The organism is Flavobacterium sp. W22_SRS_FK3, from assembly GCF_052113665.1.
Taxonomy (GTDB): Bacteria; Bacteroidota; Bacteroidia; order Flavobacteriales; family Flavobacteriaceae; genus Flavobacterium.
In genome coordinates, this window is record NZ_JBGQOF010000014.1 from 1 (window position 1) to 115,343 (window position 115,343).

The window sequence follows — 115,343 nt, forward strand, 5'->3', positions numbered from 1 at the left end:
ATATAGAATATTTCCTTTTTAGACTAACTAATATTTATGCTTAATTTTTACTACTCCTCAGGTTTTCGTATTGATCCTTGTTATGAGAAAGGATAAAGTCTTGACAATCAAATTGTATAAAAGAAAAAGCCAACAATCAAATTGTTGGCTCTTGAATATTTTTAATTTTTTAATTTAAAATGATTTATAAAATGGTGATCCTCAATTTCCCCAAAAAATTGAGAATCAATACCATTTTAGAAAATTATTAAACAGATATAATCTGTTGTGCTTTGTCTTTTATGGGAACAAACTAGCTTTATTAGTCCCAATGCTCTGTTTTTTAAAGGGTTACATTTCAGCAGAATCAATCCCTGTGCTTTGTCTTTTATGGGAACAAACTAGCTTTATTAGTCCCAATGCTTTGCTTTTTTATAAGGGTTGTATTTTAGCTTTCCTCAATCCCTGTGATACAAATTTAACACACAAGTACTTATAAAATTTTATATAATTTTTATTCTTTCTTATAGATTTCACATGTTAACCTATTTATATCATATAATAGGAATTAAAAAAATCAGTATTTTTGAGTTCTATTTCTATTATAATGGAATTAATCATAAGGAGCTTATTAATATTGAAGAAATGCTGGTTCAAATTGATACTATGCGATTTCTTTATCCAAACTTGTCTGTTGAAAAATATAAATCATTTCTCTCAGAAATGGTTTCAAATAATTATATACAGATTGGAGTTTTTGAAAATAATGTCTGTTTGGGAATAACCGGCTGCTGGTCTTCTACAAAACTTTGGACTGGTAAATATCTTGAGATTGATAATTTTGTGGTAAAACCAGAGCATCGTTCTAAAGGAATTGGAAGATTACTAACACATTATATTGAGCAGAAAGCGATTGCTTTAGATTGCAGTAGTATTGTATTAGATGCTTTTACCGGCAATTTTGCTGCACACCGTTTTTATTATAATCAGGGTTATGAACCAAAAGGTTTTCATTTTGTTAAAATTTTAGACGAAAATAAATTAACAAAATAAAAAACAACGAAGTTTTTTTATTGAACCTTCAAAATCATTAATAAACCAAAGAATTGGTTATTTTTGTTTTTGCAAACTTTATTATTTTTATTTTGGGATTATATAAAAATCTATTCAAACAAACAGCCATTTACGGATTAGCAACAGTATTACCCCGAATGCTAAGTTTTTTATTGGTCAGGTTATATACTGGTATTTTACCAACAGCAGAATATGGTGAAGTTTCAATTGTTTTATCCTGGATGGTTTTCTTTAACGTACTACTTTCTTACGGAATGGAAACCGCTTTTTTTAGATTTTACAGCGCTGAGGATGATAAAAAAAATGTAATTGCGACAGCAACAATATCCATATTTTGGACTTCAATTGGATTTCTCTTTGCCGCTTTAATTTTTAGAAATACATTGGCGGGCTGGGCTGAAGTAGATACACAGTATGTTACCTATTCTGTTTGGATATTAGTTTTGGACGCATTGGTTTTAGTACCGTTTTCTAAACTTAGAGCGAATCAGAGACCAATGGTTTATGCAGCGATTAAAATAGGAAATGTTATTATAAATCTTTTACTAAATATCTTTTTCTTAGTTTATTTGCCTAAACTGGCAACCGAAAATCCAAATTCTGTCTGGGACAATCTATTTATTGAAAATTTCCAGATCGCTTATATTTTTATCGCAAACCTTCTGGCAAGTCTTGCCACATTTATTGTGCTTTCGCCAAATTATTTTTTATTAGGAAGAAGATTTGATCCTGTGCTTTGGAAAAAAATGATGAAATATGGTTTGCCAATTTTGGTTGCAGGTATTGCATTTGCCGTTAACGAGCATTTTGATAAAATTTTATTGGGTTATTTATTACCGGAAAATTTAGCAAAGTCTGAGGTAGGAGCCTATTCTGCCTGTTATAAGTTGGGATTATTTATGGTTTTGTTTGCAACGGCTTTCAGACTCGGAATTGAACCTTTCTTTTTTAGTCATGCAAAAAGCGAAAATGCACCTCAAACTTATGCTGTGATCACTAAATATTTTGTGATTTTAGGATCACTTATTTTATTAGGAGTAATTGTTTTTGCAGACATTTTAAAATATCTTTTGCTTGATAATAAATCCTATTGGGAAGCAATGAAAGTAGTTCCTTTAATTATTTTGGCAAACTTCTTTTTAGGAATTTATAACAATTTATCTGTTTGGTATAAATTGACAGACAAAACAAAAATAGGAGCTTATATTTCCATTGTTGGTGCTATTGTAACTTTGCTTTTAAATTATCTGTTAATTCCAAAATATAGTTATTACGGATCAGCAATTGCTACTATATCTGCTTACGGTAGTATGATGCTGATTTCTTATATTTTAGGAAACAAATATTATCCAATACCTTATGATATGAATAAAATTGGAGCTTATTTGGGAATTTCAATTTTGTTTTCGACTATCTCTTTTTATGGATTCAGAGAAAATTATTTTGTTGGGATTCCGTTATTATTAGCTTTTATATATTTTGTTTATCATAACGAAAAAGACACTATTAAAGGAATTATGAATAGAAAGTAAATTACTTTTTAAACTTTTTTAAATCAAAAATGAAAATTCAAATTATCAATAGATCACAGCAAGATTTACCAAATTACGAAACAATTGCTTCGGCAGGAATGGATTTACGTGCCAATTTAACCGAATCAGTAACGTTAAAACCATTAGAAAGAACCATTGTAAAGACAGGTCTTTTTATTGAATTACCAATTGGTTACGAAGCACAGGTTAGACCAAGAAGCGGATTAGCTGCAAAAAAAGGGGTAACCGTTTTAAATTCTCCAGGAACTGTTGATGCAGATTATAGAGGAGAAATAGGTGTAATTTTAGTAAATTTATCAAATGAAGAATTTGTAATTGAAAACGGAGAACGAATTGCACAATTAATTATTGCGAAACACGAAAGAGCTGAGTGGATCGAAGTAGAAATGCTTTCTGAAACATCACGTGGTGAAGGTGGATTTGGAAGTACCGGCGTTAAATAGTAATCCGTTTTGCTTTGTATTACAAAAGTCAAATAAAACTTTACAAACTTTTCCAAAAGCATTTGTAGCTTTTCGATTAAATGATAAACCAAACCAAGGAGATTTTTTTAAATCCTCCCATAAAAAATAAATATAAAAATGAAAATAATCGTTCCAATGGCAGGCCGGGGTTCCAGGCTCAGACCACATACATTAACTGTTCCAAAACCACTAATTCCTGTTGCAGGAAAAACCATAGTACATCGTTTAGTTGAAGATATTGCTAAAATTTTGAAAGAACCAATTGAAGAAGTGGCCTTTATTTTAGGTGATGAAGCTTTTTTTGGTAATGATGTTGTGGAGAGTTTAAAGGATTTAGCAAATGGTTTAGGAGCAAAAGCATCTATTTATCGCCAGGACTTACCTCTCGGAACAGGGCATGCCATTATGTGTGCCAAGGATTCTTTATCAGGTCCCGCAGTTATTGCATATGCGGATACTTTAATTAGAGCTGATTTTGAATTGGATCCGGCTGCAGATTCTGTAATTTGGGTAAAACAAGTAGATCAACCGGAAGCATTTGGCGTTGTCAAGTTAAACACTAATAATGAGATTATTGAACTGGTAGAAAAACCAAAAGAATTTGTAAGTGATTTAGCGGTTATTGGAATCTATTACTTTAAAGAAGTGGGTGATTTGAAAAAAGAGCTTCAGAATGTTTTGGATAATAATATTCAGAATGGTGGAGAGTATCAAATCAATGACGGGATTAAGGCTATGATGGCTAATGGAAAAGTTTTTAAAACCGGGAGTGTAGATGAATGGATGGATTGTGGAAATAAGGATGTCACGGTTGAAACCAATACCAGAATGTTAGGATTTTTGCATAATGATGGAGAACATTTAGTGGATTATAATGTAACTTTAGAGAATTCAACGATTATTCCACCTTGTTATATCGGAGAAAATGTAGTTTTGAAAAACACAACTGTAGGTCCAAATGTTTCCTTAGGAAAAGGAACACGTGTAGAAAACAGTACGATAAAAAACAGTTTGGTTCAGACAAATTCGCATATAAAAAATGCCAATTTAGATAATGCAATGATCGGAAATCATGTTAGTTATAACGGAAATTTTACCAATATCAGTATTGGTGATTATTCTGTTTTAGAATAAAATAATAATTTGAAATGAAATTATGTAAATGATGAGAAAAGCAGTTTTTGTAATTTTATTTTTCGTTTTGCTTGGCAATACAGCGAAGGTTATGGCTCAGACAGAACCGGAAGACATTGCTATGGCTACCGATGAATATCAGGACTCTTTTTATGAATCATTAAAACAGAAAGGAATTGAAAATTATGATAAAGCAATTGTTTCGCTGGAAAAATGTATCAAGTTACAACCAAATGATGCTGTCGCTTATTTTGAATTGGGCAAAAACTATTTAAAGCTCAAGGATTATCAAAGTGCTCAGAATGCATTTCAAAAGGCAACACAATTAGATTCAAAAAATAAATGGTATTGGTTAGGAATTTATGATGTGAGTTATGAAACCAAAAATTATTCTTTGGCAATTGAAACGATTCAGAAAATTATTCCGTTTGACGAAGAGTATAAGGATGATTTAATTTCGTTGTACATGATTACCAATCAATATGAGAAAGCACTTTTAACGATTAATGAAATGAATGATAAATTCGGAAAATCAGAAGATCGTGAAAGATACAAATTGCAGATTTTATCTCAGGATAAATATCAAAATGCTGCAATCGATAATTTGATCAATCAGATTAAACAAAATCTAAAAGAAGAATCTAATTATATAAATCTGATTATTTTATATTCAAAATCAGAAGAAACAGAGAAAGCTTTGGAAGTTGCAAAACAATTAGCAAAAGAGATTCCAACGTCAGAATGGGCGCAGGTAAGTTTATTTAAAGGTTATTTAGACCAAAATCAGGCAGATAAAGCGATAAAATCAATGAATACTATTTTATCAAATTCAAAAATTGATTCAAAAATTAAACACAGAACCTTAAATGAATTTTTGATTTATGTGAATAAAAATCCGCAATATGCTCCTGATTTAGAAAAAGCGATTGGTTATTTTGATAACGATCCAAATGTAGATGTTGCAAAAGAAATTGGAAAATTTTATCATAATAAAGGTCAATTTGAAAATGCCATTAAATATTATGAAAAAGATTTAGAATCCCGTTCAGATACAGATCGTGAAACTAATTTGCTTTTGCTGGAAGCGTATACTCAGGAGAATAAATTTGAGCCAATGACCAAAAGAGCAATGACGATGATTGAGATTTATCCAAGTCAGCCGCAATTTTATTATTATGCAGGATTAGGAAGTAATAAAATGAAGCAATTTAAGAATGCAAAAACCGTTTTAGAAATGGGTATCGATTATGTAGTAGATGATAAAAAGCTGGAAGCAGATTTTAATATTCAGCTCGGAGAGGCGCATAATGGATTGGGTGATGCGAAGAAAAAAGAGGAATACTTTTTGAAGGCAAATGAGTTATTAAAACAAAAAAAGTAAAGATTTAGATGAAAAAATATATAGCAATATTAATTGTAACCATTTTTATGATTTCCTGTAAATCAAAAGGAATTGCAGTACAAAATAGTAGCACAGAAACACCTGCCAAAATTGACAAGAAAACAGTAGAAAAACACTATGAAAACAAATTAGATTTTTCTACATTATATATAAAAGCGAGTGCGAAGTATGTTGATGAAAAACAAAGCCAGAATGTAACGGCTGAAATTAAAATTGAAAAAGACAAGCAAATTTTAGTAAGTATTCGTTTTTTGGGAATCACAATGGCAAAGGCATTAATTACGCCAACTGCAGTTAGTTACTACGAAAAAATAAACAGTAGTTATTATGAAGGTGATTTTACAAGTTTAAGTAAATGGCTTGGGACTGAACTGGATTACAGTAAAGTGCAAAATTTATTAGTAGGTGAAGCTTTAGATGATTTAAGAAAAGGGAAATATACACAAACAATTGTAGAAAACCTTATTCGTTTAGAAGATGAGAAAGAAATGAATATTAAAAAAGCTTACTATTTGGAACCTGAAAAATATTTGCTGCAAAAAGAACAAATTTTACAATCTGCAGAAAACAGAATGTTAGAAATTAAATATGCTGACAGTAAGATTTTTAATCAGGGTATCCTTCCAACAAGTATTGAAATTAATGCCATTCAGCCGAAAGGCAGAACAGATATTAATTTAAATTACAATACTATTTCGTTTAATGAAGAACTTTCTTTTCCATATAGTGTCCCAAGTGGCTATAAAAAAATTATAATTAAGTAAATTTGCAAAAAGATATCAGAAAAATGTCAAAATTTCTCCTAAGCCTAATTTTTATATGCGCCACAACTTTTATGTGGGCACAGGACTCGCAACAAGAAAAGCTGGAACAGCGAAAAGCCCAAATTCAGCAGGAAATCAGAGATAACGAAAAGATGCTGCAATCTGTAAAGAAAAAAGAAAAATCAGCAGTTAATATTTTTTTGATTCAGCAAAATAAAATAAAACTAAAAGAAAAACTGATTAATACTACGGCTAAGCAAGAAAGGCTTTTAAGCGATGGGATGTATACTAATCAATTAAAAGTAAATAAGCTTAAAAGAGAATTGGCTGTCCTGAAAGAAGATTATGCAAAAATGATTTTGAAGTCATACAAAAGCCGTTCTGAACAAAGTCGTGCGATGTTTATTTTGTCTTCAGAGAGTTTTTTGCAGGCTTATAAAAGAGCTCAATATTTAAAACAATATACCAATTTCAGAAAGAATCAAGGGTTAGAAATTCAGTCTAAAACAGCAGAGTTGCTTGACTATAATGCAAAATTAGATGGACAGCGAAAAGAAAAGAAAAAGATTATTGCTGAAAATCAAAAAGAAAAACAAAGTCTAGAAGTTGAAAGAAAAGAACAGCAAAAATTAGTTAACGAGATTAAAAAAGACAAAAATAAAATTATAGCCGATACAAGAAGCAAACAAGCAGAATCAAAACGAATAGACAGACAAATTGATCGTTTGATTCGTGAGGCTATTGCTGAGGCAAATAGAAAGGCGGCTTTAGAAAGAGCTAAAGAAAATCCTGGTTCAGCACCATCAAAAGCACCGGTTTCGTCATCAAGAATTGCTTTGACACCAGAAGGTAAAATTTTAGCAGCTGATTTTAAAGCAAACAGAGGAAAATTACCATGGCCTGTAGAAAAAGGGTTCATTTCGTTAGGGTATGGAGATCAGCCACATCCTATTTACAGTTCGTTAACGGTTCATAATTCAGGAGTAGAAATTACAACTGAATCAGGGGCAACAGCCCGTGCTGTATTTGATGGAATTGTTTCGGAAGTATTCATTACATCGCCGGTAAATAAGGCCGTTATGATTCAGCACGGAGATTACTTTACCGTTTATCAAAATCTTAGTTCAGTATCTGTAAGTCAGGGAGATAAAGTAAGTATCAAGCAAAGTATTGGAAAAGTGAGAACCAGCGGAGATACAGGAAAAACGATTATAAAGTTCCTTATTCTTCAAAATGTATCCTATAATAATCCGGAGGGATGGTTACAAAACAAATAAGGGAAGAGGCGATAAGCCTCTTTTTTGTTTATAATTTATTACTGCTGTTGCTGTAATTGATCCATATAATCCAACTGTTCTTGTACCCGGATAGAAACTTCTTGTAATTTTACATCATTGATTTCTTCAAATTGGCGTCCGTCTTCATAACCAATAGAAACACATACAGAAAGCGTCTGTCTGGCTAATCCTTTAAAAGTTCCTTTTATGGGAGTACAATCAGTAAAATTTCTTCCTACTGAAAGGCGTACATGATTATCCATTGTCCAGATATTATTGGTTGGGTCTAAACCCAGCCAGCCCTGAGTTGACGTATAAATTTCTACCCAGGCATGTGTAGCACCTTCGCCTCGAAGCCCGCTTTCATTAGGACAAATATAACCGCTCACATATCGGGAAGGAATACCGGCTGTTCGTAAAAGATGCAACAGAATATGCGCAAAATCCTGACAGACTCCTTTTTTGAGCATCAAAATTTCATCGACCGTAGTCTCAATATTGGTAATTCCCTTGGTATAAGTAAAGTGCTCAAAAACATACGAATTGCATTGCTGTGCAATTTCAATTATAGGTTTATTGTTTACATCTATTTTTTTTAATATGCTTTCAATTTCTGCTTGTTTTTCGATTTTATCAATATAACAAAGACGTAATAATAAAATGCTTTTTTCTTTTTCGGCCTGGATATCTTTCACGGAAGTGGAATCAATTTCGGGAATTTTAAGTGAATGATTGACCCGAACTAACATTCTGGATTCAATAGTCATTTCGGTATGGGTGTCTAAAACATTGAAATTACCCACACGGTTTCCATAATAATCCTGAGAAATATCAATATTAGGAGCATGAGTAATTAAAAGCTGATATTGTAATACTTCCTGATTTTCAAAATGATGTGGAAATAGGCGTATTTCGTTAATGCTTTCTTTTATGGGATATGTATATTGGTATTTTGTGAGGTGAACTATTTTGAAAAGCGCCATATAGTTAAGTATAAGAAAAGAATAATTTTGAAAAATCGGTTGAAAACTGAATTAACTGGTTTTTGGTATTTCGCAAAACATCCTCTAATTCCTGATTTGTTAAGTGCTGATAATCTGTAAAAGCAATGTAACTTTTTAAACGGCCAAACTGGTTCATTAATGTTCTTGCTTCACTTAAATTACTGTCTTTAAACAAACAATCTAAGTAAGTGTTAATAAAATCAAGGGTATAGATAACAGAATGTGCAAAATCCATATTAAAAATTACCTGATGGACCACTTTTCGGTTGTGAGAAATGTTGCTATAACTTTTTAGATATAGTTCGTATCCGGAAAGGGACAACAATAATCGTCTCCAATACATCAGATCTTCTTCGCCCTCAAGGTTATAATTAATAGGAGCAAAGTAAGCCTGGGTCATTGATATGGTTTGCAGGCATCTTTCGATATGTTTGCCAATGCTCGAAAAACACCAGCCCAATCCGCGAGGCATCGTAACCTGAAGGATTCCATTATAGAGCAGTAAATCCTTATTGAGTTTTGTAATTACATTTAAGGCATCAGATGTTTCCAGTTTTTTTGGCAAATCAGGGGAGTTCATAAAATGATACATCGAGTTAATATGTTCCCACAATTCTTTGGTAATTTTATCCTGAGAACCTCTGGCATTTTCACGTGCTTTTACCACTAAATTTTTTACCGAATTATCATTCTGATTATCGCAGATTATATATTTCAATACATGAGGTGTGTCATATTGTATGGAATGAATTTTGGCCTGAGACAAATTCGTGTAATATTCTAAAAGTGGTTTATAACCCTGAGAATCATTAATTTCTTTATCGAAAGACAAAATATAGGAAGTATTTAAGGTAAGTAACATTCCATCTGTTCTTTCCATATATCGGTTAAGCCAAAACATTCCGTCAGCAACTCTACTAAGCATATCTATTATTTTTGAATGTTTATAATTTATTTAATAATCCAGGTGTCTTTGCTTCCGCCACCCTGAGATGAGTTCACAACCAAGGAACCTTCTGTGAGTGCAACACGGGTTAAACCACCAGGAACAATCTGGACGCCTTTTGGTCCGCATAAAGCGTAGGGTCTTAAATCGACATGACGTAATTTAAGTTGTCCGTCAATTAAACACGGAACCGTGCTGAGCTGAATAATAGGCTGTGCAATAAAATTTCGGGGATTGTTGGTAATGGCACTTTTAGCCTCATCCATTTCTTCCTGGGTTGCTTTGTTTCCCATAATCATCCCGTATCCTCCACTTTGGTTGGTTTCTTTAATGACCATACTTTCCATATTAGCAAAAACATGCTCACGTTCGTCTAGATTTTCCATTCTATAAGTGGGAACATTTTTTAAGATAGGTTCTTGGTTCAGGTAGTATTTAATCATATCAGGAACATAAGCATACACGGCTTTGTCATCTGCGACTCCGTTTCCTACTGCATTTACCAAGGCTACATTGCCTTGTCTGTAAGCACTAATTAGACCCGGAACACCAAGGGCACTGTCTGGCTTAAAAACCAGAGGATCGAGATATTCATCATCAAGACGGCGATAAATCACATCAACTTGCTGTAACCCTGATGTCGTTTTCATATACACTTTGCTATTGTTTACCACTAAGTCACGACCTTCAACCAAGGGAATTCCCATTTGGCGAGCGAGGTAAGAGTGCTCATAATAAGCCGAATTATAAACTCCGGGTGTAAGTAAAACAACATTTGGATTGGAAATATTTCGAGGCGAAAGTGATATCAGAATACTATGGAAAATCATGGGGTAATTACTCACCATACTTACATGATTAGAAGAAAGCATATCCGGAAAAATTCTTTTGGTAATTTCACGATTTTCGAGCATATAACTTACACCGCTCGGGCATCGCAGATTATCTTCTAATACATAGAATTCGCCTTTTGCTCCTCTTATCAAATCGATTCCCGCAATGTGAACATGAATGTTGTGAGGTACTTTAATACCCTGAACTTCCTGAATATAATGCGGACATGAAGCAATTAATCCTGCCGGCATAATACCATCTTTTATAATGTTCTGTTCATTATAAATATCCTCCAAAAATAGATTTAGCGCCATTAAACGCTGTTTGATTCCTGATTCTACTTCGAGCCAGTCTTCCTGTGTGATGATCCTCGGAATAATATCAAACGGAAATATTCGCTCTATACCATTTTCATCATCACTATATACTGTAAAAGTAATTCCCTGATTCATAAATAAATCAGAGGCTTGTTTTTGTTTATTGGTCAAAGTTTTATGATTTAAACTTTGTAAAGTTTGAAAAACCTGACGATAAGAATCCCGAACGCCAGTGTTAGAAAACATTTCATCCCAACCATTATGATTTAAACTAGGTGCTAATTTCGCCATGTCTGAATTATTAAATAAATACCATTTTAAGTATTTTTATGAAAAATATTTATTTTTTTAATCCAAAATACAACTTTTTAAGATAATTAATTTTATTTAAATTGTGAATTTTATAATTTATGTTAGATTCGTTTTTTGAGGTTTTAATTTTGAAAATTTTCTTTTTTATGACTGTGTTTTTTTCAGATTTGATATTCTTAAAAAAGTATTACAGATGATTTGAATCGTTTTTAAAGAGAATTAAAAAAGATTTTAATTTATAATCAAATAATATAAATTTGATGAAAGCAGTATTAATCGTGTAAAAATCATATGATTGTTGAATATGAAATTGCATTGATTGAATTTAAAAATAGTATTTTTGCAGTATGGAAACTAATAGACAGAAAAAAATAGGCGGTGTCATCCAAAAAGATTTGGTAGATATTTTGCAAGGTGAAGTGAGAAAAAACGGAATTAATAATTTAGTAATTTCGGTATCCAAAGTAAGTGTAACTACAGACTTATCTGTGGCGACAGTTTATTTAAGTATTTTTCCTCAAGAGAAAGCAAAAGAAACTTTAGAGGGAATAAAATCTAATGCAACTTTAATTAAGCACGATTTGTCGCAACGTGTACGTTTGCAATTGCGTCGTGTACCAAATTTGGTATTTTTTATCGATGATTCTTTAGATTATATCGAAAAAATCGACAACGCTTTGTCAAATAGAGAAAACCCAATTGAAAACCGTGATCTTTTAGAAAAAAGAAGAAAATCATAAATTGAATTTCCCCCTTTACATAGCCAAACGTTATATTTTTAGCAGAAGTAAAAACAATGCTATAACTATTATCAACCGCATTGCCAGCATGGGAATCATTGTTGGTACTATGGCTTTGTTTGTGGTTTTATCCGTTTTTAGCGGTTTGAAGGTTTTTAGCCTTTCGTTTACAAATGAAATAGACCCTGATTTAAAAATTACCAGCACCTACGGAAAATCATTTTTGATTACACCAGATCAGGAAAATCAAATTAAGAAAATAGAAGGTGTCGCTTCGCATACAAAGATTATCGAAGAACGTGTTTTGTTTTTGTTTAAAGACAAACAGCAGGTTACCTATTTAAAAGGTGTTGATAGTTTGTATCCAGTGGTAAACGATATCAAAAAAAAACTTTTTAACGGTCAATGGCTAAAACCGGATACATATCAGGTGGTTATCGGGTATGGAATTGCTCAGGATTTTTCTATGGGAATACTGGATTTCGAAAACCCATTACAGGTATTTGCACCGAAACCGGGAAAAGGAGCTATTGAAAATCCGAATGAAGCTTTTAATAAAACAGATGTATTGCCAGTAGGTATTTATTCGGTAAGTGAAGAGCTGGATTCTAAATACGTATTTGCAGATTTAGGTTTGACACAGGAATTATTGATGTATAAAGCCAATCAGATTTCCGGAATTGAATTCAAATTGAAGCCCAATGCCAGCGAAGAGAGCATTAAATCTGAATTGAAAAAGATTTTTAATAATAAAATCACGCTAAAAAATAGGGCTGAGCTTAATGAGTCCTTATATAAAATGCTCAATACCGAAAATATAGTGGTTTACCTAATTTTTACGCTGGTCATAATTGTGGCACTTTTTAATTTGGTCGGAGCCTTAATTATGATGATTTTAGAAAAAAAAGGAAATTTAAAAACCCTATTTAATTTAGGAACTGAAATCAAATATCTGCGAAAAATATTTTTGCTTCAGGGAACTTTATTAAGCGTTTTTGGAGGTATAATCGGTCTTGTTTTGGGTGTAATTTTAGTATTCCTTCAACAGCAATATGAACTGATTATGATTACGCCAACTTTGGCCTATCCTGTTGTTTTTTCTTTTGAAAACGTATTAATTGTAATGGCAACCATTGTTACGCTTGGTTTTGTAGCTTCTTTAATTGCCAGCAGCCGAGTGAGTAAAAAGCTTTTAGATTAGTATTTCCTTCATCAAAATATTACTTATATTTATCGTCTTAAAAATTCACAGCATATGATTGTTTCTGCCTAATCCTAATTTTATTTTTCGAATAACTAGGATACTTACATTTTTTACTTTTCAGATCAGATGAATGCATCTGAACCAATTTTATCATTTATCCTAATACCATGACAGAAACAACAATACAGAAAAAATTATTTTCTAAAGTTTTCACTACATTAAAAACAGCAATCAAAGGTGACGAATCATTTGATTATACTTCCGGAAGCATAAAAAAAGCCGTCATTCTATTAGCCATTCCGATGGTTTTAGAAATGATGATGGAATCGGTTTTTGCTTTAGTCGATTTATATTTCGTTGGGCATTTAGAACACTCTAGTTTTGCGATTCAGACCGTTGGCTTAACCGAATCAGTCCTTACCATTATTTATTCTTTGGCAATCGGAATGAGCATGGCGGCAACAGCAGTTGTAGCACGACGCATTGGAGAAAAAGATCCAATTGCTGCTGCGAAAGCAGGAATGCAAGCTATCATTATTGCTTTTATAGTGAATAGCATAATGAGTATTTTAGGCGTAATTTATGCCAAAGATATTCTGATTTTGATGGGTTCATCGCTTGAAGCAGCAGAACACGGTTTTCGATTTACGCAAATTATGATTGGAAGCAGTTTATGTATTATGCTTTTATTCTTAATCAACGGAATATTTCGCGGTGCCGGAAATGCTGCCATTGCCATGAAAAGTTTATGGCTGGCTAATATCTGCAATATTATTTTATGCCCCATTTTGATTAATGGTTTAGGACCAATTCCTGCTTTTGGATTAATCGGAGCAGCTTTGGCAACCACTTTTGGAAGAAGTATCGGTGTACTATACCAAGTATATCATTTATTTTTTGGGAAAGGGGCTTTAAGAATTATAATCTCTTATTTTATTCCTGATTTTCATCAGATAAAAGCTTTGGTAAAAATTGCTGCTCCGGGAATTTTACAATTTGTAATCGCTTCCTGTAGCTGGATTTTTCTGGCAAAATTAGTAGCAACAACAGGAGGTGATCATGGTTCTGCAGGTTATCAGACAGCGTTGAGAATTATGATGTTTTTTATTCTTCCCGCTTGGGGATTGAGTAATGCAGCCGCAACTTTAGTCGGTCAAAATTTAGGTGCCAAACAAATAGAACGTGCCGAAAAATCAGTTTTTACAACAGCAAGATACAATGTGATTTTTATGGCTGCAATTACGGTTATTACCTTATGTTTTGGCAAATACATTGTTTCATTTTTCACTAATGATGAATTGGTCAGGACGGTTGCAGTTGAAGCCTTACAAATTATGAGCATCGGATTTGTTTTCTACGGAATCGGAATGGTTTTGATCAATACATTCAATGGAGCAGGAGATACCTGGACACCAACCGGAATTAATTTTTTCGGATTTTGGCTGTTCCAGATTCCACTAGCTTATGTATTGGCAAAACACTTTAATATGGGGCCAACTGGCGTTTTTATTGCAATTCCGGTTGCTGAAACCACCATAACTTTAGCAGGGATTGTGCTTTACAAAAGAGGAAAGTGGAAACGCATTCAGGTATAATATATAAAAAAGACCTTCATTTTTGAAGGTCTTTTTTATATATTATACAAACTCATATCCAGCATAAACCTGTTCGATTTCTTTCATAACTGCGAATAAATCTTCAGGTGCATCAGTAGTAACCAATTTTTGTTTGTATTCTTTAAAAGAGTGGATTCCCTTGAAATAATTGGTATAATGACGGCGCATTTCTACAATTCCCAAACGTTCCCCTTTCCAGTCCATTGACCATTGCAAATGATTTCTGGCCGCTTCAACACGATCTGCAACAGTTGGTGCAGGGAGGTGTTCTCCAGTTTTAAAGAAATGTTTGATTTCATTAAAAATCCACGGATAACCAATTGCAGCACGACCAATCATGATGCCATCAATTCCGTATTCATTTTTATATTTTAATGCTTTTTCAGGACTGTCGATATCTCCGTTTCCAAAAATAGGCATTGTAATTCTTGGGTTGTTTTTTACACGTGCAATATGCGACCAGTCGGCGTGGCCTTTGTACATTTGAGCACGGGTTCTGGCATGAATGGTTAAAGCCTGTACACCAATATCCTGCAATCTTTCGGCAACTTCGTCAATGTTTATTGAATTATCGTCCCAGCCTAAACGTGTTTTTACGGTTACAGGCAAATCGGTACTTCTGATTACCGCTTTGGTTAAACGCACCATTAAATCGACATCTTTCAAAACTCCGGCTCCCGCACCTTTGCAAACGACTTTTTTTACCGGACATCCAAAATTGATATCGACTAAATCCGGTTTTACGGTAGAAACAATTTTAGACGAAAGTGCCATCGCTTCTTCATCTCCACCAAAAATCTGAATTCCGACAGGACGCTCGTAATCAAAAATATCCAATTTCATTCGGCTTTTGATAGCATCACGAATCAATCCTTCTGACGAAATAAATTCAGAATACATCATGTCAGCGCCATGCGTTTTGCATAATCTGCGAAACGGCGGATCGCTTACGTCTTCCATCGGTGCCAGTAATAAAGGAAATTCGGGTAATTCTATGTTGCCAATCTTGACCATCTTCACTATTTTGTGCAAAATTACAACTTTTAGTTTAATTCGCAGCAAAACATTCATTTTGACGTTGAAGACGCTGAATTTAAACCATTATATAAGTTCATTGTAGCTCTGCGCAAAGTTTTATAGGAACCGCTATAACTTATATGGTAATTTTTTTTTATTATATGTTATTTCGATAATCAAAAAACCGAATTGGTTTTCGGCTCATTGGATTAAAGACCAAAGGATTCAAAGTTTCTTTTGAAGCAAATTCAATTTTTGGAGTTACTCTCAATTTGGCTCTGAAATGGTCTTTCATTTCCTGTAGAAATTCAGGTGTTTGATTTTTTACTGCAATTTTTATCAGGATTTCATCCGTACCTAAATTGTTGGTAGAAATTTCAATTATATGATTTTCAATATTGTCAAAACCGCTCAAAACATCGTTCATCGCTGGCGGATAAAGTGTCGTGCCTTTGTATTTGATCATTTGTTTTTTACGGCCAATTACCGGACCAACACGCAAGGTATTTCTTCCGCAATTGCAAGGTTCGTTGTGCAATTGTACAATATCGCCGGTTTTAAAACGGAGTAATGGCATCGCTTCGATTCCTAAAGTGGTAAAAGTTAGCTCTCCAATTTCGCCATTTTTTACAGGCATATTATTTTCATCCAAAACTTCAACAATTATTAATTCCGGATGATGATGACCGCCAATGCCGTGCTCACATTCTGTAAAAGCAGTGCTCATTTCAGTAGAAGCATAAGTCGAAAACAACTTAATATTCCATTTTTCTATAATTTTTTTGGTTAAAGTATTCATCGAAAAATCCTCATTTCGCAATGATTCTCCAATGCAAATAGCACCTTTTATACTTGAATTATTATAATCGATTCCGTGAATTTCTGCATATTCAATCAATTTCAAAAGAAATGATGGAACCGTAATTAAATAGGAAGGGTTGTACTTTATAATTGAATCCCATTGCAATTCGGGAATTCCTGCGCCAACTCTGATAACGCCAACTTTTAATTTTCGCAACCCAAGAAAATAGGCTAAACCAGCCATAAATTTCCTATCGATTGTGGTCATTAATTGAACTACATCACCTTCTTCAATTCCGGTACAGGCAAAAGAAATAGCTTCATTATAAGCCAGTCTGTCTAAATCAGCATCGGTTAAACCAAAAGTCACCGGATCGCCTAAAGTCCCAGAAGTAGAGGCATAGTCAATAATTTTATGCTGAGGCACACACAAAAAATCATCGTTGTATTCTTGTAAATCTTCTTTTGTGGTTACGGGCAAATATTGTAGATCTTCAAGGGTCTTAATTTTAGAAATATCAATATTTCTTCCTGCAAAAAGACGTTTATAAAAAGGAGAATTCTGGCTGATATAAGTCAAAAATTCCACTAATTTTCTTTCCTGAAAAACTTTAATCGCTTCTAAAGAATCTTTTTCTATTGCTGGAATCATTGTAGTTTTCTTTTGATTTTTTTTAAATATTTTTCAATTGCTGCTTTTTCAGGAGCGGTAGTAATTTCTTTGGTTAGAGATTTTTCAAAATTAGCCCTAGCCTGCAGAAACTCTTTTTTTTGATAAAAGTACAACCCAGCTTTGTAATACACAACCCAATAATCTGGGTTTAAGTATTGATAGTGCTGGATAAATTCAGCAGGAATATTTTCTTTATTTTTCAGATATAAATCAAACTGATGGTTTTGAATTTTGAATTTTTTATAGTTTTGAAAAGCTGAAGTTTCTAAAAATGGATCTTTTGCAATATTTAAATTTTCTTCTTCGAATGAAATAGCAACATTTGATTTTTTTTCTCTAAAAATAGAACCCAAATTATAACAAACAAATTCGCCTAACTGATACGGATTTGCCGAAACCCAAACTAGTTTTTCTTTCGGTTTAAAAATAATTCCGTGATGCGCAAGCAATTGGTTGAGGGCTTTTTCATTTCCATAACCTAACGGAATATCTTTTAAGCCTTCTTTATTTCGAAGAATTTCAGAAGCAATTTTTGGATTTATTTTCGGGTTTTCGATGAAAAGTTCCTGCATTCTGTCAAACCGATATTTTGAATGACTGTTGGCAATTTGCGATTGATTTTTTTCTTCATTTTTAAATGCAGCACTCTGAAAATGATTCGAACAAAGTAATTGATCGCTGTTTGGAACATCGTAGACATCCATTTTTTTTGGTGAAACTTCAATTAAAACGGCTTTATTATCATGTGCGCTTCCTACCATAATCGATTCAGAAACAAAAACTTTTCGTTTTTTGGCAATTAAAATCGCTTCGTCAATATTTTGAGCATATTGTAAAATTTCACGCGTCAAAATCGAAATAGGGGTTTTGGCACTCATCGGCATTTCAGATTTTCCGGCATTAATCGTTACCGTTAAACCTTCCATATTCATTCCGGAAACAGTTCCAATCATGCCCGGCCAGGTAACCATCATAAATTTGTGACCTTCTTTCGGATTTATAAAGGCTGCGATTTTATTTTCTGCGAAAGCGTCATTGACATAAAAGTCAAGATTTCGACCAAGAATTAGATTTCCATCTTCAGATTTTTCATTCCACGCCGCAAAAGACGAACAGCCTACTAAAGCCAAATCCTGTAAAGCGTGCCCAATATCATGCGCGGCATGAAGATACAAACCACGTTGATATTGAGGTGCAATGTTGTCAAAATCATGTGAAGTGTATTGTGAAATGCCATAAATCTCTGTTTGATATTCGGCAGGCACATTCGTATATAATTTTCTATTGAACCATTTTAAAAAATGGCGAAGTAAATTCTGTTGAAATTTTGAGGGGACTAAATCGGTTATTTTGGAGAAAAAAATCTGTTCCTGTTTTTTCAAAAGAGAGTCTGACAAAGCACCTGTCGTGAGGCCAATTTCTAAAGGATCGCCTTCGACATACAATTCCCAAAGCCCTTGTTTATTCTTTAAAAGCGAATTTTTTCCGGAAATGAAAACGCTGTCTGATCGTTTTATGACAATTGGTTTTGCAGCATTATAACTGGAAATATCCGGCAGGTTATTTTTTGATTTTGAGGTACCGCAAGAAACAAGTAGTCCAGTAAAACCGATAATAAAATAGTATGTGATTCGGTTTTTCATGTTTTTATTCTGTTGCGTTTTTAATTTTGGTAATCAAATATTCTTTTCCAACAATTTCAGAACAGGTAACAACTGCGCCAATTGTAACACCCAAAACACCATGCATGTTGATGCTCTGACCAGTCAGATATAAATTATTTAATTTAGTTTTTGACGGAATCAAAGTTTTCATCGGGTTGTTGGAATCTTTTACATAACCGTACATATTTCCGTTATCCCCTCCAATATAATCACGGTATGAAAGCGGACTTGAGGTATGGATCGACTGAATACAATTTTTTATTCCGGGAAATTTTATTTCGATTTCATCTAAAAGTTTAGAAGCTTTTCTGGCTTTGAATTCTTCATAATTTTCGCCACGATCATTTTTTTCAAAAGTAGTATTGAAGGTATTTGTCCAGGGCAAAACATCATCGAATTTCATGTAAGTAATAAAAGTCATTCCGTCTGCCCAGATTTCATTTTCTTTGGAAGCATTCATGGAGGCCATATACATTTTTGGCCACGAATTTTCGTCGTATTCATGAGCAGTCCAAACTTCATTACTATTCTTGAAATGATAATAATTGTGATTGATATATTTGAACGTTTCCGGTTTAAAAACAATATATAAACTAAACGCAGAAAGTACGCCTTCGAGACTTTGGATTCTGTTGTAAAATGGCTTTCTGAAGTTTTCTTCGCCCGCCATTTTCAGAGTGGTTTTGGGTTCGATATTCGAAATAAAATAAGTTCCCAAAACCGCAGTTCCGTCTTTCATTAGTACCGAATTTACTTTATGATTTTCAACATCAAAACGCATAACTTCTTTATGTTTATAAAACTCTCCACCGTGTTTTTTGAGTTGTTTTAAAAGTTGTTTTGTAATCTGACTTCCGCCATTTATACAGCGCCAGGAGCTTTGAATGTAAGAGTTCACAATAAGCGCATGCACATAAAACGGAGATTTGTCAGGAATTCCGGCGTACAGAAAATTTGAACCCGCCAATACAGCTTTTAGTTTTTCATTTTGAGTAAAGGAATCAATAGTTTCTTTTGCGTTAAGCGTCAAAATATCGTTGTCATATTTCCCTTCCCATTCTAAATTATAGAGCGGAAAAGAGTCACAGATGGTTTTTAATTTTTTGCAGTAGTTGGAAATATTTTCTTTTTCCTCTGGGAAGTAGTTGCCTAATTGATGAACAAAATTTTCATATCCCTGCGCATGCGGATATTCAGTGTTATCATCTTCAAAAGAAATAAAATCGAAAGCATTATCATCTAATTTTTTTAGGTTTAAATCATCGATAATGCCCAAATATTTAAAATACTGATGGAGATTCTGACCTTCACCTAAACCTCCGATGTAATGAATTCCGGTATCAAAAATGGTTTTATCCCGAACAAAAGTCTGAAGGTTTCCGCCGTATTGATTGTTTTTTTCGAGCACACAAACGCTGTAGCCTTCTTTAGCCAGAATAATGGCCGAGACCAAACCGCCTAAACCGCTGCCAATAATCACTACATCATATTGTGCTTTCATTTAGCTTTTCTTTAAAATCGTAATACTATTTTCTTCTAAAAGAATTTTAAACCCGGAAGCAATTAACTTTGTTTTATAGTGTAGGCAATATATTAAAATTATAGAAGAAAATTTTGAAACAATTTTTTCAGGATTATCATTATAGCTTTCATCCGAAATTAAAACAACATCGTATTGAATTTCCTGAATTGCTTCCAGATTTTCAAGATATGTTATTTTTCTTTTTTTAGCGATATAATTTGTTTTGGCAACGTCTCTTTTTTCCTGGTCAGGGGAAAATGAATCTATTTTTCGCTGCGGTTCCTGCAAAGTCAATAAAACATCCAATTGCCCGTAATCATTTGCTAAGTGTAATATTCTGGCTTTCGCCGAAATATGCTGATTGAGCTGATAATAGGCTTCCAGATGAGTTTTAAGGTTTTCTTTTACACTTTTTACGATTTCAATTTCCTTGTAATCGTAACTATGAACGAGCATTTTTTTGAAATAATCCAAACCTTCTAATTCCTGACGAATTTTGCGGAATTCAGCTTTAAAAAAGATACTTATTTGTTTTGTTCTCTCTGTATAATTTTTCCCGAAAGAGAGATTTTCAGGCGTTATTCTTTCTAAAATAGAAACTGTAATAGCACCATCGTGAATTATAAAATCGCCTTTTGGCAACACTTCTGAAACACCATGAATTAAAACCGGAAGAATATCTAAATTGAATTGTTCGGCGAGATAAAAAGCACCTTTGTGAAAACGTTTAATCTGATTACTTTCAGAACGGGTTCCCTCAGGAAAAATCATGATAGAATATCCCTCGTTTACCTTTTGGCGTAAATGTTCAACTCCATTTTCAAGTCCTTCTGAAACGGGATAAAAACCTGCTTTTTTAACCGTAGCGCCAAAAATAGGGGAGTTGTATACCCAATCATTTACTAAAAAAATAATTTTTGGACTTAGCATTCCAATGGTGAGAATGTCTAAAAATGAAGAGTGATTGGCAATAATTATGGCTGGTTTTTCTAAATTTTCATTAAAATTATTGATGATTTTTTTGTCGACAAATGGATTTGAATACAAGACTGATTTCATAAATTTTGAAATCATAAATCGAAATCCGCTCATTTTTCTTTTTTCACTTATCGGAAGAATCGGCATAATGATCACAGAGTACAGCGACATTAAAATACCACCAAACCCGTAATAAAAAAAGGAAATAATGCCATTTATAAAACTGCGCAGTTCAAAAGGTGCATTCCCGTTTTTTGGTCTGTTTGACAAAAATAATTTAAACAAAATAGGGTAGAAAATAAACGTAATAATCAATGCTGCAAAAACCCCAATTAAGGAAACAGAGGAAATCGATCTTAAGGCAGGATGCTCAGCAAAAATCATCGCGCCAATTCCTAAAATGGTTGTGATAACGGCCAGAATTATAGATGTTCTGTAAATAGCAATTTCGTTTTTTCCGGTAGTGAATTCTTTTTGAAGGGCGCTCGTCATGAAAATACTAAAATCAACGCCATGACCAAAAATCAAGGTGCAGACAATCATACTGAAAATATTCATCTGAATACCAAAAATGCCCATGATTCCAGCCGTTACAATTCCGGTTAAGGCAATCGGAATACAGCTTACGATAACCAATTCGATTCTTCGGAAAAAGAAAAACAGAATTAGAAGTACCGCAATGAATGAATAATTGACAAGTGAATTAAAGTCGGTTTTTAAAGTGCTAAAAAACGTTTCATTCATTTGCTGGCGGTCAATGGCAATCAGATTCTTTTTGGCAGAAGCCGATTTTACAAAAGCATCTCGTTGTTCAGGAGTCACTTTTACCAAAGTCGAAATCGTATAAAAACCATTTTTTTCGGTTACAAATTCTTTTAGCTGTAACGCCTGAATTTTTAAATAAGCTGAAGCAGAAATGGTTTTAAAATTAAAATCTAAATGATCGTAAAAATTAGAATAAGTGGTTGGCTTAAAACCGAGTTTGGAACCTTCAGCAATTAATTGAGATTTTAAAAGCTGTTTTTTATCGGTATTCCAGAATGAATTCCATTGGTCTGTTTTCTGTTGTTGTGCCACCTGCGAAAGCATAATTCCACCAACCGAGCTGAAATTTAGAATTTTGTTGTTTTGTTTTGCTGCCGACAAATCCGCAAAAAGCTGACTGTTGTTTTGCAGCACTTCTTCCATATTTCTTCCGTAAGAAGCCAGGTAAATGGTTTTTGAAGTTAAACTGGTGCTTTCTTCCAGTTCTTTTTCTGCCGCTTTAATTTCTTTTGGAATAAAATTCAGTTGAGACAAATCATTATTGAAACCGACATCATTAAAAGTGAAGCAGCAAATAATCGTAATTAGAACACAAAGACCAATTAATATTTTATTATTATGAAATGAAAAATGCGCCAGTTTATCAATAACATTTTTCTTGTGTTCAAAATTATTTTCTTTCGGTTTGTATAAATGCGGCACAATTAAAAGTGAGAAAAATGCTGAGGCCATTACGATAACCGCAGCGAAAATTCCTAAGTCATTCAGCGCATCCGATTTTACAAAAAGCAGACACAAAAAAGCAACCGCCGTAGTCGAACTGCTCATAATGACTGGCATCGTAATGTCTTTGTACAAAGTTTTTACATCGCTGTTGTGTTTGTAATGCGTGAGAATATGCAGGGAATAATCAATCGTAATGCCGAGTAAAATAGAACCAATTCCGAGAGAAATTGCGGAGATTTGTTCTTTTACAAAATATAAAAATGCAATTGCAAACAAAGCGCCAAAGACAGTTGGAATAAAAATGATAATCGGAATAAGGATTTTACGATAAAACAAAATCAAAATCAGCATTAACGTAATCATGGCGATGGTTGTCGTTAAAACAATATCACTTTTAATCTGATTGGCATTGGCAACGGCAATTAAAGCTGAACCAAAATAACGGATCGAAGTTTTACCTTTAAATTTCTGATTTAAATTTTCCTGAATCGATTTTAATTTAGCGGCAAAAATGGTGTTTTTTGCAGTTTCGCTCGACGAAAGATTTGAGGTAATAAAAAGCAATAATTTGGTTTTGTCTTTCGTCATGACAAAACCGTTGTCGAGCGTAAAATCGTCACCAATATTTAACTGCTGCAGTTTTTTTAAAGCAATAAACGAAATTCCTAAAGGATCCTGCAGAATAAAATCTTTGGTTACAAATCCGGATGGTGAAATAATAGATTTATAATTTCCCTGAACAGTTGCTGCAATACTATCTTTTTGCAGTTTATTTTGAATAACATCGTAATCTTTATTTTCCAGAAAAAGAGGCAAATTTCCGTAAACAAAATCAATGGTTTCCTGAATGTTTTCTTCGTCAACTTTCCCCTGGATTCCTGTAATGTAAGGTTTGCAGGTTTTTGAAACGCTGTCAGAAAAAGCAGTTGCCATTTCTTTTAAATCTTCATTAGAACCATCTTTTTCGAGTTTGAAAATAACGGTTATTTTATCGGCAAAATTTAATTGTTTTAAAACTTTTGCGGTAACATCTGCCTTATCGTTTGTTGGAATTAATTTGGTAATATCTTCTTCAAATTTGATTTTAGAAGCAAAAAAGCCAAAGATAAAAAGCATCAAAACAGCCAGCACAACCGAAAGAGATTTTCGTCGGTTTACAAATAAATGAATGGCGTAGAAATAGTGATGCATAATGGTTGTTTAAAATTTTTCTGCTATGAATTTCATCTAATTGATCTGATCTAATTTGTAAAATTTTCAGTGAAAAATAAGTATATTTTATTCGTTGTTTTTCTTGTTAAATGCTGTCAAAAGTAAATAACTCAGCAAACCGCAGATTAATGCTGAAGCGGTTGCTAAAATAAGACTTCCCACGATATATTGTGTAGCATTTTTTTGAATATCGTCAAGTGTTAGGGAACTGTCTAAATTTAAAGGGGTACTACTGGATACAAAAAGACTGCCCACTTGAAGCGATGCATAAATGATAAAAGGAATAAAAGGCGGAAAACTAACATTGGAAGTCAGATACGCAATAACTTTGTTAAGTCTGAACAAGGCCGCAAAAGTAAAAAGCAAAATAGTCTGAAATCCCCAAAACGGAGAAAGTCCAATAAAAACACCCAAAGAAATAGCGGCAGATTTTTTGAAATCCGAATCAGTACTTTCTAAAATGTCTTCAAGAAAGAACTTTTTAAAACCTTTTTTTTTTGCCCGGCGAAAGAAATCACGAGGTTTGATATACAAAAGCGCATTGGTCACCAAAACCGTATTCAAAATACTGATTCGGGTAAAATCCTGAAAAGGGCGAAAATGCGAAACACGTTCTGCCGGATCATACAAAACCTGAATCGGAATGTTTTTTACAGGAATTCCTTTCCATGCTGAACGCACAATGACTTCAATTTCAAACTCAAATTTATTGGTAAAAAATTGTTTCGGAATCAATTGCAAAGGATATAATCTGAAACCTGATTGTGTGTCATCAAGTTTAATTCCGGTTTCAAACTTGAACCAAAAATTCGAGAATTTATTTCCGAAACTGCTTTTCTTTGGCACATTTTCCTGCGTCATATTCCGGCTTCCAATCAATAAAAAATTCGGTTCTTTTTGAATCTCAGCAATAAAATTCGGGATATCAGATGCAAAATGCTGTCCGTCTGAATCGATTGTAATCGCATATTCAAACTTCATTTCGATTGCTTTTCGGAATCCGTTCCTCAGTGCCCGCCCTTTTCCTAAATTTTTGGGATGATGGATTTGCGTAAATTCCGAATATTGTTTTAGGATTTCGCTGGTTTCATCAGTCGAACCATCATTAACAATAATAAGATTTTGTGTGTATTTTAAAAGAGAATCCAATACTTTTTGTAACGTTTTCTGATTGTTGTACGTGGGTACAATAACGCAGAAATTCGTTAACTGAAGTTGTTCTTGTTGAGGTAAGGTAGGATTCATTTGGTGGTATTTCTTAAGCTTACTTTACGAATTCTTTCTCTTTTTCAGAGAAACTTTTCGACTGTAGAATGAAGCTTTTTAAGTATTCTTTTAAAGAATTCGACTGCTCATTATAATGCTCAGTCAGGAACTTTTTATCGTCTTTTATATTTTTTTTGTAACCCGTAATTCCGGGAACATTTTCCTGAATGCTCAATCGGATCATTCGGATTTCAATATTGTCCGGCTCGCTTTTTATGGTTGATTCAAGGAGTTTTGCACCTTCTTTAAAACGATCCATTTTGGCTTGTAATTTTTTCTCAAATTTTGAATCCAATAAAATCGAAGCTCCTTTGTAAGCGATTAAAATTTTATCGTGATCATTTGAAACATTTGTTAATTTAGCAGTAAACTCTTTTGCATTTGCTTCTGATTTTGTAACTGTTGGGTAGAGTTTTCTAATGCTGGCCAAATCCTGAGCACCAACAAAATTAATCCATAAAACAAGTGTTAACAGTAGTTTCATAATTATATTTTTTTGTAAACAGTACTCAGTTTCAAAGCAACAGTTTCATTAAAATAAGTGATGTTTTTTACTTTTATCAAATCATCTTCGGTTACGTTAATGTCAAGTTCCAATCGCAGTTCTGGGTTAACTTCCGGATTAATAAGTGCCATAAATTTAACATTGGTAAGCGTTTGGATCATTAAAGTTTTGAGTGTAATTTTCTCTGTAAGATCTTTAATAATCTGAATCATGCATACGCCTGGCATAATTGGATTTCCCGGAAAATGACCTTTGAAAATTTCATGTTTTTCATTGACCAGAATCGTAATAGTATGTTTAGAATCTGCTGTTTTTTCTTCCGAAAGTATTTTGTAAAAGTCTTTTAAAACCATAATTTATTTAACTTTAAAAGTATAGCTAATACCAAGTTGAAAAACCTGGTTTAAAACAACATCATCATAGTAATAATCATTATCAAGTCCTTCATACCCATAAACATCTACGAATCCTTGTTTAAATCTGGCTTCAAAAGATAGGCCATTCGGTAACGTATATCCAACTCCACCTACCAAAGCAAAATCTGCGCCGGCCGGATTGTTATCATATTCAGGAAAACTATCATCTGTTTTAATATCCAATGATGGACCGCCTAATATATAGAACCCTTTTCCACCAAAATGAAATTTTGCAACAGCGCCAACTGATAAATAATTTAAATCATAATTTACTTTTCGAGAGCCAATTAAACCTCCACCATCAATGTATTCAATAGCTTCAGATCCTTGTCTTGTATAGTTTAGTTCGGGCTGCAAAGTAAAATATTTATTGAATTTTATGGCTACAAAACCGCCGACATAAAAATCAGATTTAGAGTTACTAGGTTCAAAATTAGTAAAGTTTGAAATGTTTAAACCGCCTCTAATTCCTGGACTAAAAGATACTTGCGCTTGTGTTGATGCAAGGCCAATAAATAAAACAAATGCAATTAAGGTTACTTTTTTCATGGTTGATTTAATTTAAGATTAGTTTAATTTTTACTCTGATTTAAAATAGTTTAACTCAATTTTTAATTTGATATTCTGATGTAAAATGACCACTTTTTCAGCAAAAATATCGTTTTCTGAAGTAAAAGTAATTGTTATTTTTTCTTTTGTTTTGGAAGAACGAATGATTTTTTCTAATTGATGTTCTTTCTTGGAGAAAAAAATATAATTGTCTCGTTTTCCGTCTTCCGATTTATAAATATCATCTGATTCGTGTTCGAATTGTTCCTGAATCAAATACTCTTTTTTAAGAAGCAGTCTAAAATCTTCTTTTAAAGTGTTGATCAGGATTTTTTTATCTAATTCTGATACAATGGAATTGACTTTGAAACTCGTTTCAGAAATTTCAAAATCTAATAATTTGTTCCCGAATTCAGTTGTGAAAACGACCCGATGCGTTGTGTCATTTATTTTCTTGGCAATGAAGATTCCGGACATTTCATGACCGTAAACTGTGATGTTAGTTTTGTAAATGTAGTCAGCTTTGGAGTCTGAAAAATAAGGAACTTCTATAGCCGTTTTATCTAAATTTTTAGGCGTATAATTTTTGGTGACCGAGCCACAAGAAACCAAAACAATTGCCAGAAAGCAATTAATTAGTAAAAACGGAATCGTCGATTTTTGCATTGATCACTTTGTTTTTAAGTACAATTCGGGTATAATCGTCAGATGACTCCAAGAGTTTAACCTGAACAACTGTTGCTTCTTCTTTATCAAAAGTCAGTTCAATTTGTTTGATGTATTTTTTCAAAGTAGCATCTTTGGGAATAAATTTTGCCAGATTTTGCCCTTTTAATTTAAAGTATGAAATCGTAAATGCTGCTTCGTCAAACATATTGCCACTCACACTTCCCACAATTAATTTATTGATTCGGGCAAAGATTTTGCTGTTGCCAATATCAACTGCGCTTTTTTTTCCTTCGTCGTTAATGAGGATTTTTCCGTTTTTAAAAACGATGCTGTAATTGTATGGTTTTTTATATTGCCATTGCAAAAGATTCGGTTCTTTAAAAATCATTTTCCCGGAAGTCTCAATATCTTTTGAAATAAAATCTAAATGTTTGTACTGAATAAAATCGGTACTTAAAGTCTTGATTTTTTTCGAAACAATAAGGACATCTTCTTTAAACGAAGCAACTTCTGATGTCGTCATCTTTAGTTCCTGAGCAAATAAAGAAGCATTATAGATAGTAAAGAAAAAAAAGAGAATATATAATTTAGTTTTCATACGCTTTAAGATTCAAAAGTTCTTCCACAGAAATTACTTTGTAATTGTTTTGGTGTAAAAATTGCAAAAACTGTTCCAATACCAAAACAGAGTGTGATCCCGTGTCGTGCAAAAGTACGATTCCGCCGGGAGAAATGCGTTTTATAATTCGGCTTAAGATGAAATCCTGATTTTTTGTTCCGCCGTCAAGCGAACGAATATTCCAGCCAATAACTTTATGATTGGTTAGTTGCAAAGCTCTGCGGATCGAAGGGGTTGTAACTCCGTAAGGGGGACGAAAAAAGTTTATTTTTTTGGAAGTGAATTTTTCCAGCAATTTATCTGTTTTACGCAGTTCATCAGTTATTTTATCTTCATTATAAAAATCGAAAAACTTAGAGTGACTGTAGGAATGGTTTCCCAATAAATGACCATCTTCAATAATTTGTTTTACAATTTCAGGATGTTTTTCAATGTTTTTTCCAATGCAAAAAAAAGTAGCTTGGGCATTGTATTTTTTTAAAAGTTCTAAAACTTCCAAAGTAAAAATACTCGGACCGTCATCAAAAGTCAGGGCAATTTTTTTTTCTGTTTCTAAAGGATTATTGCAGAACGCTTTTACATGATAATTAGATGAAATTAGGGCAGAACCAAAAGCATTTATTCCAATCCAAAGTATAATTATACCTAAAAACCAAAGAAAATTTACGGTTACATAAAAATTCAGAAGATTCACAACAATCACTAGTAGAATAAAAAGTATGGAGATGTTTTTATGCGTTATCATTTGGATAGTAACGTAAAGCTATGATTTTTACCATTCACCTGATTGTACAATAAAATGGTTTTGTAAGCAGGTTTTGTAACCGAATTTACTTTTACAATTTCAGGAATTTCCTGGGTTTTTATGATTTTTGATGCCATCCATAGCGCAAAAGCAGAAGCCGTATCATATTCACCGCTCAAATGTTTGTAATATAACTGAGGTGTTTTTACGAAAGCATTTGCAGCCAGATTTTTGTAATACGAATCAAAAGCCATATTTCCATCAAAGCCAAAAACAACAGCATCAATATCTGAAATTTCTAAATTATTTGATTTTAAAAAAGATATAATTTCTGTTTCAATTTCGTTTTCCTCCAGTGTATTTAAAATGGAAACATCCAAAATTTCAGCATAAGTACCATCTTTTTTTTCATTTTCTAAAATAAAAAAACTGGCGCCTTCACCATAAACAGCACCGTTTGAGGTTGAATTTAAAACTTTATACGGAGCTGTATTATCCGTTTTTATACGACCATTCAGTTTGAAAAGAGCAGTAGTATAATCACCGTTTTCATCAACACCGCCCACCAAAATAGAATTGGCTTCGTTTTCTTCAATCTGCATTTTAGCATCTAAAAGTGCTGACTCAAAAGAAACAGCTCCGTTTACATACGTAAAGTTATAACCTTTGCATTGCATCAATAAGGCAATTTGAGCGCCAACGGTATTGTGTGTAGATTGAATAAAGGATGTTGGCGTCAGGAATTCTTCGTTATTGTCGAGAATATTTTTTAGGAATTTTTCAGAATCTTCAATGCATCCCAAACCGGTTCCGGTAATAATGGCGTCTACATTTTCAATGTTTGCATCTTTCATAGCCAATGCCGAAGCTACAATTCCGTTTTTTACTCCTTTTGCCATTCGGCGAATGGCGACAGGTGAAATATAATCTTTGTAAACCGGAGGAACAATCGAAAGGACATTTTCGTTTGTATTGATAACTGCTTCTTCTAAAAAAACAGTATCAAATGTTTTTTGAGTCGAAATACAGCCTACTCCATTTATATATGTTTTTTTCATTAGCTTTTTGAAAATATAAGAGTGGAACAATTTCCTCCAAAACCAAAAGAATTAGATAAAACGTATTCGATGTTTTTATTTTTTAAAGTTGTCTGCGGAGTCAAATCGAATTCTTCAATTTTGGTTTCAAAATTCAAATTCGGATAAACAACATTATGCTGAATTGCCAAAATACTATAAATCGCTTCAATCGCAGCTGCAGCCGCTAAAGTATGACCAGTAAAAGGTTTTGTAGAACTAAAATCAGGCACTTTTTCATCTCCATAAATTCGGAGTAAAGCTCTTCCTTCAGATAAATCATTATTTGGAGTTGCCGTTCCGTGTACGTTGATATAGTCAATTTCAGAAGGTTGTAAGCCTGAAACTTCAAAAGCTTTTTTCATAGCCAGATAAGCACCGTCTCCATTTTCTGAAGAAGCAGTTTGGTGAAAAGCGTCGTTTGCATTTCCGTAACCTGAAACTCTTGCCAATATTTTTTTGTTATGTTTCTGAACCATTTCATCGGATTCAAGGACTAAAAAAGCTGCAGCTTCGCCTAAATTTAAACCTTTACGATTGTTGTCAAAAGGTTTGTTGTAATCATCAGATAAAATCATCAAAGTTTTAAATCCGTTGATAGTAAATTTTGCCAAAGCATCAGTTCCGCCCACAATAACGCGATCTAATTTTCCGCTTTTAATCAATCGGGCGCCCAGCATAATTGCGTTTGCAGCTGATGAACAGGCTGTACTAATGGTGGTTACCAATCCTTTTAAACCTAATTCGGCAGCAATTTTTTCAGCGACATCGCCGCCGTCGTGACAGGCAATATATTTTACAAGATTAGGATTTTCAAAATAATCATAATAATGTTTTTCCGTCATATCCATACCACCCACGCTTGTGGCTGAAATAAGACCTGTTCGGAATTCGTTGATTGAGGTAATTCCGGCATTTTCTACCGCTTGTTTGGCTGCTAAAGTGCCAATCATTGCGGTTCTCGAAAAATTATTATTTTCAGAAAGTCCTAATTCTGTAATCAGTTCTTCGTTGGTTTTTTTGATTTCCCCAACATTAATTACATCAGCATGTAGAGTCGAAATATTTTGGATTCGGGAAATGCCCGTTTTATTTTCGATTAACGAAATATAATTTTCTTCGACTGAATTTCCAATCGAAGAGATAATTCCCATTCCGGTTATGGCGACACCTTTCATTTTTAGACTTCTTAGATTGTTAGAATTTTAGACTTCTTAGATTATTTTTATTAGACTTACTTAGAATTTTAGATATTAGACTTCTTAGATTTTTGGAAAGCATTTTCTAAGTAGTCTAAAAACCTAAGAAAGTCTAACTAAACAGTCTATTTTGTTCTGTTAGCGCTAATGTATGCTGCCATAGTTTCGATTGACTGGAAAATTGATTTTCCTTCCTTCGGATCTACCAGTTTAATTCCGTAGTCTTTGTCTAAAATCACGATTAATTCAAGTGCATCAATCGAGTCTAAACCTAAACCATCTCCAAACAAAGGATCGTTATCGGCAATGTCTTCGATTGCGATGTCTTCTAAGTTTAAAGTCGTAATGATTTTATTTTTTAATTCTTCTTTTAATGCTTCCATGCTTATTTATTATATAATGTATTGATAGTCTCGTTTGTATATTGTGTGTTTTCTTCTTCGCTTATTATGCAAAGAAAAGCTTTGTAATTGTCATTAAAAAATTCTACCCAACCACACAGAACCACATCTGCTTTATTCGTATTCAAAAGAATATTAGAATAATTTGAGACAAACTCAGTGTTGAAAGCATCAAATATAAAGAAAGAATTTTCACTTTTCAGCTGATGACGAATACTTATTTCACCCAGACAAATATTGGGCAGCGTATAAACAAAAACCGCAGGACTCGGATAATAGTTTTCTTTGTCTGAAATAGATTCCTGATATTTAACATCTGTATCTAAACTGGATGATTTATTGGCCAAAACCAAAGCGATATTGTTTTCCTGTTCCGAAGAAGTAATCGGGCTTAAAAGCAATTCGGCACCTAAAAAAGCTAATTTACTCAAAGCATCCATCTTGAAAAACTTCGGATATTGAATCTCAAAATTACGATAAGCCTGTTTAGAAAAATCACCAAAATCAGTTGGTTCAATTTTGAATACAGAAGTTCCGTTCAAAACGATTTCGTTGTTTTGGATTGTGATGTAATCTTGTATGTAGGTTTTATTTTGAGTCATTTTATTAATTTAACACGAATTCCACAAATTTGCACGGATTGTTTTTGAGTTAAAATTGCACAAACTAATCTTTGAAAATTGGTGCAGCTCTTATTTGTTTTAAGAAACCCAAGTATTTTCAATTTTTGTAATATGCCATTTCCCAAATTTATTTTCAATTGTAATTTGAAATCCTTGTCCACATTTTCCTCCACCACATGAAGCTCTTGCGTCTAAAATTCCTGATGTTTTATTTTTATTGAAATGAATTTTATGAATTGTAATAGTACCAACAGGCATTTTACTTTTTTTGTCGTTTATGTCCCAATATCTTTCTTCAGGAAATTTAGATGTATATTGAAAATCAAACTTTTTATTGTTTTTAAATGGAGTCAAATCAAATTTGTCGTCATTGATTCCATTACTTACTACAAAATCATGAACACCAATTAAAATTCTGTTTTTATCATTTTTAATACTGTCTTGTTCAATCTGATATCTTTTTAATTCATCATGATATCCAACAGTATCTCTTTTACCAGTTTTAAAATCAACTGTTCTTGGAAAGGGTGGAGGATCCATTGTTCTTCGATCCATGTAAATAGAATCTACAATTTCAAGGAAAACGCTATTCAAAACATCTTTTTCAAAATCAGATTCAGACAGTTCTTTCTTTTTACATCCAAATGATGAAAGAAGAGTTATAGTTATAAATATGAATTTTGATAATTTCATTTTCAATTAATTCGTGAAAATTAGTGCAATTCGTGTTTAACTTTCTCAAAAACCACAGCCGTATTACAACCTCCAAATCCAGAAGCCGTTTTCAGAAATAAATTAATATTGGCTTCTTCATTTTTCTCAATAACATTAATCGTTTCGCTTAAGCCGATTTCATCAAAACCTTTCGATTCAAAAAGTTTATTTTGATTCGCTGATTCAATAGCGATTACGGTTTCCAATAATCCAGAAGCACCCAACGTATGACCGTAAAATCCTTTCAAACTATTGACCGGAACATTTTGCAAATTTAAACGATTAAATGCAATCGCTTCCATCTCGTCGTTGAACGGAGTTGCGGTTCCGTGCGCTGAAATATAATCGATTTGATCTGAATTTATTTGCGCTTCTTTCATCGCATTCTGAATACTTCTGAACAAACCTTCACCTGTTCTTGAAGGTCCAGAAATATGATTCGCATCGTTTATCGAACTGTCGCCAATAACTTTTATTTTGGCAGTTACCGGATTTGCAGAAACTAAAACCGCCGCCGTTGCTTCGCCCAAACTTACACCAGTTCTGTTTTTTGAATACGGTTTACAAGGCAAATCGCTCATCGCCTGAAAAGCATTAAAACCAGACAAAACAAATTCAGAAACTTCGTCGCCGGCAACGACAAAAATGTGATCGTAAAGATCCGACTGAATCATTCTTTTCGCAACGGAAATTGCTAAAATTCCGGAAACACAAGCATTCGAAATAACAATTGGCGTTGTTTGAAATCCGAAGAAATTGGCAATATTTTTTGCCAAAACATCTAAATGTGCGTTTTGAAAATTCGTTTCAGAATTCTCTATTAAAGCCGTAACATTTCCTTTAGTAGTTGAAAGTATAAAAGCCGTTTTTGAATTTAATTCAACTCCCGAATTTTTGATCATCGGCTCTAAAGCCAAAATCATCATTTTCTCTAAACGGGAATATTTTGTATCCCTGCTGATTTTCTCAAAAGCACTGTTTATTTTTTCATCAGCAATAATAGAAGCATAAAACGCATTCGGCATTAGAGAAATATGTTGGTGCAATTGAATTCCGGAATCGCTACGCAAAATCGCTTTGATGTTAGATCGAACATCAAAACCTAAAGGCGTGATACAATTGGTTTCATTGATATATACTTCTCTTGTCATTTGTAATTTTATTTCTGTATGATTTTATGGCACGCAGATTTAAACAGATTAAAGCAGATTTACGCGGATTTTTTAATTTGTGAAAATTTGTGTAATTCGTGTTTACAACAACAACCCCACTTTACGTTTCCATTCTTCATAAAAAGGAGGATTGGTCAACATCAAATTTCCTTCTTTATCTAAAAATACCTGAACCGTTTCGCCTGTGCAGGCTACTTCTCCTTTTTTGTCTATGATTCTAAAACGATAAATTATTTTGGCGGCTGGCGTATCGACAACGGTTGTTTCAATCGTTACCACATCACCATAACGCAAAGACAATTTATGTTCGCATTTTGATTTTACAATTGGTGTTGTGTAACCGGTATTGCCAATATCTAAATACGTCAATCCGTGTTGGCGTCCAAATGCTTCTCTTCCATCTTCAAAATAGGTAATATAATGGCCGTGCCAAACGATTCCCAACGGATCAGTTTCGTTAAAACGAATTCTGATTTCGTGCGAAACGGTTAGGAAAGCGGCTTCGTTATACTGTTCTTTTCTTTTTATCATAAAATAGGGCAATGGAAGTTGTGATTATAAAGAACAAAAATAGCAAACTTATTTTTGGGATGATTTCGACGAAAGAAACGTTGCGCAATAATACATCGTAAAAAGCTTCTAATCCCCAATTCATAGGCGATGATTTGGCAATGATCTGCATGATTTTTGGCATTGCAAAAACAGGAACCCAAACACCTCCAACGGCAGCTAAAATGATGACACTAGTCGCACCAAACGGGGCAGATTGTTCCTGAGTACTCGCAACAGTTCCTAATAAAATCCCGAAACCAATTGCGGCAAAACCAGAAAATAAAGCGACAGCACTCATTAAAAACAAATGCCCTTCAACATTTAAGGATGGCAAACCAATATGTGGAAACAAGAAAATTGCCACCGCAACCATCATATAAAACTGAATCATACAGATTATTAAATACGTAATGGTTTTTCCGATGATGATAATTAAATTCGAAGTCGGATTGGTCAGTAAACGTACAAATGTACCCTGCGATTTTTCTTTTACAATATTGATGGACAACGGAATTACAATAAAAAATATCGCAAAAAGTGTCCAGGCCGGAACGTTGTGCTGAACCGAATTGGGTAATACTTCTTTATTATTTATTCTTGGAATAATTTCTTTAAAAGTAATGAAACTCTTTTGTTCGAATTGCGTATTTTCTTCTCCTAACTGATTTTGAAAAGTCGTATAAATCGATTTGGTTTCAATCTGTGAAATCATTTTATCAATGGCGTTCATTACCGAGGTTTTGAAACTCATTTGAACAGCCGGATCAAAATACAATTTTACTTCTTTTTGCTGTAAAACTTTTGAAGTTTTTGGTTGTGCAACAGAATCGGTAAAACCCATTTTGCTCACGATGTTCTGTACATTCTGATCTACTTTGGCTTGTAAATCGACACTCAAATCTTTCGGAATTACAATCGCCAGTTTAAATTTTCCTTTGTAAACATTTTCTCTGGCAATTTCCTCCGTAATAGGCTGATTGTCGATTTGCGTTATAATATCAAATGCATTATTCTTTTGCAGATTATCAAAAACCGTTTTTGAAACTGAACCTTTGTCATTATCAACCAATAAAATCTGAATTTTAGTATCGGTAACGGATTTAAAAGTACTGTCCTGAATAATGGTAACCGTGATCACAAGTACTAAAGGCATAATGAACAGAATGATCAATCCGCCTAAATCTCTTTTAAGCAGTAAAAATTCTTTTACGATTGACATCCAAATTTTATATAGCATCTCTAAAGTCTTTACCGGTTAGTGAAATAAAAACTTCTTCGAGATTTTTGGCTTCTTGAACAGATGCAATCAAAGTTGACGGCGTGCCTTGGGCGTAAATTCGGCCTTGGTCTAAAATAGCAATCGTATCGCAGAAATCTTCGGCTTCCGCCAAATGATGCGACGTATAAATAATCGTAGTTCCGTTTTGGTTTAATACTTTTAAATAATTCAAAATGGCATTTTTAGATTGTACATCAACACCAACGGTGGGCTCATCCAAAAACAAAACTTTTGGATTGTGCAGAATACCGGCTATTAAATTGACCCTGCGTTTCATTCCGCCCGAAAAGGTTTCAATACGTTTATCGGCAAATTTCAAAAGTCCCAAAAGATCTAACGTTTCAATTACCTTGTCTTTTAAATCAGAACCTTTCAAACCGTACATACTTCCAAAATAATGCAGATTTTCACGCGCTGTCAACGTTGGATACAACGCATATTCCTGAGGAACAACGCCAATTATTTTTTTGATTTTTGCAGCATGATGTGAATAATCCAGATCATTAATCGTAAAATGTCCTGAAGTGGGTTTGATCAATCCACAGAGCATCGAAATTAAAGTGGTTTTTCCGGCACCGTTCGGGCCTAACAATCCATAAATCTGACCTTCGTTTATGTTTAGCGAAATGTCGTTCAAAGAAAACATTTCTGCGTCTTTGTATTTTTTTGAAAAGGATTCTATTTTTATGATGGAATTCAAAATATATTAGCTGATTGCATTTTTTAGTTTTTTGAAAAAGATTTCTTCGCGATTGGCAATGTCCAAAAGTTCATCGGCAATGGAATTATAAGCATCTTCTTTGGCGCTTCTGTTTTTGTAAATACGGGACGCTTCTACGGCAAAATCTCTCCAGGAATCTCCAATCTGAGTCATTTCTTTCGAAAGATTTTTCAATTCTTCATTACCCAAAACAAACGAAGCTTCCTGTAAAAAAGCGGCGTAAATAAAACGGAAGCCGCCGCCTCCTGTTCCTATTTCCTCCTGCATTCGCACCATCTGAGCCAGATAATGATTGGCTTTTCTGACACCGTGTTTTACAGGCCATTTTCTGATTCGGCGGGAAACAAATCTAATTCCACGCACACCTACAATTGGCATTGGTGCCAACATAGTGCGACAGGTATCTTTGATTCCTTTGATGATAGCACTTTTGAAATCAACTTCATTCGGAATCTGAATTGGATAATACATTTGCCCTTTTGGCGCAAAAGCTCCTTTGGCAAAACGGACTTTTTCTAGTTCATCATGCGTTAAAGTCGTAACGGTTTCCATGACAGGATCGCTGATCAGATAATCGGTTTCAGTTTTTCCATAAACGACTAAATTATGTGCGTTGAAATGAAAACGATATTCATCCGGAAAATAACTCAAATTATACACGCCAACTTGTAATCCGGTTGGAATATTATTTTTTAAATTTTCGTCTAAAGCCTGAGTGGCATTTGAAACAGATGAAAATTTTTGTCTTTTTATTTTAAGATTTAAACGGTTTGCGACTTTATTAAAAATTTGTCCGGGTAAAGTTCTATAGCTAATTGCCGGTGCATGATTTACTTTTATAAAAGGTAAATAAACGAACAAAAGTCCGGAACCAATTCCGAAAACCATCGGCTCACTAATGTTCATTCCGCTGTTTTTTAAGAGGTTTGAAGCCACTCCATTTTCGCAATGAGCAGATTGATGATGTGTAAAAGTAACTTGCATTAATCTGGTTTAAAGTTTTTTAATTCAGCTATTGAAATGTCAAAAGCGTCTGCATATTTTTGTAAAATTTTGTCACTCAATTTAGCGAAAACGGCTGGTTTAAAATGTCTTTTTACGCGCCATTTCCACAGATCAACATAACCGGCAAGAATAGTAAGATCCATTTTATTAAGTTCCATATAATAGCAAATCGGACTCAATTCTCCAATTTGAACTTTTAGTTTGGCTTCTTCGGCACGTTCTTTTATATCATCAATTGCGTTCGAAAGTGCAATGGCTTTGGGTTCCCAGCCGGTACTTAAAGCGGTTGTGTAATTGCCGTTTTCATCGGTAGCGTAAACCAATTCCTTGAGGTTCTTTTTGCTTAAATTTCCATCGTGCTGAGGTACATTTTCTTTTTCCATGACGGTTTAAATTTTCAATTTAGCTTATGTTGCTGCGGAAATGGTTTTTTGAATAAACAAATTAATTTCGCATTCTAATAGTATTTTGTCTTCGAGTAAACTTTCGCAACTCATGGTGCATAACGTATAATCGTCACCAACAAATTTTGAAACGAGAGCTGCCTTGGTGATTATTGAATTTCCAACTTTTGGAAGTGCATGTATTTTTAGATTTTTTAAGGCGCTAATAAAACCTATAACGTTAACATTCTTATTTTCTGTGCCATCTTCATCAAAAAAATACTTTTTTCCCACTATTGACGAACAAGTCTGGGCTGTATTTTCGATTAAACCGGCTTCTGTAAAAATGTTGTTATCGACAAAAATATTGTCTTCCTGAATAAAAAATATGGTTTCTACAAAGTTAGCATCAATATTTAAAATCAAATCGACCATCAGCATTGGAGCTCTATGAGGCAGGTAATTTTGGATGTCAATTCCGACTTTCATAGTAGTATTATTTAGCTAAAACGGTTTTCATTTGTCCTCTGGCAATTTCTTCATTATTCAAAAAAGTTACAATGTCAACCAAAGTAATTCCTGCAAATTCCTGTAAAATAGTTATTGTCGATTGAATTGTATCGTTGATTTGCGGCAGTTTTTTAATTTCGATATCTTTAATAGAACCGATATAGCCTGTTGGTGCCATTTCATTTTTCAAAAAGAACTTATAACCGGTATGCAAAGCCACAGACTGGGCCATATGTTCAATTAAACCTGCTTCCAGAAAAGTATTTTCTTCTAAAAAAATATTGTCATTCTGAATTTTAAAACCTGTAATTAATGAAGTTTCAGAATAAGAAAACATTCTATCTACCATTACAAAAGGAAACTTCTGCGGTAATAAATTTCCGACGGCTTCTTTTTCTAAAAGTATTGTAGTTTCCATTAGCAAACGGTTAAATACGCATAAGCAAAAGAAAATCTTCCACTTTCAGGAACAGACAATAAAATACGATCTCCTTTTTTTAATTTGCCGGAATTCATTAATTCTTCAACAGCAATATAAATCGAAGCAGATCCAACATTTCCCACTCTCAAAAGGTTCATAAACCATTTTTCATCGGAAATTACAATTCCTTTTTCATCCAGCCCTTTTTTTAATCCATCGACAAAAAAGTGAGACGAAACGTGTGGTAAAAAATAATCAACGTCATCAGCTGAAATATTGTGTTTTGACATGGCATCACTCATGCTTTCTACACCTTTGGGCAAAATAAATTCGTCAAGAAGTTTTACATCCTGTTTTACAGCAAACACAGATTCATTAAGCCATTCATCAGGATTGTAATCACTCCATGATTTTATTTCACCAGTTTCTAGTTTATCGCCACCAGCGTACATACAAGTTTCTAATTCGAATGCATATGAATATGCTTCCATCCATTCAATTTTTAAAGAGATTTCACCGCTTGGTTTATTCTCTAATAAAAAAGCTCCGGCACCATCAGACAGCATCCAACGTAAAAAATCTTTTTTGAAAGCAATAATCGGCTGTTCCTCCAGATTTTTTAGATTGATGATTTCGTGATTGTATTTTGGAGACGAAAGCCAGGTTGAAACTTTTTCAGATCCGGTACAAATAGCATTTTTAGAATTTCCGGATTTTATAGAAAGAAAACCATACTTCAATGCATTCATTCCGGAACAGCAAATTCCCATAGAAGAGTTTAATTCTACCGATCTGTTTTTTAATAAACCATGAACCATTGCAGCATGTGAAGGAGCAATGATATCAGGAGATGAAGTTCCACAAGAAAGAACTTCTAAGTCTAGAGCTGTAAATTTTTCATCAAATAATTGTACAACTGCATTGTGGGTCAATTCAGCATTGCTGTGTGTGCTTTTACCTTCATTGTCGACGGCGTAATAACGGCTAGTAATTTTATTATTACGCAAAATGATACGTCTTGCCTTTGAGGCGGTGTCATTTATAAGACCCAAATAGGTTTCCATTTCATCATTTGAAACAGCTTCGTTGGGTAAATATTTTGCAGCTTTGGTAATATATACGTCGAACATAATTTAATTTCCTCTTCTAAACTCCTTGATAATATTGAGTTTCTTTTTTTATTTTTTTGAACTTAAATGGATAGGTAATAAGGTGCAATATATATACTATTGGTGAGATTAGCCATATTGCTAAGAATAAATAAACATAAAATATTTTAAGAAGTGTTTTTCTGTTTTTTTGATTTTTATGAATGATATTAGACCATTTATTAAAAATTTTATTAGCAGTTTTATCCACCGTAACTAAATACGAACTGATTTTAACGGCACCTATCTTGGCTAACTTTGGCTGTAAATCATCTAAATTGTTTTGTTGAAATTGAGAAAGCATCACTTCTCCAAATTTATCCGATTCCTGAATATCTTTGTCAGAAACGCCAGGCAAAGGAAAAAACCCCAAATATCTTTTCTTTATTCCTGAAAACATCCAGTTTACAATTGTAATCACGCTGATTAAATTTCCAACACGATCGACCAAAGCTACATTTCCAACCAATTTTGCATTCACATCACGCAGTAAAACTTTGACTTTTTCCTGCGCCATAATCCACATATTTCGAGATCCGTTTATGGTAATAACGGGTGTATTGTTAAGAATGGTTTTGGCTTCAGCACTTTTCAAAAAAGAGTTGATAGGAATTGAAGGCGATAAATACCAAACCTGATAATGCAAAAGAACAAGGTCATATTTTGTATTCAGAATTTCTTCAGAAAAGGGTTTTAAGCCAGTTGGAATCTGTAAAAACGATTCCGGAAAAGCATCAAAAAAAGTAGTTTTATTCCAGGGAAAAGGAAATGGTTTTTCTAATTGAATTTCATGAAAAGTTACTTTTATATCCTCTGAATTTAAAAAAGGTTTTGCAATATTTCGCGCAATCGATTCTAATTGTCCAGATTGGGAATAATAAATAACGAGAACATTTTTCATTTGATTGAAAGCTTTGGTTGCAAACAAAAATAAGTAAATTTATGCTTTCAAATCATTCCAAAAGTCGAAATAATTAAACCATTGCAGCGGATATTTTTGCAGAATACTTTCAACGCTTTTTACATATTCTTGTAATAATCCTTTTTCGTCACGATGTTTTACGGCTGCTTGTCTGGCGTATAAATGATAATGAAGATTGGGTTCTTTCATTACATAAACAAAAACAACCGGAACTTTTAATCGGGAAGCAATTAAAAATGGGCCTGCAGGAAAGTGGGCTTCTTTTCCGAGGATTTTTTCAGAAAATGATTTGGTTCCTTCAAAATAGCGATCACCAGTAAAACAAACGAGTTCATTATTAGCCAAAGACGCATTAATTTCGAAAATATGAGACAAATCATCCTTGATGATGATGAATTTTACAGTCGGTTTTTTGGTAACGCTTTCTAAATAATTCTTAATGGCTGAATGTTCTAAATCGGTTGTAACCAGATTAATTTGAAAATTAACATCAATATCACCTAAAAAGTGTTCGGCAATTTCAAAATTTCCAATGTGAGCACTTATTAAGACTCCCCCTTTTTTCTCAGAAAGAAGCTTTTTCAGAATCTCAATTCCGTCAAATTCGTAGGTAAATTTATTTCGCATTCCTGCCGAAATAGAAACTTTGTCAATAATAGTCTGTCCAAAAGTATAGTAACTTTTGAAAACCATTTTTTTCGATTTAAACCAAGAATACTGTAGTCGTTCTTTAAAATAATAAGAAATAGCCCGATTACTTTTCTTTAAAAACAAAAAATAATAAGAAGCAACAAAATAAAGCAAGAAATAAGCAGACCTGATACCCGCTTTTTGAATCAAAAAAACAAATATTCTATACCCTAAAACTGTACCTTTTGATTTGCCATCCCATTGACTCATCAAGCAATTTTCGCTTTTAGTTTGGTTTCGATAAGGTCATAGAAGTTCTGAAAAGTAGCGATCCCAACAAAATCGACTTCAACCAGTTTTACACCAAAGTTAGATTCAATTGAAACGACCAAGTCAACATAGTCCAAACTGTCTAACCCAAGTGTGTCTTTTAAATTAGCATCCGGTTCAATGTCGTCATTGTCTACTTCAAATTCATCAACCAAAAAACCATTAATTCTCGCTATAATCTCTTCTTTATTCATTGTTCAATTTAAACTTTTTAACCACCAACGCAGAGTTGGTTCCTCCGAACCCGAAGGAATTGGACAAAAATATATCAAATTTTTTGTTTAAAGTAGTTTTGACCAAATTTAATTTAAATGCATCTTCATCAGGATTTTCCAAATTGATGTTTGGTGCAATAAAATCGTGCTGCATCATCAGTATAGAATAGATAACTTCGCTCGCCCCAGCCATCCAGCATTCGTGACCTGTCATTGATTTTGTAGAACTTACATAAGGATTTTTCTCACCAAAAACTTCAAAAATAGCTTTAGCTTCATTTGCATCACCAACCGGAGTAGATGTTGCATGTGCATTTATATATTCAATATCGGATGCTTTTAGGTTTGCATCATCTAGAGCTTTTTTCATTGCCGTCGCCGGGCCTTCTACATTTGGAGTCGAAATATGACCTCCATTTGATGAAAATCCATAACCTGAAACTTCGGCTATAATGTTCGCTCCGCGTGCAATGGCAGATTCATAACTTTCAAGAATTAAAGTAGCACCACCGCCACTCGGAATCAATCCGTCGCGATCCACATCAAATGGGCGGGAAGCTTTTTCGGGATCGTTTTCTCTATTCGAAAAAACGCCCAAACCATCAAAACTGCTCATGGCATATTTGTTGATTTCCTGTGCGCCACCTGTAATAATAATATCCTGAAAACCACTTTTTATTAGAAAATAAGCCAACCCGATAGAATGTGATCCGCTTGCACAGGCTGCACTTACTGTTAGATTAATACCTCGGATTTTAAAAATTGTAGAAAGATTCATCGTAACCGTTGAATTCATTGATTTAAAAATAGCTCCGGAACCTATCAAAGCGGTGTCTTTTTTCTCACGGACGATATCTGTTGTATCAATAATGGCTTTAGAAACGCTGTCGTTGCCATACATGATTCCTACTTCCCGCTCATCAAAAAATGCATCGTCGATATTAGCGTTTTTTAATGCTTCGATGGTGGCCATATAAGCATATTCGGTTTCTTCGCCAATGCTCATACGCTGTCTTCGGGTCAATAAATTTTTTAAATCCGGTTTAGGAACCATGCCGGTTAAGGCTGATTGAAAACCGAATTCTTTTCTCTCAGAATCAAACTGAATACCGGATTTTCCGTTGTACAAAGATTCCTTAACTTCGTCTAATGAAGTGCCAATGCAGGAATAAATTCCCATTCCCGTAATTACAACTCTCCTGTTCATCTTCTTTTAAAGTAATTTTTTATCCGTTAGGTGCAATTTTTTAAATAAAGCCACAAAGTTTTTTCTAATCTATTCTTAATTTTTAATCTCACAAAGAAGCTAAGTCGGAAAGGGTTTTCTTTATTTAAATTTTTCATTAAAGCGTTGCCAATTAGCGTCTTTGCGAGCAATTTTTGGTGTTAAAGAAGAAACTTAAAAACAACCTCTCAACCTAGGAGGAACCATAATATTGTTAAGAATAAATTCCTCCGTTTATATTGATAATCTCTCCTGTAATATAACTTGCTTTTCTTGAAATCAAAAAGCTTACCAAATCTGCTACTTCTTCGGCTTCGCCAAAACGATTGACCGGAATCAGTTTCAATAATTCTTTTTCGTCCAGCTGACTTGTCATGTCCGTTCTGATAAAACCCGGAGCAACAGCATTTACCGTTATGTTGCGTTTGGCAACTTCCTGAGCCAATGCTTTGGTTGCGGCCACAATGGCACCTTTCGCAGCCGAATAATTGGTTTGTCCGGCCGTTCCTTTTACGCCCGAAACCGAAACCATATTTACAATTCGGCCATATTTATTGCGTAACATTTTCTGAATGAAAAACTGCGTAACATTAAAAAAACCGTTTACACTTGTGTTTACAACGCTGTTCCAGTCCTCAGGAGTCATCCACATAAAAAGGCCGTCTTTTGTAATTCCGGCATTGTTTACAATGGCTTCAACAATAGCTTCGGGATTTGTTTCCTGCCAGGTTGTTAAAACAGTTTGTACTTGTTCAAAATTAGAAACATCAAAGCCTAAAATTTCTCCTGTTCCTCCTAATTTGATGACTTCCTGAAGTGTTTCTTCGGCAGCGGTTTTGTTTGAATGATAATTAATCAAAATATGATAATTGGCTTCGAAGGCTAATTTTTTACAAATAGCACTTCCAATTCCTCTTGAACCGCCTGTTACTAATACACATTTCATATTGGAATTTATTTTTTCTTTTTCGTTACAGTTTTTGTTGCTGCTTTTGGCTTTTCAGTTGCAACTTCAGGTGTATTGTTTTTTTCTGTTTTTGAAAATAGTTCGGCATTTTCAAACCATTGGTTGCTTAATACAGTTCCATCCGGTTTTAGAAACCCCCATTTTCCTTCGTTTTTTACTCTTGCAACACCATCAATAAATCCTTTATCCTGCTGCACAAACAGGGCAATAATTCCGTTTGCCGTAATTCCGTATTGTGTTGGGATTACTAATTTTCCAGTTTCATTAATAAATCCCCAGTTTTTTTCTTTTACCGGAGCCAGTCCGTTTGTGCTAAAAACTTCGGCATCACTATAGGTTGGTTCAATTACAAAGTCGGCTTTTGTGTTGATGTATCCCCATTTTGAACCTATACAAACCGGAGCTAAATTTTTAGAGAATGCTTTTACTTTATCATATATAGGAGTGATTACCCAATTTCCTTTTAAGTCTATAAAGCCAATTTTTCCGTTCTTTTTGGCAAAAGTCAAATCCTGAGTTTCAAAATCCCAGATTTTTTCTGCACCCTCAACCGGAATAAATTGTCCGGCACTTACAATTCCGAAAGTTTTGTCTTTTCTTGCCCAGGTTGTGTTTTTAAAATAATTCCCGATTTCAGTATAAGCCGGTTCTACTAATTCTTTTCCGTCCGTATTTATGATTCCCCAGTTTTTATTTAGTTCAACTCTGGCGAAACCATTTTCAAACGGTTTTATCATGTCATATTTTGGCTCTAAAACAATAGCCATTTTTGAATTGATTAATCCTACTTTATTGTTTTGTCTGATAAAAGCAACGCCATTATTAAAATCAAATAATTTCTCTGAAGCGGGTGCTTTTTGAACTGCTCCTTTTTTATCAATATAAACCCAGTCCTTATCTTTTTTTACAATGGCAATTCCACTGTTAAAATCTTTTGCATCCATAAAGGTTGCAGGAATTACCCAGGTTCCTTTTGTATCAATAAATCCCCATTTACCATTGTCTTCAACAGCAGCTAAACCTTCAGAAAAACTTTTGGCAGATTTGTATTGAGGTTCGATTTTAAAGTTTCCATCTTTTGAAATAAAACCAATTTTAGAATTTTTTTTAACTAATGCCAGTTCTTGGCTATTAACAAATTGAATGCAGCAAGCTAATAAAAAAATAAATATTTTTTTCATGATTTTTAAAGGCTCAATATTAATATGAAATAAAAATTTTAACTGTTTATCAAATAATCTTTTACTTTTTGAACAAATGGATACATGACCTGATCTTCTTTAAACTCAGGAATTATATTACGGACTTCATCGTACCATTTTTTGGTTACCGATGAGATTTTATTTTTTTGATCTAAATAATCAATTGCCTGAACAATCGTGATCATTTCGATACTCAAAACTTCAAAAGCATTCTCAATCACTTTTGAGGTAATTACGGCAGCATTTGTTCCCATACTAACAATGTCCTGATTGTCATTGTTGTTTGGAATGCTGTGAACGTACATTGGGTTTGACAGCATTTGGCTTTCGGCAGTTGTTGAGGTTGCAGTGAACTGAACACCCTGCATTCCGAAATTAAATCCTAAAGTTCCTAAATTGACAAACGGAGGCAAAATTTCATTGATTTTTGAATTCAGTAAATAATTCAATTGACGTTCTGCGAGCATCGTTAACTTGGTAATAACAATTTTCAGCTTATCCATTTCAAGTGAAATATAATCGCCATGAAAATTTCCGCCATGGTAAACGTGTTTGTTTTTTACATCAATAATTGGATTGTCATTTGCCGAGTTGAATTCGTCTTCTAAAATGGAAGCAACATTGTTGATTGTTTCTAAAACCGGACCTAAAATTTGAGGCACACAACGTAATGAATAATATTCCTGAACTTTCTCTTTGAAGATTTCTTCGGTATTTTCTCCTGAATATAAATGGTCTTCTCTTTTTCGGATCAAGGTGCTGTCAGAAAGATTTTCTCTCATTCTGGCTGCTACTTCCTGTTGTCCTTTGTGGCGTTTTGTCTGGTTTAATTCTGCCGAGAAATGATCGTCATACGCCTGAACCAATTCGTTAATGGCACAGGATGCTTTTAATGACCAGTCTAACAGTTTATTGGCGTAGTGAACATTTACAACGCCAATTCCGGTCATTACAGATGTTCCGTTTATTAACGCCAAACCTTCCCTGATTTCTACCTGAATGGGTTTTAAACCTTCAATTTCAAAAACTTCGGGAGTTGGTCTTCTGTCTCCTTTATAAAAAACTTCGCCTTCGCCAATTAAGACTAAAGCCAAGTGTGATAATTGTACTAAATCGCCACTCGCACCAACGCCGCCATGTTCGAAAATTAAAGGTGTGATATCTCGATTAATTAATTCTGCCATTAAGTGAATTACAGAAGGATGAACGCCTGAATTTCCCAATGATAATGAGTTTAAGCGAGCCAAAATTGCCGCTTTTGCACAAATAGGACTCAAAGGTTTTCCGGTTCCGGATGAGTGGCTTCGGATTAAATTATATTGTAACTGAATTTGGTCAGACTCTTTGATTCGATATTGTGCCATTGGACCAAATCCTGTATTTACGCCATATATTACTTTATTTCCTGAAAATTCTTTTAAGAAACTAAAGCTTTCATTTATGCGGTTTAATACCAAATCGCTAATGGTAACTTTTTGATTTCCAAATATGATAGCCTCAAATTCGGCTAAACTTAAATATTCATTTATTGTATTCATTAAACAGTTTTTGATTGCGCTAATTTAATTTTATTTATCAAAATAAATGTAGTTATTTTGATGAAGGCAAATGTAAGTTAATAAATGATAACATTTTTATTATGATAAAGGAGTTTGTGGACGTTTTAATCATTGGTGCAGGACCTTCAGGATGTGTTTCGGCATCCTATCTTCATATGAATAATATAAAGGTAAAAGTGGTTGAAAAAACAAAATTCCCAAGGCTTGTTGTTGGCGAAAGCCTTATTCCGAGAGTTATGGATCATTTTGCAGAAGCTGAGCTTTTTGAAAGTTTAGATGCCATGAATTTTGAAAAAAAACGCGGCGCCCGTTTTATCAGAGGAGAAGAAATTTGTGTTTTCGATTTTAGCGAGAAGTTTGGAGAAGGATGGGATTGGACCTGGCAGGTACCGAGAGCTGATTTTGATAACACCATGGCGCAGGAAGTTATTCGTAAAGGCGTTGATCTGGAATTTGAAGCAGAGGTTTTGGAAGTTTCCTTTGAAGGGAAAAATTCTAAAACGATTGTAAAAGATAAAGGCGGAAATTTAAAAGAGATCCACGCTAAATTTATCATTGATTCCAGCGGATATGGGCGTGTTTTGCCAAGACTTTTAGATTTGGATACCCCTTCAAAATTAGATCCGCATTCTTCGATATTTACACATGTAAAAGATATCAACAGACCGGAAGGAGACGAAGGGACTCAGATTTCTTTTGATATTCTGGAAACCGAAGTATGGTTGTGGGTTATTCCGTTTTCAAATGGAAATACCAGTTTAGGAGTTGTGGGACCAACCCATTTTATCAATTCACTTTCTGGAAATAAAGACAATGCCGAGGCTTTAAAAAATGCTATACAGAAGTCTGATTATTATATCAAAAGATTTCAGGGAACTGAGTTTTTATTTGAACCCGTAAAACTCGAAAATTATTCAAGAGCGGTGAAAAGAATGTATGGCGATGGGTTTGCCTTGACAGGAAACAGTTCAGAATTTTTGGATCCGGTTTTTTCATCAGGCGTTGCTTTTGCTACCGAATCCGGAATGCTGGCTGCCAAATTATATCTTAAAGAGGCGCAGGGGATAACTGTAGACTGGGAAACTGAGTTTACAGCATATATGAAAAAAGGAATTGCTGTTTTTACTACTTATGTGAAAGAATGGTACACCGGAAATTTGCAAACATTGTTTTTTCATCAGCCCGAAAACCCGGATGTTAAAGAGAAAATATGTTCTGTATTAGCCGGATATGTCTGGAATGAAGAAAATCCGTTTGTAAAAAAACATGATCACGTGATTAAAAATATGGCCTATTTACTGAATATGCAAAAAGAACAAAGCCCTGATTAACAGGGCTTTTTTGTGATTTATTTATATGCTTTTTTCAATAAAAGCTTAGATAGCGATTTCGCCGTTTTAGCATATCCTTCTCCAATGCGGGATTCGTTGCTAAAATTGTTCCCCCATTGATCACCTGGCGCTTCCTCACTTGCAATTTCCAATAAAACATTTGACTTATTTGCTGTTTCAACAAATTTTAAATTAGTAGTAACTTTTGCAGGCTGTTTCATAACTCCGGCATCCCATCCCGGATAAATCCATACCGTCTGTACTATTAATGTATATGGCGTATCTAATCCTTCCTGAAAATTTACATCTTTACCGGCTTTTGAAAATACAATATTACCTATTTCTAAAAACTTTGGTGTCCAGATTTGTTCTCTTGCAGCAACCCATTTCTTTTGCCAAAGATTTCCATTTCCTTTTGCCTTTTTGTCTAAATCTGCTTTGTGTTCTTCGACATATTGAGTTTCTGGTTTGTTTTCTTTCATCATAGTAAAATTACTATAATCAAATTCAGTGTTAATTTCTTTTTGGTCTTTTAAAAAATCAAAATTTCCATTTACAACTTTCATGTCCTGAGCAAATGTAAATCCTGAAATAAATAACAATGCAAATACTATTTTTTTCATAATTAAAAGGTTAGTTTAGGTTTCAAATGTAACTTTTTTTTTATACAAAAAAACAGCCAATTTTTTTTTGCATTTGTATGAGTTAATTTTTCATTTTAAAATCCAAAAAAATTAACTTTCATTACGGAAACACAAACATGACTATTTTGTAATTTTGCAAGATGTATGCTTTAGTCGATTGTAATAATTTTTATGCTTCATGCGAACGTGTTTTTCAGCCGAAATACATTGGGAAACCTGTGGCCATATTATCCAACAATGACGGTTGTGTGATTTCCAGAAGTAATGAAGCCAAAGCAGTTGGAGTTCCGATGGGTGCTCCAGCATTTAAGATTAGGGAATTGGTAAAAGAACAAAATGTCAAATTGTTTTCATCCAATTATCCTTTGTATGGCGATTTGAGTAATCGTGTGATGGCTATTTTGGGTCAGTTTACACCTAATATAGAAATTTACAGTATAGACGAGGCATTTCTGAATTTTGATGGTTTGAATATTTTGGATTATCACGATTATGGACTTCAAATGAAATCCCGTATTCAAAAATGGGTAGGGCTTCCGGTCTGCATTGGCTTTGCCGAAACCAAAGCATTATCAAAAGTAGCCAATAAAATTGCTAAAGAATTTCAGGACAGAACCAAAGGAATTTATGTAATCGATAATGACGAAAAACGAATCAAAGCCTTAAAATGGACAAAAATTGAAGATGTTTGGGGAATTGGTTACCGCACAAAAAAGAAAGCCAAACTCCGTAATATCCGGACGGCCCTTGATTTTATTCAGCCCGAACATGAAGCATGGATTAAGAAAGAAATGGGCGTTATTGGTCTTCGTTTAAAATATGAGCTGGAAGGTAAATCTGTTTTGGATTTAGAGCCATTGCCGGAACAAAAAAAGAGTATTGCAACGACCAGAAGTTTTCCAAAACAAATATCCGATTTTGATTTACTGCGGGAACGTGTCACTACTTTTGCAGCCGTTTGTGCCGAAAAATTACGCAAACAAAATTCCTGCTGTCATACTATTATTGTAATGTTGGTCATTGACAGACATACAATTAAATCATCCCAATATTATTTTAATATGGCAATTACCCTGCCGTATGCGACGAATTCTACTTTGACAATTTCGAATGCAGCTATAGAATTGCTGAAGAAATTGCATAAAGGAAATGAAGGTATCCGATTTAAAAAAGCAGGTGTTGTAGTGACCGAATTAATAGATGAGGATAAAAAACAATTTCAATTGTTTGAAGAAGAAAATCCAAAGCATTTAGCTTTAATGAGAGTGATGGATCAGCTGAATCAAAAAATTGGAGACCGAAAAGTAAAACTGGCTTCACAAGATCTTCAACGAACCTGGAATATGAATCAGAATCATTTGTCCCCTAAATATACAACTGATTATAAAAAACTTCTTGAAATACGATGTCTGTAAAAAAAGAACAAAAAATGACTTTTTTTCAGCCTGATTTCGAAAGTGAAATTAGGATTCCTTATATAAATGAGGGCGTTTCGGCTGGTTTTCCGTCTCCGGCGGCTGATTTTATGGAAACCAGTATTGATTTGAATAAAGAACTAAGTGAAAATCCACTGGCAACTTTTTATATCAGGGTCAAAGGGAATTCTATGATTGATGCGGGTATAAATGACAAAGATGTTTTAGTGGTTGATAGAAGTCTGGAACCTCAAAATAATAAAATTGCTATTTGTTTTATTGATGGCGAATTTACTGTAAAACGCATTCAGGTCGAAAAAGATTGTTTGTATCTGATGCCCGAAAACCCAAATTACAAACCTATAAAAGTTACGGAAGAAAACCAGTTAATTATTTGGGGAATGGTAACTTATGTGATAAAAAAGGTGTGAATCTGAATTTGTTTAGTTTAATCTTATTAAATTAGTTTATTAGCTTAGTGTTAAAGCAAAAGGATGATAAACATCAGATTGTTTTTTCTAACATCAATAAACTTCTAGTTTTAATAAAATGTATTTTGTTGCTAAAAATATATCCTTAAAGTAATTTTGTTACTGTTTTAACGATTAAATAAATCAAAAGATTCAATTTGTAATCAAATTCGTAAAAATTTCAGCATTGATTTAAAAAACGTAAGAAAATAATACTTTTGTACGTAGATTAACAATAAATATCTGGAATTTGGAATTGAAATTTTTTTGGAAGGTCATAATTATTATATTACTACTTATTTTTTCAGCAGGATTAATTACAACAGATTTTTTTTATGATCCGACAAGTTCTGCTTATTATGGTTTTTGTATAACAACATTCATTTTCGTAACCATATCCTCTATTTTTTATTTAAAAAATTGGAAATCAATATTTTTTAAAACGCCAATTCTTTTTTTTAGTCTCTGGAGTTTCTATGTTTTTTTTCAATATTTTAATAATTCTGGAGTTTCTTTATTCACGATATATTTTCTTGCTCTTTATTTTTTACTAATCTGCACAACTGACCTATTTAGTTTATCAGGATTTAAGTTTAGTACTTTTTTTATGGCATAATAATGCTTTCCACAATTGAATCGATCTATTGTGTTTTACAGTTCTTAGGTGTTTATAAAAGCCACAGTGTTCTTTTTCCGGTTACCGGCAGCTATAATAATCCAAATGTTACCGCCATATTTTTAGCCTTAACTACACCTTTTTTTTTATATTTCTTTAAGAAAAAACACAAGTGGTTAATCAGTATCTCGTTTCTCATTCTGCTAATAGCACTGTTTTTGCTTAAGTGCCGTGCAGCGCTTATTGGGACAATTTTATCTGCTATAGTTTTTTACGGACTGGAATACAATATGATTTCTTGGATAAAAAAAAACAGGGACAAACCCACTGTAAAAGCATTGTTTATTTTGAGCTTCTTAATTATAATTCCATTTAGTTCCTATTTATATAATTCAAAAAAGGCTTCTGCTGACGGCCGCAAGTTTATTTGGAAAGTTTCAGGTATCATGGCTTTGGAAAAACCCTTAATGGGCTATGGTTATGGTTATTTTGAAAAAGAATACAATTTATATCAGGCTGACTATATAAAAAATGGAAAAGCAAACCAAGAAGAGCTTAAGAATGCCGGACCTGTAATTATGCCGCATAACGAATTACTCAATAATTTAGTTGAAGGCGGATCTATAGGATTTCTATTGGCAGGGTTGTTTTTTGGTTCCCTTCTCTTTGCGGTAAAATCGAGAGCAAAAACTGAAGTAGAAAAATCAGACGATGTTGAATCAAAAAACAGTTATTTCAATATAAGCTATGCGGGAATTGTAGCATTTATAGGGGTTTCTATGGTTAATTCGACGATTCAAATTATTCCTATAATGACCTTATTGATTATTTATGCAGCAATAATCTGCAGTATGTTAAAACCTTTGCACCTTCCTTTATTTCTCAATATTGAAGTAAATGGTATTGTATTATCAATTCTCTTTAAGACTGTGGTTGTTTTTTTAAGTTGTTATCTGTTATGGATTGTTTCCGGAATCGCTATAGCCGATAGAGAAAATAAAAAAGCGTCAATACTTCAAAAAGAGAAATATTCTAATGAGGCGTTGCAAATTATTACTGGTCTGAAAAATAATCTTGCCGAAGATCGGAATTATTGGAAAAATCTTGGCATGATTTATATAAATACAAAAAATTACCAGCAGGGAGTTAAGTGTTTTATGACTGCAAAAAAATGGAGTTCGCTCCCTGACTTATATATAGGTTCTGGTATTTGTTATGAAGAGCTTCAACAGTATCCAAAGGCGATAGCAGAATATAAGCAGCTTGTATTGTTTTTGCCTTCAAAATTTTCTTATCGTTTTAGATTAATGAAGACTTACTTAAAAAACAAAGATACTCTCAATACTGTAATAACAGCAAAAGAGATTCTGAGTCTTGAGCCCAAAATTCCATCAGCTAAAGTAGAAAAGTATAAAAAAATAGCCTGGAATTTATTAAAAAAAATAGAGTCTGAAAAAAGCAGACAAAAAATTAGTCATTAATATATATTAAAAATAGGATTTATGTTTAATTATTTTATTGTAAAAATAACCCAAAATATTAAAAAGATAATTTTTCTATTATGCCCCCTCCTATTACACGCCCAGTATCCGTACTCTGTGGAGGCCGTTTTAAAAAAAGCAGGTAATAATAGAATTGAACTTGAAAAAGCATTACAGTATACTAATAAGACTGGAGATGAATTAAAAATAAAAGCCATGCAGTTTTTAATCAGTAATATGGATATTCATTCATCTGCTGATTATTACTGGGAAAATACTGCAAAGGAAAAAGTAGAGTATAATGAGTTAACCTATCCTGATTTTGAAAAGGCAAAAATTGCGTTAGAAACTATTAAAGAAAAAAATATGGGGCTATTGCCTAAACCCGTTATTTACCAGGATATAGAAACTGTTACAGGCGATTATTTAATTCAAAACCTTGAAAAAGCTTTTCAGTCCTGGAATTCTTCGGCAATGAAAAATATCTCATTTGGTGATTTTTGTGAATATATTTTACCTTATCGGGTGAGCGAAGAACCTCTGCAGGATTGGCGTATTATTTATTCAGATAAATTTAAATGGATTAGTGAGCAAATCCCATCGAAAGGGTTTAAACCTGTTTTGATTTCTGTAAAAGATGATTATGACAATTGGTTTACGAATACATGGGGAGAGCCACGTAAAGAGCCTTTGCCAAGATTAGGTGCTTTGCAATTATTATTAAGGAAAGAAGGACCTTGTCCAGACATTGCAGATCTTGGCGTATTTATTATGCGTTCGCAGGGAATTCCTGCGGCAGTAAATGTAATCCCTTATTGGGCAACTGCTACAGGAGGTCATTTTACAAATACTTTTTTTGATGATAAAATGCATCCTTACAATTGTGATTATGGGGCAAAAGATTATGAGGAAGATTTAAAGAGAGAGCCTGCCAAAGTCCTGCGCATGACTTATTCAAAACAACAGGGAACGCTGGGCAGTTTTGAAGACAAAAAAAATATCCCCACTGCTATTTTGAGACAGCAAAATTATATCGACGTTACCAAAGACTATTGGAAAACTACTGATGTAATGTGTCCATTATATGATTCAGCAAACCCATCTAAAATCGTTTATGCTACCACTTTTAACGGACTGGCATGGAGGCCTTTCTGGTGGGGGAAAGTAGAAAATGGAAAAACTACTTTTACCTCCGTTTGTAAAGGAACGGTCTTAATTCCTCAATATTTTACTAATGGAAAGCTGGTTCATGCAGGTGCCCCTATTGTGGTTGGAGATAAAGAAAACAAAGTGCTGTTAGCTGACATTACACAAAGCAGAGAAATTTTAATACAGGAAGCGGATAAATACCTTCGATTCAAAATAGGTATAACCTATAAATTATATTACTGGAATAACGGCTGGAAACTTATAGACACACGTGAAGTAAAAGACCAGACAACATCTATGCTTTTTTCTAAAGTACCCAAAAATGCTTTGCTGCTTTTTTTGTCGAGTGATTCTAAAAAACTCGAACGGCCTTTTATAATAGATGACCAAGGGACAAGAACCTGGTTTTAAAAAATATTACAAAATAAACCCTTTTTATAAAATTTTTATGTAATCGATTACATGATTAAATACTAATAAATTCAAAAACATGAAAATAAAATTAATTAAAGTATTACTTATCGGCATTCTGTACTATCCTATTTTTGGTATAGCACAAATCAGCTCAAAAGTAGCAAAGAGTTACCCTGCCCATATTGTCTATAAGTTGGATGAATTAAATTCAAAAGTAAAGTTGTCCGAAGACAAACAAATCAAAATAGGTCATAAACTCTATACGGCCGATAGTTTGGCTAATATAAGCCTCGTTAAAGGTGAGCCTGTTACCCAATTAAAATCATATTACATCATTGATGCCAATTTTTTAAAATCCATTTTATCTCCGGAAGAATTAGACCGTTACGGTTATATGACAGACAGGGATAACCGTTTTTTGGCCGTTCTGATTTTTTCAACCCATTTAAAATTAGAGCCTACGCAAATAAGCGAAATAAGAAGACTAAATGATTCTGTAGCTAGTGTTCCAAAAATGTCTTCAAAAGAAACGATCCGAATTTATAATAAAAAACTGCAGCGTATTCTGAATAAAGAGCAGTACATAGCAATGCTTAAGACAATTTACCACGAGCAAGCAGAAGAAGATGCACAAAAAGACTGGTCCAAAATAATAAAACTTCAGTTAGTTGCCGATAAAAATGACAAATCCCAATACGTTAAGATTTTGAATTATCACATTGCCAAAAATGCTTTTTTAGATAAAAAAGCCGATCGATATGATAAAACCAAAAGAGACTTTTTAGCCAAAAAGATGGCATTGGGAGAACCTCCACTTTTAGTACATGCCAATATATTATCTGAAGGCACGTACACAACCAATAAATACTCATCCATAATCAAATACGAAAAGGAACTGGAACTTACTAAAAGCCAGATAGACACACTTTTGCTTAAATACAACCAATTACAACGCATTAAACTCGAGAACAAAGAGAAAGAATCTACTGCTGAAGCTCCTAAAACAGTTCCTTCTGAATATGAAAATATAGCCCAGATATTGAACCCGGAACAGGTTAAAAAATGGCTGATTCAAAAAAACAAACAAGCTGCTAAAAAAGAAGCACAAAAAAATTGGGAACAATTGGAAGCAGAAGGCTTAACTAAAGATTTGGATAAAGATAAAACACTAACAGAATTTGCGGTCTATCAATTACAATTTCTGGTAACCAAAGACAGAGCAATGGTGTATCACACTCAGGAAAACATATTTATGAAACGTGATATCGAGAAGAAAAAACCGGAATTGTTAAAACAACTCGATATTATTAATCAAAAGAAATCTCAAAACGCTAAGACAAAACAAGCTCTCACATGGTAGAAAAGTAAATAGGGAGAAACGATTATGAGTATAATAAATTACTCCATGCAAATTATAATCATCAATACAAGTCTAAATTAAATTAATTAACCAAATTAAATCAATATGAAGAAAATTACCCAAAAAGCAATCTTATTGCTGCTATTAGGAGGTGCGCTGTGTCAGGCACAGGAAAGTCCTGATGTAAAAAAGAATCTGCTGGCAGCCAGACTACAACTACTGCAAGGCAGTAAAACGTATAATCCTGAAGAAGGAATTGCTGCTTACAAGCAATTAGCCAATTTGGGCAATGCCGAAGCAATGAATGCATTGGGACTAATTTACAACAAAGGAATCAGTGTTGCGGTAAACGAACAAGAAGGAATCCAATGGTTGGAAAAAGCGGCTATAGCCGGATATGCCAAAGCGTGGTATAATTTAGGAGTATTGCTTAAAGACGCAGACAACCCTATGGATCAGGCGAAAGCACTGAGCTATTTTGAAAAAGCAGCCAAAACAGGATATACTAAAGCGTATCATGGTTGGGGAGGAATGGTCATGAAAGGTAAAGGCACCTCACAAAATTATCCTTTGGCATTAAGTATTTTTAAAGAAGGCGCAGACAAAGCAGATCCAAGCGCTACGTACTCTGTAGGATATATGTATTACAAGGGATTAGGATGTACACAAGATTACAGTCTGGCATTGCAGCAATTTGAATTAGGCGCACAAAAAGGAAGCCTCTCTGCTATGTATATGTTAGGTCTATGCTACCGTAATGGTTATGGAGTTGCAATTGATACGGAAAAAGCCAAATACTGGTTAAATAAATCAGCAAAAAAGGGATTGAAAAAATCAGAAATAGAACTGGATACACCTGAGGCAGAAAACGCCCAACCCAAAAAGGTAAAAACGATTTCTCAACCCATTCCGGACGTGATCACCATTACCGAAACAGAAGTGCCGGAAACTTTTCAAAAAATAAAACAAGCTCCGATAACTACAAATATTTCAGGTAATTATACTGGATACTTATTGCGTTATGACTGGAGCGGACAAAATATCATAAGTAAAACTCCACTTCAAATTGACCTGACGCAGGAAGCAACGCAACTCGTTGGCCAATGGAAAGAAGAAGCTGGTGATAGCGTAACTTTTAATGCTCAAATTCAGGAAGATGCAATTGTATTTGAGGATTCGAAAATAGACCGCACAGAACATTTCTACAAAGATACCGTGGCATCTTATCAGTTTAAGGAAGCAAAATTACAACTTTTACAAACAGATGAGTCTTTGTTTATAGTAGGCAATCTGGCGCTTTACAATATAAAAGAGCGAGAATATGAAAGACCGATGTATCTAATTTTAGATAAAAAACAGCAAAAATCAAGCGAAAACGAAGAGCTATTTTCTTCTGTTGTAGTACATCCCAATCCTGTTTTGAGCGATTTCAATCTTAGTTTTGATTTAGCCAGAGATGTGGATGCAACCATGAGTATCTACTACATCACCGGCAGGGAATTGTACCGTGAGCAGTGGAATGGCCTAACGGCTGGTAAACAAACCAAAACGTTAGCCTTAAATGCACCTCCGGGTTACTATATTTTGCGACTGACCTATGGTGCCGAAGTAAAAACGACAATTTTAATCAAAAAATAAGAACGATGAAAAATAAATATTTTATATTAGTCCTTACGTTCTTATGCTTATTAATTGGACAAAGTGGTTACTCGCAGGATTGGGAGGATATGGGCTGGGATGATGCGACAAACGACTTTATAAATGATTATGAAGATCAGGGTGGTACTGTTGATTATTATGATAACTATAATGATTATGCTGATGCAGTAAATAATGATGATGATTATAGTAACGATGTTGATTATGGGAATGATACTATGGATGATAATCATACCGTTTATGATTATCATGCCGACACTAATACTTATGATCCGGCGGGTGATATAATTGCTTCCTGGTCACTAAATGGTATAAATTGGGGTGTTGATGCAGATGGACGCTACTTTATCGATATCAACGGTGACGGCTATTTTAGTACTACAGAGGTAAGAGACTATCCAGGCTTACCTACTCCTGATACTTCCGGTGATAATAATAACAATGATGACGATACGGACATATACGATGGATTGTTAGACACCCATAATTACGACAACGATACTAATCCTTATGAAGATGATCAATATCCACCTGGTGATACAAATAATAATAATGATTCAACTACGCCAGAAACTCCAACAACAGAACCTCCGGTTGAAAGAGTTTGGTATCTGGATAATGATGGGGATGGCTATTTCGCTTCATATGTTTTTGCATTTTACAAACCCTCTGGAAATTATATAGCAAGTGGTCAGGGATGGGATTGTGATGATAACGATCCTTCAAAAAATTTAGGTACTCATTGTGGATGGAAAAAATGGTATCTAGATGCGGATGGTGATGGTTATCATAGTGATGAAACTGAGTCTTTTGATCCTCCCGGCTTGAACGAAGGATGGGTTCTTAAAACAAGAGGAGTAGATTGTGAAGAAAGTGACCCAACCATAACTACTCAATGTTGGCCTATTCCTCCCAGTACTTGCAAAGGATGCGGTACTACTGAGCAACCACTTGACGATGAAGATTCTGTATATTTTGACTCAACAACAGTTGTTACACCCTATAATTTTGAAGCCGGGAAGAACCATATTTTCGATGCAAATGGCAGACCTTTACGATCTGGTGGCCCTGGAGATTTGCTGCAAATAGAAATTGATGGTGTTTTAAGAAGCCCATCAGAATTACGTAGAACAGCTGGTACATTAGCAGCCTTCAATAAAATAGCTACTTTTTATGCGCAATCAAAAGGGTATGTAGGTTTAGTGAAAACCGTAAACACAGTAGGAGACAAACAGGGAAATGATGTTGCTTGGTATGGTAATGGAGTTTTGACTGTAAGAGCTATTGCTTTTACAGAAGGAAAATTTAACAATGTCAATGATTTTAAAAGTACTATAAATCATGAAGTTTTACATTGGAAAGACCCTAAAACTGGTGATCGTAATTACCAATTCAAGGACCATGCTAATATTTACTTATTAGAAGCTTCTGACCCTGATTTCAAAAACAATTCTAACTGGAATAAAACAAATAATGCAAACCAATATATGATTAGAATTATAAATTCTTCAAAAGCTAATGAGGTAGGAATGAATAATTCAGGTGTAATTGCTGCAATTAATAAATACAACAGTGATAATAAGGGAGGCGTACTTATATACGATTACCTATTTTCAGCTGCTGGATTAGATAAATTAACATTTTCAACAAGTATAAACGGAATTAAAGTAACTGATAATCATTATGAATATGAAACCCTTAAAAACAAAACAGATTAAAACTGTAATACTATTCCTGTTTTTTTGTTTGTTATCCTGTAACAATAAACAACGAGAAATTACCAAAATACTTACTAACGATAGTATTCAGTATTGGAATGTATCTGAACCTGATGACAAAAGACCTCTTTATTTTAATTCGTATAGTTTTTCAAAATCGGGCATTTATGAAAGGTATAATATAGATATAAATTATGTTCGAAGTATAATACCTATTGACACTATACCAGACAAATATGGGAATTACAACAAATGGAGTTTTATAAATGACAGTACCATTAATATGGGAGGATTTATAATAGAAATTGTAAATTATTCCCGTGACTCAATTGTTTTAGAGGGTAAGAATAATGATCGTTTTTCTCTATATCGTGTAATAGGTCCTTTTAGGGTTGATCCCAAAAGTATAAAGGAAAGGGATTCACTGATTACCATTTATGCAAAAGCACGAGAGCGGGACAAAGGGGCTATATTTGCAGTTGATACCATAAAATAATTAACCCAAGTTGCGCAAAGTCTGACTTTGCGCAATTTTTTTAATGTAAGTTACAAATTTACAAAAAGTGTTATCCCGACTGAGATGGTGATAGATATCATAGTTATGAAACTGAGTCCGGAAGTTCTCCGTGTACTGGATGGATTCTTGAGACAAAAGGTATAGATTGTGATGATAATGACCCAACAATAACGACTCAATGTTTTCCTAGTACTTGCAAAAATTGTAATCCCGTTATAAATGAAGTAGCGGCTATAGATACTGTTCTACCAGTTAATACGGCTGATTATGGATATATTGATACTAACGGTAATGTACTAATAAAATCACAAGATGGAACTTACAAAAAACCTTCACAATTGAACCCTAATTCTGCTGTAGATAGAAAGGCTCTTAACGAAATTGCAGCTTCATTAGCACGTAGTCTCGATGGAATGAATAAAAATATTGTCATTACCAGCGCGGACGGAGATGAATCAGCGGCTAAAAATCCAGCTTTTACTCGCAAACCACCAGGTACACTTATTGTTTTAAATTCAAAAGGGAGGTTTTAGCAAAAGTTTGGATAATGTCAATAACTTAAAAAGTACTATAAAATATGAAATATTTCATGTGGATGATAACAAAATACCCAATTTTGACAGATTAAGAAGTTTAGCTACTCATGCAGATGTTTATATAAAGGCAGCAAAACATGATTCGTTTAAAAATACAACTGAAAAATTTCAAATAGAAAATGCCGCATCTTTTGCGCTATATTTGATAAATATGGATAAAGATCCTAATTCTGACTATGGACAAAATTTTATTCGTGAAAAAATAAGAGAATACAATAAAAATAGTAGTAGCAAAGTGAAGGTTTTAGAACCTCAGTATAATTTTGCAAAAGGATCATTAAACCTTTATATTCAGTTTGATGGTTCAACATTAGCTAATCCCGTACCCTATAAAAAAATCACTGAGTAAAATGAATAAACTCATTATAATATTGTTAACGATACTTAGTATATCATGCACTAAAAGAGATAAAATTGAATCTGTTTTTATTACAAATAATATTGAATACTGGGAATGTATCGATTATTGTTACAATAGCAGAACCTACTTTCAATTTAAAGATAATGGTACTATTGATGCATATCTTTTATATACTAAAGAAGGCTTCCGTTTGTTTAATAATGATGGCGATTTGATAAATGATCCAGGAACTTGGTCAATAAAAAATGACTCTACATTTATTTGGAATAAAGAAGTCTATAAAATTGAAAAACTTGCAAAAAATGAAATTCTATTATCTTATTATCATTACGAGATAAAAGATAAGAAGTGTTACATAAGATTATCTAAGTTGATCAAAACACCAAAAGGGCCAAAACGTTTAGATGAGTTAAATAAAATTAAGAAGTAATTACAAAAAAGAGGTCATCCTAAAAAGATGACCTCTTTACTTTAGCATCTTATTTCTGTACACAAAAGGGTGGACATATTTAATCTATAAACCAATCAATGAATAAAAATTATAACATTACTTATGACGACGGTTCAGAACCGTTTAAAAATTATGAACCAATAACAGATGAAAAATAAAATTTACCTACTACTCTTATTAATTATAGTAATGAGTTGTGATAAGCAAAATTCTTTAGAAGAAGTTTTAATAACTAGGGCCTAATGAGGCTTGGGTATATTATAGTCCTATATCGGCCGATTTCACTTATTTTAAGTTTGAAAAAGACCACTTTTGTAATAGATATGAAAGAGATACTGAAAATAAATTTTTCAAGTACCGAGGTGCTGCAGATTCTCCTGAAGGTCCAGAAAAATGGGTTGTAACGAACGATAGTATTTTAAAATGGGGAATGTTTGTATATGACATTGCTAGCTATAATGAGAATGTAATTGTATTATACTATCAAGAAGGAAACAGTCATGAAAAAAGAATGGTTTTTCTGGTTAAGGAAAACGAGAATAATCGTAGAAAAAATTCTGGTATTTTTGAACAAAAAAGAATAAATCATCCTGAAAAATATAAAAAATTATTCTGATTATAACTAATGGAAGAGGTTGTCCTTATTAGGACAACCTCTTTATCATGAAGTAGAATCTGTAAAATATGTTTATGGAAAAATTAAATTTCCCTTATTGCTTTTATTGTCTCTTTTGATTTCATGTTCTAAAAAAAGTAAAATAGAGGATATTTCTATAACTCCAAAGGATTATTATTGGCAATATAACAATACTTGTTATGATCTTGGATACGCTGGTATCAATATAAGATTTGAAGAAGATGGGTAGTCTCATCGATATGATTTTAGTGTAAAAGATGGTTATACCCTGAATGAAGGATTTCATGGTAGTGATATTGCAAATGATCCTGAAAAAAGGACTCTACCTTAATATGGAATGGTTTTGAATATAAAATAGACCATATTGATCATAATGTAATTATGTTGTCCTATTTTTACCAAAAGACAAAAGACAAAAAACAACAATGTTCAATAAGATTACTTAAAGTAGTAGGAGAAAAATAAATTTACAAAACCTGGTAGAGTGAAAATTCTAATAGGTTTTATAAGTTATTTTTATGATTGCGCTTGTAATTAATTTCAAAATCTTGAAAAGAAATGATTTGAAATAGTAGTAGAAAGTATTACTTCTTTTTCTTTTCTTCTAATTTCTTTTCAATTATGGCAATAATTTTATCCGTAGTAGCTTCCTTGTCAAAGTATTTTAAAAAAGCTTCATACCCGGGATCCAAATTTTGATAAACTGAACTTGGGTCGCGTAAAATATGATTTTTATCTTCTGTAATTTCTATATCACCAATGCCGGTTAGAACCCAGTTAATATTTAAATTGGGATAAACCTGCATAATTTTTTTTAAGATATTCATCCCCAAGGATCTTGAATTCATTAAAATCGGATGCAAAGAAGTGTATAGTATATCATTTTCTATACAGAACTGCCTGAGGTTAACCTCTTTGTTTTCAATATAGTAACGTAATCTTTCGCCTTCTGTTTGCATTTTTTTTAAATTTTTGTATTAAAAATGATACAATATATTAATAAATGATATATATTTGAAGTAGTTACTTCGTAGTAAATACGTAGTAAAAATACAATAATTATATGATTCAAATAAAACTTATCTATGATTACAGCCAGACAAAGGAATAAAATGAAGAAAGTCTTTAAAAAAGGCTATTCAAAAGATGTTCAAAAGCTTTTAGAAGACAAAGCGATATGGAATAAAAAAGGGCTTCCGTTTAGCAGTTCTTACATCACTCATGTTTTTAATGGCAGAAATACCAATAATAATATTGAAGAAGCAATCATTGAATTGTATCAAAAAAGATTACATGAGGAAACGACAATTACATTGCGGAGAAAAGAAATTTTTAGCCAAAAAGGATAGTAAAAGCTAAATGTAAAATCTAATAGTATGCAGAAACAAATTACTTTATCAACTTAAACATCTGAAAATATTAAATAGCTGCAAACACAATTTTTAGAAAGTAAGTACAAAATCTAAATAAGGATTAATTATCAAAGTTATAAACCAAAAATCATCCAGTAATTATGGCAATAATAAAAAATGAAAGTTTAGGAAATATGGGCTATTTCTCAGATAAAAAAGGCGCATTAACAAATTTTATTTTCGAAATTTTATCTGTGGAATACAGAGATAATTTGTACGGATATTTTCAAATAAAAGTAACAAACGATAATTCAAAATTTATTGTGATCCATAATCTCAGCATTTGTGGCAAATTTTCTGATAATTTTCCGGAGAGGGTATTAGAAGAAGGATCTTATTTATGCCATCCGGATTTAAGCCATGAACTCGTACTTGATATATTTAGTTTTGAATTTGATTTGTATAAAAGTAAATTTAGTAATCACAAAAAAGAAAACCACGAGTTTTAATGATATAGTTTTTGAAAAAGTAATACGTTTAAACTCAAAAAAAAAGTCTGAAACGAATTTTAGTTTCAGACTTTTTTAATTAATTAAAAAGCTATTTTTTACCAGAACTTAATATATAAAGCTGCAATAATCAACAATGTAATTACAATTAAAACCATAGTTTGTGGTCTTACTTTGAACATTTCTGTATCCAATTCGAAAGCTTTAGGATTTACTTTAGGTCCTGCAAAACTGATTGCAATCATCAAAATCATAGTAAATACAAATGATAATCCCATACAGATGTGGAATGGAATTTCATATACTGGGATTCCGTCTACAACTTTTCCATTAGGCCATGCGGTATACAACAAAGTTTCATTTCCGAATAATGCAGGAGCAAACTCGTTGAACAATACAGATAATAAGAAACCTGCAATTACACCTACAATAGCAGCTGTACCAGTTGTTCTTTTCCAGAACATACCAAGGAAGAACATTGCAAATACACCTGGGCTAATGAATCCGGTGTATTTTTGAATGTAAGTGAAACCACCCACACCACCAATTCCAAGAACGTCATTCCATGTAAATAAAACTGCTAGAAGCATCGCTGCAAAAACAGCATATCTTCCGATGTTTACCTGATGTCTGTCGCTTGCACTTTTTTGGATGTATTTTTTATGAACGTCTAATGTATAAATAGTAGAGATACTGTTTACTTTACCCGCCAAAGAAGCTACAATTGCAGCCGTTAAAGCAGCAACAGATAATCCTTTTAAACCTGTTGGCAAGAAGGTTAACATTGCAGAATAGGCTCCGTCTTTTCCACCAACTAATTGTGGCAAATGTCCACTTTCATATAAAACATAAGCAGCAATACCTGGCAACATTACGATTAATGGCATTACTAATTTTAACATACCTGCAAACAAAATTCCTGTACGCGCTGTTTGTAGGTCAGCTCCTAAAGCTCTTTGGGTAATGTACTGGTTACAACCCCAATAGTTCAGGTTGATGATCCAGATACCTGCCAAATAGGACATTAATCCCGGGAAAGTTAAATATTTATCAATTTCTAATTGAGAAGAAGTTGCTGTAGGTCTGTCAATTATCATTTTAAAATGTTCAGGTGCTTTATCCATCAATACGTTAAAACCGGCAATAGCATCCTGACCAAAACCAAAATACTGCCCAACTGTTGTTAAAGCAATATATGAAGTAACCAAACCACCAATAATTAAAACAGCTACCTGAATTACGTCAGTGTAAGCCACAACCTTCATACCCCCTAAAGAGATAATTAATGCAAAAACAGCAAGAGCAACCATGATAGCGTGCAAATACTCTCCTCCAGCCAATCCGTTAATAGCAACGGCTCCTAAATATAAAATAGAAGTAAGGTTTACAAAAACATACAAAAACAACCAGAAAACCGCCATAATCAAAGCAGTAGAGTCGTTGTAACGTGTTTTTAAGAATTGTGGCATCGTGTAAATCTTATTTTTAAGATACACAGGAATAAACCAAACTGCTACGATAATTAAGGCGACTGCAGCAAGCCATTCGTAGGCAGCAACTGCAATTCCAAGGAAAAAGCCCTCACCACTCATTCCGATAAATTGTTCTGCTGAAATGTTTGAAGCAATTAAAGAAGCTCCAATCGCCCACCATGTAAGTGTTCCTTCGGCAAGGAAATACGCCTTAGCATCGTGTTCGTTTTTTTCGCGTTTGCGATAAATCGTATATCCGTAAATGGATACGACGAGAAAATAAATAATAAATACTGCATAATCTGCAACAGCAAGGTTCTGGCTCATTTGTTAGTAATATTTGAAATTAATAAAAGTGATTTTTGATAGTTTTAAAGTTTATTTTTAATGTGAAATGTCAAAAACAGTTGACAATGGTTGCGAAACTAAGTAATTTATTCTTTTAATTCGAAAAAAAATACGATATGTATTTTAATTTTGCTGTATTTTTAGCAAATCGAAAATCAAAAGTAAAGTAAAAATAGTTACGGACAATGTAAATAAATGTGTTTTTTACATTTGTAACAAAAAGATATAATTTCTATATTTTACTAGGCTTTTTATTGTCTTATCTTTTGTTCCCACTTCCAGGCACTGGCAATCGCGTCATCAAGGCTTAATTGTGTTTTCCAGCCTAGGACATTATTTGCTTTATCAGTATTGGCATAAGCTTCTGTCACATCACCCTCTCTTCTGTCTACAATTTTATAAGGTAATTTTTGTCCGCTTGCTTTTTCAAAAGCAGTGATTACTTCCAGAACTGAACTTCCGGTTCCGGTTCCTAAATTGAAAACCTCCAATTTGTCTGTATTTGTTTTGTTTACTAATCGCTGCATGGCAATTACGTGTGCTTTTGCCAGATCGACAACATGAATGTAATCACGAACACAGGTTCCGTCTACAGTTGGATAATCATTTCCATAAACGGATAATTCTTTTCGTAAGCCAACACCTGTCTGTGTAATAAAAGGAACTAAATTTTGTGGAACTCCCAGCGGTAATTCGCCAATTTCGTTTGACGGATGTGCGCCAACCGGATTAAAATAACGCAATAAAATGGCATTCAGATTGCTTATTTTTGTCACATCCGTAATGATTTCTTCTCCAATTTGTTTGGTGTTTCCATAAGGTGACATTGCTGGCTGTATAGAAGTAGATTCTGCAATTGGCATCTTTTCGGCCTGACCGTAAACCGTACAGGACGAACTGAAAATAAAGTTTGCTTCCGTTTTTTGCTGCAACTCCTGAAGTATATAAACCAAAGAATTTATGTTGTTTTCGTAATACAGTAAAGGATTCTGAACGCTTTCTCCCACAGCTTTTGAAGCTGCAAAATGAATCACACCTGAAACATCAGGATATTTTTTAAAGAAATCCTGAACTGCAGTTTTATCTCTTAAGTCGATTTGTTCAAAAATCGGTTTTGTGCCTGTAATCCTTTCGATGCCATCTAAAACTTCAATCGAAGAATTAGAGAGGTTATCAATTACGATTACTTCGAAATTTTCGTTTTGTAATTCTACAACGGTGTGTGAGCCAATAAAACCTAACCCACCAGTAACGACTATTTTCATCTTATTTGTTTTTATAATGTATATCAGATTGTTCCCTTAAAATGGCGGCACTTTTTTCCGGAGTAATATCACGTTGTGATTCGCCTAACATTTCATACCCTACCATGAATTTTTTTACAGTAGCCGAACGTAACAATGGCGGGTAAAAATGCATGTGAAATTGCCATTCTTCATGTGGCTGCCCGTCTGTTGGAGCCTGATGGATTCCTGAAGAATAGGGAAATGAGGTATTAAAAAGATTATCGTATTTTGTAGTCAGCTGTTTCAAGATAACGGCATACGATGTAACTTCTTCTGCTGTAAAATCGGTAATTTTGGTAACATGCCTTTTGCTGATAATCATGGTTTCGTAAGGCCAGATTGCCCAAAACGGAACTAATGCTGCAAAATGCTCGTTTTCTATTACAATCCGGTCTTCCTTCAATAATTCAGCTTTAAGATAATCTTGCAAAAGATTACGGTTGTTTTTATTGAAATAGGCTTTCAGGTTATTTTGTGTTTTCTCCACCTGTGTTGGCAATGAAGACTGCGCCCAAATTTGTCCGTGCGGATGCGGATTGCTACACCCCATAACACTTCCTTTATTTTCAAAAATCTGAACGTGGTTGATATAGTCGATATTGCCTAAATCAGTATATTCTTTTTGCCAGGTGCGGATAATATTTTCGATACCGTCAATTTCCATTTCTGGTAAAGTAAGATCGTGTCTAGGCGAAAAGCAAACGACTCTCGAAATTCCTCTTTCAGGCTGTGCCTTAAAAAAAGTTTGTTTGATGTCATCTTCGTACATGATTTCGTCCTGTTTCATCGCGGCAAAATCATTTTCAAAAACAAACGTGCCTTCATAATTCGGATTTTTCACACCATTGGCGCGAACATTTCCCGGACATAAATAACAGGTTGGATCGTATTGAGGTAATTTTTCAGTCGAAATAATTTCGTTTTGACCTTGCCACGGTCTTTTTGCACGATGAGGTGAAACTAAAACCCATTCATTTAGTAATGGATTGTAACGTCTGTGCGGATCTTCGTTAATATCAAAATTTCTCATTCTTAATTTGTAGTGGTATAAAGTGATGTTCCGTTTGAGACCTTCACATCATAAATTTTTAAATCAATTCCAAATGTATCAAAATAAAGACTAGTAAACGCTTCTTTTACCCTGTTTTCATGACCTTTCCTGATTAAAGTTATGGCACAGCCTCCAAAACCGCCTCCCATTAATCGGGAACCAATTACGGCTTCATCTTTTTTAGCCTCTTCCACAATAAAATCTAATTCGGCACAGCTAACTTCATAATCTTTAGATAATCCGGCATGGGTGTCAAAAAGCAATTGTCCTAAAAGTTCAATATTTCCGTTATCCAAAGCTTCACAAGCCTGTGTAACGCGAAGAATTTCTTTTACGACAAAATGCACTCTTTTAAAAACAATTTCATTCATTTTATCTTTAAGACTCAAAACCTGTTCTTCGGTACAATCCCTGAACGTTTTGATTTCAGGAAAATTATTTTTGATGATCGAAAGTCCTTCCTCACACTCTAATCTTCTGTTGTTATATTCAGATGTAAAAAGCGAGTGTTTTACATTACTGTCAAATAAAACCAATGAATAATCCTTGAAATCAGCATTGTGATATTCGAATTCCAAAGTGTTGCAATCTAATTTTATTACTTTATTTTCAAGTCCGTGAACGCTTGAAAACTGATCCATAATACCACAATTAATACCAACCCAATGTTCTGCCTTTTGTCCTAATAAAGCAATATCCTGTTTTTCAATTTTTAAATCGAAAAGCTCTTTAATTCCGAAAATCATTCCACATTCTAAAGCTGCAGATGATGATAATCCTGAACCAACCGGAATATTGCTGCTAAAAACACAATTGAAACCTTCGAAAGAAAAACCATTATCCAGCAATTGTTTGATAACACCCAAAATATAATTTGTCCAGACAACCTCGCTTAATTGAATTGTTTGCGTCAGGTCGACTTCAAATTCTTCATTAAGATCAATAGCGATAATTTTGGATGTTTTGGAATTGCTTTTCTTAAAAGCAAAACAAATAATTTTGTCAATAGCGGCAGGTAAAACATAACCGTCATTATAATCGATATGTTCGCCGATAATATTAATCCTTCCAGGGGAAAGTACGATTTTTTGAGGGACTGTTCCGAATGATTTCTCAAAAAAAGCAGTGGTATTTTGTATTAAAATCTCGTTCATTATTTTTAATTTTCTGTATTGTTTTTTTAATTTATATTTTCAAATTTATAAATGGTAGTCTGCTGGTATTCGTCCCCCTTTTTCAAAACAGAACTAGGAAAATGATCATGATTTGGTGCATCAGGGAAATTTTGGGTTTCAAAACAAATTCCGCTGATTGGAGTGTAATTTACGTTTTCTTTTCCTTTCAAAACATCAAAGCAATTTCCGCCCACATAAATATGAACGCTGGGCTGATCCGTATAAACACTCATCTTTAAATTATTTTTCGGACTCAATAAGTGGGCAGCAATCGCGACATCTGTATTAATGACAAACGAATTGTCAATAGAAGCCGGACAGTTTTTTGCAGTTCTGAAATCGAAATCATGACCGTCAAGCACAGTGAATTTTCCGGTTGGAATACTCTCATTGTTTGTTTCCAGCATTTTATCCGCGTCAATAAATATTTCCTGATCGAGTACATCTGCATCATGACCATTAAGGTTGAAATAACTATGATGGGTAAGATTTATAACGGTATCTTCTGTAGTTGTGGCTTTATATTCGAGTTTTAATTCGTTTTCTTCCGTTAAGGTATAGGTTAAGAAAACATGTAGTTGTCCCGGATAATTTTCGTCTAAATTTTCGCTGATGAGATGAAAAGTTACCAATTGACCGTTTAAATCCGTAACATCCCATATTTTTTGTCCAAAACCGATTTTTCCACCATGTAAAGCGTTTCCGTTATTGTTTTCGACCAGTTCAAATGTTTTATCATTTAAGGTAAAACGTCCTTTGTTGATACGTCCTGCATAACGTCCTACAGTTGTGCCAAAATAAGGCGCATTAGGCAGATTATAAGATGCGATATAAGCATCTGGATTGTCAAAACCCAAAACAACATCTGTCATTTTTCCATCTAAAGCAGGAATTTGTATTGAAGTTACGGTGGCGCCATAGTTCGTAAGCTGTACTTTCATTCCGTTTTTATTGGTCAGTTCAAAGCAATAAATTTCTTCATTATCAGGAGCTAAACCAAACAATTTGCAATTAGAGTACTCTTGTAAATGCGATATATGTTTTAATTTCATATTATTTTTATCAAAAGTGAAAATTCAAAATTATATTTATTTTAGGTTGTTGTATACCAGTACCTACCAGTTTTTGTATATTGCAAAAAAAATCTTTTTTATGAGCATCATTTCTATTCAAAATAATCTTGGTCTGCCAAAATATAAGCAGATAATTCTTTCAGTTGAAAAAGCAATTGATGAAGAGAAGCTGAAAAAAGGTGAGAGGCTTCCTTCTGTAAACAAGGTCTGTCTGGCTTTCTCCTTATCACGTGATACCGTGCTGCAGGCATATGATGAGCTTAAAAAACGAGGGATAATTTATGCAATTCCTGGCAAAGGCTATTATCTTAAAAGTGTTGAAACCAGTATCAAACAGAAGATTTTTTTGCTTTTTGATGAACTTAATATTTTTAAAGAAGACATTTATAATTCATTTTTAAAAAATATTGGTAAAAATGTTCAGGTAGACATTTTTTTTCATCATTTTAATGTTCCGGTTTTTAAAAAACTAATCAATGACAGTAATGGAAATTATACCAAATATATTATCATGCCAACCAACTTAATCGGTATAGTTGATTCTATAAAAACCCTACCAGTAAATGAAGTAATTATTTTAGATCAGACAAATTCGGACTTGAAATCCTATCCTGCCATTTATCAAAATCATCAAAAGGATATTTTTGAAGGACTTTACAAAGGAAGATTAAGGCTAAGTAAATACAATAAATTGATCTTAATTTTTCCCGGATTCAGAGAGCCGTTAGGAATGAAAACCGGATTCGAAAATTTTTGCACCGAACATCATTTTGATTACGAAATTATTAGTCAATTTACCGATCATGAAATCGCAATAGGAGATTTATATGTTATTCCAAATGATCGTGATCTGGTTGGCGTAATTGAAGAAGCCAGAAATCACAACCTGAAATTAGGAACTGATTTTGGTATTATTTCCTATAATGAAACCCCTCTGAAAAAAGTAGTTGCGCACGGAATTACTACTATTTCAACCCATTTTGAAGCTATGGGAAAAATTCTGGCAGAGATGGTTCTTAAAGGAAAAAAGGAACAAATAGAAAACAAGTGTTCTTTAATTATGAGAAATTCACTTTAGGATTTGATGGACTGTTCGAATTTTTTTTAAATTAAATAACGGGTTTAACTACAATCAGAAGCAATCAATATTTTGTTTTTTACAATGTTTATTTTAGTTTTGGAAAAAAAAAAATGAAAGTATTTGATGTTGCCATCATTGGAAGTGGTCCAGCCGGAGCTTCTGCAGCTTTTGAATTATCGAAAAACGGAATTACAACTGTCATAATTGAAAAAGAAACGCTGCCCAGATACAAAACTTGCGGTGGTGGTTTAGTTCATAGAGGTAGAAAAAACATTCCTTTTGATATTTCATCTGTTGTTGAAAAAGAATTTCATGAAGTAGATACTTATTTTTCAAACACAAACATCAAACTTACAACAAAAAGAGACAAACCCATAATTAGCATGATTATGCGGGATGCTTTCGATAATCTGATTGTAGAAAAAGCAAAAAAAAATGGTGTTACTCTTTTACAAAACCATAAAGTTACAGATATTACTTTTGGAGAGATCCAAACACTTCATACTTCCGATGGAGATATACAGGCAAAATTTATTATTGCCGCAGATGGTGCATTAAGCCCGATAGCTAAAATGGCTGGATGGAAAGAAACCCGAACTGTCATTCCTGCTTTAGAATATGAGATAGAAGTTCCTTTGGCCGATTTTGCAAGATTATCAAAAAACGTCCGTTTCGATATAGATGCCATTCCGTATGGTTATGCCTGGTGTTTTCCTAAAAAAAATCATTTATCTGTTGGTGTGTGTGTTTTAATTAAAACAAAACAAAAGATTGATTTGAAAAAACATTATGCGGAATATTTAAAAGTTTTAGGAATTACAGAAATTACAAGCGAAGACGCTCATGGATTTATGATTCCTGTTTCTCCAAGAACGGATACTTTTTTTCAAAAAAATGTTTTTTTAATTGGTGACTCAGCAGGATTTGCCGATCCTGTTCTTGCAGAGGGTATTTCAAATGCCATATTAAGCGGGGTTTTAGCTGCACAATCCATTATCGAAGGTAAACTTGATCCGGTAAGGTCTTCAGAATTGTATCACGAAAAATTAGAAAACAGCATTTTAACAGAAATAAAATCGGGTGTGATTTTGTCGAAAATTTTCTATACAAAAAGAATATTACGCAATTTTATTGCCAAAAAATATGGTCCTTTTTTATCAAATGCGATGACAGATATTTTTATGGGAGTCAGAACCTATCCTAAAGATTATAAAGCGGCGATCCGAAAAAAAATTAAAGAGATTATTTTTAATTAAACAATAATTCTACCATTCCGTTTTCAGAACTTATTCAGGATTGTATATTTCAATTAACAAATTTAGATAACTTTAAAACCGAAGTTATCAAATCAGAATAAAGATCTTAAAAACATTAGACATTTCTATATGTTTATGTCCAACACGTTCTATTAAAGCAGATCGTCTGATTTAATCATTTGCTTATTCTGTTGGATAAATTATATTTTATTTCATATCTCATTATAAAATAATTAAAAAATTGGCTAAAAAAATAAACAAAATATTTTTTGCTTTTATGAAATTATTTTACATACATTTGTAAATGTAAATTTTACACTTATTTTTTAATTTGTTTTTGCCGATTGTTTTTAGAATTCTTTCTGTTTAAACTAGTATTTGTAAATTGAAAAAACTCTAACTAAAAACCACAAAAATCATTACCCAAAAAAGCTTTAGAAAATGAACAACAAAATAGACCAATTAGCAGCAGATAACATACGTGCTTTGTCGATCTCAATGGTAGAAAAAGCCAATTCAGGCCACCCAGGAGGTCCGATGGGAGGAGCTGATTTTATGCATGTTTTATATAGCGAATTTTTAAAATACGACCCAACAGATATGCACTGGATTTTCAGGGATCGTTTTTTTATGGATGCTGGACATCTTTCGGCTTTGATGTATGCACAGTATTATTTGCTTGGTAATTATGAAAAATCAGATTTAGAGAATTTCAGGCAATGGGGTTCTGCTACGCCGGGACATCCCGAAATTGATGTAAAAAGAGGTGTCGAAAATACCTCCGGACCTTTGGGTCAGGGTCATGCAATGGGAGTTGGAGCAGCTATTGCAGCGAAGTTTCTATCAGCACGATTTGATAATCTGTTCAGCCATAAAATTTATAGTTATATTACAGATGGCGGCGTACAGGAAGAAATTTCACAAGGGGCTGGGCGTATCGCAGGACATTTAGGACTGAATAACTTTATTATGTTTTATGATTCTAATGATGTGCAGCTTTCATCGATGACTGATGAGGTTACCAATGAAAATACTGCAATGAAATATGAATCCTGGGGATGGAAAGTGATGACGATAGATGGAAATAACCATGATCAAATTCGTAAAGCGCTTACTGATGCCAATAACGAAACAGAAAGACCAACCCTGATTATTGGCAGAACCATAATGGGCAAAGGCTCTGTAACTGCTGATGGAACCAAGTATGAAGGAAAATGCGAACTGCACGGTAAACCCATTGGCGCTACCAAAGCCGATTTTAATAAGACACTGCAAAATTTAGGTGCCAACACACAAGATTCATTCGCTGTATATAAAGAAGTTGCAGCACAGTATACTGCGATTATTGATAAAAAAAGAAAAGAATCTGCAGACAGGAGATCAAAAATTGCGGACTGGGAAAAACAAAATCCTGCCCTGGCACAAAAAATCCAACAGTTTTTCTCTGGAGATTTACCTGACTTAGATTTTAGCAGTATTGTTCAAAAACCAAATGCAGCCACACGTGATGCATCGGCGGCTGTTTTAGGATATTTAGCAGAAAATGTAGAAAACATGATCGTATCTTCTGCCGATTTATCAAATAGTGATAAAACAGACGGTTTTTTAAAAAAATCATCCGTTTTAAAAAAGAATAATTTCAGTGGAGCATTCCTGCAGGCTGGAGTGGCTGAATTGACAATGGCGGCAATCGCTAACGGAATCGCACTACACGGAGGCGTAATTCCTGTTGTAGCAACATTTTTCGTATTCTCAGATTATATGAAACCAGCCATTCGTCTGGCAGCGATTCAGGAACTTCCGGTAAAGTATGTCTGGACGCATGATTCTTTCCGCGTAGGCGAAGACGGACCAACGCATCAGCCTATTGAACAGGAAGCACAGATCAGGTTGTTGGAAAAAATCAAAAACCATTCGGGAGACCAAAGTTTATTAGCATTACGTCCGGCAGATGCAATCGAAACTTCTGTTGCCTGGCAGATGGCACTGGAGAATAAGAAAACTCCAACGGGACTGATTCTTTCCAGACAGGATATTAAAGACATCCCAACTCTTGGAACTTCAAGATTTGAAGAAGCAGGCAAAGCCAAAAAAGGAGGATACCTGGTTAAAGAAATTCAAAATCCAGATATTACCCTAATCGCCAACGGATCTGAAGTGGCAACATTAATCGATGCAGCTGCTGAACTTGAAAAAACAATAAATATCAAAATAAATGTAGCCTCGATAATCTCAGAAGGACTCTTCAGATCACAGTCAAAAGAATATCAAGAAAGTGTAATTCCAACAAACGGACTGGTTTTTGGACTTACGGCAGGGCTTCCTGTGAATCTGGAAAGTCTGGTTGGAAACAACGGTAAAGTTTTCGGATTGGATCATTTTGGATATTCAGCTCCGGCATCAGTTCTGGATGAAAAATTTGGTTTTACGAGTAAAAATGCAGCAGAACAAATCAGTCATTATTTAAAAGAGAACAATTTTTAATTCATTAAAATAAAAAAGAGAAATGAAATTTTTTATAGATACAGCAAACTTAAAAGATATTAAAGAAGCCAATGATTTAGGGGTTTTAGATGGTGTTACTACAAATCCGTCATTAATGGCAAAGGAAGGAATTTCTGGAGCCCAAAATATTCTGGATCACTATATAAAAATTTGTGAATTGGTTGAGGGTGATGTAAGTGCAGAAGTTATTTCAACAGATTTTGAAGGAATGATTGCCGAAGGTGAAAAACTGGCTGCCCTGCATCCGCAAATTGTGGTAAAAATACCAATGATAAAAGATGGTGTAAAAGCCATTAAATATTTTTCAAATAAGGGAATCAGAACCAATTGTACTTTGGTATTTTCATCCGGACAGGCCTTATTGGCAGCAAAAGCAGGTGCAACTTATGTGTCACCTTTCATTGGTCGATTAGATGATATTTCAACAGATGGGATGAATTTGATTGAAGAAATCAGGTTAATTTATGATAATTATGGTTTTGAAACTCAAATATTGGCGGCTTCCGTTCGAAATGTAATGCATGTTATCAATTGTGCAAAAACAGGATCAGATGTTATTACAGGACCTTTGAGTGCGATCGAAGGATTATTGAAACATCCATTAACAGATATTGGTTTAGCTGCTTTTTTGGCAGATTATCAAAAAGGAAATAGCTAAATTTTAAATAAGAGAATAATTAGTTTCGTTTTAATAGTAGTTTTATTGAAGTAAAAACCCTGAAATTTTGTGGATTTCAGGGTTTTGCTTTAGAAGATGATATATAAATCGATTTAATCTTTTAACAAAAATTTTATAAATTCAGTACAAAATCGTGTAGTAATTTTTCTTGGTATTTTTCTTTGTTGAATGTATATAGGTACGATCCCTTTCTGGAAGACTGCATGTCTTTTTCGTCCAGTTTATTTAAAATTTCCAAAGAATTAATTTTACTGATAAAGTTACGTTTGTCTAATTCCTTACTTAAAATAGCCTCATATAATTCTAATAATTGACGCATGGTGAATTTTTCAGGTAATAATTCAAAGCCAATTGGTTTTATAGAAGTTCTGTAACGTAATCTTCTAATAGCGTGCTGCACCATTTCGTTGTGGTCAAAAATAAGATTTGGCGCATCAGCTATGCTAAACCATTCTGCATGATAATTTTTAATCAATTCTTCATTATGATTTTCAATATTGATTAGGGCATAATAAGAAACAGAAATAGTTCTGTCTACAGGATCACGATCTATTTCACTATAGGCATGCAACTGTTCCATATAGATATCGTGTAGCCCTGTATAGGTATTTAAAATTCGAATGGCAGCATCGTCTAGTACTTCGTCACGTTTTAAAAATCCTCCAATTAAAGACCATTTTCCTTTTTCAGGTTCGAAGTCCCTTTTGATCAAAAGTATTTTTAGCCCCTGATGGTCGAATCCAAAAATGATGCAATCTACAGCTAATAAAACCTTATCTGCAGAGCTATAACTGTTTAGCATATTTTATATTTTATTGGTAAATATATAAACTTCCTAATAGGTTTCATAATTTTATTAATGTTGATTTTACACTTAATAATAGTGTTATAGATTTCGTGTAATCAATAATTTTACTTCGGCTTACAAGATGCAAAAGTACAACTAAATCTTTTTACGCTAAAAAGGGATTGTTTTATTACGTATAAAAAATATATTTTAAATAAATATTAACTTAACAAAGTAGGTTTTTTACTTCAAAAGTGTGAATTATTGAATTTTAGCAGGTCAAAAATTGATTATCGATAACTTTTTTTTAACAACTGTTTTTTTGCTTAAAAAGTAGGTTTTTAGTGGAAAGTGTAGATTTATAACAAATATAATCATTAAAACATCCTTTTTTTGAAAAAAAATCCAAATTTTAAATGTTGATTTAACACTTAAATTACGATATGTATTTTTTTTATTCACTTTTTTTATGATATTAATTTGTTTTTGGTTGTTTTTTTTGTTTAAATTTACAAATGTAAAATTAACACTTATAATTAACACTAACTAACTTAAAAAAACCAGTATGATAACAAACCAAAAATTATTTTTTTACTGCAATTTTCTATTGCCAAAAAAACAATGGCTATTCGCAGTATGTATGCTAGTATTTTCTATTAATCTTATGTCAGCTCAGGGCAAAGAGATTAGCGGAATTGTTACTTCGGCACAGGACAAACTACCTTTGCCTGGAGTGAACATTATGATAAAAGGAACCAAAACAGTAACCACAACCGGGTTTGATGGACAGTATTCCATTAAAGCATTACCAAGTGATGTATTGGTTTTTTCGTTTATAGGATTTCAAAATAAGGAAATCAGTGTTGGAAGCCAATCACAAATAAATGCAGAATTGGGAGAAGACACTAATAAATTAAATGAAGTAGTAGTAATTGGATACGGAACACAAAAGAAATCGGATTTAACAGGATCTGTAAGTGTCGTAAATGTGGATGATGCTAAAAAAACAATTTCTTATGATGTGGCAAAGATGCTTCAGGGTCAGGCAGCAGGAGTTACTGTTCAGTCATCAGGAGAACCAGGAGGATTTGTAAATATTAAAATTAGAGGAATATCATCTTTTAAAAATAATAACCCTTTATTTATTATTGATGGAATTCTTGTTGATGATCCTTATGATTTTGCCCCTGGAGATATTGAATCCATGCAGATATTAAAAGATGCTTCTGCAGCTGCAATTTATGGAGTTCGTGGTGCTAATGGTGTTGTAATTATAACAACAAAAAAAGGAAAAGCGGGCGGTAAATTAAACATTGGTTTTAAAACACTGTTTGGTGTGCAAAACGTTGCTAAAAAATGGTCGTTAACCAATAGAGAACAATACCAGCAAATTACGAGTGCTGCAGAGAAAAACTTAGGTATAACTGTTGCTCCAGGAAATGATCCAGCGAGTCCAGCTTATATCACTAATGTTGATACTGACTGGCAAGATGTTGCTTTTAAAACGGGTACAATTCAAAATACTGCTCTGAATGTTAACGGTGGTACAGAAGGCATGGGTTATAGTATGAACGTAGACTATTTTAAAAACAAAGGGTATATAGAAACGCCACAGGATTATGAGCGAATTTCAACAGATTTGAATTTAAATGGTAAAAAAGGAATATTTAGTTACGGGACAAAAGTTGCATATACTCAAGCAAATAAGGCTTCCTTTAACGAATATATTGCGGGACAATCTCCGATTAGCGATTTGTTAGGAGCAATACCTACTATGCCTGTTTACGACAGTAACAGATTAGGAGGATATGGTGGAACAGATAATGCAATACAAAGAGCGATATCTATGAATGTTATAGGCTTTAATAATTTAATAGACAATACGACTAAAAGAAATCATATTCTTGGAAATCTTTGGTTTCAGCTTGAATTGTTTAAAGGGTTGAAATATAAACTTGCCGGAAGTTTTGACAGAGTAGATGTTCAAAACAGAAGATATCAGCCTCAAAGTGATTTAGGATGGTATTATGTGACTGAAGCATTGGAAGCTTCATTGGATGTCTCTAATTCAAATTTAACAAAAACAATTTTAGACAATCTTCTTACTTATGATATTACTTTAGGAAATCATAAAATAGATGCCTTGTTAGGATATGTTCAACAAAAAACTGATTTTTATAATCATTGGTCAAGAGGTGTTGGTTACCCAACCGGAACAATAGCTGAAATACAATATGCTACGGCAACAAATGGTATTTCTGCTGGAGAATATTATAGTAAAGAAAGGGCAAAGTCTTATATTGGGAGGTTAAATTACAGCTATAATGATTTATATTTTATCACTGGAAATTTCAGACAGGATAAATCTTCAAAATTTGCACCGGAAAATAATACAGGTAATTTTTATGGTATTTCCGGAGCATGGAAATTGAGCAATGAAAAATTCCTGCATCTGCCAACGTGGTTTAACACGATTAAATTAAGAGGAGGTTATGGAGAATTAGGTAACAATACCATTGGTCTATATGCCTATGCATCGACTCTTAATAGTTTTTCGGCTTACAATTTTAATGGTAAATTGGCAAATGGTACAACTTCAGTAAGAACAACAGATCCTGACATTAGTTGGGAAACAACAGCTACAACAAACGTGGCGGTAGACCTGGCGTTCTTTGATAATAAATTACAATTTACAGGAGAATATTACATTAAAAAATCAACGGATTTACTAATTAATTTCCCTATTCCTTATTCAACAGGCTCTATTTCGTATGCAGATAATGGATTTGCAAACCCAGACATTGAAACAAACGCAGCCTCAATAGAAAACAGAGGATTAGAGTTGACTGCATCATACAGAAACAATGACCGTGCATTTAAATATGGTGTTTCAGGTAATATAAGTTTCTTAAAAAACAAAGTCTTAGGTTTAGGTAAAACTAATTTACCTATTTATGGAGCAGCTTCAAAAACAGAAGTAGGTCGCTCTGTGGGTGAAATTTATGGTTATGAAACTGCAGGTATCTTTCAAACTGCTGGAGAAATTGCAACATCTGCAACACAGACCAATGCAGGTATTGGAGATATAAAATTCAAAGACCAGCTAACGGTAGATACTGATGGTGACGGTAAATTTGATGCAGCTGACGGTATAATTAATGATAAAGACAGAGTTTATCAGGGTGTAACTATTCCTAAATATAATTTTGGGTTCAATTTTGATGCACAGTACAAAAACTGGGATACATCATTCATGTTTCAGGGTGCCGGCGGAAATAAAGTATTCAACGGAATGTATCGCAATTTGATGGCTGGAGATTATGGAAATCATCATACAGATGAATTAAATTACTGGACACCTACCCATACAAATACCAATGTTCCTAGACCAATTATTGGAGACCCTAATGGAAACAGAAGGGATTCTAACCGATTTATAGAAAAAGGGGATTATATGAGATTGCAAAATTTTGAGATTGGATATTCAGTACCACTTGCGAATAGTAAAGTTATACAAAAGATTAGACTATATGCGAACGGGCAAAACTTGTTTACTATAACGGATTATAGAGGTTATGATCCTGATTTTAATAGTAATGATGGTTTATTGTCAAGAGGTTATGATGGTGGATCTTTTCCTAATCCAAGAACAATTTCTTTAGGGGTTCAGGCTAATTTTTAAAAACAGAATTTAACATATACACATATGAAAAATAAAAATATAAAATATTTAATTTTATTTCTTTCTATAGCTTTTGCAACTGTAAGTTGTGTAAAGGATGAAGATTTAGAACAAGTTAATCCTAATGAAATTTCATCAGAGTCATTTTGGAAAACGGATGAAGATGCTTTGAAAGGTTTAAATGCTGCATATAGTAGTTTGATTAACGAAGGTACATACATGAGAAGTTCTCCAATTTTGTTGGATTTAAAAGGAGATGATATGCGTAGCAACAGTCCTTGGGGATCTATGAAAAATGTAGGTTATTTTAATTCGAATGTTTCAGATCCTGCAATTTATGGATGGGCGTTTAGAGAATATTATCAGGGAATTAATCGTGCTAATCAGGTTTTATTAAGGGTGCCAGATATTAATTTTACTGATGAAGCACTTAAAAACAGAATTTTAGGGCAGGCCTATTTTTTAAGAGGATTGTATCTTTTCCATCTTGTTAACATGTTTAAAAATGTGCCAATTCCTTTAGACTTGTCAGTATATCATCCGCAAAAAACTCAGGCAGAAGGCTGGGAGCAGGTTATTGCTGATTTTAAAGCAGCAGCAGAATTATTGCCGCCAACTTATGCAGGGATCTCAGGTATAGACACAACTGTAGAAGCAGGAAGTGGATTAGGACGTGCTACTAAGGGTGCAGCATTAGGCTATTTAGGAAAAGCATATTTATTTACAAAAGACTTTCCAAATGCGAGAGATACATTTAAAAAAGTCATTGATTTAGGAATTTATTCATTGGTGGCAAACTATAAGGATAATTTTACAGATACAAATGAAAACAACTCAGAATCACTTTTTGAAGTTCAAATGAGTAGAGAAGTAGGTGGTGTTGGTTTAAGTTGGGGAGGTATTCCTGTTGCAGATTGGGGAAAAACTTCTGCCAGAGCTATTACTTATGGCCCCAGAGCATTTGGTTTTACTGATGCACAGCCAACATTTACATTATTAAATGAATTTCAAGAGGAAAAAACCAAAACTGGTGATCTTGATCCACGTTTAGATGCTACTATTTTTTATAGAAAACCAGGAGGAGCAACACCTATCTATCAAACTACATTTGAAGTGCAATATGCAAGCTCTCCGGCAGATTTAAATGACATTTATTGTAGAAAGTATGAAAATGGAGACGGTGCATTTGCAAACGAAATGGATTGGCGTTCAGGAATCAATGAGCGTTTACTACGTTATGCGGATATCCTTTTAATGTATGCAGAATGCTTAAACGAAACAGGAGACACTCCGGGTGCTTATACTTATATTCAAATGGTAAGAGATAGAGTTAATCTGCCAAATTTAGCAACAACAAAGCCAAACATGTCACAAACACAAATGAAAGAACAAATTGGTCATGAAAGATTTTTAGAATTTGCTCTTGAAGGACACCGTTTTGATGATATTCGCCGTTGGGGATGGCTAGAGGATGAGGCTAAATTAACATGGTTGAAATCAAGAGATGCTGAGTTTAATTCATATGCTATAGGAAGAGAATATTTCCCAATCCCTCAATTAGAGATTGACACAAACGAGTTTCCAATAACTCAGAATGAAAGCTATTAATATTTCTTGAATTAGTTAGATAGCATAATATCATATGGCTGCTTAAAATTGCTATGTGATATTATGTTTTTTAAAAAGCATAGAATACAAGAGAAGTAGAATTTAATAGTAACTAAAAATTTAAAACAATGAAGACATTTTCAAGTTTGGTTTTATTAGCAGTATTATTGGTAAGTTGTCAAAATGATGACCTTGTCCCTTCAACTGAGGAAGCAGTCGCTGTGTCTCAGGATTCTCAAATTAAAAATTTAACTGCCAAAACGGTAGCCGGAAATGTACCTTCACATGATCCCAGCACAATCGTAAAAAGCGGTGTTAACTATTATGTTTTTACTACCGGCGATAATATTCCAATGACTTACAGCAGAGATTTAGTAAATTGGACATGGGGAACATCTGTATTTACGGCTACTCCAAGCTGGATAAAAGGATATGTGTCGGGGTTTGGCAAAAATTTCTGGGCTCCGGATGTAGCTTGGTTCAATAACAGATGGAATATGTATTACTCCTGCTCTACTTTTGGATCTGCCACTTCGGTAATTGGATTAGTAACAGCTCCATCAATTTCTCAAAGTGCAGGAACGACCTGGACAGACAGAGGAGTGGTGGTTTCTTCTAATTCTGCTTCGGATGTAAATGCAATTGACGCTTCTATTTTAGTAGACGGAAGTAACGTTTATATGGCCTATGGTTCCTGGCATGCCGGAATTGGAGTAGTACAGATTAATCCTTCAACAGGAAAACCAACCGGAACAAGAACAGTTGTAGCTGGTGGAAACAGCGCTTCATGGGAAGCTCCTTGTTTGGTTAAGGAGGGCAATTACTATTATATGTTCGTTAACCGTGGCAGTTGCTGTAATGGAATAAACAGTACCTATTATATTGTAGTAGGTCGTTCTACAAGTCCGTTTGGACCTTTTACGGATAAAAATGGAGTATCACTAAGAAATGGCGGCGGAACTACGGTTCTTGCCTCTCAGGGGAATTATATCGGGCCTGGTCATTTATCCAGAATTACCGGAACCCAAAAAGGAGCTGTCCACTATTATAACAAAGCTGACAACGGAAATCCAAAAATGGAAATTGTTTATTTTACATGGTCAGGAGGCTGGCCAACACTTACATACTAAAATTAATATAAAGAGGAAAGTTTATTAATTTTCCTCTTTATAACTTATCTATATCATGAATGAGCATTGACCGAAGATTGGTAATTAACTGATAATGACGATATGCGAATTAGATATGACCGATAAAAATCAATAAAATCACTACTTATGAAAAAAACCTTTTTAATTCTATTTGTTTTTACATTTTGTAATCAAATTACTTTCGCACAAAAAGAAACGACTGTTATCACATTAAAAAATGATGACAAAGCTCCAAACATCAACAAAAACATCTACGGCCATTTTGCTGAACATTTAGGACGCTGTATTTATGGAGGTTTTTTTGTAGGTGATACTTCAAAAATACCAAATACTAAAGGAGTACGAAATGATATCATTGCAGCTTTAAAAGAATTAAAAATACCAAATTTAAGATGGCCGGGTGGTTGTTTTGCCGATACGTACCACTGGAAAGACGGAATTGGGCCGCAGGAACAAAGACCAACTATTGTAAACAAATGGTGGGGTGGTGTAACCGAAGATAATAGTTTTGGGACACATGATTTCCTGAATATGTGTGAACTTTTGGGGACAGAACCGTACTTGTCTGGAAATGTAGGAAGTGGCACCGTTCAGGAATTAGCAGACTGGGTTCAGTATACCAACTTTAGCGGTAAAAGCCCGATGAGTGATTTGCGTAAAAAGAATGGCAGAACAGAGCCATGGAAAGTTAAATTCTGGGGAATAGGAAATGAAGCATGGGGTTGTGGAGGAAATATGACGGCCGAATATTATGCCGGAGAATACCGCAAATTTGCCACTTTCATGTCGGATTGGGAAAACACTGGAGGTATTACCCGTATTGCATCAGGATCAAACAGTGCAGATTATAACTGGACAGAAGTTTTAATGAAAAACATTCCACTTAATATGTTAGGCGGAGTTGGTGTTCATCATTATGCTGTAATTAATTGGAATAAAAAAGGTGATGGAGTTGATTTTAGCGAAGAGCAATATTTCAAAACAATGCAATCTGCTTTAAAAATGGAAGAGCTTGTTACGAAACATTCGGCCATAATGGACAAATACGATCCTGAGAAAAAAGTAGCTATGATGGTTGACGAATGGGGTGGTTGGTATGAAGTAGAAAAAGGAACGAACCCAGGATTTTTGTATCAGCAAAATACAATGAGAGATGCTGTTCTGGCAGGATCAACACTTAATATTTTTAACAATCACGCAGATAGGGTTCAAATGGCAAATTTGGCACAGTGTGTTAATGTTTTACAAGCTGTAATTCTTACTGATAAAGCTAAAATGATTACAACGCCAACGTATCATGTTATGAAAATGTATGCTGTTCATCAGGATGCCAAATTATTACCGGTAAGTTTTCAATCGCCTTTGTATACGGTTAATGGGGAAACACTTCCTGCAGTATCGGCTTCGGCTTCAAAAGATAAAAGTGGAGCGATTCATATTTCGTTAGTAAATGTGGATGCAAAAAATAAAAATAAAATAGAGATTGATGTTAAAGATCTTGGAGTTAAAAACTTCACAGGAATGGTAATTACATCAGCCAAACTACAAGATTACAATTCATTCAATACACCAAATAAAATTATTCCAACCGTTTTTAAAGGTTTCGAAAACAAAAAAGGAAAATTAGAAATCACTATTCCTCCTTTCTCAGTTGTTGTTTTAGAAGGAAAATAAAAGATAAAAAAAATGAAAAAATCAAATTCCATTTTAAAAATTACTTCATACATAGGGTTCTTTTTATTTGCTCTTGCTGTAGTAAGCTGCTCAAGTGATGATCCTGCAACTGAAGAAACAGATCCGCCGGTGGTTGTTGATCCTCCTGTAGTTGTTCCTCCAGCTTTTCCGGGACCTACTTATGCGGATAATTATAGCTCAATTTCTTCCTGGAGTAGCAGGGCACAATGGAATTTAGCCAACGTTCACGATCCTTCAGTCGAAAAATCCGGTGAATACTATTATATGTATCAAACCGATGCTTCTTATGGGAATGCACATGACGGACACGGGCATTTTCCTTACAGACGTTCTAAAAACCTTGTGACATGGGAATATATGGGATCGGCAATGGCTACAGTTCCTGCCTGGGTAAAAGATTCTTTGAACAATAAAAGAGCCCGAATGGTTCCTGCTTTGCCTGCAATTGAAAATCCAAGATATGGTTATTGGGCACCGTTTGTAAAAAAAGTAGGCAGCAAGTACAGAATGTATTATAGTATTGTCGTTGATGAACCAATTGTAGGAACTAGTTTTGAAACGTCATGGTCAGAAAGAGCTTTTATCGGATTGGCGGAATCTGACGATTTAGCTACAAATGTATGGGTAGACAAAGGAATGGTAGTATGCTCAGAACCTGATGGCGTAAAACCATATTCTTTTACAGGGAACAAGGTTTGGGAAAATGCTTATTTCAAATTCAATGCTATCGACCCAACGTTTATAGAAACTCCTGAGGGAGATCAATACTTAATTTATGGTTCCTGGCATTCTGGAATTGCATTATTAAAATTGAATCCGGCAACCGGAAAACCAAATCAGTTGAAAACCTTAAGTGATTACGGAACCCGTATAGCTTCCAGAAGTGCCACAAGTCGTTGGCAGGCTTCTGAAGGACCTGAAATTATATACAATCCGGATACGCAGTATTATTATCTTTTCCTTGCTTATGATGGTTTGGAAGTTCCTTACAATACAAGGGTTTGCCGTTCCAAAAGCATTACGGGTCCTTTCTTAGGGATAAACGGTGCTAATGTAACGAACGGAGCAGATTGCTGGCCAATGCTTACGCATCCTTATGGTTTTAATAATCATACCGGATGGGTGGGTTTTTCTCACTGTTCTGTTTTCCAAAACCCGGACACCAAACAATGGTTTTATGCATCACAGGCTCGTTTGCCAAAAGATGTACCCGGAATAAACGCGTCAAATGCTATTATGATGGGGCATGTTCGTGCCATAAAATGGACAGAAGACGGCTGGCCTGTAGTGGATGCTGAAAGATATGCGGCTATACCGGAAACAACTATTACAGAAGCCTCTTTTATTGGAACATGGGAACAAATCACCATGAATTACCAATATGCAGCTATTCAAAAATCAGTAACTATATATTTAACCGCTGATAAAAAAGTCAGCGGAGCTGCTACAGGTACCTGGTCGTATGACAGCACTGCTAAGACATTAACCGTAAATGGTATAAAATGCAAAGTAAGTGATGCCTGGGATTGGGAAGCAGCTACCAGAAAAGTGACTATCAGTTATGCAGGATTAACAACTGCCGGATTACCGGTTTGGGGTAAAAAAGTAAATTAACTTAACAAATAGAATTATCGAATCAAGAAAAAAGAATCAAGATTTGGTCTGAGGTTAAAAGATTAGAAAAAAAATCTGCTGAATTTGTGTGAAAAAAAAACACATAGATACATAGTTTTACAAAGTGTTAAAGTCGTTTCACTCGCATCAAAATACATAGTTATGTGACTTTAAAAAGTGAAACGCCTTTTTTTAAACAAAGATTCTATGTTTCGATGTGTTTAAAAAAGGAATTGTAATATCAAAGAAATACCAAATTAACCATAATGAAGAACCTAATTAAATGCCTGTCATTTTTAGTTTTGATTGTGTCCTGCACAAAAGCAGTCGCACAAATTGACCCAACCAAATTTAATAATCCCATTATTAAAGATCAATATACAGGAGATCCTGCTGCATTGGTTTACAAAGACAAAGTCTATTTGTATGCAGGCCATGACGAAGCATCAAAAGATTTTCATTTTTATAAAATGAACGAATGGGTGGTGTATTCTTCTTCAGATATGAAAAAGTGGGAATCTCATCCGGTGCCTTTAAAAGTAACCGATTTTGCATGGGCAAAAGGAGATGCATGGGCCTCACAGGTAATTGAAAGAAACGGAAAATTCTATTGGTATGTAACAGTTTCTCATGGTACAATTGACGGAAAAGCAATTGGTATTGCGGTTTCAGATAGTCCCACCGGACCTTTTTCAGATATTTTAGGAAAAGCGTTAATTACAAATGACATGACAACTCATACCCAAATAAGCTGGGACGATATCGATCCGACTGTTTATATTGATGATGATGGTCAGGCCTATTTATTTTGGGGAAATACCGTTTGCCATTATGCCAAGTTAAAAGAAAACATGACCGAATTATACGGACCAATCCAAACAATTGATTTACCAAATTTCACCGAAGCACCCTGGATTCATAAACATAAAAAGTGGTATTATTTATCCTATGCCTATCAGTTTCCGGAGAAAATTGCCTACGCTATGAGCAAGTCCATTACCGGCCCGTGGGAATTCAAAGGAATTTTGAATGAATTAGCAGGAAACAGCAACACAAACCACCAGTCAATAATTGATTTTAAAGGACAGTCGTATTTTATTTATCACAACGGAGCAATACAGCCAGACGGAGGAAGTTTTAGAAGATCAGTCTGTGTTGATAAATTATATTACAATAAAGACGGAACAATGAAACGTGTAACAATGACTTCTGAAGGAATTCAGTAATTAGTTTTCAGTCACAGTTCACAGTTTCAGTTATATGATTTAAAAAAGTTTTCAGATTAAGAAACCAAACTTAAATTTACTTACATCACTTATATGGTGGAAAAAAAGACAACAATATGAAGTTTTACAAAAACATAAAACATATACTTTCTGGTCTGCTGCTGCTGACAACATCAGCTATTTTGGCACAGGAAATTGTAGTTCACGACCCCGTTGTCATCAAACAAAAAGATACTTATTATTTATTTTGTACAGGCAAAGGAATCAGTGTTTTTAGTTCTAAAAATTTAAAAAAATGGAATCCAGAACCACAAGTTTTCACTGAAAAACCAGTGTGGGCAGATGGCGTTGCGGCCGATTTTAAAAACCACATCTGGGCACCGGATATTTCGTTTCACAATAACACTTATTATCTGTATTATTCGGTTTCTGCTTTCGCTAAAAATACATCGGCGATTGGTGTGGCAACCAATACCACTTTAGATTCAAAAGACAAAAAATACAAATGGGTCGATCAGGGAATAGTGATTCAATCACAGCCAAATCGGGATCTGTGGAATGCCATTGACCCGAACTTAATCTTCGATGAAAATAATACACCGTGGCTTTCCTTTGGTTCTTTTTGGGAAGGATTAAAAATGGTAAAACTAAATCCGGATTTAAAAACGATTGCACAGCCACAGGAATGGCACACAATTTCGAAACGTAAAAGAACTTTTGAATTGCCAGATTCAGATCCTGGTGACGCTGCACTTGAAGCTCCTTTTATTTTTAAGAAAAACGGATACTATTATCAATTTCTTTCGTGGGATTTTTGCTGCCGTGGAGAAAAAAGTACCTATAAAGTTGTGGTGGGAAGATCTAAAAACGTAACCGGACCTTATATAGATAAGGATGGAAAACTATTAAATGAAGGCGGTGGAAGTTTGGTAGTCCAGGGCAACGAAGATTACTTTGGCGTAGGCCACAACAGTACTTATACGTTTGATGGAAAAGATTATATTTTTTACCACGGGTACGAAAAGAAAACCAACGGAACACCAAGATTAATAGTTAAAGAAATAATTTGGGATGCCGCTTTATGGCCAATTTTAAAATAGAATCTAGACAATGAAAAAATGTAGCTCTCTAATTTTATCAATTTTTATAGTCCTCCTGATTTTTGTTTCCTGTAAAGAAGCCAAAAACAAGGCTATACAAACAAACGATAAAACGTCAGTCTTAAAAGCAGGTTATCAAATTCAACCGGTTACTATTCAAAATGTAAAACTATCCGACTCTTTTTGGCTGCCTATTATTAAAAGAGTACAGGAAATTACGATTGCCTATGCGATTCAAAAATGTAATGAAGAAGGCCGTTTTGAGAATTTTTTAATCGCTGGTAAGCAAAAAACCGGGACAGTAAGAGGAGAAATGCCTTTTGATGATACCGATGTTTATAAAATTATAGAAGGTGCTTCGAATACATTAATCAGTGCTCCAAACCCGAAATTAGAGCATGTTTTGGATTCATTGATTGCCATTGTAAAAATTGGTCAGGAAAAAGACGGTTACTTAACAACATGGAGAACTATTAATCCTTCAAAACCACCATGTACGTGGGTTCCGGTTATTGAAGGAAAGCGTTGGGAGTCTTTGCAAATTAGCCACGAATTATACAATTCAGGACACATGTTCGAAGCTGCAGTCGTACATTTTGAAGCAACCGGCAAACGAAATTTCCTTGATATTGCCATTAAAAATGCAGATTTATTAGTGAAGACTTTTGGCGATAATATGGGTGAGGAAAAAGGGGTTCCGGGACATCAGATAGTCGAAACGGGTTTGATCAAATTGTATCAAATTACCGGTAATGAAGGCTATTTAAAACTGGCGAAATACTATTTAGACAATCGCGGAAACCCGAACAATCATAAATTATATGGAGAGTATGCTCAGGATGATAAGCCGGTAATTCAGCAAAATGAAGTTGTAGGCCACGCGGTTAGAGCGGTTTATATGTATGCCGGAATGACTGATATTGCTGCGATGACAAAAGACAAAGGCTATACCGATGCCATAAATAATTTGTGGAATAATATGGTCAATAAAAAAATGTATATCACAGGCGGAATCGGATCCAGACATGATGGCGAAGCTTTTGGAACAAACTACGAATTGCCAAATCTAACTGCTTACAACGAAACCTGTGCTGCTATTGGAGATGTGTATTGGAATCACAGACTGCACAAATTAACCGGAAAATCGCAATATTTTGATGTCATAGAAAGAACCATGTACAATGGATTAATTTCGGGTATTTCGCTTGACGGAAAACAATTTTTTTATCCAAATGCCTTAGAAGCCGATGGTGTCTATAAATCGAACAGAGGTTCCTGCACACGTCAGGCGTGGTTTGATTGTTCTTGTTGTCCAACCAATTTAATTCGTTTTGTGCCTTCGATTCCCGGATTGATTTATTCAAAATCGAATGATGTTTTGTATGTGAATTTATACGCATCCAACAACGCTTCTTTTAAGGTTGGAAAAACCGATTTACAGATTTCTCAGCAAACCGGATACCCTTGGAACGGAAAAGTAGCCATCTCAGTTAACCCGAAAAAAGCGCGCCAATTCACTATTAAACTTAGAGTTCCGGGCTGGGCAAGAAATGAAGTGTTGCCAGGCGATTTATATTCTTACAAAAAAGCTTCAACCCAAAAAGCAACAATTAATTTAAATGGAGAAACTTTGTCGATTCAGCCTCAGGATGGTTATTTCACCCTAACAAGAAATTGGAAAAAAGGAGACAAAATCAATCTTAATTTTCCAATGGAAGTTCAGGAAGTAGAAACCAACCCGAAAGTACAAACCAATAAAAATAAAGTGTCTTTAGAATACGGCCCGATCGTTTATGCGGTGGAAGAAATTGACAATAAAACCAATTTTGACAAAATAAATGTCGAGACCGGAGACACTTTCAAAGTGAGAAAAGAAGCGAATTTATTAAATGGAGTTAATGTTATTGAAACTGATAAATTCAAAGCAATTCCTTATTACAGCTGGTCAAACAGAGGCGTTGGAAAAATGAAAGTCTGGATTGATTTTAAAAACTGAACCTTTACATTAGAAAATAGATTAAAATATTGAAATCCTGAATTCTTCATAAATAAATTAAATTCAAACAAACAAGTATAACATGCAAACAAACATATTAAAAAATCTGGCACTTTCAGCCGTTGTTTTGGTAAGTATCGCTTCCTGTACAGATAAAAAAGCAGAAAAAGAGCTGTCTAAAGAAGAAGTGACTACTGCAAAAACAACCTTAACTAACAAACCTATTGTATTGCAAAGAGCAGATCCTTTTATCTACAAGCATACAGATGGGTATTACTATTTTACAGGGTCGGTACCAACCTATGACGCTATAGAGTTAAGACGTGCAAAGTCTATTGATGAACTTCAAAATGCTGAAACTTTCAGAGTATGGGAAAAACATAAAAGCGGACCAATGAGCCGTCATGTCTGGGCTCCGGAAATTCATTATTTAGATGGAAAATGGTACGTGTATTTTGCAGCAAGCGAAGAAAATGATATTTGGAAATTAAGGCCTTATGTTTTGGAGTGTAAAGGTCAGGATCCTTTACATGACAAGTGGACTGAACTTGGGCAAATGCAGGCAGCTGACGATGATCCAAAAAGCTTTACCGATTTTTCTCTGGACGGGACTGTATTTGAGCATAACAATAAACGCTATTTCTGTTGGGCTGAAAAAACAGGCGGGCAGTTCGCAGCTTCTAATTTGTATTTAGCCGAAATGGAATCACCCATAAAACTAAAAACAGTTCAATTCATGCTAACGACTCCGGATTATGATTGGGAACGCGTAGGTTTTTGGGTAAATGAAGGTCCTGCAGTTATTAAAAATAAAGGGAAAATTTACATTACTTTTTCGGCAAGTGCTACTGGTGCTTGTTACAGTATAGGAATGATGGAAGCAGATGAAAATGCTGATTTACTAGATAGAAATTCCTGGAAAAAATCCAGATATCCGGTATTAAAAACCAATGAAACAAAAAAGATTTATGGACCAGGTCATAACTCCTTCACAGTTGATGAAAACGGGGAACCATTACTAATTTATCATGCAAGGGATTACGAAAAAGCGGTTGGTGATCCAAAAGTTGTGCCTGCGACAGATAAAAGACCGTTGAAAGAAATTATTGCAGATCCGTTATATGATCCTAATCGTCATGCGAGAATGATGAAAGTAAAATTTGATGAAAACGGTAAACCAATATTTAAGTTCAATTAAAAACTCCAAATAATAATGATGAAAATTCTTTTGCAGCACCAGCCCAAATCAGTCCTAAAGAAACTGATTTTAAGCTGAAAGGCAATCAAATTCAATACCGTTCCCCAGCTTACTCGGTTACTGTTTTGAAAATAAAGGTGGAATAATCGCAATAAATAAATGTATAATTAAAATATGTTTTTTGCTTTGGAGTAAATCATTGTTTTTGATGTATTATCTGTAAAAAGTAACAAGCTAATTTTTATTAAGTGTTTTTTGTACACTTATAAATTAATTATATTATATTTGTCTCATTAAAATGAATTTCGAAATGAAAAATTACGTTATAGGATTAGATTACGGAACAGATTCTGTTCGTGCGGTGCTAATAGATACTGAAAATGGGCAGGAATTGGCATCAAATGTTTCGCATTACAAAAGATGGAAGAATAAGCAATATTGTGATGCATCGATCAATCAGTTTCGTCAGCATCCTTTGGATCATATTGAAGGATTGGAAATTACGATTCAGACTGTTGTAAAAGAAAGCGGTGTTGATCCGTCGCTGGTTCGCGGAATTTGTATCGATACTACAGGATCTTCTCCGGTTCCGGTTACCAAAGAAGGAATTCCATTAGCATTGACAAAAGGTTTTGAAGAAAATCCAAACGCGATGATGGTGTTGTGGAAAGATCATACATCAATAAATGAAGCAAACGAAATCAATGAACTGGCAGTAAGCTGGGGCGGAGAAAACGTAACCAAATATGTAGGCGGAATTTATTCATCAGAATGGTTTTGGGCAAAAATCCTGCATATTGCCAGAGAAGATGAAGCGGTTCGAAATGCAGCACACACCTGGATGGAACATTGCGATTTAATGACGTATTTGTTAATTGAAGACAAAGATTTAAAAACATTCAAAAGAAGCCGTTGCGCAGCGGGTCACAAAGCCATGTGGCACGAAGACTGGAACGGACTTCCTCCTGTTGAATTCTTAGAAAAACTACATCCATATTTAGCTACGCTTCGTGGTAATTTATATGATGAAACGTATACTTCAGATTTAGTTGCCGGAAAATTAAGTAAAGAATGGGCAGATCGTTTAGGACTTACGACCGATACAGTTGTAGCTGTTGGAACTTTTGACGCACATTCAGGAGCAGTTGGAGCCAAAATTGGCGAAAATACTTTAGTTCGCGTTATGGGAACTTCAACCTGCGATATTTTGGTGGGTTCTTATGATGAGGTTGGCATTAAAACCGTTCGCGGAATCTGCGGACAGGTTGATGGATCTGTAATCCCGGGATTTATTGGTCTTGAAGCGGGACAATCTGCTTTTGGAGATTTACTGGCCTGGTACAAAGAATTATTAATGTGGCCAACAGAGCAATTATTAGCATCTTCATCTCTTTTAAATGAAGAACAAAAAGAACAATTAAGAGAGGAATTCAGTAATAAATTAATTGTAGAATTAACGAAAGAAGCTGAAAAAATTCCATTGTCTGAAAGTATTCCAACCGCTTTAGACTGGATCAATGGACGCAGGACTCCAGATGCTAATCAGGGAGTAAAAAGTGCCATTTCAAACTTATCTTTAGGATCAAAAGCGCCACATATTTTTAAAGCTTTAGTAAACGCAATCTGTTTTGGATCTAAAAAAATCGTCGATCGTTTTGAAGAAGAAGGTGTAAAAATTGACAGCGTTATCGGAATTGGAGGAGTTGCCAGAAAATCTCCTTTTATCATGCAGACATTGGCCAACGTTTTAAACAAACCAATTAAAGTAGCCTTATCAGATCAGGCTCCGGCTTTGGGAGCAGCAATTTATGCCGCTGTAGCTTCCGGAATTTATTCAAATGTAATTGAAGCCAGTGAAAAAATGGGAAGTCCTTTTGAAAGTGAATATGCACCACAACTTGACAAAGTTGCTGCTTACAACAAACTACTTTTAGCATACGACCAATTAAGTGCTTTTGCAGATCCATCTATTAAAATTACAGAAAATGAGTTCTCTTTATAAAGATTTAAAACAAGAATGTTACGAAGCCAACATGCAGTTAAATGCATTGAATCTGGTGGTTTATACTTTTGGGAATGTAAGCGCTGTCGACAGAAAAAATAGCGTTTTTGCCATTAAGCCAAGCGGCGTTCCTTACGAAGATTTAAAACCTGAAGATATTGTGATTGTTGATTTTGACAATAACATTATCGAGGGAAACATGCGTCCGTCATCAGACACCAAAACGCATGCTTATTTATACAAAAACTGGCCAAATATCGGCGGCGTTGCACATACACATGCCACCTATTCAGTAGCCTGGGCTCAGTCTCAGCAGGATATTCCAATTTTTGGAACCACGCATGCAGACCATTTAACAGCTGATATTCCGTGTGCACCGCCAATGGCAGATGCACTTATCGAAGGTAACTACGAACACAATACCGGAATTCAGATTTTGGATTGTTTTAAAGAAAAAAACCTTTCGTACGAAGAAGTAGAAATGGTTTTGATTGGAAATCACGGTCCGTTTGCCTGGGGAAAAAATGCAGCAAAAGCGGTTTATAACAGTAAGGTTTTAGAAGTAGTAGCCGAAATGGCGTATCTGACTTTACAAATAAACCCAAACGCACCAAGGTTAAAAGATTCCTTAATAAAGAAACATTACAACCGTAAACACGGAAAAGATTCGTATTACGGACAATAAATATTAGATAAAAGAACAAAGATTATAGAACAAAGATTTTCGACAGTTTCCAAAACTTGACTCGAGAGCTCTGCTCGAACAGGCGAAGCAAACAAAAGAAAACCTGAAACAAAAAGTAAAAAATGATAGATATCTCTCAAAAAGAAGTATGGTTTGTAGTAGGAAGCCAGGAATTATACGGTGAAGAAACACTAAGAAAAGTAGCAGAACATTCTCAGATAATTGCAAAAGGATTAGATGCTTCTTCCAGCATTCCCGTAAAAGTAGTTTATAAAGATGTTGTGAAATCTCCATCTCAAATATTAGATGTTTGTTTGGCAGCTAACAATACTAAAAACTGTATAGGAATTGTAGCCTGGATGCATACTTTTTCTCCGGCTAAAATGTGGATTGGCGGATTAAGCATTTTGAAAAAACCATTATGCCACTTACACACACAATACAATGCCGAAATTCCGTGGGGATCTATCGACATGGATTTCATGAATTTAAATCAATCGGCTCACGGAGACAGAGAGTTTGGTTATATCATGTCAAGAATGCGCAAAAAACGCAAAGTGGTTGTTGGACATTGGGAAGACGAAAGAGTACAGAAAAAATTAGGGATCTGGACAAGAGTTGCTTTAGGCTGGGATGAACTTCAAAACTTAAAAGTAGCCCGTATTGGAGACAATATGCGTGAAGTTGCTGTTACGGAAGGGGATAAAGTCGAAGCTCAAATTCGTTTCGGAATGTCGGTGAACGGTTTCGATTCTTCTGATGTAACCAAACATATTGAAAAAGTTACGGATCAGCAATTAAATGATTTATTAGCGGTTTATGAATCTTCTTATTCTTTAACTGATTCTTTAAAAGAAGGGGGAGCACAAAGAAGCTCATTAGTTGAAGCAGCAAAGATAGAGTTAGGTTTAAGAGCTTTCCTTGAAGAAGGAGGTTTTGGAGCTTTTACAGATACATTCGAAAATCTGGGTGCATGGAAACAACTACCAGGAATCGCTACACAAAGATTAATGGCCGACGGTTATGGTTTTGGTGGCGAAGGTGACTGGAAAACTGCTGCAATGGTTCGTGCCTTAAAAGTAATGAACGTGGGTCTTGAAGGCGGAACATCTTTTATGGAAGATTATACCTACCACTTTACACCTCAAAAATCATACGTTTTAGGATCACATATGTTGGAAATCTGTCCTTCTATTGCTGATGGAAAACCTTCTTGCGAAGTACATCCTCTTGGAATTGGCGGAAAAGAAGATCCGGCTCGTTTGGTATTCAATTCACCTGCCGGAGATGCCATAAATGTTTCTTTGGTAGATATGGGGAACCGTTTCCGTTTAATTGTGAACGAAGTAGAAGCAATCAAACCATTAGCTGAATTGCCTAAACTTCCGGTTGCAAGAGTTTTATGGGATTGCAAACCAAACCTTGATATTGCAGCAACAGCATGGATTTTAGCAGGTGGAGCACACCATACCGTGTACAGCCAGTCTGTGACAACGGAGTTTATGGAAGATTTTGCTGATATTGCCGGAATTGAATTATTGGTGATTGATGAAAAAACTACCATTAGAGATTTCAAAGATAAATTGAATGCAAACGAAGCGTACTATCATACGTTTCAACACGGATTGTAATATATAAATCAAAAGGCGTAAAGTCTTAAAGTTAAATTGTAATGAATTACGTCTTGATAAATTCGTAACTTCGACTTTTGACTTTAAGACTTTCGACTTTTGACTTTAAGACTTTACTAACTTAAAAAAACCAGTATTTATGAATGTATTAAAACGTTGTGCTTTCGGAATTACAATAATCAGTTTGGCAACACTTTCTGTTCAATGTAAAAGCGATAAAAAAATGGATGCAACCACAACTCAAGAAACAAAAGATTCTGTAACAATTGTAAAATCGGATTACGGAACAACTTCAAAAGGAGAAAAAGTAGACAGTTACAAACTGAAAAACCAAAATGGGATGGAAGTAGACATCATCACTTTTGGCGGAAGAATTACAGATTTGAAAGTACCTAATAAAGAGGGTGTTTCAGAAAATGTAGTTATCGGATTTAATTCTTTGGCACAATACGAGAAAGAAAATCCATTCTTTGGCGCTTTGATTGGAAGATACGGAAACCGAATTGCAAAAGGGAAATTTTCGCTTGACGGGAAAAATTATCAGTTGGCAATCAACAATGCCCCAAACGCTTTGCATGGTGGCCCACAAGGGTTTTTTAATGTTGTCTGGAAAGCCGATGAGGCAAAATCAGGAAACACAGCTTCTCTAAAATTATCATACTTAAGTAAAGATGGAGAAGAAGGATATCCTGGAAATCTTCAGGTTTATGTGACTTATACTTTGACAAATGATAATCAGCTAGAAGTACTTTACGAGGCAACAACCGATAAGAAAACAGTTGTGAATTTGACGCAGCACTCGTATTTCAATTTATCAGGAGATTTTTCTAAAACAATTTTAGATCATGAAATCACTTTAAATGCTGATAAAATTGTTCCGGTAGATGCGACCTTAATTCCAACCGGAAAATTGGATGATGTTACCAATACGCCTTTCGATTTCAGAAAACCAAAATTAATCGGAAAAGAAATCGATGCTAAAAACGAACAAATAGAAAGAGGAAAAGGATACGACCATTGCTGGGTACTAAACAATCCTGAAAAAAGCAAAACCGTTATCGCAACAGCTTACCATCCTGCAAGCGGAAGAGTTTTAGAAGTGACTACAGACGAACCTGGAATTCAGTTTTACTCCGGAAATTTCCTTGACGGAACGTTGCCAAATCCGAAAGGAGGAACGTTTGCTCACAGAACCGGTTTTTGTTTAGAAACACAACATTACCCGGATTCTCCAAACCAAAAAGATTTTCCAACGACAGTTTTAAATCCTGGCGAAAATTATAAGACTAAGACAACCTTTAAGTTTTTGGTTAGAAAATAAGTTTAATCAGTTTTGTTAGTTTCAATTTCATAAAAAAACCTCGAAATTTTTGATTTCGAGGTTTTTTTATTTTCAGTAATGTAAATAAAAACTATAAATTTGATAAACAAACATTACTATCCTCTTTTAATTCCATTGTGGACAATATTTTAATTAAATGTTAGATTATGACAAGAGAAAACGAAATTTTAGACTTCATAGAACAAGCAGATGAAAATATTGTTTTAGGACTTTATAATAAAGCCTATAAAAATTTAGAAGAACTAAATGCTAAAGTTGATAAATATTCTATCTATCTTTCTTTAATAATACTTCTCTTTTTTATTTCAACAAATTTAGAAGTAGATACTTTGCAAATAGGCCCAATCTCAATAAAAAATACTTCAATTGTAACAACTATTCTTCCCTTACTTTATTTTGCTTTTATTTTTAATATTCTAGTAATGGTAATGCATAAAAGTGAACTTTACTTTGCTGTAAAACGTTTAGGAGAAAGAATTTATAAAAGCGATTACAAACTTTCCAATATTCATGATTTTCAGAACAATTTTATAAATCGAGTTTCTTTACCTTTTTCTTTCATTTGGAAAAGAAATCGTAATGAAAAATGATGGAGTTTTAGGTCTTGTGTTTGGAATTATTGTTACGTTTCCATCTTTATTTGCTATAATGGCTATTTTATTATTGGATTTTTTATGCTTTATGATTTATAGAATTTATACTATAATACATTAATTGGAAAGATATCTTTTTGGGGTTGTATCTGGGGAATTTTATTTATAATTAGAAGTTGGTCTAAATTTTTAAATGGTGAAAAATTAAATATTTAGAAAACCAGATCGCTCGGATATACAAAAGCTCTTACTAAGACAGCGTGGATTTGTAATCCCTGCCCGAAATGAAATTTACAAATATCTAAAAAGGAGAATATTACTAAATCAGTTTTGTTTTTAACTTACATTATAGTTAAATTTGTTTCAATGAACTTTACAGTTAAGATCTATTAATTATGACAGCAACAACCATAAAACAAGTAAATGCAAAGCTTAAAAGTTTACCTGATGCTTTGGTAGAAGAAGTCGAAAAATACATTGATTTTCTTGCCTTTAAACACTCTCAGGAAACTCATGAAATCCCTGAGTGGCATAAAGAAGTAGTTTTAAAACGAATAAAAGACAAGAAAGCTCCTGTAGATGCTTTTACTATGTTAGACAATTTAGAGCGTTAAATTGAAAAAATACACTTTAGTTGCTGACCCAAGAGTAGAAGACGATTTAAAAGAAGCTCGAGATTTTTTAAACTCCAGACGAAAAGGATTTGGAGGTAAATTTTTATCCGAATACCGTCGTGCTTTAAAAAATTTACAAAACAGTCCCCTATTTCAGGTGCGTTATAAAGAAGTACATTGTCTGCCAATGAAAACCTTTAAGTATATGATTCATTTCAAGGTAGACGAACAAAATAAAACAGTACACATTTATGCAGTACTTTCAACACACCAAGATCCTCACAAACATTGGATATAACGATCAAAGCGACTTATAATTGGGTTGCTTTTTTGTTTAATTGTGACTAAAACATCAATTTATGACCTCCAAACACTCTTTCAAAGCAGCAATAAACTGGTCTTCCAACCAAAATCAGCAACAATCAGGCAGAAAATTCTACACCAAAAGCCACAAAATTAAAATCGAAGGAAAAACTATTTTAGATATCTCTGCCGCAAAAGCTTTCAAAGGCGATCCGGAATTATACAATCCCGAGGATTTGCTTTTAAGCAGTTTGGTTTCCTGCCACATGATGTCGTACTTATACGTGTGCTCGCAAAAAGGAATCGAAGTTTTAGATTATTCAGATAACGCCGAAGCGACGCTAGAAGTTTCTCCTGATGGAAGTGGTCGTTTTACGGAAGTTCGCTTATACCCGAAAGTTAAAATTGCAAATCCGGATAAAATTCAGGAAGCTTTAGAGCTGCATACAAAAGCCAATCAATTGTGTTTTATAGCCAACTCCTGTAATTTTCCTGTCATTCATACTGCCACTTGCGAAACGGCATAAAAAAAGAGACTGTTTTGAGAACAGCCTCTTCGTATATTGTCTTTTTTTTCTTTTTTTTTGGATTGGGATTTTCTAGAAAGAAAATTAATTTTTTAAGTCTTTGATTACTTTAAAAGCAACATCAACCTGTTCTTCTCCTACCAGAATGGTAAATTCGTTTGAAGTCGAAATTACCTCATTAATAATGATTCCTTCCCAGGCTAAACGCTGAAAAATGAAATAGTAAATTCCCGGTACAACGATATTTTCTTTAGGTAATTTTACGGTAATAGAAGCCAGATTATCCAATTTCTGAATTAGTTTTTCGCGAATAAAGTGTTTTTCAACTAAATGATTGATACTGCTGCTTACTACGATATTGGTTTCATTTACACCACGAGATGAGGTATAAAAAATATCAGATAAAACATTAATATCCGAAATTAAATCAGCTTGTTTGTTCAAAACCGTGTCAGAAGCTGCAAAAGTGTAATCGGTCAGTTCAGAACGAACCGTGATTTCACCAATGTTTTTAATGACTTTGTTGATTTTGTGGTTCAGTTTAAAATCTAATTCTTCGGTTAGTCTTTTTAGGGACATTACTACTGCACCTTGTTTTACTTCTTTCCCGAATTCGCTTTCCAATTCGGTCATGATGTTACGGGATAAAGAAGTCAGATTGATAATCCCCAAGGACAATGCATTCAGTAAAAATGGTTTGGTCTTGATGTAATTTTCTACAATAGAAGAAACGGTTTTCATAATCTTTAATTGTTTTTTGTAATGTAATTGTGTTAGTTTGGTTTGTTTGCGATGTTATAAATCTTTGCAAATATAAATTAAAAAACAATTTGTTACAAATATAACAATAAAAAAATATGTTAAAAATGATAAAAAGCATCAGTAAGGTGCTCAATAGCAAATGTTTCCTCGGTTTTATGGATTGCAATTATGTCAAAACGTATCTCTAAAGTATCATCAAAATCCTTTTCCCTATCGTTTATGTAGGCATTTACTGCTTTTATGAGCAGCTGAATCTTTTTTGGTTTCACAAAATCCTGCGGAGAACCAAAATCCAAAGTCGATCTGGTCTTTACTTCAATAACAGTTACAATATTATCTTTTTTGGCAATAATATCAATTTCGGCTTTTTGAAAAGTCCAGTTACGTTCTAAAATTTTATAGTCATTTTGCAGCAGAAATTCTACGGCTAAATCTTCGCCTTTTTTTCCAAGTTCATTATGTTCAGCCATTTTTGGAGATAGATTTTAAGGTGTTAACGAATGGACAGTTTTAAAAATAAATATAGAAAAGAAACCACTTTTTGAAACGTATTCCTTTTCTATATTTTTATAATCTGAGTATTATTTATTGAAAACCAACGTACTCCCAGAAGCAGTAACTTCAATTGTAACTGTGCTTCCCATAACAAGCGCGCGATTATCCTGAATATGACCAGCCGGGAAATTAAAGATTACGGGAATATTGTATTTTTTGGTTACATCGTCCACAATTTCAAGCGCATTTTTACCCCACGGAATATCATTGTCTTTCATTTTGGTCATAGCGCCAATCACAATTCCTTTTAGGTTTTCGATACAGCCATTGCGTTTCAGGTTCATCATCATACGGTCGATATGGTATAAATATTCATCTAGGTCTTCGATAAATAAAATTTTATCCTTGCAGTCAATAGCCGATTGAGATCCTAATAAACTGTACAGAATAGATAAATTTCCGCCAACCAATTCCCCGGTTGCGCTTCCAAAACGATTCATTTTATCAGGGCCAACCGAATAAGAAAGCGGCTCGCCAAATAAACTCTTTTTTAAGGAACTGATGGCTGCCGGAGTTGCTCTCGGAATACTCACGGGCATCGCTCCATGAATCGATTTGTAGCCCATCGTATTCAAATGATTGTGCAAAACAGTAACATCACTAAAACCAATAATCCATTTAGGGTTTTGTCTGAATTTGGTAAAATCCAATAAATCAATCATTCGAACCGTACCGTAACCACCACGAACACACCAAATTGCTTTAATATTCGGATTGTCCAACTGTTTTTGAAAATCGGCAGCACGCTGTTCGTCAGTTCCGGCCAATTGGTTTAAGTCAAGTCCGATTGTACTTCCAATTACGGCTTCAAGTCCCCAACTGTGTAATAAGTCCAAAGTTGGTTTTAAATTATCATCAATGTTTTTTCGGGCTGTGGCTAAAATGGCAACGGTATCGCCTTTTTGTAAATACGGTGGTGTTATCATATTTTGTTGGGATTGACAAGTAAAAGAGTGTAAAGCAAAAATAAGGAATACGAATCGACAAACAGCAAAATATTTATTTTTAGGAACTAATTGGGTAGTATACATCTTCTCTCTTTTGCTTAAAATTTATCTAAATACAAAGATATAGATTTTGAAAAATAAAAATATTAGAAATTTCTGACAAATTAATTATTTTGATTAAATTCAGCCTTTTAAATTCTTAAATTATTTATGCGAAATACTATATTCAGAATCTGCCTAATTTTTTGTTTTTCAGTTTCCCTTCTCGGGCAAGCCAAAAAATACAATATTCACACAGTTGCTTTTTATAATTTCGAAAATCTTTTTGATACGGTTGACGATATTTATACAAATGATGATGAATGGACACCAAAAGGAGCACAAAATTGGACAACAGAAAAGTACAATCAGAAACTGAAGAATCTTTCCAAAGTTTTATCCGAAATAGGAACTCCTGAAAATCCAAATGCACCCACTTTTATTGGAGGTTCTGAAATTGAAAACCGTGGAGTACTGGAAGATTTAATTAAAGAACCCAAATTACTTCAATTCGATTATGGAATCATTCATTTTGATTCGCCGGACAAACGCGGAATAGATGTTGCCTTATTATATCAAAAGAAATTTTTCAAACCGACTTCTTTTTCCAATATACCTTTATATATATTGAAAAATAAAAAAGTAGCAGAAAAAGATAAAACAGAGGAATCAACTGATGAAGAAAATGAAGTTAAAATACAAAACAATCGTGTTTTTACCCGAGACCAGCTTTTGATTACCGGATTTTTGGAAGGAGAGGAAATCAGTATCATTGTCAATCACTGGCCATCACGTTCAGGCGGAGAAAAAGCCACAAGTGAATATCGGGAAGCGGCCGGAAAATTAAATCGTAAGATTATTGATTCACTGCAACAGCTCAATCCAAATACAAAAGTGATTACGATGGGCGATTTAAACGACGGTCCTTGTAATAAAAGTGTAAAAGAGGCTTTGGGAGCAAAAGCTAAAAAAACAGAAGTTCCTGAATTTGGAATGTTTAACCCCTTTGAAGAAATGGCAAAACGAGGCATGGGAACAACAGCCTTTCGAGATTCCTGGGACATTTTCGATCAGATCATTATTACAGAATCGCTTATAAAACCTGATTTTTCAACTTATAAATTCTGGAAAGCAGGAATTTTCAACAAACCGTATCTGATACAGAATTCGGGACAATATAAAGGCTATCCATTGCGTCATAGTTTCACAGAAGTTGGTTTCAGCGACCATTTTCCGGTGTATGTTTATCTGATAAAAGAGATGAAATAAATGAGAGTTTTAAGTAACAGTTTTCAGATTTGCCTGTAAACTGAGACAGTGACTGAATACTTTTTATTACCTTAGCCTCTCAGAAACTTAGCAACTTAGTACCTTCAAAAAATGGCCATAGCAAAACCTTTCAACCTGACAAAATGGATAGACGAAAACCGTTATTTATTAAAACCGCCAGTTGGAAATAAAAATTTATACGTTGATTCAGGCGATTACATTGTCATGATTGTAGCAGGCCCGAATGCCCGTAAAGATTATCATTATAATGAAACCGAAGAGCTTTTCTATCAGTTAGAAGGAAATATAAAAGTAGTGATTCAGGAAGATGGCGAGCGCAAGGAAATGATTCTGAACGCAGGCGATATGTATCTGCATCCAGCAAAAGTACCACATTCTCCTGTTCGTTCCGAGGGTTCAATAGGTTTGGTTATCGAGAGAAAACGTGCCGGATTGGGTTATACGGATGGTCTGCTTTGGCATTGTGATAACTGCAACCATAAATTATACGAAGTGTATTTCGAACTGCACAATATCGAAAAAGACTTCCTCCCGCATTTTGAACATTTCTATAATTCAGAAGAATTGAGAACTTGCGATAATTGCGGAACCATTATGGAATCTGATCCGAGGTTTGTGGCCAAAAAGTAATTTTTCAAAGATTTATAAATATAAAACCGATAGACTTTTTAGTTTATCGGTTTTTTTAGGAGCCATTTCCCGCTATCCGTTGCAAACGAAGTTCACTGAACTCTGATTAAAATAAATGCTAAGTGAAGTAATCTTTTGCTTTTTAAAGAAAAAAGCAAAAGGATTTCCACTTTTATCGGGGCTAAAAAGGTTTTCAATGATTTTTAAAATTCAATCTCTTAATCGGACAATAAAAAGTATAAATCCGAAAAAACACAAACCTAATCCAAAACATAAACAAATTGTGTTTATAGGACTACCAATGTTTACAGACCAGACAATTCCGTTTAAAATAAAACCAACAATCATCATTGCAAGAGGTAATAAAATCTTTTTCATTTGACTAATTTTTCACACTCCTAATAATCCCTTTCAAAAACCCATTAAAATCAAAACCAGGATCTTCTGTTAACCCCATTCTCACAATGATCATATCCATTGATGGAATAATGGCGACCATTTGGCCCTGATAACCGCTGCAGTAAAACATATCACGAGGTGCATCAGGAAATTTTCCACCGGCATTGAGCCAGAATTGTGCGCCGTATTTTCCTTCAGAAGTATTGGTTGGTGTTGCGGTGTATTTTACCCAGCTTTCGTCCAGAATCTGCTCACCGTTCCAATTGCCTTTGTTCAGATACAACAATCCAAATTTTGACCAATCGCGCGGTGTTGCCCATGCATAGGAGGAACCTACAAAAGTTCCGCTCATATCCTGTTCCACAATCATCGAGTTCATTCCGATTTTATCAATTACGGCGCTGTACCAAAAATCAAGGTATTCCTGCTGGGTTTTAAATTGCCTCTTTAGTATTAATGACAATAAGTTTGTAGTTCCGGATGAGTAATTCCAATGCGTGTTGGGTTTAAACTGAACGGGTTTATCCAGTTGTACTTTTCCCATATCTTCTGCCAGAAAAAGCATTTTGGTTGCATCACAAATGGTACTGTAATTTTCCTCCCACTCCAAACCCGAATTCATGTGAAGCAAATCATTAATGGTAATTTTTTTGCGTTCGTCATTTTGCCACTCTGCAATAGGAGCCGGTTTGTAAATAGCTATTTTTCCTTGTTTGGCAAGCACACCAAACGCAGAACTGGTAATGCTTTTCGTCATCGACCAGCCTAAAATTTTACTGTCTTTGGTAAAACCGGTATCGTATTTTTCAGCAATCAGTTTGTTCTTATACAAAACCACAACGGCACGTGTTCGTTTTAATTTTCTACCCGATTTATCAAAAGCGTTATCAATTGCTTTCTTCAATTTCGAATAATCAATGTTGGAAAAAACAGTGTCTTTTGGTTCGTTATTCCCGTAAGGGAAAGGTAAATTATTGACCAGTATGGTTCGTTTTGGAACTAAATAAGGTTTCGAAATATCAAAACCGTCATTAATTAAAGTCACTCCCAAACCTTCACGATAAATGGCTTTTCGCTCTTTTAATCCATAAACTGCCGATGTTGCAAATTTTCCGGCATCATCAATTGTGTTGGTTGCCAGATCGATCAGTTTAATGTCGTTGTCGGTTTTTTCGATTAATTCCTTCGAACGATGATCCAAAAAATGACCCGAAGCAATACTTTTAGCTGAAAAGCCAGAAATCAGATCCAGTTTCGGATAAGTGGTGAATCCAAAATATAGAATAATGAGAACTAAAACAAGAGCGAGAAGTTTAAGTATTTTTTTCATGTTTCGGGATAATTTAATTTTTATGCAATATAAATAATTTAAAGTCAATATTTTATCAATGAAAAAGGATTTACAATTCATAAAATCCACAAAAACAAATCAAAATTTACAGAATTAATATTTCAAATCGCGATTGATAGTGCCATAAAAGGAAATTATAGAATTGGCGGATAAAACAATTTAGTTTTAGTACTTTTGTACTTAGAATTTTTCTAAATAAATTATGCTGGATATTCAAAAAATAAGAGCTGATTTTTCGATACTTTCTGAAAAAGTAAACGGAAAACCATTAGTATATTTCGACAACGGGGCCACTTCACAAAAACCACAAATTGTGATTGACGCTATCTCGAAATATTATCAGGAAATAAACGCCAATATTCACCGTGGAGTGCATACATTAAGTCAATTAGCGACAGATGCGTATGAGATTTCCCGTGTAAAATTGCAACATCATATTAACGCCAGATTCACACACGAAGTACTTTTTACTTCAGGAACGACATTCGGAATCAATTTAGTTGCCAATGGGTTTGCTTCGATTTTAAAGCCGGGAGATGAAGTTTTGGTTTCTGCTTTGGAACATCACAGTAATATTGTGCCTTGGCAAATGTTGTGTGAAAAAACAGGAGCAGTTTTAAAAGTGATTCCGATCAATGAAGAAGGCGAACTGATTATGAGTGCTTATGAATCTTTATTATCAGATAAAACAAAGATTGTAACGGTTAATCACATTTCGAATGCCTTAGGAATTATCAATCCTGTGAAAGAAATAATTGCAAAAGCACATGCTTTTGGTGCTGCCGTTTTGATTGATGGTGCACAGGCCGTTCCGCATTTAAAGCCGGATGTTCAGGATTTGGATTGTGATTTTTATGCTTTTTCAGGACATAAAATGTGCGGGCCAACCGGAACCGGAATTTTGTACGGAAAAGAAGAATGGCTGAATAAATTACCTCCGTATCAAGGCGGTGGCGAAATGATTAAGGAAGTAACATTCGAGAAAACAACTTATGCAGATTTGCCTCATAAATTTGAAGCCGGAACTCCCAATATCGCGGGCGGAATTGTTTTAGGAACTGCTGTTGATTATTTGAACAACATTGGCTTTGGAAATATTCAGCTTCAGGAAAACAAACTTTTGGAACACGCAACCAAACGTTTACTGGAAATTGAAGGTTTGAGAATTTACGGTACCGGAAAAAATAAAGCTTCGGTAGTTTCGTTTAATATTGACGGAATTCACCCTTATGACATCGGTTCTATAATCGACAAATTAGGAATTGCGGTTCGTACTGGACATCATTGTGCGCAGCCAATCATGAACTTTTTCTGTATTCCAGGAACGATTCGTGCTTCTTTTTCTTTTTACAACACCACAGAAGAAATTGATTTAATGGTAGAAGCCGTTAAAAAGGCAAAAACAATGTTAAGCTAAAATTTCATCTTATGAAAATAGTATCTTTATTGCTCTTGGTTATGTTTATCGGGACAGGATGTTCCAGCCAAAAAAAAACAGACATGACGTCAACAATTATTGAATATTCTGCAGTTTCAAGAGGCTATTATAAAAACATAGTGATCCAAAATCAATCAGTTTTAGTGACCAATGGCAGAGATGCACAAACAGTAGAAAATAAAATCGATGACGAAAAATGGAAACAGATTGTAGGGGAATTCGAAAAAATAAATTTAGAAAGTATCCCAACTTTAAAAGCACCTACCGAAAAACGCTTTTATGATGGTGCAGCAATTGGGAATTTAAAAATAACCCAAAATCAGAAAACATACGAAACCCAGGGTTTTGACAATGGTTTTCCTCCAAAGGAAATAGAAAAACTGGTAAATTTGCTGACTGATTTTGTTAAAGAATGATTATGACAATTAAAGAAATACAAAACGAGATTATAGACGAATTTTCGATGTTTGATGACTGGATGCAGCGTTATGAATACATCATCGAGTTAGGGAAAAGTCTTCCGTTAATTAAAGAAGAATACAAAACAGATGAAAATTTAATCAAAGGATGCCAGTCGAAAGTTTGGTTACAGGGCGAACAAAAAGATGACAAAATCATGTTTACTGCCGACAGTGATGCGATTTTAACCAAAGGAATTATTGCCATTTTGATAAGAGCTTTTTCCAATCAAAAAGCAGAAGATATTATAAAAGCAGATACTGAATTTATAGACGAAATTGGTTTAAAAGAACACTTATCGGCCACTCGTGCAAATGGTTTGGTTTCAATGATCAAAAATATCAAAATGTACGCTTTGGCATTTGATTCAAAAAATAAAAACTGATTTTTTTTGACCATATAAGTTCATTAAGATTAAGTCTCTTTAATTTCGTAGTCTTAATCTTTCTTTATTTCTTTGTAGAAAAGAGAATGATAACAAAGAAATATTTGACTGATTTAGTTTATCAGGTAAACGGAGCAGCAATTGACGTTCATAAAAAAATATTGGTCCGGGTCTTTTAGAAAGTGTTTATCATAAGTGTATGATAAAAGAACTTTCTTTAAGGGGAATAAGTTTTAAATCAGAATTAATAATTCCAATTAAGTATAAAGGTTTTAGAACTAGAGTCTGATTTAAGATGTGACTTATTAATTGATGATTGCTTGGTTTTAGAACTCAAATCAGTTGACAGAATCATATCAATTCATGTTGCAAAATTGATGTCTTATATGAAGCTTTTAGAAACCCCAATAGGCTTAATGATAAACTTTAATGTTACAAACATTTATCACGAAGGTCAAAAAACATACGTCAACGAATTGTATCGCTGGCTAGAAGATTAAAAAAATGAATTAAACCATATAAGTTATATAAGAAAATTTAAGTTTTTAGCTGTAATGAACTTATATCCCTTATATGGTGAAATAAAAAAAACACCTATATTGGTGAAAACAACAAAATTATGGAACAAGAGATAGACACCAACGAATTAGGAGAATCAATCGTAAAGGTTTTAAAGACGATTTACGATCCGGAGATTCCTGTAGATATTTACGAATTAGGATTAATTTACGATGTAATGGTCAATACTGATTACGAAGTAAAAATCCTGATGACTTTAACCTCTCCAAACTGCCCGGTTGCGGAAAGTTTACCAAGGGAAGTAGAAGAAAAAGTGAAAAAAATAGAAAACATCAAGGATGCTGAAGTTGAAATCACTTTTGATCCGCCGTGGAGCAAGGATTTAATGAGTGAAGAAGCAAAATTAGAATTAGGAATGCTTTAAAATTAGTCATAAAGTTAAAAGTCATAAAGTAGGAAGTAAGACTTTATGACATTCGACTTTATTACTTTAAGACTTCAAAAATGGAAGAAATAATCAATAAAGTAGCCAATAGCGTTTTAGAAGTTTTTGATTTGGAAGATTATTATCCAAAAGGGATTCGTGTGCAGATTGACATTTCACAATGGCTTTTGGAAGGTTTTTTATTGAAAGAAAAAGACTTTAGGGAACACTTAAAAAACCACGACTGGTCACAATATCAGGATCAATATGTGGCCGTTAATTGCAGTACTGATGCTATAATACCCGCTTGGGCATTAATTTTAGTAGCGGTACAATTAGCTCCATTTGCCAAAAAAGTAGTCAATGGAACCATAGAAGATCTGGATGGAAGCTTGTACGAAGAAATTTTACCTACAGTTGATTATTCGGCATACAAAAACAAACCCGTAATTGTAAAAGGCTGTTCCAGAAAACCGGTGCCTATGCGTGCTTATATTTTAGCAACCACATATCTGCAACCTTTCGCCAGAAGTATTATGTACGGAGAGGCCTGTTCTGCGGTGCCTTTATACAAAGAATCTAAGAAATAACTTTCTTTTACTTTCAATAATTAATTAACCTTTTAACGGTTTTTAGTATATTTGTTACTACACACTTAAACTAAACAACCATGAAAAAGATAGCGTTATTACTTTTCGTTTTAGCAAACTTTACATTTGTTCAGGCACAAAATACAGAAAAAGAATTAATTCAGAATACAGAAAAAGCGGTAAAAAAAATAAATGACACGATTGAAGGCGAAGGCTGGAAGACAAAAGGAACAGTATCCCTTTTATTGAATCAATCAAGTTTTAACAACTGGTTAGCAGGAGGTGAAGATAGTTTTTCAGGGACACTCGGAATTAATTACGACTTCAATTATAAAAAAGAGGATGTAACTTGGGACAATAAACTTCTGGCATCTTACGGACTTCTACAGACAAAAAATGCGGACTTTGGAAAAAAGACCGATGATCGTTTAGAGTTTAATTCAATTGTTGGAAAAAGGGCTTTTGGAGAATGGTATTATTCATTCTTTTTAAACTTCAGAACTCAGTTTACGACAGGTTATATCTATGGTCAGGACGTAAACGGTAAAGAAATCAGAACCGAGAATACCAAATTCATGTCTCCGGGATACCTTACTGTAGGTCCTGGTATTTACTGGACAAAAGACGATAATTTAAAAGTAAACTTTGCACCCTTAACCTCAAAATTCACATTTGTAGATAGTGCTTACACTTCCGGAATCGATCAAACGACAGGCCTGCCTTATGTTGATGGTGATTATTTTGGTGTAGATGCCAATAAAAGCATGCGTTACGAGCTAGGTTTTTATGCTTCGCTATATTACAAATTGGCCATCATGACCAATGTCACCGCTGAAAATACGCTGAATTTATATTCTAATTACTTAGAAGATCCTCAAAATGTAGACATCAATTATTCTTTGAATGTCATCATGAAAGTAAACAAATATTTATCGGCTAATTTAGCATTCCAGGCCATTTATGATGATAATGCTTTTAAGGGATTTCAAACCAGAGAAGTGTTTGGTTTAGGAGTTAACTTTGGGTTTTAATATTTAGAAGCAACACAATTGCTTTTTATATGAGCACCATTTCCCACCATTCACTATATCTTTCCTTGCTATAAAGAAGGCAAGGAAACAATATAGCTTCTGTCTGGGCTAAATACAAAATTCGGCTTTTAAATTTTTAAAAAATATAAACGGCTTTTGAATTAATCAAAAGCCGTTTTTTTATTCTTCTTCTTTCTCAATGGCATCCTTATAATCCGGATACAAAAACTTATTATAAGGAAATCTGGTAATATGAATCTGTCTTACTGCTTCATAAACCCTTTCTCTGAATTCTTCAAAATTCTCTTTATGGGTAGCAGAAATAAACAAAGCATTATCTTCGCCTAAACGATGCATCCAGGTTGTTTTCCACTCATCAAGTGTGTAGTGTCTTGGTGTCTTTTCAGTCATTAAATCATCATCATCAATTTTCAGATGTTTGTAAGCATCAATTTTATTGAAAACCATAATAACTGGTTTTTCATGTGCTTTAATATCCTGCAACGTCTGATTTACAGAGGCAATATGATCCTCAAATTCAGGATGTGATATGTCTACAATGTGTAGCAATAAATCGGCTTCGCGAACTTCATCCAGTGTACTTTTAAACGAATCTACCAATTGTGTTGGCAGTTTTCGAATAAAACCTACTGTGTCTGAAAGTAAAAAAGGCAGATTTTTAATGACTACTTTTCGAACGGTAGTGTCTAAGGTTGCGAACAATTTATTCTCAACAAAAACATCACTTTTACCTATTGCATTCATCAATGTTGATTTTCCAACATTCGTATAACCGACAAGGGCTACACGTACCATCGCACCACGATTACTGCGCTGAACGCCCATTTGTTTATCAATTGTTTTGATTTTATCTTTTAGTAATGAAATACGATCACGAACAATACGTCTGTCTGTTTCAATCTCGGTTTCACCGGGACCACGCATACCAATACCACCCTTTTGACGCTCAAGGTGAGTCCATAAGCCAGAAAGTCTTGGTAACAAATATTGACATTGTGCGAGTTCTACCTGTGTTCTTGCATACGATGTTTCGGCTCTTTGAGCAAAAATATCCAGAATCAGATTGGTTCTGTCAAGGATTTTACAGTCGATAATTTTAGAAATGTTTTTTTGTTGTGACGGCGTTAATTCATCATCAAAAATTAAAGTTGAGATACCATTTTCTTTTACAAAAAGATTGATTTCATCTATTTTTCCCGTACCTACAAAAGTCTTCGGATTCGGGCGTTCCATTTTTTGCGAAAAACGTTTAATGACTTCACCTCCGGCAGTAAAAGTCAAAAACTCTAATTCATCCAGATATTCGTTAAGTTTTTCCTCACTTTGATTTTGAGTTACGATACCAACAATGGCTGTTTTCTCAAAATTGATAACTTCTTTTTCTAACATAGCTTTGAATAAGATACAAATTTAATGATTTGTAAGACACTAACGCTTATAGAATTTTGTTTTTAAGTTCTATTTAAGAATTTGTTATTTTAAAAAAAATAAAAACCATTTAGAATTTTGATTTCTAAATGGTTTAAGAAAACTGAAAATACAGTTTTTATTCGTAGATAAATGTTTTTTCCGTTTTTACAATTCCATTTTCTTCAATTTGAGAACAGGATATCGGGAAATTTAATTTGTTGTATTTGTATTTTCTGCTTACGGCAACCAAAGAAGAAGACGAAGGACTAAAATTCATTTCGTTATTATAGGAGATCGCTTCAAAGCTAAATTCATCCTCATGGTAGGAAATCATGGGCACAATTACTTTATAGTTATCTCCAAAAAGGTTTTGAACAATCAATTGATCTACAGATTTTTTATCATCAAAAGTATACGTTTTAGAGATCTTATCTCCAACTAAGCCTTTGTGCCTGGATACATTATCATTTACATAAACGTATTCAATTTTACCTATAATGGCTTTGTTTCGGTCACGTGAAGTACGTCTTACAATAATTCCGTTTTCAACGACATATTCGATATCTTCTAGTACATTCTGGTGGTTTGTGCTTTTCTTTGTTATCGCTTTAATTCTGGCGCCATCGTAATTAAAAGTCACAGTTTTGGTTATGTAATCGCTACCTTCATGATACTTACTTACAAATTTTGTAATATTGTTATCTGCGTCATAGGTATAATTGACAACTTCTTTCCAATCACTTCCAATTTTATCCTTAACAGTCATATCGAGTAATCCATTTTTATTATAAAAAAATTTCTGAATGACATCTGAAGTGGTGATGCTTTCGATTTTTCCATCTTTAAATAAAACGGTTTTGTTTACAATTTCACCATCTTTAGAATTTTGGTAATTTGTTTTTACAATGTTAATTTGTTTTAATCGAACCGGGCTGTCCTGACTGTACAATAAACTGGTAGAAATTATTGCAATAATGGCAAACAAGTAGATTTTTTTCATAAGATTTGTATTGATTTGGGAATGCCAAAATACAAAAATATGTCAAATTTTAACAATTTAAAGAGCAAAAAACATAATAATTAAATTTTTAAAAGTGTTCTGATCTGTAAACCAACTATTTATGATTTGTCTTTTTTGTTGTTATTTCTCACCAAACATTTTTACGTCATCGACCATAAATGCTCCATTAAGTGTCTTATCTTTTCCTGATCCTATGTATTTAAAAGCAATATTAATGTTTCCAGAATAAGCAGATAAATCGATCCCTCCAGAACTTATAAATTTACGTGTAGGCGTAGAAAGCGATGGTACAATAGCATTTAATTTTATCCATTTTGCTTTGGCTATATTTGATCCGTCAAAATTAGTTGAAACATAAACTTCTAATGCATTCAAAGTCGATTCGACTTTTAAATCATGTTGTGCACTTCTAAAAGAAAATACCGTATTTTTATAGTCCGTTAAGTTAATTTTCGGAGAAACGAGCCAGGCAATATTTTCGGCTGCTGTTGTGCTCGTTGTGTTAAACTCAGCATAACCGTTTCCTGCAGTAACCATCGTTCTCCATAATTTGGAGGCTTTCTCTACGATATTGCTCCATCCTGGCAGTGCAAAATTAACATTGTTTGTTACCGTTTGAAAATCTTCGGTAAAAAAAGGGATGTTGCTTTTTCCACCCATCACAACATCCTTTTCGGAACGGATCATTAACTGATAATCGGAAGCATATTTGGTTAAAATCCCGCGTACTTTTCCACTTCCTTCAGGAACTAAATGGGTTGAAAAATCAGCAAAACTGCTGGTTCTGAAAATGATTTGATTCCCGGTTTTATCCCTTAAATTCCAATTCGTAGCACCTCCAACATTGTTGGCTTCTTCAAAATAATGACGTCCAAAGGAAGCTTCGGTAAATTGTACATCAGATAATTCAATTAAAGTATTTAGTCTGCTTTCATCCAAAGCTTCTTCAATGGTAATTTGACTGACTAATTCGTTTTCATCAACCATGGTGCACGAAGCATTTAAAACATTTTTATATTCATTTTGAGAAATCCTTCCTACCGAAGCTGCTCCCGAAGTACCTTCATATAGGCTTCCAATTCGCATTCCGCCATAATATAAATCAGTAAACTGATCTTTTAGTTTGATGTAAACCTTATTTCCCACACGATAATCTACATAGGTATTGGTTGCATCTACAGAAATGCTGAATCCAATAGCGGGTTTGTTTTTTGTTGCCAAAGTCTGAAGATAGATAGTCTTGAAAAAGTTTCCATTTTCATCACTTGAAACTACGTACGCTTCAATAATATCATCATAAACGTATTTTGTTGCAGTAATGGTTGCCGTTTTTAGAACATCTTCAACAGTTCTGTTTGTAGTTAAATCAGGTTGTGTGCATTCTAATTTTGGAATGGCAATATCTTCATTACAATTACAAAAAAGTAATAAGAACAGTAGAGCAAAGAGACTTTTATAGTTTTTTTTCATTAGAAATTGTTTTATAAATTAACATTCATGTTTACGAAATAGGTTCTTCCATATCCATAGAAATATTTGGAACCAAAAGAAGGAGTTCCGCTGGAAACATCCTGGTTTAACTCTCTGAAGTTTGAATTTCTTGCCTGTTCGAAACCGCCTGTTTTATACTTAAAATCAAGAACATTATTGATGCTGGCAAAAAGCCCAATTGTTTTGTTATAAATGCGCCATGATTTTCCGCCTGTCATATTTAATAGCGAAACAGGGCTTAGTTTTTCTTGCTTTAATAACACTTTTGCTCGTTCCTCTGATGCTTCTGGAAAATTGAAACCGCTGGTTGGATTAGTATAAAATCTAGACGTTCTTGTAATGGGAGAAACATCAACGTAACTGTTTGTAATGTAATTTATATTAGCAGAAATCCACCAGAATTTAGGATCACGATATTCCATTCCACATGAAAAAGCCTGTTGTGGCATTCCGGATTGTTTGTAATTTTTAAGAAATGATTTTCCAAAATCAAAAGTTGTTTTAGCATTGGCAATAGCTGCATTTGCATCATTGGTAATCATAACATTTGGATTGCTGTTATATTTGTAGTTTCCATAAGCGACAGATACATTGCTTTTAAAAGTAGATGAAATCGGATATTCGAAACTTACCTCGGCACCAATATTTTTCTTGTCTAAATTGGTTAGGGTCTGACTGACAAAGGCATCTGTATTATCGTAACCGGCACCGTTATCAAAGATACCTTCGGCATAAAAAAAAGATGTTTTAGTCGTGTTTTTTATGATTGCGTAATAACCGGTAATTCGCATTTTTAGTTTTGGTGAGTGGTAAACATAATTTACATCTGCAGTGTTTATGTTTTCATTTTCGATTCCGTTTACAATGGAATTGTTTAATCTGGAATTAGAAAAAGTATTTCGGAGTGAAGGCGCTTTGTTAAGGTGCATTCCGCTGAAAAAAAACCATTGCTTTCCTGAAATTTTATAAGTCAGTCCTCCTTTAAAACCAAAATTTTCAAAATTTACTTTTTCGCTTTTACCTAAAGAAGTATTTGGATAAATTCCGTTTTGATACAAACCTTCTCTTTGGTATTTTGAAGTTGAAAAAGAATTCCCCAAGTAAAAATCGATTTTTCTATAAGTAAATTTAAATTGTGTAAAGGCATCAGTTGTTGTTGCATAATAGTTAAAATTATAACCGTAGGTATCGCCGACTTTTACTTGTCTATTGGGATTTTT

The 115,343-nt window shown here is 34.0% G+C and carries 108 protein-coding genes (1 of these 108 running past the window's edge); 55 read left to right on the top strand and 53 right to left on the bottom strand.

Annotated elements, in window-relative coordinates; genetic code table 11:
• Positions 1-624: 624 nt before the first annotated feature.
• The 7 genes from ACEN2I_RS14155 to ACEN2I_RS14185 all read left to right on the top strand — a co-directional run bounded on the left by ACEN2I_RS14155 (position 625) and on the right by ACEN2I_RS14185 (position 7,647).
• A complete protein-coding gene (locus ACEN2I_RS14155) occupies positions 625-1,032 on the top strand; it encodes a GNAT family N-acetyltransferase (protein WP_441766855.1) in 408 nt (135 codons plus the stop codon).
• A 92-nt stretch (positions 1,033-1,124) separates the two neighbouring features.
• Positions 1,125-2,585 carry a lipopolysaccharide biosynthesis protein gene (locus ACEN2I_RS14160; RefSeq protein ID WP_441766748.1) on the top strand — a complete coding sequence of 487 codons (1,461 nt, stop codon included), beginning with the start codon at positions 1,125-1,127 and terminating at the stop codon, positions 2,583-2,585.
• Between the two features lie 29 nt (positions 2,586-2,614).
• Complete coding sequence (gene dut, locus ACEN2I_RS14165; protein ID WP_441766749.1) at positions 2,615-3,049, top strand: dUTP diphosphatase; 435 nt, start codon at positions 2,615-2,617, stop codon at positions 3,047-3,049.
• A gap of 138 nt (positions 3,050-3,187) precedes the next feature.
• Positions 3,188-4,204 (top strand): sugar phosphate nucleotidyltransferase, encoded by a 1,017-nt coding sequence (locus ACEN2I_RS14170; RefSeq protein ID WP_441766750.1) that lies wholly within the window; start codon positions 3,188-3,190, stop codon positions 4,202-4,204.
• Between the two features lie 31 nt (positions 4,205-4,235).
• On the top strand, positions 4,236-5,585 hold the full coding sequence (locus tag ACEN2I_RS14175; protein ID WP_441766856.1) for a tetratricopeptide repeat protein: 1,350 nt from the start codon (positions 4,236-4,238) through the stop codon (positions 5,583-5,585).
• A gap of 8 nt (positions 5,586-5,593) precedes the next feature.
• On the top strand, positions 5,594-6,370 hold the full coding sequence (locus ACEN2I_RS14180) for a DUF4292 domain-containing protein (protein ID WP_441766751.1): 777 nt from the start codon (positions 5,594-5,596) through the stop codon (positions 6,368-6,370).
• A gap of 23 nt (positions 6,371-6,393) precedes the next feature.
• Positions 6,394-7,647 (top strand): murein hydrolase activator EnvC family protein, encoded by a 1,254-nt coding sequence (locus ACEN2I_RS14185; protein ID WP_441766752.1) that lies wholly within the window; start codon positions 6,394-6,396, stop codon positions 7,645-7,647.
• Positions 7,648-7,685: 38 nt separating this feature from the next.
• Here ACEN2I_RS14185 and ACEN2I_RS14190 read toward each other — a convergent pair whose 3' ends face one another.
• The 3 genes from ACEN2I_RS14190 to ACEN2I_RS14200 are packed head-to-tail and all read right to left on the bottom strand — an operon-like array spanning position 7,686 to position 11,039.
• Positions 7,686-8,630: a transglutaminase family protein gene (locus ACEN2I_RS14190; protein WP_441766753.1), complete on the bottom strand. Its 945-nt coding sequence runs from the start codon at positions 8,628-8,630 to the stop codon at positions 7,686-7,688.
• Positions 8,631-8,634: 4 nt separating this feature from the next.
• Entirely contained in the window at positions 8,635-9,576 is a 942-nt protein-coding gene (locus tag ACEN2I_RS14195; RefSeq protein WP_441766754.1) for an alpha-E domain-containing protein, read from the bottom strand.
• A gap of 26 nt (positions 9,577-9,602) precedes the next feature.
• Positions 9,603-11,039, bottom strand: a complete 1,437-nt coding sequence (locus tag ACEN2I_RS14200; RefSeq protein WP_441766755.1) for a circularly permuted type 2 ATP-grasp protein — start codon at positions 11,037-11,039, stop codon at positions 9,603-9,605.
• A 368-nt stretch (positions 11,040-11,407) separates the two neighbouring features.
• Between ACEN2I_RS14200 and rbfA the strand changes: the two genes are divergently transcribed.
• The 3 genes from rbfA to ACEN2I_RS14215 all read left to right on the top strand — a co-directional run bounded on the left by rbfA (position 11,408) and on the right by ACEN2I_RS14215 (position 14,599).
• On the top strand, positions 11,408-11,800 hold the full coding sequence (gene rbfA, locus ACEN2I_RS14205) for a 30S ribosome-binding factor RbfA (RefSeq protein ID WP_441766756.1): 393 nt from the start codon (positions 11,408-11,410) through the stop codon (positions 11,798-11,800).
• A gap of 1 nt (position 11,801) precedes the next feature.
• The gene (locus ACEN2I_RS14210; RefSeq protein ID WP_441766757.1) at positions 11,802-13,001 is read left to right on the top strand and encodes an ABC transporter permease; all 1,200 of its coding nucleotides are present in this window, start codon (positions 11,802-11,804) and stop codon (positions 12,999-13,001) included.
• A 170-nt stretch (positions 13,002-13,171) separates the two neighbouring features.
• Entirely contained in the window at positions 13,172-14,599 is a 1,428-nt protein-coding gene (locus ACEN2I_RS14215) for an MATE family efflux transporter (RefSeq protein WP_441766758.1), read from the top strand.
• Positions 14,600-14,641: 42 nt separating this feature from the next.
• Here the strand turns inward: ACEN2I_RS14215 and dusB are convergent, their stop codons facing one another.
• From dusB to ACEN2I_RS14380, 33 genes are all read right to left on the bottom strand, one after another.
• Positions 14,642-15,634: a tRNA dihydrouridine synthase DusB gene (gene dusB / locus ACEN2I_RS14220; RefSeq protein ID WP_441766759.1), complete on the bottom strand. Its 993-nt coding sequence runs from the start codon at positions 15,632-15,634 to the stop codon at positions 14,642-14,644.
• 160 nt (positions 15,635-15,794) lie between these two features.
• Positions 15,795-17,090 (bottom strand): phenylacetate--CoA ligase family protein, encoded by a 1,296-nt coding sequence (locus ACEN2I_RS14225; RefSeq protein ID WP_441766760.1) that lies wholly within the window; start codon positions 17,088-17,090, stop codon positions 15,795-15,797.
• A complete protein-coding gene (locus ACEN2I_RS14230) occupies positions 17,087-18,754 on the bottom strand; it encodes a C45 family autoproteolytic acyltransferase/hydolase (RefSeq protein ID WP_441766761.1) in 1,668 nt (555 codons plus the stop codon). The genes ACEN2I_RS14225 and ACEN2I_RS14230 overlap by 4 nt, the downstream gene beginning before the upstream one ends.
• 4 nt (positions 18,755-18,758) lie before the next feature.
• Positions 18,759-20,276, bottom strand: a complete 1,518-nt coding sequence (locus ACEN2I_RS14235) for a phytoene desaturase family protein (RefSeq protein WP_441766762.1) — start codon at positions 20,274-20,276, stop codon at positions 18,759-18,761.
• The gene (locus ACEN2I_RS14240; protein ID WP_441766763.1) at positions 20,277-23,957 is read right to left on the bottom strand and encodes a 1-acyl-sn-glycerol-3-phosphate acyltransferase; all 3,681 of its coding nucleotides are present in this window, start codon (positions 23,955-23,957) and stop codon (positions 20,277-20,279) included. It lies immediately after the preceding gene.
• An 87-nt stretch (positions 23,958-24,044) separates the two neighbouring features.
• A complete protein-coding gene (locus ACEN2I_RS14245; protein WP_441766764.1) occupies positions 24,045-25,223 on the bottom strand; it encodes a DUF2062 domain-containing protein in 1,179 nt (392 codons plus the stop codon).
• Between the two features lie 19 nt (positions 25,224-25,242).
• On the bottom strand, positions 25,243-25,728 hold the full coding sequence (locus ACEN2I_RS14250; protein WP_441766765.1) for a hypothetical protein: 486 nt from the start codon (positions 25,726-25,728) through the stop codon (positions 25,243-25,245).
• Positions 25,729-25,730: 2 nt separating this feature from the next.
• On the bottom strand, positions 25,731-26,102 hold the full coding sequence (locus tag ACEN2I_RS14255) for a 3-hydroxyacyl-ACP dehydratase (protein ID WP_441766766.1): 372 nt from the start codon (positions 26,100-26,102) through the stop codon (positions 25,731-25,733).
• Positions 26,103-26,105: 3 nt separating this feature from the next.
• Positions 26,106-26,714, bottom strand: a complete 609-nt coding sequence (locus ACEN2I_RS14260) for a porin family protein (protein WP_441766767.1) — start codon at positions 26,712-26,714, stop codon at positions 26,106-26,108.
• 30 nt (positions 26,715-26,744) lie between these two features.
• Positions 26,745-27,380, bottom strand: coding sequence for a hypothetical protein (locus ACEN2I_RS14265; RefSeq protein ID WP_441766768.1), 636 nt, complete (start codon positions 27,378-27,380; stop codon positions 26,745-26,747).
• The gene (locus ACEN2I_RS14270; RefSeq protein ID WP_441766769.1) at positions 27,346-27,981 is read right to left on the bottom strand and encodes an outer membrane lipoprotein carrier protein LolA; all 636 of its coding nucleotides are present in this window, start codon (positions 27,979-27,981) and stop codon (positions 27,346-27,348) included. Before ACEN2I_RS14270 ends, ACEN2I_RS14265 begins: the two co-directional genes overlap by 35 nt.
• A complete protein-coding gene (locus ACEN2I_RS14275; protein WP_441766770.1) occupies positions 27,971-28,747 on the bottom strand; it encodes a polysaccharide deacetylase family protein in 777 nt (258 codons plus the stop codon). The genes ACEN2I_RS14270 and ACEN2I_RS14275 overlap by 11 nt, the downstream gene beginning before the upstream one ends.
• Positions 28,744-29,805 (bottom strand): beta-ketoacyl synthase N-terminal-like domain-containing protein, encoded by a 1,062-nt coding sequence (locus ACEN2I_RS14280; protein ID WP_441766771.1) that lies wholly within the window; start codon positions 29,803-29,805, stop codon positions 28,744-28,746. The genes ACEN2I_RS14275 and ACEN2I_RS14280 overlap by 4 nt, the downstream gene beginning before the upstream one ends.
• Positions 29,805-31,001 (bottom strand): beta-ketoacyl-[acyl-carrier-protein] synthase family protein, encoded by a 1,197-nt coding sequence (locus ACEN2I_RS14285; protein ID WP_441766772.1) that lies wholly within the window; start codon positions 30,999-31,001, stop codon positions 29,805-29,807. The genes ACEN2I_RS14280 and ACEN2I_RS14285 overlap by 1 nt, the downstream gene beginning before the upstream one ends.
• Before the next feature lie 146 nt (positions 31,002-31,147).
• Positions 31,148-31,405 (bottom strand): phosphopantetheine-binding protein, encoded by a 258-nt coding sequence (locus ACEN2I_RS14290; RefSeq protein WP_026727250.1) that lies wholly within the window; start codon positions 31,403-31,405, stop codon positions 31,148-31,150.
• 2 nt (positions 31,406-31,407) lie between these two features.
• The gene (locus ACEN2I_RS14295; protein WP_441766773.1) at positions 31,408-32,025 is read right to left on the bottom strand and encodes a 3-oxoacyl-ACP synthase; all 618 of its coding nucleotides are present in this window, start codon (positions 32,023-32,025) and stop codon (positions 31,408-31,410) included.
• 99 nt (positions 32,026-32,124) lie between these two features.
• A complete protein-coding gene (locus tag ACEN2I_RS14300) occupies positions 32,125-32,739 on the bottom strand; it encodes a hypothetical protein (protein WP_441766774.1) in 615 nt (204 codons plus the stop codon).
• A 20-nt stretch (positions 32,740-32,759) separates the two neighbouring features.
• Complete coding sequence (locus ACEN2I_RS14305) at positions 32,760-33,911, bottom strand: beta-ketoacyl synthase N-terminal-like domain-containing protein (protein ID WP_441766775.1); 1,152 nt, start codon at positions 33,909-33,911, stop codon at positions 32,760-32,762.
• 102 nt (positions 33,912-34,013) lie between these two features.
• Positions 34,014-34,463, bottom strand: a complete 450-nt coding sequence (locus ACEN2I_RS14310; RefSeq protein WP_441766776.1) for an acyl-CoA thioesterase — start codon at positions 34,461-34,463, stop codon at positions 34,014-34,016.
• Positions 34,438-35,721, bottom strand: coding sequence for an ABC transporter permease (locus ACEN2I_RS14315; RefSeq protein WP_441766777.1), 1,284 nt, complete (start codon positions 35,719-35,721; stop codon positions 34,438-34,440). Before ACEN2I_RS14315 ends, ACEN2I_RS14310 begins: the two co-directional genes overlap by 26 nt.
• Entirely contained in the window at positions 35,711-36,409 is a 699-nt protein-coding gene (locus ACEN2I_RS14320; protein WP_441766778.1) for an ABC transporter ATP-binding protein, read from the bottom strand. Before ACEN2I_RS14320 ends, ACEN2I_RS14315 begins: the two co-directional genes overlap by 11 nt.
• A gap of 60 nt (positions 36,410-36,469) precedes the next feature.
• On the bottom strand, positions 36,470-37,468 hold the full coding sequence (locus tag ACEN2I_RS14325; protein WP_441766779.1) for a BtrH N-terminal domain-containing protein: 999 nt from the start codon (positions 37,466-37,468) through the stop codon (positions 36,470-36,472).
• Positions 37,468-37,872 carry a hypothetical protein gene (locus ACEN2I_RS14330; RefSeq protein ID WP_441766780.1) on the bottom strand — a complete coding sequence of 135 codons (405 nt, stop codon included), beginning with the start codon at positions 37,870-37,872 and terminating at the stop codon, positions 37,468-37,470. The genes ACEN2I_RS14325 and ACEN2I_RS14330 overlap by 1 nt, the downstream gene beginning before the upstream one ends.
• A 24-nt stretch (positions 37,873-37,896) precedes the next feature.
• Positions 37,897-38,361, bottom strand: coding sequence for an ABC transporter permease (locus ACEN2I_RS14335; protein WP_441766781.1), 465 nt, complete (start codon positions 38,359-38,361; stop codon positions 37,897-37,899).
• Between the two features lie 7 nt (positions 38,362-38,368).
• Positions 38,369-38,800: a hypothetical protein gene (locus ACEN2I_RS14340; RefSeq protein WP_441766782.1), complete on the bottom strand. Its 432-nt coding sequence runs from the start codon at positions 38,798-38,800 to the stop codon at positions 38,369-38,371.
• Complete coding sequence (locus ACEN2I_RS14345; RefSeq protein WP_441766783.1) at positions 38,800-39,933, bottom strand: beta-ketoacyl-ACP synthase III; 1,134 nt, start codon at positions 39,931-39,933, stop codon at positions 38,800-38,802. The genes ACEN2I_RS14340 and ACEN2I_RS14345 overlap by 1 nt, the downstream gene beginning before the upstream one ends.
• A gap of 16 nt (positions 39,934-39,949) precedes the next feature.
• Entirely contained in the window at positions 39,950-40,852 is a 903-nt protein-coding gene (locus tag ACEN2I_RS14350; RefSeq protein ID WP_441766784.1) for a dialkylrecorsinol condensing enzyme DarA, read from the bottom strand.
• Between the two features lie 39 nt (positions 40,853-40,891).
• Positions 40,892-41,773, bottom strand: coding sequence for an LpxL/LpxP family acyltransferase (locus tag ACEN2I_RS14355; protein WP_441766785.1), 882 nt, complete (start codon positions 41,771-41,773; stop codon positions 40,892-40,894).
• Positions 41,773-42,027, bottom strand: a complete 255-nt coding sequence (locus tag ACEN2I_RS14360) for an acyl carrier protein (RefSeq protein ID WP_441766786.1) — start codon at positions 42,025-42,027, stop codon at positions 41,773-41,775. The genes ACEN2I_RS14355 and ACEN2I_RS14360 overlap by 1 nt, the downstream gene beginning before the upstream one ends.
• On the bottom strand, positions 42,020-43,255 hold the full coding sequence (locus ACEN2I_RS14365; RefSeq protein ID WP_441766787.1) for a beta-ketoacyl-[acyl-carrier-protein] synthase family protein: 1,236 nt from the start codon (positions 43,253-43,255) through the stop codon (positions 42,020-42,022). Before ACEN2I_RS14365 ends, ACEN2I_RS14360 begins: the two co-directional genes overlap by 8 nt.
• A gap of 232 nt (positions 43,256-43,487) precedes the next feature.
• Positions 43,488-44,219, bottom strand: a complete 732-nt coding sequence (fabG, locus tag ACEN2I_RS14370; RefSeq protein WP_441766788.1) for a 3-oxoacyl-ACP reductase FabG — start codon at positions 44,217-44,219, stop codon at positions 43,488-43,490.
• Between the two features lie 8 nt (positions 44,220-44,227).
• Positions 44,228-45,421: a WG repeat-containing protein gene (locus tag ACEN2I_RS14375; protein ID WP_441766789.1), complete on the bottom strand. Its 1,194-nt coding sequence runs from the start codon at positions 45,419-45,421 to the stop codon at positions 44,228-44,230.
• 38 nt (positions 45,422-45,459) lie between these two features.
• On the bottom strand, positions 45,460-46,980 hold the full coding sequence (locus ACEN2I_RS14380) for an HAL/PAL/TAL family ammonia-lyase (protein WP_441766790.1): 1,521 nt from the start codon (positions 46,978-46,980) through the stop codon (positions 45,460-45,462).
• Between the two features lie 101 nt (positions 46,981-47,081).
• On the opposite strand from ACEN2I_RS14380, the gene ACEN2I_RS14385 reads away from it, so the two are divergent.
• Positions 47,082-48,332: an NAD(P)/FAD-dependent oxidoreductase gene (locus ACEN2I_RS14385; protein ID WP_441766791.1), complete on the top strand. Its 1,251-nt coding sequence runs from the start codon at positions 47,082-47,084 to the stop codon at positions 48,330-48,332.
• A gap of 17 nt (positions 48,333-48,349) precedes the next feature.
• On the opposite strand, the gene ACEN2I_RS14390 is transcribed toward ACEN2I_RS14385, so the two are convergent.
• Entirely contained in the window at positions 48,350-48,955 is a 606-nt protein-coding gene (locus ACEN2I_RS14390; RefSeq protein WP_441766792.1) for a hypothetical protein, read from the bottom strand.
• Between the two features lie 161 nt (positions 48,956-49,116).
• Between ACEN2I_RS14390 and ACEN2I_RS14395 the strand changes: the two genes are divergently transcribed.
• From ACEN2I_RS14395 to ACEN2I_RS14445, 11 genes are all read left to right on the top strand, one after another.
• Entirely contained in the window at positions 49,117-50,391 is a 1,275-nt protein-coding gene (locus tag ACEN2I_RS14395) for a Y-family DNA polymerase (protein WP_441766793.1), read from the top strand.
• Positions 50,382-50,822: a LexA family protein gene (locus tag ACEN2I_RS14400; protein WP_441766794.1), complete on the top strand. Its 441-nt coding sequence runs from the start codon at positions 50,382-50,384 to the stop codon at positions 50,820-50,822. The genes ACEN2I_RS14395 and ACEN2I_RS14400 overlap by 10 nt, the downstream gene beginning before the upstream one ends.
• A gap of 657 nt (positions 50,823-51,479) precedes the next feature.
• On the top strand, positions 51,480-52,958 hold the full coding sequence (locus tag ACEN2I_RS14405) for an O-antigen ligase family protein (protein ID WP_441766795.1): 1,479 nt from the start codon (positions 51,480-51,482) through the stop codon (positions 52,956-52,958).
• 21 nt (positions 52,959-52,979) lie between these two features.
• Complete coding sequence (locus ACEN2I_RS14410; RefSeq protein WP_441766796.1) at positions 52,980-54,518, top strand: hypothetical protein; 1,539 nt, start codon at positions 52,980-52,982, stop codon at positions 54,516-54,518.
• Between the two features lie 79 nt (positions 54,519-54,597).
• Complete coding sequence (locus ACEN2I_RS14415) at positions 54,598-55,881, top strand: hypothetical protein (protein ID WP_441766797.1); 1,284 nt, start codon at positions 54,598-54,600, stop codon at positions 55,879-55,881.
• A gap of 105 nt (positions 55,882-55,986) precedes the next feature.
• Positions 55,987-57,519, top strand: coding sequence for a T9SS type A sorting domain-containing protein (locus ACEN2I_RS14420; protein WP_441766798.1), 1,533 nt, complete (start codon positions 55,987-55,989; stop codon positions 57,517-57,519).
• A 5-nt stretch (positions 57,520-57,524) separates the two neighbouring features.
• Positions 57,525-59,258 (top strand): hypothetical protein, encoded by a 1,734-nt coding sequence (locus ACEN2I_RS14425; RefSeq protein ID WP_441766799.1) that lies wholly within the window; start codon positions 57,525-57,527, stop codon positions 59,256-59,258.
• On the top strand, positions 59,230-59,754 hold the full coding sequence (locus ACEN2I_RS14430; RefSeq protein ID WP_441766800.1) for a hypothetical protein: 525 nt from the start codon (positions 59,230-59,232) through the stop codon (positions 59,752-59,754). Before ACEN2I_RS14425 ends, ACEN2I_RS14430 begins: the two co-directional genes overlap by 29 nt.
• Positions 59,755-60,113: 359 nt before the next feature.
• A complete protein-coding gene (locus tag ACEN2I_RS14435; RefSeq protein WP_441766801.1) occupies positions 60,114-60,308 on the top strand; it encodes a hypothetical protein in 195 nt (64 codons plus the stop codon).
• Positions 60,309-60,315: 7 nt separating this feature from the next.
• On the top strand, positions 60,316-60,720 hold the full coding sequence (locus tag ACEN2I_RS14440) for a hypothetical protein (RefSeq protein ID WP_441766802.1): 405 nt from the start codon (positions 60,316-60,318) through the stop codon (positions 60,718-60,720).
• Between the two features lies 1 nt (position 60,721).
• Positions 60,722-61,162 (top strand): hypothetical protein, encoded by a 441-nt coding sequence (locus ACEN2I_RS14445; protein ID WP_441766803.1) that lies wholly within the window; start codon positions 60,722-60,724, stop codon positions 61,160-61,162.
• A 1,242-nt stretch (positions 61,163-62,404) separates the two neighbouring features.
• Here ACEN2I_RS14445 and ACEN2I_RS14450 read toward each other — a convergent pair.
• Positions 62,405-62,779, bottom strand: a complete 375-nt coding sequence (locus ACEN2I_RS14450) for a hypothetical protein (protein ID WP_441766804.1) — start codon at positions 62,777-62,779, stop codon at positions 62,405-62,407.
• Positions 62,780-62,932: 153 nt separating this feature from the next.
• On the opposite strand from ACEN2I_RS14450, the gene ACEN2I_RS14455 reads away from it, so the two are divergent.
• Both ACEN2I_RS14455 and ACEN2I_RS14460 read left to right on the top strand, forming a co-directional pair.
• Positions 62,933-63,169, top strand: a complete 237-nt coding sequence (locus ACEN2I_RS14455; RefSeq protein ID WP_441766805.1) for a hypothetical protein — start codon at positions 62,933-62,935, stop codon at positions 63,167-63,169.
• Between the two features lie 164 nt (positions 63,170-63,333).
• Entirely contained in the window at positions 63,334-63,681 is a 348-nt protein-coding gene (locus ACEN2I_RS14460; protein ID WP_441766806.1) for a hypothetical protein, read from the top strand.
• Positions 63,682-63,779: 98 nt separating this feature from the next.
• Here the strand turns inward: ACEN2I_RS14460 and ACEN2I_RS14465 are convergent, their stop codons facing one another.
• The 5 genes from ACEN2I_RS14465 to ACEN2I_RS14485 all read right to left on the bottom strand — a co-directional run bounded on the left by ACEN2I_RS14465 (position 63,780) and on the right by ACEN2I_RS14485 (position 70,065).
• On the bottom strand, positions 63,780-65,480 hold the full coding sequence (locus ACEN2I_RS14465) for a sodium/sugar symporter (protein WP_441766807.1): 1,701 nt from the start codon (positions 65,478-65,480) through the stop codon (positions 63,780-63,782).
• A 272-nt stretch (positions 65,481-65,752) separates the two neighbouring features.
• Complete coding sequence (galE, locus tag ACEN2I_RS14470) at positions 65,753-66,766, bottom strand: UDP-glucose 4-epimerase GalE (protein WP_441766808.1); 1,014 nt, start codon at positions 66,764-66,766, stop codon at positions 65,753-65,755.
• Position 66,767: 1 nt separating this feature from the next.
• Positions 66,768-67,817 (bottom strand): UDP-glucose--hexose-1-phosphate uridylyltransferase, encoded by a 1,050-nt coding sequence (locus ACEN2I_RS14475; RefSeq protein ID WP_441766809.1) that lies wholly within the window; start codon positions 67,815-67,817, stop codon positions 66,768-66,770.
• A gap of 2 nt (positions 67,818-67,819) precedes the next feature.
• The gene (gene galK, locus ACEN2I_RS14480; protein WP_441766810.1) at positions 67,820-68,992 is read right to left on the bottom strand and encodes a galactokinase; all 1,173 of its coding nucleotides are present in this window, start codon (positions 68,990-68,992) and stop codon (positions 67,820-67,822) included.
• A 26-nt stretch (positions 68,993-69,018) separates the two neighbouring features.
• Complete coding sequence (locus ACEN2I_RS14485; RefSeq protein ID WP_441766811.1) at positions 69,019-70,065, bottom strand: aldose epimerase family protein; 1,047 nt, start codon at positions 70,063-70,065, stop codon at positions 69,019-69,021.
• Between the two features lie 100 nt (positions 70,066-70,165).
• Here ACEN2I_RS14485 and ACEN2I_RS14490 point away from each other — a divergent pair, with 100 nt between their 5' ends.
• The 4 genes from ACEN2I_RS14490 to fsa all read left to right on the top strand — a co-directional run bounded on the left by ACEN2I_RS14490 (position 70,166) and on the right by fsa (position 75,586).
• Complete coding sequence (locus ACEN2I_RS14490; RefSeq protein ID WP_441766812.1) at positions 70,166-71,164, top strand: GntR family transcriptional regulator; 999 nt, start codon at positions 70,166-70,168, stop codon at positions 71,162-71,164.
• A gap of 113 nt (positions 71,165-71,277) precedes the next feature.
• On the top strand, positions 71,278-72,423 hold the full coding sequence (locus ACEN2I_RS14495) for a geranylgeranyl reductase family protein (protein ID WP_441766813.1): 1,146 nt from the start codon (positions 71,278-71,280) through the stop codon (positions 72,421-72,423).
• 441 nt (positions 72,424-72,864) lie between these two features.
• Entirely contained in the window at positions 72,865-74,907 is a 2,043-nt protein-coding gene (locus ACEN2I_RS14500) for a transketolase family protein (protein WP_441766814.1), read from the top strand.
• Between the two features lie 22 nt (positions 74,908-74,929).
• Positions 74,930-75,586: a fructose-6-phosphate aldolase gene (gene fsa, locus ACEN2I_RS14505; protein WP_441766815.1), complete on the top strand. Its 657-nt coding sequence runs from the start codon at positions 74,930-74,932 to the stop codon at positions 75,584-75,586.
• 133 nt (positions 75,587-75,719) lie between these two features.
• Here fsa and ACEN2I_RS14510 read toward each other — a convergent pair whose 3' ends face one another.
• Positions 75,720-76,409 (bottom strand): NUDIX hydrolase, encoded by a 690-nt coding sequence (locus tag ACEN2I_RS14510; RefSeq protein WP_441766816.1) that lies wholly within the window; start codon positions 76,407-76,409, stop codon positions 75,720-75,722.
• Positions 76,410-77,034: 625 nt separating this feature from the next.
• Between ACEN2I_RS14510 and ACEN2I_RS14515 the strand changes: the two genes are divergently transcribed.
• The 17 genes from ACEN2I_RS14515 (at position 77,035) to ACEN2I_RS14595 (ending at position 99,361) form a co-directional block, all read left to right on the top strand.
• Complete coding sequence (locus ACEN2I_RS14515) at positions 77,035-80,076, top strand: SusC/RagA family TonB-linked outer membrane protein (RefSeq protein ID WP_441766817.1); 3,042 nt, start codon at positions 77,035-77,037, stop codon at positions 80,074-80,076.
• Positions 80,077-80,100: 24 nt separating this feature from the next.
• Positions 80,101-81,684 (top strand): RagB/SusD family nutrient uptake outer membrane protein, encoded by a 1,584-nt coding sequence (locus ACEN2I_RS14520; RefSeq protein WP_441766818.1) that lies wholly within the window; start codon positions 80,101-80,103, stop codon positions 81,682-81,684.
• A 128-nt stretch (positions 81,685-81,812) separates the two neighbouring features.
• Positions 81,813-82,814, top strand: a complete 1,002-nt coding sequence (locus ACEN2I_RS14525; RefSeq protein ID WP_441766819.1) for an arabinan endo-1,5-alpha-L-arabinosidase — start codon at positions 81,813-81,815, stop codon at positions 82,812-82,814.
• Between the two features lie 147 nt (positions 82,815-82,961).
• Positions 82,962-84,509, top strand: a complete 1,548-nt coding sequence (locus tag ACEN2I_RS14530; RefSeq protein ID WP_441766820.1) for an alpha-N-arabinofuranosidase — start codon at positions 82,962-82,964, stop codon at positions 84,507-84,509.
• 12 nt (positions 84,510-84,521) lie between these two features.
• Positions 84,522-86,144, top strand: a complete 1,623-nt coding sequence (locus ACEN2I_RS14535) for an arabinan endo-1,5-alpha-L-arabinosidase (RefSeq protein WP_441766821.1) — start codon at positions 84,522-84,524, stop codon at positions 86,142-86,144.
• A 266-nt stretch (positions 86,145-86,410) separates the two neighbouring features.
• Positions 86,411-87,370: a glycoside hydrolase family 43 protein gene (locus tag ACEN2I_RS14540; RefSeq protein WP_441766822.1), complete on the top strand. Its 960-nt coding sequence runs from the start codon at positions 86,411-86,413 to the stop codon at positions 87,368-87,370.
• Positions 87,371-87,486: 116 nt separating this feature from the next.
• The gene (locus tag ACEN2I_RS14545; RefSeq protein WP_441766823.1) at positions 87,487-88,470 is read left to right on the top strand and encodes an arabinan endo-1,5-alpha-L-arabinosidase; all 984 of its coding nucleotides are present in this window, start codon (positions 87,487-87,489) and stop codon (positions 88,468-88,470) included.
• 10 nt (positions 88,471-88,480) lie between these two features.
• Complete coding sequence (locus ACEN2I_RS14550) at positions 88,481-90,466, top strand: glycoside hydrolase family 127 protein (protein WP_441766824.1); 1,986 nt, start codon at positions 88,481-88,483, stop codon at positions 90,464-90,466.
• 82 nt (positions 90,467-90,548) lie between these two features.
• Positions 90,549-91,664, top strand: a complete 1,116-nt coding sequence (locus tag ACEN2I_RS14555) for a glycoside hydrolase family 43 protein (protein ID WP_441766825.1) — start codon at positions 90,549-90,551, stop codon at positions 91,662-91,664.
• A 310-nt stretch (positions 91,665-91,974) separates the two neighbouring features.
• A complete protein-coding gene (locus tag ACEN2I_RS14560; protein WP_441766826.1) occupies positions 91,975-93,666 on the top strand; it encodes a ribulokinase in 1,692 nt (563 codons plus the stop codon).
• Positions 93,650-94,351 (top strand): L-ribulose-5-phosphate 4-epimerase, encoded by a 702-nt coding sequence (locus ACEN2I_RS14565; protein ID WP_441766827.1) that lies wholly within the window; start codon positions 93,650-93,652, stop codon positions 94,349-94,351. Before ACEN2I_RS14560 ends, ACEN2I_RS14565 begins: the two co-directional genes overlap by 17 nt.
• 122 nt (positions 94,352-94,473) lie before the next feature.
• Complete coding sequence (gene araA, locus ACEN2I_RS14570) at positions 94,474-95,982, top strand: L-arabinose isomerase (RefSeq protein ID WP_441766828.1); 1,509 nt, start codon at positions 94,474-94,476, stop codon at positions 95,980-95,982.
• A 139-nt stretch (positions 95,983-96,121) separates the two neighbouring features.
• On the top strand, positions 96,122-97,303 hold the full coding sequence (locus ACEN2I_RS14575) for an aldose epimerase family protein (RefSeq protein WP_441766829.1): 1,182 nt from the start codon (positions 96,122-96,124) through the stop codon (positions 97,301-97,303).
• A 167-nt stretch (positions 97,304-97,470) separates the two neighbouring features.
• Positions 97,471-97,914, top strand: coding sequence for a hypothetical protein (locus tag ACEN2I_RS14580; RefSeq protein ID WP_441766830.1), 444 nt, complete (start codon positions 97,471-97,473; stop codon positions 97,912-97,914).
• A 398-nt stretch (positions 97,915-98,312) separates the two neighbouring features.
• Entirely contained in the window at positions 98,313-98,531 is a 219-nt protein-coding gene (locus ACEN2I_RS14585) for a DUF2281 domain-containing protein (RefSeq protein ID WP_441766831.1), read from the top strand.
• Position 98,532: 1 nt separating this feature from the next.
• Positions 98,533-98,829: a type II toxin-antitoxin system RelE/ParE family toxin gene (locus ACEN2I_RS14590; protein ID WP_441766832.1), complete on the top strand. Its 297-nt coding sequence runs from the start codon at positions 98,533-98,535 to the stop codon at positions 98,827-98,829.
• A 61-nt stretch (positions 98,830-98,890) separates the two neighbouring features.
• The gene (locus ACEN2I_RS14595) at positions 98,891-99,361 is read left to right on the top strand and encodes an OsmC family protein (protein WP_441766833.1); all 471 of its coding nucleotides are present in this window, start codon (positions 98,891-98,893) and stop codon (positions 99,359-99,361) included.
• A gap of 84 nt (positions 99,362-99,445) precedes the next feature.
• Here ACEN2I_RS14595 and ACEN2I_RS14600 read toward each other — a convergent pair whose 3' ends face one another.
• The 3 genes from ACEN2I_RS14600 to ACEN2I_RS14610 all read right to left on the bottom strand — a co-directional run bounded on the left by ACEN2I_RS14600 (position 99,446) and on the right by ACEN2I_RS14610 (position 101,604).
• Positions 99,446-100,102: an aspartate kinase gene (locus tag ACEN2I_RS14600; protein ID WP_025570960.1), complete on the bottom strand. Its 657-nt coding sequence runs from the start codon at positions 100,100-100,102 to the stop codon at positions 99,446-99,448.
• 119 nt (positions 100,103-100,221) lie between these two features.
• A complete protein-coding gene (locus tag ACEN2I_RS14605; RefSeq protein ID WP_441766834.1) occupies positions 100,222-100,593 on the bottom strand; it encodes a YraN family protein in 372 nt (123 codons plus the stop codon).
• Positions 100,594-100,704: 111 nt separating this feature from the next.
• Positions 100,705-101,604, bottom strand: a complete 900-nt coding sequence (locus tag ACEN2I_RS14610; protein WP_441766835.1) for a S66 peptidase family protein — start codon at positions 101,602-101,604, stop codon at positions 100,705-100,707.
• A 231-nt stretch (positions 101,605-101,835) separates the two neighbouring features.
• Here ACEN2I_RS14610 and ACEN2I_RS14615 point away from each other — a divergent pair, with 231 nt between their 5' ends.
• Both ACEN2I_RS14615 and ACEN2I_RS14620 read left to right on the top strand, forming a co-directional pair.
• A complete protein-coding gene (locus ACEN2I_RS14615; protein WP_441766836.1) occupies positions 101,836-102,933 on the top strand; it encodes an endonuclease/exonuclease/phosphatase family protein in 1,098 nt (365 codons plus the stop codon).
• Positions 102,934-103,044: 111 nt separating this feature from the next.
• Positions 103,045-103,584, top strand: coding sequence for a 3-hydroxyanthranilate 3,4-dioxygenase (locus ACEN2I_RS14620; protein WP_441766837.1), 540 nt, complete (start codon positions 103,045-103,047; stop codon positions 103,582-103,584).
• A 210-nt stretch (positions 103,585-103,794) separates the two neighbouring features.
• Here the strand turns inward: ACEN2I_RS14620 and ACEN2I_RS14625 are convergent, their stop codons facing one another.
• Both ACEN2I_RS14625 and ACEN2I_RS14630 read right to left on the bottom strand, forming a co-directional pair.
• Complete coding sequence (locus ACEN2I_RS14625; protein ID WP_441766838.1) at positions 103,795-103,962, bottom strand: hypothetical protein; 168 nt, start codon at positions 103,960-103,962, stop codon at positions 103,795-103,797.
• 4 nt (positions 103,963-103,966) lie between these two features.
• Entirely contained in the window at positions 103,967-105,313 is a 1,347-nt protein-coding gene (locus ACEN2I_RS14630) for a serine hydrolase domain-containing protein (protein ID WP_441766839.1), read from the bottom strand.
• A 223-nt stretch (positions 105,314-105,536) separates the two neighbouring features.
• Between ACEN2I_RS14630 and ACEN2I_RS14635 the strand changes: the two genes are divergently transcribed.
• The 8 genes from ACEN2I_RS14635 to ACEN2I_RS14670 all read left to right on the top strand — a co-directional run bounded on the left by ACEN2I_RS14635 (position 105,537) and on the right by ACEN2I_RS14670 (position 110,180).
• Entirely contained in the window at positions 105,537-106,751 is a 1,215-nt protein-coding gene (locus ACEN2I_RS14635; RefSeq protein WP_441766840.1) for an aminotransferase class V-fold PLP-dependent enzyme, read from the top strand.
• Between the two features lie 11 nt (positions 106,752-106,762).
• Positions 106,763-107,188 (top strand): hypothetical protein, encoded by a 426-nt coding sequence (locus tag ACEN2I_RS14640; RefSeq protein WP_441766841.1) that lies wholly within the window; start codon positions 106,763-106,765, stop codon positions 107,186-107,188.
• 2 nt (positions 107,189-107,190) lie between these two features.
• On the top strand, positions 107,191-107,616 hold the full coding sequence (locus ACEN2I_RS14645) for a SufE family protein (RefSeq protein ID WP_441766842.1): 426 nt from the start codon (positions 107,191-107,193) through the stop codon (positions 107,614-107,616).
• A 199-nt stretch (positions 107,617-107,815) separates the two neighbouring features.
• Positions 107,816-107,905 carry a hypothetical protein gene (locus ACEN2I_RS14650; RefSeq protein WP_441766843.1) on the top strand — a complete coding sequence of 30 codons (90 nt, stop codon included), beginning with the start codon at positions 107,816-107,818 and terminating at the stop codon, positions 107,903-107,905.
• A complete protein-coding gene (locus ACEN2I_RS14655; protein WP_441766857.1) occupies positions 107,880-108,116 on the top strand; it encodes a GxxExxY protein in 237 nt (78 codons plus the stop codon). Before ACEN2I_RS14650 ends, ACEN2I_RS14655 begins: the two co-directional genes overlap by 26 nt.
• Positions 108,117-108,235: 119 nt before the next feature.
• The gene (locus tag ACEN2I_RS14660) at positions 108,236-108,559 is read left to right on the top strand and encodes an SUF system Fe-S cluster assembly protein (RefSeq protein ID WP_348097891.1); all 324 of its coding nucleotides are present in this window, start codon (positions 108,236-108,238) and stop codon (positions 108,557-108,559) included.
• A gap of 80 nt (positions 108,560-108,639) precedes the next feature.
• Positions 108,640-109,149 carry a DUF2480 family protein gene (locus ACEN2I_RS14665; RefSeq protein ID WP_441766844.1) on the top strand — a complete coding sequence of 170 codons (510 nt, stop codon included), beginning with the start codon at positions 108,640-108,642 and terminating at the stop codon, positions 109,147-109,149.
• Positions 109,150-109,229: 80 nt separating this feature from the next.
• Entirely contained in the window at positions 109,230-110,180 is a 951-nt protein-coding gene (locus ACEN2I_RS14670; protein ID WP_441766845.1) for a DUF3078 domain-containing protein, read from the top strand.
• A gap of 180 nt (positions 110,181-110,360) precedes the next feature.
• Here ACEN2I_RS14670 and hflX read toward each other — a convergent pair whose 3' ends face one another.
• From hflX to ACEN2I_RS14690, 4 genes are all read right to left on the bottom strand, one after another.
• The gene (gene hflX / locus ACEN2I_RS14675) at positions 110,361-111,590 is read right to left on the bottom strand and encodes a GTPase HflX (protein ID WP_441766846.1); all 1,230 of its coding nucleotides are present in this window, start codon (positions 111,588-111,590) and stop codon (positions 110,361-110,363) included.
• Between the two features lie 157 nt (positions 111,591-111,747).
• On the bottom strand, positions 111,748-112,611 hold the full coding sequence (locus ACEN2I_RS14680; RefSeq protein ID WP_441766847.1) for a hypothetical protein: 864 nt from the start codon (positions 112,609-112,611) through the stop codon (positions 111,748-111,750).
• Between the two features lie 141 nt (positions 112,612-112,752).
• Positions 112,753-114,102, bottom strand: coding sequence for a DUF5689 domain-containing protein (locus ACEN2I_RS14685; RefSeq protein WP_441766848.1), 1,350 nt, complete (start codon positions 114,100-114,102; stop codon positions 112,753-112,755).
• Between the two features lie 11 nt (positions 114,103-114,113).
• Positions 114,114-115,343, bottom strand: the 3' end of a protein-coding gene (locus ACEN2I_RS14690; RefSeq protein ID WP_441766849.1) for a carboxypeptidase-like regulatory domain-containing protein. The gene runs 1,608 nt beyond the window's last position; only the last 1,230 of its 2,838 coding nucleotides appear in the window; its start codon lies beyond the right edge, outside the window; the stop codon is at positions 114,114-114,116.

Coding starts and splice junctions, on each gene's coding strand:
- ACEN2I_RS14660 (WP_348097891.1), top strand. CDS start 108,236: ATGGAACAAGAGATAGACACCAACGAATTAGGAGAATCAATCGTAAAG.
- dusB (WP_441766759.1), bottom strand. CDS start 15,634: ATGGTCAAGATTGGCAACATAGAATTACCCGAATTTCCTTTATTACTG.
- ACEN2I_RS14330 (WP_441766780.1), bottom strand. CDS start 37,872: ATGGAAAAAGAAAATGTACCTCAGCACGATGGAAATTTAAGCAAAAAG.
- ACEN2I_RS14225 (WP_441766760.1), bottom strand. CDS start 17,090: ATGATTCCAGCAATAGAAAAAGATTCTTTAGAAGCGATTAAAGTTTTT.
- ACEN2I_RS14535 (WP_441766821.1), top strand. CDS start 84,522: ATGAAAAAATCAAATTCCATTTTAAAAATTACTTCATACATAGGGTTC.
- ACEN2I_RS14510 (WP_441766816.1), bottom strand. CDS start 76,409: ATGCTAAACAGTTATAGCTCTGCAGATAAGGTTTTATTAGCTGTAGAT.
- ACEN2I_RS14235 (WP_441766762.1), bottom strand. CDS start 20,276: ATGAAAGCACAATATGATGTAGTGATTATTGGCAGCGGTTTAGGCGGT.
- ACEN2I_RS14215 (WP_441766758.1), top strand. CDS start 13,172: ATGACAGAAACAACAATACAGAAAAAATTATTTTCTAAAGTTTTCACT.
- ACEN2I_RS14500 (WP_441766814.1), top strand. CDS start 72,865: ATGAACAACAAAATAGACCAATTAGCAGCAGATAACATACGTGCTTTG.
- ACEN2I_RS14530 (WP_441766820.1), top strand. CDS start 82,962: ATGAAAAAAACCTTTTTAATTCTATTTGTTTTTACATTTTGTAATCAA.
- ACEN2I_RS14275 (WP_441766770.1), bottom strand. CDS start 28,747: ATGATAACGCATAAAAACATCTCCATACTTTTTATTCTACTAGTGATT.
- ACEN2I_RS14355 (WP_441766785.1), bottom strand. CDS start 41,773: ATGAGTCAATGGGATGGCAAATCAAAAGGTACAGTTTTAGGGTATAGA.
- ACEN2I_RS14270 (WP_441766769.1), bottom strand. CDS start 27,981: ATGAAAACTAAATTATATATTCTCTTTTTTTTCTTTACTATCTATAAT.
- ACEN2I_RS14385 (WP_441766791.1), top strand. CDS start 47,082: ATGATAAAGGAGTTTGTGGACGTTTTAATCATTGGTGCAGGACCTTCA.
- ACEN2I_RS14230 (WP_441766761.1), bottom strand. CDS start 18,754: ATGAAAAACCGAATCACATACTATTTTATTATCGGTTTTACTGGACTA.
- ACEN2I_RS14345 (WP_441766783.1), bottom strand. CDS start 39,933: ATGTTCGACGTATATATTACCAAAGCTGCAAAATATTTACCCAACGAA.
- ACEN2I_RS14320 (WP_441766778.1), bottom strand. CDS start 36,409: ATGTTTTCTTTGAACGACATTTCGCTAAACATAAACGAAGGTCAGATT.
- galK (WP_441766810.1), bottom strand. CDS start 68,992: ATGAACGAGATTTTAATACAAAATACCACTGCTTTTTTTGAGAAATCA.
- ACEN2I_RS14365 (WP_441766787.1), bottom strand. CDS start 43,255: ATGAACAGGAGAGTTGTAATTACGGGAATGGGAATTTATTCCTGCATT.
- ACEN2I_RS14525 (WP_441766819.1), top strand. CDS start 81,813: ATGAAGACATTTTCAAGTTTGGTTTTATTAGCAGTATTATTGGTAAGT.
- ACEN2I_RS14420 (WP_441766798.1), top strand. CDS start 55,987: ATGAAGAAAATTACCCAAAAAGCAATCTTATTGCTGCTATTAGGAGGT.
- ACEN2I_RS14350 (WP_441766784.1), bottom strand. CDS start 40,852: ATGAAAAATGTTCTCGTTATTTATTATTCCCAATCTGGACAATTAGAA.
- ACEN2I_RS14325 (WP_441766779.1), bottom strand. CDS start 37,468: ATGCAAGTTACTTTTACACATCATCAATCTGCTCATTGCGAAAATGGA.
- ACEN2I_RS14495 (WP_441766813.1), top strand. CDS start 71,278: ATGAAAGTATTTGATGTTGCCATCATTGGAAGTGGTCCAGCCGGAGCT.
- ACEN2I_RS14425 (WP_441766799.1), top strand. CDS start 57,525: ATGAAAAATAAATATTTTATATTAGTCCTTACGTTCTTATGCTTATTA.
- ACEN2I_RS14255 (WP_441766766.1), bottom strand. CDS start 26,102: ATGGTTTTAAAAGACTTTTACAAAATACTTTCGGAAGAAAAAACAGCA.
- ACEN2I_RS14180 (WP_441766751.1), top strand. CDS start 5,594: ATGAAAAAATATATAGCAATATTAATTGTAACCATTTTTATGATTTCC.
- hflX (WP_441766846.1), bottom strand. CDS start 111,590: ATGTTAGAAAAAGAAGTTATCAATTTTGAGAAAACAGCCATTGTTGGT.
- ACEN2I_RS14475 (WP_441766809.1), bottom strand. CDS start 67,817: ATGAGAAATTTTGATATTAACGAAGATCCGCACAGACGTTACAATCCA.
- ACEN2I_RS14640 (WP_441766841.1), top strand. CDS start 106,763: ATGAAAATAGTATCTTTATTGCTCTTGGTTATGTTTATCGGGACAGGA.
- ACEN2I_RS14580 (WP_441766830.1), top strand. CDS start 97,471: ATGACAAGAGAAAACGAAATTTTAGACTTCATAGAACAAGCAGATGAA.
- ACEN2I_RS14195 (WP_441766754.1), bottom strand. CDS start 9,576: ATGCTTAGTAGAGTTGCTGACGGAATGTTTTGGCTTAACCGATATATG.
- ACEN2I_RS14190 (WP_441766753.1), bottom strand. CDS start 8,630: ATGGCGCTTTTCAAAATAGTTCACCTCACAAAATACCAATATACATAT.
- ACEN2I_RS14445 (WP_441766803.1), top strand. CDS start 60,722: ATGAATAAACTCATTATAATATTGTTAACGATACTTAGTATATCATGC.
- ACEN2I_RS14400 (WP_441766794.1), top strand. CDS start 50,382: ATGTCTGTAAAAAAAGAACAAAAAATGACTTTTTTTCAGCCTGATTTC.
- ACEN2I_RS14395 (WP_441766793.1), top strand. CDS start 49,117: ATGTATGCTTTAGTCGATTGTAATAATTTTTATGCTTCATGCGAACGT.
- ACEN2I_RS14375 (WP_441766789.1), bottom strand. CDS start 45,421: ATGAAAAAAATATTTATTTTTTTATTAGCTTGCTGCATTCAATTTGTT.
- ACEN2I_RS14415 (WP_441766797.1), top strand. CDS start 54,598: ATGAAAATAAAATTAATTAAAGTATTACTTATCGGCATTCTGTACTAT.
- ACEN2I_RS14290 (WP_026727250.1), bottom strand. CDS start 31,405: ATGGAAGCATTAAAAGAAGAATTAAAAAATAAAATCATTACGACTTTA.
- ACEN2I_RS14155 (WP_441766855.1), top strand. CDS start 625: ATGCTGGTTCAAATTGATACTATGCGATTTCTTTATCCAAACTTGTCT.
- fsa (WP_441766815.1), top strand. CDS start 74,930: ATGAAATTTTTTATAGATACAGCAAACTTAAAAGATATTAAAGAAGCC.
- ACEN2I_RS14560 (WP_441766826.1), top strand. CDS start 91,975: ATGAAAAATTACGTTATAGGATTAGATTACGGAACAGATTCTGTTCGT.
- ACEN2I_RS14390 (WP_441766792.1), bottom strand. CDS start 48,955: ATGAAAAAAATAGTATTTGCATTGTTATTTATTTCAGGATTTACATTT.
- ACEN2I_RS14465 (WP_441766807.1), bottom strand. CDS start 65,480: ATGAGCCAGAACCTTGCTGTTGCAGATTATGCAGTATTTATTATTTAT.
- ACEN2I_RS14615 (WP_441766836.1), top strand. CDS start 101,836: ATGCGAAATACTATATTCAGAATCTGCCTAATTTTTTGTTTTTCAGTT.
- ACEN2I_RS14680 (WP_441766847.1), bottom strand. CDS start 112,611: ATGAAAAAAATCTACTTGTTTGCCATTATTGCAATAATTTCTACCAGT.
- ACEN2I_RS14280 (WP_441766771.1), bottom strand. CDS start 29,805: ATGAAAAAAACATATATAAATGGAGTAGGCTGTATTTCGACTCAAAAA.
- ACEN2I_RS14685 (WP_441766848.1), bottom strand. CDS start 114,102: ATGAAAAAAAACTATAAAAGTCTCTTTGCTCTACTGTTCTTATTACTT.
- ACEN2I_RS14600 (WP_025570960.1), bottom strand. CDS start 100,102: ATGAAAACCGTTTCTTCTATTGTAGAAAATTACATCAAGACCAAACCA.
- fabG (WP_441766788.1), bottom strand. CDS start 44,219: ATGAAATGTGTATTAGTAACAGGCGGTTCAAGAGGAATTGGAAGTGCT.
- ACEN2I_RS14340 (WP_441766782.1), bottom strand. CDS start 38,800: ATGGAAACTACAATACTTTTAGAAAAAGAAGCCGTCGGAAATTTATTA.
- ACEN2I_RS14300 (WP_441766774.1), bottom strand. CDS start 32,739: ATGAAATTATCAAAATTCATATTTATAACTATAACTCTTCTTTCATCA.
- ACEN2I_RS14555 (WP_441766825.1), top strand. CDS start 90,549: ATGCAAACAAACATATTAAAAAATCTGGCACTTTCAGCCGTTGTTTTG.
- ACEN2I_RS14630 (WP_441766839.1), bottom strand. CDS start 105,313: ATGAAAAAAATACTTAAACTTCTCGCTCTTGTTTTAGTTCTCATTATT.
- ACEN2I_RS14585 (WP_441766831.1), top strand. CDS start 98,313: ATGACAGCAACAACCATAAAACAAGTAAATGCAAAGCTTAAAAGTTTA.
- ACEN2I_RS14310 (WP_441766776.1), bottom strand. CDS start 34,463: ATGATAAAAAGAAAAGAACAGTATAACGAAGCCGCTTTCCTAACCGTT.
- ACEN2I_RS14260 (WP_441766767.1), bottom strand. CDS start 26,714: ATGAAAAAAGTAACCTTAATTGCATTTGTTTTATTTATTGGCCTTGCA.
- ACEN2I_RS14185 (WP_441766752.1), top strand. CDS start 6,394: ATGTCAAAATTTCTCCTAAGCCTAATTTTTATATGCGCCACAACTTTT.
- ACEN2I_RS14240 (WP_441766763.1), bottom strand. CDS start 23,957: ATGCATCACTATTTCTACGCCATTCATTTATTTGTAAACCGACGAAAA.
- ACEN2I_RS14665 (WP_441766844.1), top strand. CDS start 108,640: ATGGAAGAAATAATCAATAAAGTAGCCAATAGCGTTTTAGAAGTTTTT.
- dut (WP_441766749.1), top strand. CDS start 2,615: ATGAAAATTCAAATTATCAATAGATCACAGCAAGATTTACCAAATTAC.
- ACEN2I_RS14575 (WP_441766829.1), top strand. CDS start 96,122: ATGAATGTATTAAAACGTTGTGCTTTCGGAATTACAATAATCAGTTTG.
- ACEN2I_RS14175 (WP_441766856.1), top strand. CDS start 4,236: ATGAGAAAAGCAGTTTTTGTAATTTTATTTTTCGTTTTGCTTGGCAAT.
- ACEN2I_RS14170 (WP_441766750.1), top strand. CDS start 3,188: ATGAAAATAATCGTTCCAATGGCAGGCCGGGGTTCCAGGCTCAGACCA.
- ACEN2I_RS14565 (WP_441766827.1), top strand. CDS start 93,650: ATGAGTTCTCTTTATAAAGATTTAAAACAAGAATGTTACGAAGCCAAC.
- ACEN2I_RS14335 (WP_441766781.1), bottom strand. CDS start 38,361: ATGAAAGTCGGAATTGACATCCAAAATTACCTGCCTCATAGAGCTCCA.
- ACEN2I_RS14450 (WP_441766804.1), bottom strand. CDS start 62,779: ATGCAAACAGAAGGCGAAAGATTACGTTACTATATTGAAAACAAAGAG.
- ACEN2I_RS14635 (WP_441766840.1), top strand. CDS start 105,537: ATGCTGGATATTCAAAAAATAAGAGCTGATTTTTCGATACTTTCTGAA.
- ACEN2I_RS14360 (WP_441766786.1), bottom strand. CDS start 42,027: ATGAATAAAGAAGAGATTATAGCGAGAATTAATGGTTTTTTGGTTGAT.
- rbfA (WP_441766756.1), top strand. CDS start 11,408: ATGGAAACTAATAGACAGAAAAAAATAGGCGGTGTCATCCAAAAAGAT.
- ACEN2I_RS14550 (WP_441766824.1), top strand. CDS start 88,481: ATGAAAAAATGTAGCTCTCTAATTTTATCAATTTTTATAGTCCTCCTG.
- ACEN2I_RS14485 (WP_441766811.1), bottom strand. CDS start 70,065: ATGAAATTAAAACATATATCGCATTTACAAGAGTACTCTAATTGCAAA.
- ACEN2I_RS14545 (WP_441766823.1), top strand. CDS start 87,487: ATGAAGTTTTACAAAAACATAAAACATATACTTTCTGGTCTGCTGCTG.
- ACEN2I_RS14315 (WP_441766777.1), bottom strand. CDS start 35,721: ATGCTATATAAAATTTGGATGTCAATCGTAAAAGAATTTTTACTGCTT.
- ACEN2I_RS14645 (WP_441766842.1), top strand. CDS start 107,191: ATGACAATTAAAGAAATACAAAACGAGATTATAGACGAATTTTCGATG.
- ACEN2I_RS14430 (WP_441766800.1), top strand. CDS start 59,230: ATGAAACCCTTAAAAACAAAACAGATTAAAACTGTAATACTATTCCTG.
- ACEN2I_RS14285 (WP_441766772.1), bottom strand. CDS start 31,001: ATGAAAGGTGTCGCCATAACCGGAATGGGAATTATCTCTTCGATTGGA.
- ACEN2I_RS14515 (WP_441766817.1), top strand. CDS start 77,035: ATGCTAGTATTTTCTATTAATCTTATGTCAGCTCAGGGCAAAGAGATT.
- ACEN2I_RS14620 (WP_441766837.1), top strand. CDS start 103,045: ATGGCCATAGCAAAACCTTTCAACCTGACAAAATGGATAGACGAAAAC.
- ACEN2I_RS14460 (WP_441766806.1), top strand. CDS start 63,334: ATGGCAATAATAAAAAATGAAAGTTTAGGAAATATGGGCTATTTCTCA.
- galE (WP_441766808.1), bottom strand. CDS start 66,766: ATGAAAATAGTCGTTACTGGTGGGTTAGGTTTTATTGGCTCACACACC.
- ACEN2I_RS14245 (WP_441766764.1), bottom strand. CDS start 25,223: ATGAATCCTACCTTACCTCAACAAGAACAACTTCAGTTAACGAATTTC.
- ACEN2I_RS14250 (WP_441766765.1), bottom strand. CDS start 25,728: ATGAAACTACTGTTAACACTTGTTTTATGGATTAATTTTGTTGGTGCT.
- ACEN2I_RS14380 (WP_441766790.1), bottom strand. CDS start 46,980: ATGAATACAATAAATGAATATTTAAGTTTAGCCGAATTTGAGGCTATC.
- ACEN2I_RS14625 (WP_441766838.1), bottom strand. CDS start 103,962: ATGAAAAAGATTTTATTACCTCTTGCAATGATGATTGTTGGTTTTATT.
- ACEN2I_RS14265 (WP_441766768.1), bottom strand. CDS start 27,380: ATGCAAAAATCGACGATTCCGTTTTTACTAATTAATTGCTTTCTGGCA.
- ACEN2I_RS14405 (WP_441766795.1), top strand. CDS start 51,480: ATGCTTTCCACAATTGAATCGATCTATTGTGTTTTACAGTTCTTAGGT.
- ACEN2I_RS14305 (WP_441766775.1), bottom strand. CDS start 33,911: ATGACAAGAGAAGTATATATCAATGAAACCAATTGTATCACGCCTTTA.
- ACEN2I_RS14650 (WP_441766843.1), top strand. CDS start 107,816: ATGATAAAAGAACTTTCTTTAAGGGGAATAAGTTTTAAATCAGAATTA.
- ACEN2I_RS14455 (WP_441766805.1), top strand. CDS start 62,933: ATGAAGAAAGTCTTTAAAAAAGGCTATTCAAAAGATGTTCAAAAGCTT.
- ACEN2I_RS14520 (WP_441766818.1), top strand. CDS start 80,101: ATGAAAAATAAAAATATAAAATATTTAATTTTATTTCTTTCTATAGCT.
- ACEN2I_RS14610 (WP_441766835.1), bottom strand. CDS start 101,604: ATGATAACACCACCGTATTTACAAAAAGGCGATACCGTTGCCATTTTA.
- ACEN2I_RS14490 (WP_441766812.1), top strand. CDS start 70,166: ATGAGCATCATTTCTATTCAAAATAATCTTGGTCTGCCAAAATATAAG.
- ACEN2I_RS14295 (WP_441766773.1), bottom strand. CDS start 32,025: ATGACTCAAAATAAAACCTACATACAAGATTACATCACAATCCAAAAC.
- ACEN2I_RS14540 (WP_441766822.1), top strand. CDS start 86,411: ATGAAGAACCTAATTAAATGCCTGTCATTTTTAGTTTTGATTGTGTCC.
- ACEN2I_RS14200 (WP_441766755.1), bottom strand. CDS start 11,039: ATGGCGAAATTAGCACCTAGTTTAAATCATAATGGTTGGGATGAAATG.
- ACEN2I_RS14410 (WP_441766796.1), top strand. CDS start 52,980: ATGTTTAATTATTTTATTGTAAAAATAACCCAAAATATTAAAAAGATA.
- ACEN2I_RS14595 (WP_441766833.1), top strand. CDS start 98,891: ATGACCTCCAAACACTCTTTCAAAGCAGCAATAAACTGGTCTTCCAAC.
- araA (WP_441766828.1), top strand. CDS start 94,474: ATGATAGATATCTCTCAAAAAGAAGTATGGTTTGTAGTAGGAAGCCAG.
- ACEN2I_RS14670 (WP_441766845.1), top strand. CDS start 109,230: ATGAAAAAGATAGCGTTATTACTTTTCGTTTTAGCAAACTTTACATTT.
- ACEN2I_RS14605 (WP_441766834.1), bottom strand. CDS start 100,593: ATGGCTGAACATAATGAACTTGGAAAAAAAGGCGAAGATTTAGCCGTA.